Source organism: Rhodococcus coprophilus NBRC 100603, assembly GCF_001895045.1.
GTDB lineage: Bacteria > Actinomycetota > Actinomycetes > Mycobacteriales > Mycobacteriaceae > Rhodococcus > Rhodococcus coprophilus.
On sequence record NZ_BDAM01000010.1, the window covers coordinates 171823 to 287165 of the forward strand.

Below are 115343 nucleotides of genomic sequence, written 5' to 3' on the forward strand. Positions count from 1 at the left end.
CTGCTCGCGGACGAGATCTACGACAAGATTCTCTACGACGAGGCGAAACACGTCTCCCTGGCGACACTCGCTCCCGACCTGCTGTGCATCACCTACAACGGGTTGTCGAAGGCGTACCGCGTCGCGGGCTACCGGTCCGGCTGGATGGTCATCACCGGCCCGAAGGACCACGCCGCCGGATTCCTCGAGGGGATCGACCTGCTGGCGTCCACCCGCCTGTGCCCCAACGTTCCGTCGCAACATGCCATCCAGGTGGCACTCGGGGGATATCAGAGCATCGACGATCTGGTGCTCCCGGGCGGGCGGTTGCTCGAGCAACGGGACGTGGCGTGGGAGCGCCTGAACGCGATTCCGGGCGTGAGCTGCGTCAAGCCACGTGGTGCGCTGTACGCGTTCCCTCGCCTCGACCCCGAGGTGTACGAGATCCACGACGACGAGCAACTCGTGCAGGATCTGTTGCTGCAGGAACGCATCCTGGTGACGCAGGGCACCGGCTTCAACTGGCCCGATCCCGACCACTTCCGCATCGTGACGCTCCCGTGGGCGCGGGATCTCTCCGTCGCCATCGAGAGGATCGGCAACTTCCTCTCGAGCTACAAGCAGTAGGCGCCACGCCCGAAATGCTCCGGGCCGCATTTGATGCCGAACGGTGACGTCCGCCCGCTAGAGGCGAAGGTCCCTGTTCGGCTCCTCGCCGGGCGTCGGGTGCTGGGCGATCTGTCGCATTCGTGAGGAGCGCCACAGGATCGAGGACCCCGAGAGCCCCCAAAAACAAGTAGCTTGGATTCCGGCACTCAGTGCCGGGCTCCCTGACTGCCGCCACCCCCCCTGAGCGAAGTCAGGTGAAGGTGGCGGGGACACCCCCCTGCTCCCCGCCACCACCAGCCCACTGTCGTCCGGTGCCTCGCGCATCGTGACCGGCGACCGCCCGCAGGCGTCCCGCACGAGGTGACTAGCCTGTGCCCGTGAGTCACGGACACGGACACGGCCACTTCGAGGGCCCCGCCCCACTGGGCCCCCTCGCCGCGAGAATCGTCATCGGATTGCTGACGGTGATCGGCGCAGTCGTTCTCCTCGGCACTGTGCTGCTCTGGCCGAGCAGTCCATCCATCGAGGTTCCGGCACCGTTCCAGACCACCGGGGGCGACGCGGTGGTCACCGAAGCCGGAACGATCGTCGAGCAGGGGCCCGGTGCGTGCGGCAGTCCGTCGTCCGGACGTGTGTTCCCGGACGACCCGCTTCCGCCGCCCGCCGGCGGGGCCTACGAGTGCGAGCGCAGCATCATCTCGATCGAGTCCGGCCCCAACGCCGGCGCCTTCACTCTGCTCGAGGTCGTTCCCGGCCCGGGCCAGCCCGAACTGAGCGCCGGCGACGAGATCCGGATCGTCCGCCAGACCGACCCGACCGGTGCCACCCAGTACTCGTTCTACGATTTCGCGCGTGGCCTGCCGCTCGGCCTGATCATCGCGACCTTCGCAATCGTGATCGTCGCCGTCGCCCGCTGGCGCGGCTTGCGGGCACTCATCGGTCTCGGTGTGGCCTTCGCAGTGCTCGTCATGTTCATGCTCCCCGCGCTGCTCGACGGAAAACCGGCGGTCCCCGTCGCACTGGTCGGCGGCGCGCTGATCCTCTATGCCGTGCTGTATCTCGCACACGGGGTCAACCTGCGCACCAGTTCTGCGTTGCTCGGCACACTCGCCTCGATGGCACTCGCCGCCTTGCTGTCGTACGTCGCGATCCGGATGACCCATCTGACGGGCCTGTCCGAAGAACAGAACACCGACGTCCAGATGTACATCGGTACCGTGTCCATCAGCGGGCTGCTTCTGGCGGGCTTCATCATCGGCTCGCTAGGTGTGCTCAACGACGTCACGATCACGCAGGCGTCGTCGGCGTTCGAACTGGCCGCCCTGGATCCGCGCGCGTCGCGCCGGGAGATCTTCGGATCCGCGATGCGGGTGGGCCGCGATCACATCGCGAGCACCGTCTACACGCTCGTCCTCGCCTACGCGGGTGGCGCGTTGCCGCTGCTGTTGCTCTTCTCCGTCGCGGGCCGGTCGATCTCCGACGTGGTCACCGGCGACGCGGTGGCAGTCGAGATCGTGCGTGCCTGCGTCGGTGGCATTGCTCTCGCGCTCTCGGTCCCGCTCACCACAGCGATCGCCGCCGTCCTGTCGCGGGCCGGGAGCCCGGCCGTGGCGCCCGGCCGCCACTCCCGCGCGACGGGCAACGGGGATCCCGGCCGGTAGGTCACAAACCGGGGACGCGCAGCTCCGGGAGCCGGGGCAGTTCGATGGTCGGGAGCGGCGGCAAGGTCGGCACCGGGATGTTCAGACCCGGGATCTGCGGTTCCGGAGTCGGTTCCGGGGCCGGCGGCGGCGGCACCGGTCGCGGTTCGTACGTCGTGGACGTTTCGGGGGCGGTCGTCGTGGGAGTGACCGTCGCCGGCGACACGGCAGGCGCGGGCAGCGGCCGCGTCGACGATGTCGTCGGACGTTCGAACGACTGGGTCGGGCTCGTCCCACCGTCCGCGGGCGCCCCGAAGACGGAGTTCCCTGCGCTGAGCGCGATACCGATCACCGCGACGACAGCCAGCGCCGACCCCGCCAGTCCCGCACCCGAAATCTGCTTGCCGCTGACCGCGGGTCCGCGCCACGACAATCCCGACCACCAGGTCTTCGCTTCGTCGTCCCTGATGATTTCCGGGGTCTTCTCCGGGGGACGCGTCGACACCGCCGCCGTCACCACCGGGATGCGGTCCGTCTCTTCACCGGTCGGCGCGGGTCGCGGGGGCACGATCCGGGTGAGCGGGCTGATCGGCTGCGACGACGGGGGTTTCGCGGCAACGATCGCGCCACCCTTCGCCAGCACGAGTTCGGGCTCGTGCGGCACCACCAGCGGCAACTTCAGCCACGACCGCAGTACCTCCTGCACCAGCGGCACGTGCGCTCCGCCCCCGAGCAGGACGACGGCCTCAGGGTTACGGTTCGACCGGGCGATGACGTTGTGCACGAACTGCGCCGACGATTCGACGCACTGGGAGATCAACGGGTCGAAGGTCTCGCGGGACATGAACACCACACCGGCGGCTCCCGGCACCGCGACGGTGTCGGATTCGGAGAGCTTCTCTTTCGCCTGCCGGCACTGTGCCGACAACTCGTTGTCGGTAGTCGGATCGTCGGGGCGCCACACGCCGTTCGTGTCGAGCGCATGTTCGCGGATGGCATTGTCGAATACTCGGCCACCGATCGAATCGGTTCGTTCGGCCAGGACCTGTCCGGCCCGCAAGTCGACCACGGTCACCGTCAGGCCCGCGTCTCCGAGGTCGTAGAAGACCGCGGTGTTGCTGCCCAGCTCACCGGTCGCCTTCAGATAGGTCAGGGCCGCTTCGGGCTCGGACACCAGAGTGAACCGGTCGAGCTGCTCGACGGACATCGCGGCGCGCAGTCGGTCGGCCTGGGCCTGATCGCGGTAGACGAGGCCGACCGTCTCGATCGGATCGCCGGCCACGCCCGCCTGGAACAGCACACCGAGCGTGCTTGCCGCGAGCCGCGCCGGATCGTCTTTCCCCGTTTCCACGACCTGGAATTGGAAGCCCGCCGAGGGCGCTGTCCGGTCGACCGGACGCACGATGCGGACGGCGCTTTCCCCCACGGTCACACCGAGAACCGAACTCATCAGCCGCCTTCGACAGTTGTTCGCGCCAGCCGCGTCTGCTCCCCCGGCGCCTTTCGAATCGCTCCGATGCTACCCAATGCCGGGGACGACGCCAGGGCCGGTCGAGGATCGGTGTTCGACTCCGGTCCGTCTCGGCGACGTCCCCTACGATCGGCGGATGCGGATTCTCTTCGTGTGCACCGGAAACATCTGTCGCTCTCCTACCGCCGAAAGACTGACCACAGCATTTGCCGTCGAGTCGGGACGAGACGACCTCGACGCCCACAGTGCCGGCACCAGGGCCCTGGTGGGACACGGCATGGAACCGACCGCCGCGCTCGTGTTGCAGCATCTCGGCGGCGATCCGGACGGCTTTGTCGCACGGCGCCTGACCCCGGCCATCGCGGAGGACGCCGACTTGATCCTCACGATGAGCGAACAGCATCGGGGGGACGTGATCGAACTCGCACCGCGGATGATGCGCGTGACGTTCACGCTGCCGGAAGCCGTGCGTGTGCAGCAGAGTTCGGGCGCCGCGTCCGTCGCAGAACTGGCAGCGGCCCGAACGCAGTTCCCTGCGCCCGGGCCGGAAGACATCGTCGACCCGATCGGTCGTGACGAGGAGACGTTCGTCGAGGTCGGATCGGAGATCGCAGATCTGCTGCTACCCCTGCTCGCCCGAATCCGGAGCTGAACCGGTGGCCGGGCGCGGTGGCTTGTGGACCGCAGGCCACGACTCCAGCGGTTGATGGTTTTCCTTGGAGTGGCGTCCCGCAGGCCCGACCGGCCCGGTCAGCCTTCTGCCGTTGCCCGGTGCGTGTCGATGCGGGGCAGGCGGATCGATGGCCGGGCCGGGGACCGCCGGATCTTCGACAGCCTGCTTGGGTGCCGCCCCAGCGGCGTGCGCCCTCTCGGCGTCGTAGTAGTACCGGTACTCGTACGACGCGCCGCGTCCCTTCGCCGGAACCATCGTGAGAATCGTTCCGAGGAGTGTCGCGTCGACCGCTTTCAGGTTGCCGATCGCGCGGCCGAACTGGTCGCGGGTGGTCTTCCCGTACCGTGCGATGACCAGAGCACCGTCGGCGATGCGTGTGAGGATCGCCGCGTCGGTGACGGGCAGCAACGGCGGCGCATCGATGACGACATAGTCGAACCGGGACCGGAGATCGGTGACGACCTCCTCGGTATGTGCCGATCCGAGCAACTCCGAGGGGTTCGGCGGCAGCGCACCGGCGGCAAGCACCCACAGCGAGTCGAAGCGTGTCGACTGCAGCACGTCGTCGAGCGACGCCTGGTGCGCCAGAACCGTCGACAGCCCGGCGTCGCCCAAGGCACCGAGATACTTCGACACCCGAGGCCGGCGGAGGTCGGCCTCGACGAGCACCACCGGCTTGCCCGCTTCCGCCAGTACGAGGGCGGTGTTGATGGCCGTTGTCGTCTTGCCTTCGGTCGGGACCGAACTGGTGAAGACCAGTACGCGCGGAGGGTTGTCCACCTCGAGGAACTGCAGGTTGGTGCGCAGTTTCCGGTATGCCTCGGCGTCACCGCTGTGCGAGTCGGCGAACGTGATGGCCGGCGCTTCGTGCCGCGCTTTCTCCATCGGAATGACGCCCACGACGCCCGTGCCGGCGATCTCCTCGATGGTGTTGCGGTCCTTGACGGTGTTGTCGAGCCGGTCGCGCAGCACAGCAAGCGCGATGCCGAGCAACAGCCCCACCGCGAGGCCGAGCGCGACATTGCGGCTGGTCTTCGGGACGACCGGCGTCGACGGGGTGGCGGCGTACTGCTCGACGACCACCCGCGCGGTGGGCTCGCCACCCGATTCGGGCGTTTCGAGTTCGCGTGCCATGACCACGAATTCGTCCGACAGCGCGTTCGCGAGATCGCGAGCCCGCTCAGGCGATTCGTCGGTCACCGTGGTGTCGATGAGGACGGTATCCGGTGTGGACGACGCCGTGACGCGGGCGGCGAGTTCGCCCGGCGTCATATCCATGATGCCGAGTTCGTCGAGTGCCCGCTCGGCGAGGGTGGTTCCGGCCAGCAATTCTGTGTAGGACGCCACGCGCTGCTGCGAGAACAGGTTGCCCTGGTAGATCTCCTGGACCGACGCGCCCGACGTCGTCGACACGAACAGTCTGGTCCTCGCTTCGTACTGCGGCGTCGTGAGCAGTGACACGGTGAGTGCGGCGAGCCCCGCCACGACGGTCACCACCACGATGATCTTCCAGCGCGCCTGAAGAATTCGCACGTAGTCGTGTACTTCCATCAGGCCGCCTCCCTCGTTGCAGTGCCAGTGCGCTGACTCCCTGCCGGCACTGCGTGGAAGTTTCCGAGATCGGCTGCGGCAATGTATAACTCGATGTCGCCGTCACAGCGCCCGCCGAGATCGAGGGTGCGCCCGGCGTACCCCCACGACAGGCCGCTCACGGAGCGCACACAGAAGACGGGTGGGGGTCGAGTCGCTTAGAGAACTGCTGCGTCATCCAGCGGTGCGGTGCTGCCCCCGGGCGAACGAGTACACCGCGCAATCCCATGTCGTGCGCCGAAATGAACAGAATGTACGAATTCGATTCCTTGCGCATACCAGAGACCCCGCCGGCTCGAGGACAGCGGAAACGTTGCACCGCACCGTCACCTTGCCCGATATGACAGTTCCGATCGGTCGCCGAGCGACTTACACCCTGATCATCCCCGCTCGAATTGCCCGGATCTCCCGACTCTCATGTCTCGATCGATATCCGAAGTGTACTTACGGATACCGATCGGTACCACGTGAATGAACGGCCGATAGAAAGTCGGGCTATCGTCTTTACCGGAACCGATGAAGGGGTTCGAGCGTGAACGATGCTACCCGTGAGCCGGAATCGGCCGATGCGGGTCGGCGCAGGGTTCGCCGCCGGCTGTCCGACGAGGAAATCGTTGCTCGACGCAAGAAACGTCGTCGAGTCCGGATCGTCGGCGGTGCAGCACTTCTCGTCGCCGTCGGCTTCGTCGGCTGGCTGGGATACGAGGGGCTGCAGGCAAGATCGGACCTCGAGAAGGCCCAGGCCTTCGCGATGCAGGCCAAAGACGCACTGCTGTCGGGAGATACCCAGACGGCACCACGAGCGGCCGACGATGCCGATCGATATGCCCGAAAAGCCCAGAATTCCGTCGATTCATTTCCCTGGCGACTTACTTCCACTGTTCCGTTCATAGGAGATCCGCTCGACTCCACCCGTCAGATGACCGCGATCGTGAGCGGTCTGACGCAGGACGTTCTGCGGCCTGCGGTGGACGCGGGCAGCGCGGTCGCACCCGATCAGTTGATTCTCGAAGGCGCCCGGATCAACCTCACGGCACTGCGCGACGCCGCACCCGTCCTCGAAACCACTGCTGCCGCGATCACCGATCTCGACGCGCAGGCCCAGGCGGTCGACAGCACCTACGTCGGGCCGATCGACGACGCGCGCGTGCAACTCCAGGAGCAAGTGTCCGAATTGTCTGGGCTGCTGAACAATACGGCCACCGCCGCAAACATCGCGCCGGCAATGCTCGGCGCAGACGGACCACGGAGTTACTTCGTCGGCTTTCAGACCAATGCCGAGGCCCGAGGCACGGGTGGTCTGCTGGGTGGCTTCGGAGTAGCAAGAGCGGTCGACGGTGCCGTCAGCGTCGCCGACGTCACGAGCAACCGCGAGTTTCGATTCGACTACGCACCCATCGATCTCGGACCCGAATTCCAACAGGCATACGGTCGCAGCCGCCCCACGCAAGACTTTCGTAACAGCAACATCAGCAGTCATTTCCCTTACGCCGGACAGATCTGGCAGTCGATGTGGCAGCAGGAAACCGGCGAAAAGGTCGACGGCGCAATCGCCACCGACCCCGTCGCGCTGAGCTACGTCCTCGAGGTGGTGGGCGACGTGACATTGCCCGACGGGGAGACGATCACAGCGGACAATGTCGTGGAGTCGACGGAGTCGACCGCGTACACGCGGTTCGGGGACGACCAGGCCGCGCGGAAGAACTATCTGGAGACTGTCGCACATGCAGTTGTTCAGAAACTGGCCGGCAGTATTTCGCGTCCCCAAGCACTCCTCGAGGCACTCGGTCGCGCCGCAGGAGAGGGACGCCTCGCCGTCTGGAGTTCGGTACCGGAAGAACAGGAAGTGCTGGCGAGAGTTCCCCGCGGACAAATCGTTCCCGACGATCCCGCCCCCTACGCCGGCGTGGTGATCAACAACCTCGGGGGCAACAAACTCGACTACTACCTGGAGCGAGAGATCCTGTATACCGCCGGACCGTGCGAAGGCGAGACCCGCGATTCGTCCGTCACTGTGCGCCTCACCAACACCCTCCCCGCAGGTGACTACACCGATTACGTCGCGGGGATGTTCGACAATCCGGTCGGCGCACCCGTGGGCACCAACCTTTCGGATGTGGGATTACTTGCTACGCAGGGCGCCACGCTGAAAAAGGTGACCGTCGACGGCGACCCGGCCTTCGGAATCGGAGGCAAGGAACGCGGGCACCCGAAGTTCAGTGTGCAGGTGCCGGTGCGCTCCGGGGAAACGGTCGAAGTTGTCTATGAACTCGCTGAGCCGGTCGCTCCCGGCGAACCGCGTGTACCGCTCCAGCCGTTGGTCGATCGGCCAGGTCTCGAGGTCGATGTGCCACCTTGCAATTGAGGTCGATCGCGCCTCTTTCGACCCTGCGGAGATCGGAAAACACCATGAAGAAGTCGGTCGTCATCATCGGTACCCGCGGGTACCCCAGTTACTACGGCGGGTTCGAGACTCTGGTCAGGAACCTCGCGCCTTTCCTTTCCGCGAGGGGCTGGGAGGTAACGGTTTACGGCCGTGAAGGCGCGACCGAGGACCATGACTCCGGGCGTGATCCGTCTGTCAGGACCGTCCTCACCAGGGGCATCGATTCGAAGTCGCTCAGCACGCTCTCGTACGGACTCACTTCCAGCATCCACGCAGCGGTTACCCGTCCCGACGTCGCACTGGTCATGAACGTGGCAAACGGATATTGGCTTCCGATTCTCAAGTCGCGCCGCATCCCCACCGTAGTGAATGTCGACGGCATCGAATGGGACCGTGCGAAGTGGGGCAAGAAGGCAAGAACCGCGTTCAAGCTGGGTGCCCACCTCACCGCGAAGTTCGGCGACCGGATCGTTGTCGACTCACACGAGATCGAAAGGCGCTGGTGGGAGGACTTCCACCGCAGCGGGGATTTCATTCCCTATGGAGGCTCCGACCCGGGACCATTGCAATCGGTCGACGGTCTTACACCGGGAGGATACGCGTTGATGGTGGCACGGTTCGTGGAAGAAAACACGGTCGAAGCGTTCTTCGAAGCTGCGGAGGACATCTCCACGGATTGGGAAGTGGTGATCGTCGGGTCATCGGGTTACGGAGGGAAACTCGATCTACGAGCAGAGCAGCTGTCGAAAAACTCTCCCCGAATCCACTGGATGGGACATATCAGCGACGACCAGAAGTTGTTCTCGCTTTGGCAGAACTCCGGAGCGTACTTCCACGGGCACAGCGTCGGCGGAACCAACCCGGCATTGGTGCAGGCGATGGCTTGCGGCGCACCGATCGTCGCACGCGACACTGTGTTCAACCGTGAGGTGCTGGGCGACTCCGGACGATTCGTTTCGCCCACACCGAGCGCAATCACCGCCTCGATTCGCTCGCTGCTCGGCGACAACGACCGGCAGGCCGAGTTGCGCAGAAGTGCGCGAGACCGCCAGGCAGCGGAGTACACATGGGACATCGTGTGTAAGGCATATGAGACATCACTCCTCGATGCCTTGTTCTCGACGTTGTAGGGGCGCCGCGTGTCCGGTTCCGGAGATTCCCGACTTCTGGGAGTAACACAGCACCCACCAACCCGGCCACGACAATCAAAAAGACTGCCAGGTTAATTCGGGTTGACTACCACCTAATTCTGAAGGACCTCTTGATTGTCCACACGTTCCAGTCACCGATCGATAACGAATCACGACGCCAGCGTTCAACCAACGATCTCGACCACGAACCCTGACGGCGGAAATCATGCCGACACCTCCGCAACTATCCCAAGCATCCTCGATGAACGCGCTTGTACGCTGAAGGAAGACAGATCAAGGTCTTCGTTACTCACAACTGACCCGAGCCCTTGGAATGCGTCAGACCATGCCGAACGCTCAACAACGAGGATCTGTTCACCCGCAGCATTGGCCATCCGTCCAAGATGTACCGCGGGCGTGACAACCACCTTCACACCACAAGCCAAGTAATCGACCAGCTTCATCAGCGACGAAGATTTCACATACTCCGACTCCCTGAACGGTATCATCCCGACAGCGGAGGCCTTGAGAATGCGCAGGACATCTTCGTAATCGACGTTCCCAAGCTTATGCAGGTTCGGTGCATCACCGATCTCGCATAGCCGAGGTCCGCCGCCCGCTACGATGAACAACCAATCCGGGTTGGACTTGACAGTGTTGTTCAACAGATCGAAATCGATTCTTTCATTTATCCCTCCAGCATAGACAGCTACTCGGGTTCGGTGCCCACCCGGGTCTATCGAAGCGATCCGCTCGAGGTCCACGCCGTTTTCAGCACAGTAAGTAAACACACCGAACATTTCGAACTCGTCACGTAACGCTGGCGAAACCACGAACGTGGCGTCGGCCGCATCAGCGGTCCGCAATACATATTTCAGGTGCTGCCGACTACGCCGATCATGGCGGCGGTTTGCACTCGGATCCCAGTGCCTGTCGATTACGTCGAAAATCCGAAAACGCCAGGTTTCGAGTGACACAATCTCGGGGAAGAACCACCAGTAGGCAAGGAGTCCAGGGTTCACAATGTCATATCTCCTGATCATCGCACGCACAACATGTAGCAGATAAATTGATACAACTTTTCGCCACCATGTCGGGAAGGCAAGCGGAACAAAATCGAACAACCGTGGAAGCGTCACCACATGGAGATTTCGGTCGATCGTACAATATGTCGAGCGCCAGTTCCTGAACGAGACCGCAGTACGAAGTAGGTCTCTCGGATCCCGGCGCGGCCTCTGCGTTGAACGACACAGGTACCATACGTCGAGCGTCTTGGAGAGTTCGCGGGTCATTTGAAGTGAGGTTTGGTTGGCTTTCGATTCGAATGGAATGCCCCCCAACACAATTATCGATTCACCCGGATACATTCGACCTTCCTTTCCTCGATACCCGCAGAGCACACAAAAGCGCAAGAAAGAGCGACTCCGATATCAAGAGGGAGATCGCGGATGAAGTTGCGCCCCCACGAGCCAGCGCAATAAGAGAAACAATCTGCACGATCAGCGCCACGACGTAGAACGTCGTGGTCCGACCATACGCGCCCTCGGCAACGAGCGACGTAAGAACTACAGTCGCCCCATAAGCCAGCGGAATTTGAAGTGACAAAACCATGAGCGCCGGGGCGGACGCCCCCGCCTCGCCCCCGTAAACGAACTCCAAGATCGACTCTCCGGAGATGAACACGACCAAGGGCACGAAGATGGAAGCGCCTACCGTTACTAGAAATACACGAAGAATGCTGTATTCGTGCCGGACGAACAACGGCAACAAGACCGTCTGCAAGATATTTGCGGGGATGAGCAGCAACATCTGGATTCGCAGGGCCGTCGACAAGATGACAAATTCTGATTCAGCGAGTAAATACGATCCCCCGATCGTAAGGCAGGAAGCATAGGCGTGCACAACCAGAGCCTGAACGATCAACCACCTCGACGCATACATCCAATCGGGGCGGATTTTCGGGGTCAGCGAAGTAAAGTACAAGCGAAGCGAACCGTGCGACAGCCACACTATTGCCAAGAATGCCGCCAGAGAACCAGCTGAATACGCAAAGGCAGCGAACAGCGTTGGTGTAACAGAGAGGATTGCGATCCCAAGACCAGCTGTGACCACCGCCGAAGTCACTCGCCCCAGAGCGAGCGCTGACATGTTACCGCGCGCTTGGAGCAGATAAGTCGGCGCTGCAGCCGCGCCGAGCGGCGCCAGGACCAATGCCAGTGTCATACCGACGCCGGCGTTCATGCAAGATATCGGGACGACGATCGCGAGACCGATCATGGCGAGGACCAACTGGACCGAAGAGGTTTCGCGTACAACCACCCGCACCCGATCGCCCGCGGCGATACGCCGGACCGCGTGTGCAGTCAAACCCGCGTCTCCGACCACAGTGGCGTACATCAGAAGGGACTGCGCAACGCTCAGGTGCGCGAGTTCCGTCAGCCCGACCCGCCTCGCGAAATACGCTGTGAAGGCAAAGAGAGCGAGTTTACTTACTGCTTCCCCGAAACCCAGCGCGAAACTACCTCGCAGTATCCTCACGTCGCGGCCTTACGACCCGGATTGTTGTTTCCGGGTTTCCTCCTCGAATCGCCGCGCCCGCCGTTCGCCGCTGCAAGCCCGACCAACATCCAGGTCTCCAAAAGCCACAGGACACTCGTACCTATCGATATGGTCGTGTATGCGACCAATATCGCCGTGGCGACGCCGAAACCGATGGCCCTGCCGGCGCGCCTCCACACCGCAAACACAACCATCGAAACAACCAGCAGGGTGATTATTCCCCCGTCGTACAACAGCTGCAAAGGCAGATTACCGAGATACGACGGACGCATCATATCCGGCACGGTCGGATCGAGGTGTCGCTGTCCGAACGAGTTGAATCCCGACCCGAAAACAAAGTTCTCCGTCGATGACGAGATATCGCTCCACGCAACCTTCCAACTGGTGTAACGAACAATCTCGGTCCCGCCGGAGAAATCCAGCCCGGTAGCGAATTTTGCGAGCCCGGGATCATATCTGGTCGCAAGCGACAACCCGATCCAGCATACGACGCCCACGAATGCAGCAGAAGCAATGATCCTACCTCGCGTGAAACCGAGAATCGCCAGGGCTAGGACAAACGCCAGAAGCGCACCGCGCGTGTGCGTTGCGAGAATGGCAACAGGAGCAAGGAAGAGCATCGCAATGCGCAGACGAGAACTGAATTGGCGGAGCGGATCAGCTATGCAGATAACAGACCAGATACACACCAGGCCACCGAGAATATTCGCCTCGATGCTGAGCACATATACTGCGTAGCCGCCATACGCCGGATCGAATTGCGCACCGATGCTGTAGCCGGAAATATTCGACAGACCGTACAGAAGTATCGCAGTCAGCGCGACAGCAAAGTTCACCCACACTGCCGATCGGACGATGAGTCCGATGAAATCAGGGTTGACGGATATCCAGAATGCAGCCGTAGCGCACACCGCCATCCAGGCGAGGGTCGAAATCGATTTACCGACGTCTACCGAATGGAGTATCGAGACAACCGCGAGGTACGCGATCCAAAGGTATACGACAAGAAATAGATTGAGCTGGAACCTGGGGATTTTTCGTCGTTGTACGATATCGCCGAGTATCGAAATGAGAGCGGCTGCTCCGACTACGATCTCAGGACGCACGCTCGTCGGGCCGATCTCAGCGACCGGACGGGTGACGAACATTGCGAGGACGAGGCCGATCGCAAGGTACCGCCGGTTCGCCGCGAGGAATACGACCAGCAGACCACCGCCGACCATGAGGACGGCCCCGAGACCCGTGAAAGCCGCGGCCGCCCCACCACCGATTGCGACCACAACGACGCCCGAAATGGTGGGGATGTTCTCGGGGCGACCTCGCCGTACTGGAAGCGCGCGCGCAATTCGGGAGGTCGTAGACTTCCGATCCGCTCGAGGTTCCACCAGATCACCTATTGCTCGCCGATGCGACCCGGGCGGAGACGGCGAACAGTGATCCCGCCCGTCCGATGGAGTGACTTCGCTGCTTGTTCATCCGCCTCCCGCCTTCGTCCGCCCACTGGTAGCCGACTCCGCTGACGCGATGACGTCACAGACGACACACTCGCGAACCTCCCTCGAAAACTTCTTCAGAACCGATTCCCGAGGCGGCAAGTCTTGCCACCGTCCGCGGTTCACAAGCGCGGTTCGGATGAACGCCGCGAGGCCCTCTACGGAGGGCATTTCAAGAACGGACATTGCCCCTACGAGCGGCAGGACCTCGGCAGCACCGCCCTCCAGGTGCCCCAAAGTATGAATCCCTGACGCCCATGCTTCGAGCGGCACCAACCCGAAAGACTCTGGGCGCGTGGGGAAACAAGCCACAGCGTCGACGACTCCCTCAAGACTCTGCACGCCGTCGACCTCCCCGACGTACGTGATGCGCCGGTCGGTTGCCGCCTCATCGATTATCGCTGCCAAGTGATGTTCCTGGCCGGGGAACGGTCCACCCGCGAGAACGAGGGTCATCTCCATATCGCGAAGTGCAGGACACCGAAGGGCGCGGACAACCTCCAGATGCCCCTTGCGCCCATTTGTGCGTCCGACAACTGCGATCGCGGGCCCACAACCGGTAGTTTTCGCAGAGAGCGAGCTGACCGCGTCCGGGGAGAAAATTGGATAGGTAACCGATATTCTGTCCGCTGATATACCGCCCTTCGACAGCCATGCCTTGGCAGCCTCGCTGCACGCTGTAATCGGGAAGCTTCCGGCACGCAACAGCCGAATCAATACGACACCTACCGCCCCCCCTTGAATCTCGTGGACCGATACGTAGAAGCTCTGCCTCCGAAGCACCAGGAGTGGGATATAACTCGCCAAGGCAAGTGTCCAGACGACTACGAGATCTGCTCCGCGTATCACCGCCGGCATCCGCGGATTGCCAATTGCTTTCAGCGACTGGGCACGACGGAGCACGTGGAGTTCAGGATCGACGACAACGCGTGCACCGAGTGCCGTAAGCTTCTCCGTCAGAGGACCTTTCATCGGTAGCACAACCGCTACATCCCACGCTTTCGAGAGAAATATCGACACCTCGTCCAACAGCACTCTGCTCGCACCGTACATATCGTTGCTACCGTGCAGGAAAGTCACCTTCATGATCCGACTTCCTTCACCAAGAGGCGCCATCGGTCTCGGAATTGTTCTGGCCCCGTAGCAACTCCTGCCCGCTCGATCGATCTCTCGCGTGAAGATTCCCATGCCGACCTGTCGCAGATACTGATCATGGACTCGAGCAGTCTTGCCTCGTCAGCAGCGTAGTCACGCCCGTAAGCGGGATGCCCGCCCATTACCTCTGCTAGAGCGCCCCGGGCAGTATGTACAACCGGCAATCCGTGTGATGCGGCCTCCAGAGCGGGGAGGCAGAAACCCTCGTCCAGAGACGCCACTATCAAACAGAACGCGTTGTCGTACAGATCAGAAAGATGTCGGCTGCTGATTCCCCTGACGATCTCGATCCATTCATGCTCCGGATCCACACGGCCGATCGCGCGTTGCACGGCGGACTCCGCGTTGCCCGGCCGCGCAACCAATGTCAAACCGAAGTCGATGCCGCTCATACGGCGTACGGTCGACACGGTATTGACAACGATATCGAGCCTTTTATGCCGATCGGTGGACGCCACTGCGAGTACGGTCGGCTTTTGCATGCGTTCCTCATAGCCGGGATGGTTCGCGTTCGGCCGGGTTGATTGCGTCGGCCAAGGTATGACGACGATTCTGGTTTCCGGCCATCGTGCGAGTATCCGGTTCTTACTGTGCTCGGACGGAGTGACCACTACGCGGGCGGCGCGAACCGAGATACCGAAGGTCATCCTCGCGTACGCGTTGTAACCCCGGTCGAAAAGTGACGGGTGATCCAGAACCATCGTGTCGTGCATGATGACGATCGAGGGAAGATGTCGCGCGCCCATGCCCGTGTTGGTGCAATGCACGATGCAACAAGCATCGATTCTACTTGCAGTCCTCGGTGCATAGACGAAGTCCCACCTGAGCATTCCCGCCAACCGCCCGACCCTGGACTGCGGTTCTCTACCGACTGTCATCCGGTACACATCGGTGCCGCCGCCGGCAAGTGCACGGGCCACCTGCGTGGCCCCCATGCTCGAACCGCTGACCCCTCGTGCGCCGATGAAGTCGTTCAAAGCCACGATCATCGTCATGCCCCCGAAGCCAGTCGGTAGGAGCGTGAAAGCGCTTCGGCAAGAGTGCGTTCGGACAACTTCCTTGCCTGAACGAGAGCGATTCTACGATATTCGCTGCGGCGGGTCCGGTCTTCGGCCAGGTTCACGACCTTGTCGGAAAAATGACAAACAGCATCTCGGGGCATCGAACCGACTAGATCCTGTTCCGCCCACGGCATGGGATCGTCCACCAAGAACTCTTCGAGTCCAACCATCTCTTCCACTGACGTGTTCCGAAACGCCAGCACGGGGCAGCCACATGCCATAGCTTCGATAGGAGGCAAACCCTGGCCCTCGTAGGCACTGGGATAAATGAAACAAATTGACGCGGAATACAAGTCGCGGAGCCCCTCATCGCTCAACTCGCCGACTACCGTGCAATCCGGGAACTCGTGTGCCCTTATTCCCCGGCCGGCGATTCTGACCTGGATCTCCGATTTTCTGAGCTGTTTCGCGATCTGCTGAATCCAGTGATAGCGCTTCCTGTCATCCCGGGACCTCTGGTCGACGAGTGCACAAGCATAAGCAACCGGACCGTCGGCCTGCCCGCTCGGACCACGACGAAATGCAGCACTCACCGGGATCGGAGCCGTCACGATCTTCTCCGGCGCGACACCCAACCTGTCTGCGATGCGATTCGCCGTATAATTCGAGTTTGCAACGACGACATCGCATCTCGTAGCTTGGGAATGGTAGAAGTCGGTCTTCACGCCCCGCTTCGTATATCCGTCGAGGTCCAACGGAATTATGTCCTGTATCGAACAAACCCACGGACGCGTCTTGATCAGTGGAAGATGCGTCACGGTCGTCGAGTGGAACAACGAGACCTTCCTCAACTGCCCCAAGGTGCGTACGTGATCCAGGAAAGGAGTCGCCGGCACTCGGCAGTGCGATGTGGCGATCGGAACGACCTCCACACCGCGGATCTTTTGCGCCGCCGCTCTTATTTCCACGGTGTATCTTCCAAGGCCGCGGTCACCCCCGGGCTGCACGAGTGCGCCGACGTCAAGCCCGATTCGCGTCACGATGGCAGTACCCCTCCCGGTTGCACGGCGGATGCACTGGTACGTCGCCCTCGGTCACGACCGACTCGTTCGCCACTTCACGCTCGCCCGGCTTTCGCTGCACCCATCTCTCAGTACGCACCTTCGCTTAGCAGCACAGCCTTGACCGTCTTTCCGATGATCAGCACGTCGGTGACCATCGACCAGTTCTCGACATACGAGAGATCCAGCCGCACTGCCTCGTCCCACGAGAGGTCCGACCGTCCGCTGACCTGCCACAGTCCCGTCAGTCCCGGCCGCACCAGCAGTCGTCGGCGGACTCGGCCGTCGTACCCTTCCACCTCACGACGCAGCGGTGGGCGAGGCCCGACGACGCTCATTTCGCCGCGCACCACGTTGATGAACTGAGGCAACTCATCGATGCTGAAGCGTCGAATGATCCGCCCCACGCGCGTCACCCGCGGGTCGTCGCGCATCTTGAAGAGGAGTCCGGATCCTTCGCTCCGATCGAGCAGCGCAGGGATCTGTTCGTCGGCGTCGATCACCATCGAGCGGAACTTGATCATCGCGAACGATCGTCCGTCCAACCCGATGCGCTCGGCTCTGTAGAACACCGGGCCCTTGTCGTCGAGCCTGATCGCCAGCGCTACCAACGCGAACACCGGACTGAGCACGACCAGCACGGCCGACGAGAACATGAGGTCGAACAATCGCTTCCCGCTGCGCTTGGCACCGTGGTACCGCGGCTTCTCCACATGGATCAGCGGCAGACCGGCAACGGGGCGCATCTCCAGGCGCGGTCCTGCGACATCCACTACCCCGGTGGCAACGACAAGATCGGCTTCGAGCGGTTCGAGCATCCATACGAGGTCCTGAATGCCTTCGTGCCCTAGAGTTTCGGTGGCAGTCACCGCGACGGTGTCGGCACCGGAGATCTTCAGCGCCTCGTCCACCGACGATTCGTCGCCGTAGATGGGGATACAGCGTCCGCCGACATCGATATCCTCCCCGGGCACCCCTGAGTACCGGGGGACGCACACGCCGACGACGTAATACCCGTCGGCTTTCTTTCGCTCGAAGGTCTGCGCCATGTGCCGAACGGCACGAGCACCCCCGACGACCAGCACGCGCGTGCTGAACTGACCCGACCGACGTTTGCGCGAAACACCCTTACGCCACAACCATCGACTGAGCAGTAGGGTCGTCAAGCCCGCCGGCAGTGCGATCGCCAGATACCCGCGAGCAAGCTCCATCCGGAAGACGAGCGCCAAAATGGCGACGATGCCGAACAACCGGAGGGTGCTTGCGATGACGCGCTGGTACTCCTCGAAGCCGGAACCCACGACGCGCCGGGACCGGGTGCGGAACCCGGCGAGAATGATGATCCAGGCAGCCGCAAACGCGACGGAGACCAGTGTGTAGTCGAGGGCGTGGACAGCATCCACGGTCAGCAGACTGTCCTGACCGAACCGGATCACGTGCGCCGAAACGACCGCGAGAACCACGATCACGGCATCGGTCCAGAACAGCCGGCGCACGTATGCGCGTTGCCAGCTCGGCCGTTTTGCCGATGAACCGCCTCTGGGGTCCTCGGTGCGCACCTGTTCGCGACGTACCGCGCGCCGATCGAGAGTGGCTGTGGACCGTCGGTTTACGGGTACCGCGGTCATCGTGCCTTCGTCCTCATACGTGTCTCCTCCCCGAGACAACCGTCGACCCCCGAACTCGGGCCGAGACAAAGCGTCGGCCGGGAACGAGTCAGGCAAACCACCCCGAATGCCCTTGCGAAACGACGTAGACATCCACTACTGCTCACGGGTCGCTGGGGGCAACTATAACGTCACTTACAGCTCGTAGCATCTGAGAGCATCTTGAATTCCGACTTCAGCTATTACCCATCCTTCGCTGATCGTGCGGATTTCGATCTTGCATCTGGGACCACCCCGCCACATGCGTAACACGCACGGCCACAGCGGCACTGAAGCCTCGGGTGCGTGGAGAATCTACGCGAAGACTCCCACCGCTGTCTGTCTTGCGTAGTTCGAGACGTTTACAGGGGACAATTTCCGAATTCGTTCCGACCGCCTTCGGAAGAATGTCCTCATCCGGCGTCTGCGTCTCGGTGTCGGAGCGTCGGGACTGACGCGGGGAATCGGTCGGTAAAGGCCCAGGCCGAGGAAAGGTTCGTCATCCGGACCTCATTCGGGGGGTGGGCCCGCACTGAAGATCGTGGTTGGACGTCCGTTACCGACGGATCGCGATGTTCGGGCGTTTGTAATCCGAACGGATGAATTCGGTCCGCAATGTCCTGGTAAGCGTAACGAGAAGAGCCAGGCGCTGGATACACGGTGTGTCGCAAGCGAATACCGGGGAGGTTCGGGAGCGGCCGGTCTCGGGGAGGAGACTCGCGTGGGGGCGGACGTCGATCGTGGTGGACGGGAGGCCATCGGATCGGCGGCGGTGCGCGGGTCCGCGTGAGCGGACCCGCGCACGACCGCCACCTCCGCCCCAAAGGGCGGGGCCGGGTACGTCGGCGGCAGCGTGGGCCGGTTGCGCCTCGGCGCCTGCTGGACCGAGTTACGGGGAAGGCATCCCGCCGTTGACGTGGATCGTCGACCCGACCACATAGCTCGATTCCGGCGATGCCAGGAATACGTATGCCGGCGCCAGTTCGGTGGGTTGCCCGGCACGCCCCAGTGGTGTGTTCTGTCCGAATTCGGGCAGTTCCTCCTTCGGCTGTCCGTCGGAGGGTTGCAGCGGAGTCCAGATGGGCCCCGGCGCGACGGCGTTGACGCGGATGCCCTTACTCGCGAGCTGGTTCGCCAGTCCCTTGGTGAAGTTGTTGATCGCCGCCTTGGTGGAGGCGTAATCCATCAACGTCGGCGACGGCATGTACGCCACGATCGACGTGGTGTTGATGATGGTGCTGCCTTCACCCAAATGGGCCAGGGCCGCACGCGTCGTCCGGAACATCGCCAGGATATTCGTCTCGAAGGTCTCCTCGAGTTGCTCGTCGGGCAGTTCTTCGAGGCTGGTCACCGCGATCTGCTTGCCGGCATTGTTGACGAGGATGTCGAGCCCGCCGAGGTGCTCGGCTGCGTTGTCGACCACGCTGCGGCAGAACTCCGCGTCGGTGAGGTCGCCAGGCAGAGCCACCGCCTTTCGGCCGCTTTCCGAGATGATGCGGGCGACCTCCTGCGCGTCGGCTTCCTCCGCGGGCAGATAGGAGATCGCAACGTCGGCACCCTCACGCGCGAACGCGATCGCGACCGCCGCGCCGATCCCGGAGTCGCCACCGGTCACCAGCGCTTTCCGACCCTTCAGCCGCCCTGTCCCCCGGTACGAGAATTCGCCGATGTCGGCCCGCGGTGCCAGATCGGATTCGTGACCCGGTTCCGGTTGATGCTGCTCGGGCGGGGTGATCGACGGATAACGGGTCACGGGATTCTGGAAGTGGAGCTGGTCTGTCCGGGTTGTGTGGGCGTCATCCTCAGCCATCGGTGCCGTCCTGCGCTGCTCGGGTATGGGTCCCTCTCCGGCTTCCCGCCTTCGCCATCGTCAAACTTCCACTCCGGGCGTGACGACGCGAGGTCCGCGGCCGCGCAGTACTCAGCTGTCGCGCGCCTCTTCGAGTCTGCGGATCAACGTCGCGGCGTCGAACGGACCGGTGTGCAGCGTGAGATCCGAATCGGTGGCACCGAGATAGAACGTCGGTGTCCCGCCCACGTCGCTGGTTGCGGCGTCGAGATCGTCGTCTTCGACTCGATGCCGGTAGCGTTCCAGCCGCAGATCCTCTTCGAATCGGTCCATGTCGAGGCCCAGTCGCTCGGCGTAGTCGTAGATCTCCTCCTCGGACAGCGCGTCACTGTGGGCGAAGAGGACGTCATGCATCTCCCAGAACTTGCCCTGCGTTGCGGCCGCCTCGGAGGCCTCGGCCGCGAAACGCGCGTAGGGATGCACCGCGTCGAGCGGGAGGTGCCGGAAGACGTACCGGAGGTCGTCACCGAAGTGTTTACGCACCTCTTGGATGCCCCCGGTGGCCCTGGTGCAGAACGGGCACTCGAAATCGCCGTATTCCACAAGCGTGAGCGGTGCGTTCTCCGGTCCCCTCAGGTGATCTCGGCGCGGATCGACCGGACGTAACAACACCGGTCCGATGGCTCCTTCGGCCGGGAGACGGCGGTCGAACACCCGGAACAGCAGCCAGCCCGATCCTGTCGCGAGCAGCGCGGCGACGAGCACTCCGATACGCGCATCGTTTGCCGCCTCCGAGGACTCGAACGCCAGGTCCACGATGAACAGCGAGATAGTGAATCCGATGCCGGCAAGGGCCGCCCCGCCGCTGACCTGCGACAGAGTCAGACCCGGAGGCAAGCTCCCCGGTCGCAGACGTGAGAACACCGCGGTAGCCGCGGTGATACCGACCAGCTTGCCCACCACCAACCCGAGAACGACACCCCACGTGATCGGCGATCCGATCGCGTCGCCGAGGGTTTCACCGGTGATCACCACGCCGGCGTTCGCGAGCGCGAAGATCGGCACGACGAGAAACGCGACGTACGGCTGATAGAACCGCAGCAACCGCTCGTTGACGGACACCGCGCGGAGCACCCCGAGTTGCGCCGCGCGCGCGTAGTCGGGATTGGGCGATTGACGGAACGCCCGCGTCAGCTCACCTGCGCGTTCCACCTCGCCGCGCCTGGGTGGGTAGACAGGAAGGATGAGTGCGATCAGCACGCCGGCAAGGGTGGGATGCACTCCCGACTCGTAGAAGGCCACCCACGTCCCGGCCGCAACGAAGAAGTAGGCGATGCCGCGCCAGACTTCCAGGCGGCGGAACTGCATGATCAGAAGAAGTCCCGCACCACCGAGCAGCAGATAGCCGAGCCTCAGTTCCTCGGTATAGAACAGCGCGATGATAGCGAGGGCGCCGATGTCGTCGGCCACCGCGAGGGTCAGGATGAAGACGCGTAACCGGGCGGGACACCGGGGACCGACGAGTGCGAGCGCGCCCAGCACGAACGCAGTGTCGGTGGAGACCACCACACCCCAGGCTCCGGCCGCCTCCCCGCTGGGATTGAGCAGGAGGTAGAGCACCGCCGGTAATGCGAGCCCCGCGATCGCGGCCACCAGCGGGACGGCGGCGCGTGTGCGGTCGGTGAGTTCTCCGATCGTGAGTTCGCGTTTCACTTCCAGTCCGACGACGAAGAAGAACAGCGTCATCACCGCGTCGTTGACCCAGTCTTTCAGGTCGAGGCTGATGCCGTAGTCACCGATCCTGATACTCAGCGGGGTGTGCCAGAAGGCCTCGTACGAACTCCCGAGGTTGGCCCAGATCAGGGCAACCACCGTGGCGGCGAGCAGAAATCCGGCGGCCAGCGTGTCGTCGTCGGTGCCGTCACGGATGCCGGCGAGAAGCCGGGACATTCTGCGAAGCTTCGTGGGATTCTCGTCGACCGTCATGTGCTCCTCGATCCGAAGTCCGCTCCGAGTCTCCTCGCGAACGTTCCCGCTTCCATCGAAAGCGTAGAGACGGCAGCGCAGCATGGCAGTGTACGAAGAGAAACCGGTAGCTATCGATGGGGGCGCAAATGACAGATCGGACCGAGTACGCAGCAGTCGGGGACCTCGAATTCGCCTACGAGACGTTCGGTGACGCCGGCGATCCTCCTCTGTTGCTCGTCATGGGTCTCGCCACCCAGATGCTCGCCTGGGACGAGGAGTTCTGTGAACTGCTCGCCGGCCACGGTTTCCACGTGATCCGCTTCGACAACCGCGACATCGGGTTGTCCAGCCATCTTCACGAGGCGGGCCTCCCCGACCTGGGTGCGCTGCTCGCAGGACAGAGCGCACCGGCGCCGCCGTACACGCTGGTGGACATGGCGAACGACACGGCAGGTCTGCTCGACGCGCTCGGTCTGGAGTCCGCGCATATCGTCGGTGCTTCGATGGGCGGCATGATCGCTCAGCAACTCGCGATCGACCATCCGCAGCGGGTCCGGAGTCTGACGTCGATCATGTCCACTCCCTCGCGGGAAGTCGGCCGAACGCGGCCGGAAGCAGCGGCGGCGCTGTTCCTTCCCCAGCCGACGGACCCGGAGGCCGCCGCCGACCGTTCACTCCAGCTGTACCGGCTGATCGGCTCCCCCGGATACCCGCTCGACGAGTCGCGTGTCGCCGACCTCGGACGGCGATCCTTCGAACGGGGTAACGACCCCGCCGGAGTCGCGCGTCAGTTCGCAGCGATCACGGTCTCGCCCGACCGCACGCCGGGACTACGTGAACTGAAGATCCCGACCCTGGTGATCCACGGCGAGGACGATCCCCTCGTCCAGGTGGACGGCGGGGTCGCGACGGCCGATGCCGTGCCGGGCGCGCGCCTGGTCGTGATTCCCGGTATGGGCCACAACCTGCCGCCGCAGCTGTGGGCGCAACTGGCGGACGATATCACCGCCAACGCCCGAGCGGCCGAGACCGGTTCTCCCGCCTCTGCGTGACGCGGGGCAGGTCAGAGAGGCTTGAGAAACGAGAAGAATCCGGGAGTGTGGACCTGACGGAGCCGCGTGAGCTTCCGATACGAAATCAGCCATATACCATCAACTTTGGTGTATCGCTCATGGTAGTGACCCCACCCGTGCAGGGATTCCTCGGTGCCGTCGTTGTCCCACCACAATTGGTCTTCCATAGCCCAGATGCCGCGCGCCGTGGTGTCGGATTCCAGCACGATCTCGGGGCAGTGCCCGTGGTGCGCCGAGGTGACCGGCACCGGGCCGTCGAGCAGGTTACTGATGGCGCGGGTCAGCGCCTCGCGTCCGACGACACGCCCTGATTCACCGTCCGTGCTGGGCTGCTTGTCGCCGGGCAGGCCCTGCCACGTTTCGCTGACGACGTCCTCGGTGTGCAGCGTCGGGTAGTACTCCCATTGCTTGTTGTCCATCACCCGGAGCCGGGCCGCGAAGACCCGCTCGATCTCACGGATGGCGAGCAACTGCTCGGCAGCACCCAGGGTGAGGGCCGGCGTTTCCGCGTCAGTGTCTCGTACTTCGTTGTGCGACAAGGTTCTACCTTCGATCGAGGTCAGCGGGACGCGCGGGCCAGCAGCTCGCGCGCCGCGTCGCTACCGTCGAGCAGACGGGCGGTGCGGCGCTTGATCTTCCAGGATCCGTCGATGCGCGCGAGTTCGAAGCGGTTGGCGGTGACGCGCCAGACGCGGAACGAATCGGCGTCGAGGTTGCGTCGGAGGAGCAGCGAATGGCAGGTGGCGACGGCGGTGTCTCCGTCGACCCGGATGTGGACCGGGTCGAGGAGATGGCCGCAACCTTCGTTGATGTAGTCCTGGTGGGGGCGGGTGCGCACCATTTCGGTGATCGCGTCGCGGCCCTCCATCACACGGATGTCGATGTCGTAGACGGCGTCCTCCGCCCACAGTTCGCCGACAGCGTCGGCGTCACCGGCATCGACAGCAGGTCCGTACGCCGACAGCACTTCCTGGATCGCCGCCTTGTCTTCGAGTACCTGGACGCGCTCGAGCAGGGAAGCCACCAGGGCTGCGGTGTCGGTCATCTTGCTCCTTCGGAAGTGTGGGCGCGCGGCCGTGCGTTGTCCTCGTTGTACCGCTGCGCCGCAGGTCGCGCAGTTGTTGTCCCGTTCAACGGAAACATCGATGCGGCCGGATGTGGCCCCTGCCACTCTTCGAGGCAGTGCATCGGCACACTGTGTGCGCCGGTCCCATCCCGTAACGGGACACCCAACCCCCGCTCGGCTTCCCCCAGCCGATACCCCAGGAAGAGTCACGCCATGGGCCACGTTTTGGACAGAATCATGCAGCACGCGGACGAGATCCGCGCCGAGGGCGTCGAGGGCGACAAGATCATGCGCCTCACCGACACCACCGCGAAGCACCTGCGCGAATCCGGCATCATCCGCACGTTCCAGCCGAAGGAGTTCGGCGGATTCGAAGGCCATCCTCGTGAGGCCGCGGAAACCGTGATGGCGCTCGGCGCGCTCGACGGCGCGACGGGATGGGTCGCCGGCATCGTGGGTGTGCACCCGTGGGAGCTCGCATTCTTCGACCCGAAGGCTCAGGAAGAGATCTGGGGCGCCGACAACGACATGTGGATGGCGTCGCCGTACGCGCCCATGGGTGTCGCAGTGCCGGTCGACGGTGGCTACATCCTCAACGGCCGCTGGGCATTCTCGTCCGGAACGGACCACTGCGGCTGGGTCATGATCGGCGCGGCAGTCGGCGACAAGGACGGCAACCGGACCGGTCAGGTCCTGCACGTCGTGCTCCCCCGCTCGGATTACGAGATCGACCAGGACAGCTGGAACGTCATCGGCCTGCGCGGCACGGGTTCGAAGGATCTGATCATCAAGGACGCCTTCATCCCGGAGCACCGCACCCTCGACGCCGAGATCGTGCTCAGCGGTAACGGCTGGCGTCACGCCGGTCGCGACGAGACGCTGTACAAGTTCCCGTTCTCGTACATCTTCCCGCTCGGCATCACCTCGTCCCTGATCGGCATGACCGAGGGCGCGCTGGCCTGCTACATCGCGGCCCAGAAGGAACGTGTCCAGGTCACGGGCGTCCCGATCAAGGAAGACCCCTACATCCTCTTCGCGATCAGCGAGGCGGCGTCGGAGATCTCCGCGTCGCGGCTGGCCCTGCTCGAGACCGTCGACCGTTTCTGGGACAAGACGGACCGCGGCGAGGAGATCAGCTTCGAGGAGCGCGCCATCGGACGCCGCACCCAGATCTCGGCGGCATGGCGTGCCGTGCGCGCGATGGACGAGGTCTTCGCCCGCGCCGGCGGTGCCGCTGTGCACCTGAAGACGCCGATGCAGCGTTTCTGGCGCGACGCCCACGTGGGTCTCACCCACGCCATCCACGTTCCGGGCATGATCTACCATTCGGCGGCACTCACGCAGCTCGGCGGCGAGCCCCAGGGCGCGTACCGCGCAATGATCTGATCCACCCACAACATTCGAGGAACAACTGACATGACAGAGTTACGGGGTCTCGGTTACCTCAGAGTTCAGACCCAGGACGTCGCGCGGTGGCGCGAACTGCTCCTCGACGGTCTCGGTATGGCGGAGGGTTCCGGCCCGGAACCGGACGGCTTCTACGCCCGCGTGGACGAGCGTCGCTCCCGCATCCAGGTGTTGCCCGGCGATTCGGACAAGGCACTGGCCGTGGGCTGGGAAGTCCGTGACGAGTTCGCGCTCGAGCGCGTTCGCGAAGCGGTCGAGAAGTCCGGCCGCACGGTGGAGGTGCTCTCCCGCAAGGAGGCGACCTACATCGACGCGGAAGGTGCCATCGCGTTCCAGGATCCGTCCGGCACCCGCATCGAGGTGTTCTTCGGGCCGGTCCTCGACCACAGCCCCGTCGTCACCCGCTTCGCCGGTCGCTGGGTCACCGGCCGTCAGGGCCTCGGCCACGTCGTGCTGCCCTCGGCGAACTTCGACGAGACCTACGAGTTCTACACGCAGGTACTGGGATTCCTGCCGCGTGGCTCGATCCGCCTCGACGAAGAGGGTCTCGCCCGCGTGCGCTTCCTCGGCATCAACGAGCGGCACCACAGCCTCGCGCTGTGCCCCGCGCCGCCGAGCGAAGAGCCCGGACTCGTCCACCTGATGACGGAGGTCGACACCCTCGACGCGGTGGGTCAGGCTCTCGATCGGGTCAACCGTCTCGACTTCTCGATCTCGTCGACGCTGGGTCGCCACACCAACGACAAGATGATCTCGTTCTACGTCCGCGCACCGGGCGGATGGGATCTCGAGTTCGGCACCGAGGGCATGCTCGTCGACGAGCGGTTCTACACGTCCGAGGAAATCACCGCCGACGCCTACTGGGGTCACGATCAGACGGGCTCCGAGCCGCTGAAGGCTTTCATCCCCGCCGGATAGACACGAGTAGCCCTGCCCGGCAGGCATACTCACAGAAGCGCCGCGACATCTGTCGCGGCGCTTCTTGTTTTCCACCGCCCTCGCGTTATTGTTTCGAAAACTTGATTGATCGATCGATCAATCCCTGGAAACCTACTTCGAGGGAGGACGCTTGTGTCCGGCGCATCCGAAAGCCCCCAGTCCGTCCTGGGGCGAGTCACCCTTCTGCTCGAGCCGTTTCGCACCGCAGAAGGGCTCACCCTCACCGAGTTGGCCCAGCGCACCGGGTTCCCGCGCTCATCGACCCACCGCATGCTGCTCCAGCTCGTCAAGGTGGGCTGGATCAGCCGCACCGGCACCACGTACCGGCTCGGCCCCAAGATGATCGAACTCGGCGCGCTCGCCCGGATACACGACCGGATCCACAAGGCCGCCCTGCCCGCGCTGTACGACCTGCAGACCGAGACCGGTCTCGTGGTGCACCTCGCCGTTCTGGACGGCGAGGATCTGCTCTACCTCGAGAAAATCGGCGGACGCTGGACGTCCGAAATGCCCTCGCACGTGGGTGAGCGCCGCCCGGCCGACGAGACGGCGGCCGGCATCGCGATGCTGCACCACCGCGACGGCTCCCACGTGCATTCGTCGGAGGCGGATGCCTTCCTCGCGTCCGGGGGCGTGGTCCGGGGCGGCAATCCCGTCAGGTGCATAGCGGCGGCGTTCGACGCCGGCGACGGTGAGATCGCAGCGATCGCGCTGGCGGGTGCCCAGGGCCGACTCCCCGAAGGAGCGAGCCGTCTGGTCCGCGACGCGGCGGACGCGGTCTCCGCCCGGCTCATCTGACCAGCGGCGGGGCACAAACGCGTAACCGAAACATTCTTCTTCACCCGAGGCCGGTGTCCTGCTACAGTCACGTAAAGATTGATTGATCGAGCGATCAACGGTGAAGCTCCTGGTGGGGCCGTCCCCGATCCGATCGAAGATGGAGGTCCTCGTGAGGAACTGTGACGACTTTCCCGCGGCTGTCGTCGACCGTGTGGCCGGCTTGCTCGACGCGTTCCGGCACAGCGACAAGCTCACCTTGTCCGAGTTGTCCTCGCGCACAGGACTGCCCCGGTCGTCCACCCACCGGTTGCTCACGCAGCTGATGGCGTTCGGCTGGGTGCGCCGGGAAGGCCATTCGTACGCGCTGGGCCGCACCATCTTCGAGTGGGGTGCGCTCGCCCAGCACCAGGACGGACTGCATCGCGCCGCCCACCCTGTTCTCCAGGAACTGCATTCCGTCACCGGACTCGTCGTCCACCTGGCCGTTCTGGACGGTAGCGAGGTGCGATACCTCGACAAGGTCGGTCGCGAATCGGTTCCCATCCCCTCCCGCATCGGCGGGCGTCAGCCTGCTCTGCGTACCGCGCTGGGCAAAGCCCTCATCGCGCACACGCGGTTCGACCCCGCCGGAACCCCCACCCCGGGACTCGGTGATGCTCCGACGGGAGTCGACGCCGCCCGGCTACGCAACGAGATCGCCTGGATCCGTGAGCGGCACGTTGCACACGAACGCGGCGAGTCGATTCCCGGTATCGCCTGTGTCGCAGCACCGATCGGTGACGGTCGCACCTACATCGGTGCACTGTCCGTCACCGGCGCAGCCGACAAGGTCGATGCCGTCCATCTCGCCACACCGGTCCGTGTCGCGGCGCGCACGATCTGGCGCAGCATGTCCCGGAACGCCCCGCAGCGACGCGTGGGATGACGATCTCGGCGGCCTGCGCGACACGGTCATCGCACCAGCGCTTGACCTCCGTCGACGGGCAAGGCGTGCCCGGTGATGTAACGCGCTGCGTCGCTGCACAGGAAGACCACAGCGGGACCGATATCGGTTTCAGGGTCTCCGAGCCGGCCGAGCGGCACGGTACTCAGATACCCGGCGGCAGCGTCGGGATCGGCACGCGCCCAGTCCTGCATCGGCTTCGAATCGGCCAGGGGAAGAATGGCGTTGACGCGAATGCCGTCTCCCGCCCATTCGCAGGCCGCGGTACGGGTCAGGACGCGGATCGCTTCTTTCGCGGCGGCATAGCCACCTGTTCCCGACGGGTTCCACCGGATCCCCGCCGCCGAGCCCAGATTGACGATCGACCCGTGCCCTTGCAGATACGGGTGGCATGCGCGCATGAGCCTCCACGTCGCGGTGGGACCCGATTCCATTGCTTCCCGGTACGTGGCCTCGTCGAGTTCGAGCAGCGACCCGGGCGCGGCCGTCTGAGCATTGTTGACGAGCACGGTGATTCCGCCGAACTGTTCGGCGACTGCGGGCACCAGACGCTCCACCGCCGCAGCATCCGTCACATCGCACACAAAGGGCCGCGCGACGCCACCACGGTCGACGATCTCGCCGGCGACCGCTTCGATCGGCGCGGCCGTTCGCCCGACCACGGCGACCTGTGCGCCCGCGGCGGCGAGTGCGAGAGCGATTCCTCTGCCGATCCCCTGACCGGCACCTGTGACGATGGCGGTGCCGCCTTCGAGGGCAGGGTTCGGGACCGGCGCGTGCATGGGCGAAGTTTTCATACATACTCCTGGTGATCGGGATGAGGACAGACCGCATTGATCAATTGATCAATCGATGTGGAACAATGAGCTCCTGAGGTGCACCGGCGCCATGCCACACGCCAGGAGGCTCAGAGTGGATCCACAGGAACGCAAAAGGCAGATCCTCGACCGATCTGCCGAGATATTCGCGCGAAAAGGCGTCACCGCCACCACGATTCGCGACATCGCCGAAGCCGTCGGCGTGTACTCGGGAGCGCTCTACCATTACTTCCCGTCCAAGGAAGCGATCGTCACCGAACTGATCCGCGAATACCTGGAAGACCTCACCCAGCGCTGCTCAGAGGTGATGGCACGGTCGCTCCCGCCGGTCGAGCGGCTCGAGGCGCTCGCCGGTGTCGCTCTGACAACCAGCGAGGACTACCACGGAGCCACATCCATCTGGCGGCGCGAAGGTGAATACATGCGCGAACGAGTGGTCGAAGCCGACATGGTCGAGACGGCCGACGCGATGCAGGTGGCGTGGCGGGACACAATTGCCGAGGGCATCGAGGACGGTACGTTTCGCACCGACATCGACCCCGAGATCTTCCGGGAACTGCTCTACGACGCCGTCTGGCACGCGTCGCGCTGGTTCCGATCCGGACCCGAGCACACGACGGCCGACCTCGCTCACACCGTGATAACTGTGTTCGTCGACGGACTACGCCGCCGAGACGACTGAGCCGCCCCACCCACGTGGGGTGGGACGGCTCGATGCGTCACTCTTTGGTCGCGGAGAGGTTTTCCTCGACCTCCTTGTGCCACGATTCGAGGGCACGGCTGGTGTCCACCTCGAACTCGAAGCGCTGGGTCATGTCGGGCGTGACATCCTCGACGTCCACGTAGAACTGGCTGTACCAGCGGCGAAGCTGGTAGACCGGACCGTCCTCCTCGGTGAGGAGCGGGTTCTCGATGCGCGTCTTGTGCTTCCAGATCTCGATGTCCTGCTTGAACTGCTCTTCGAGACCGTCGGTGAACAGCGTCGCCATCTCGGACATCTGCTCGTCGGTCATGCCGTCGATCTTCTTGACGATCGTGCCGAACTGCAGCACGAACGAATTCGACGTCACCGGGTAGTGGCAGTTGATGAGCTTGGACTCGATGGTCTTACCCTCGGACACCGTGTAGATCGTGTCGAGCATGAAAGACGGACCGTAGTAGAACGCATCCGAAATCGTCTGCGCCTCCGGAAGATCCATCTGCACGCCGGTCTTGATGTCATCGCGCCCGTACGAACGCATGTGCTGGCCCGCGATGTGGCCGTCGAAGACGTTCTTGAAGTACTCGGGCATCTGGAAGTGCACGTAGAAGAAGTGCGCCATGTCGACGACGTTGTCGACGATCTCGCGGCAGTGCGAGCCCTCGACGTGGATGGTCGTCCACGTCCAGTCGGACCACTGGCCGTCCTCGTAGCCCTCGATCTCGGGGATCGCGAGTTCCGGAGTCGGCTCCGTGCCCTGCGGGCAGTGCCACACGAAGAGCACGCCGTTGCGCTCCATCGTCGTCCACGTCTTGGTGCGGGCGACCTTCGGGGTACGGCGAGCGTAAGGCACCTCTACGCAACGGCCCTGACCGTTCCAGCGCCAATCGTGGAACGGGCACGAGATGGTGTCGCCCTTGATCTCGCCGCGAGCGAGGTTGCCACCCATGTGCCGGCAGTACGAGTCGAGCACGTGCAGTTCGCCGGAGGTATCGGCGAAGACGACCAGGTCGGTGCCGAACACCTTGACCTGGTGCGGCTTTCCATCACGGAACGACTTGGCGAGGCCGATGCAGTGCCATCCCCGCGCGAAGCGTTCGGGATTGGTGCCGGTGTCGATGTTGCGGATCTCGATACGATCCTGCGGGACGGTCATACTTGTCTCCAAGAGGTTTACGGGCGAAGCGAACGGAACCTGACACACACGGGAGTCACCGGGCTGTGGCGACGGTGTCCTCGGAAGCGAGGGGCCGGACTGTCGGCTCGACCCTCGTTGTCGCACGGATCTTTCCCTCAGATACGGCCTCGTCGACCGTGCTATCCAGTTCGGCACACCGCATCACGTAGGCGGCGGGGTCGAGCGCACGCGCAGCGGCGAATTCTCGGCACGCCTCGCGGGCGGAATCGGACCATTGGATGCTCGTATGAGCGGGGCTGTACTTGGCGACGTGCACGCGGGCGTCACAGTTGCGACAGGCGAGCGACTGCATGGGGACGTTTCCCTTCCTCGGATGCCCCGACAATAGAAACCTCGGTGTGGCGGCGGCCACAACGATTCAGCCCAGTGGAACGGCACGCCGGGGAAGACGACATCGGCGACGGGACGACCCGGCGATCGTTACGCTCCGCAGAACCAGCCGAGCCCGTCCCGCGGAGGAACACCATGACCGAGCCGATCCTGCTCACCGGGCAACACGGACCCGTCCGCACGCTCACCTTCAACCGCCCGAGACAGCGCAACGCCCTGAGCGCGGCCCTCATCGATACGTTGCGTAGCGAGCTGGCCGCAGCGGACGCCGACGAACAAACCGACGCCGTGATCCTGACCGGCACCGACCCCGCCTTCTGTGCGGGACTGGACCTGCAGGAACTCGGGACATCGGGTGGCAACCTCGGGCGGCTCGCGGACGACGGGATTCCCGTCGGGCATCCGTGGCGGCCGCTGGCCAAGCCCGTGATCGGCGCGATCAACGGAGCCGCGATCACGGGCGGCCTGGAGATGGCACTCGCCTGCGATTTCCTGATCGCTTCCGAACGAGCGCGCTTCGCCGACACCCACGCGCGTGTCGGCGTCCTGCCCGGCTGGGGTCTGACGGCGCGACTGCCCGCGGCGGTCGGCGGGGCGTTCGCGCGCCGGATGAGCCTGTCCGGTGACTTCGTCGACGCCGAGACCGCCCTGCGCGTCGGACTGGTGACCGAGGTGGTGGCTCACGACCGGCTTCTGGACGCCGCACTCGGCCTCGCGACGACGATCGCCGGCAACGACCGGGCCGGGGTCCGCACCCTGCTCGGCTCTTACCGCCGCGCGGAAGAGCACGTCGTCGCCCCGTCGTTGCAGGCGGAGCAGGAGACGTCGCAGCAGTGGATGAAGGATTTCACTCCCGCACGGGTCGCCGAGCGTCGCGCCGACGTCATCGGTCGTGGACGCACCCAGAACGCTCCATAGTCTGCGCTACGGGTCCCGGACACGGGTGCGATGAATTCCCGCGCTCGGCCGAGTCGATAGGGAAGTACCGACTCGAAGGAGCCACCATGACCCAGCCCGACACTCGCACGCTGGAAGTACCCGGCGCATCGCTCGTGTACGACGTGCGGGAGCCCTCCGGGCGCAGCACGTTCCCGACGCTGATCCTCGCGGCGTCACCGATGACCGCCGACGCGTTCGGCACTCTGGCGTCGTACTTCACCGACCGGACCGTGGTGACCTACGACCCGAGCGGCACCGGTCGGGGTGTGCGCACCGACACCACCGTCGGGTCCACGCCCCGCCTGCACGCCGACGACCTCGCGCACCTCATCGACACACTCGGCACCGGTCCGGTCGATCTGTTCGCGACCAGCGGCGGCGCCGTGAACGCCCTGGAACTGGTGTCCCGCAATCCCGAGCGCGTGCGCACCCTCGTGGCGCACGAGCCGCCGCTGGCGAAGATCCTTCCGGACCGCGACATGTTGCTGAAGGCGTGCACTGACATCCACGACACCTACTTGCGTATCGGAATGGGGCCGGGGATGACCAAGTTCATCACCCTCGTGGGGTGGAAAGGCGAACTGTCCGACGCGTATTTCGGTGCACCGGCACCTGACCCCGCCGCGTTCGGGCTCCCTATCGAGGACGACGGCTCGCGCGACGATCCGTTGCTGGCGCAGAACCTGCTGTCGTGCACGGGGTACGACCCGGATTTCCAGGCTCTCGCGGCCGCCTCCACGCGGATCGTTCCCGCGGCGGGTCGTGAGTCGGCCGATGAGATGGCAGCGCGGGGCGCATCAGCCCTCGCGGCCCGGCTCGGGCTGAATACGGTTTCGTTCCCCGGCGGCCATGGTGGATTCATGGGAGACGAGTACGGCATGCCGGGTGATCCGGAAGGATTCGCCGCCGTACTGAAAGAAGTGCTGCAACCCGCCCGAGTGTGAGCGGACTGATCAGTTGCGGTCGTGGGGTACTCGCCTCGACGACCGCAACTGCCACGGCACACTGGTGACCATGACGCCGGACTGGAACAACAACCGGCTTTTGATGCGCAGCGCACTCTGGTTGTGCAGCAAACCTTCCCACCAGTATCCCGTGACGTACTCGGGAACGAACACGGTGATCACCTCCCGCGGCGAGGTGCCCCGCCGCCGCTTCACGTAGTCGAGCACGGGCCGGGTGATCTCCCGGTACGGAGAGTCGATGACCTTGAGTGGAACGTCGATGTCGCTCTCTTCCCACGCCCGGACGAGTTGCCGGGTCTCCTCGTCGTCGACGTTGACGGTGACAGCCTCGAGGGTGTCGGGATTGGTCGCCCGGGCATACGCGAGGGCTCGGAGCGTAGGCCGGTGCAGCTTCGACACCAGCACGATCGAATGCGTGCGGCTCGGCAGCACCCCGTCCCACTGGCTGCGCTCGAGTTCCTCCGAAACCCGCGCGTAGTGGCGGTGGATGGCCCGCATCACTCCGAACACGACCACCATCGCAATGATCGCGATCCAGGCTCCGGCCACGAACTTGGTGATCAGCACGATCACGAGAACAGTCGCGGTCATCGCCAGCCCCACCGAGTTCACGATCCGGGACCGACGCATCCGTCGCCGCTCCTGCGGATCGGTTTCGGTCGCCAGATGCCGGGTCCAATGCTTGATCATGCCCGTCTGGCTGAGCGTGAACGAGACGAACACCCCGACGATGTAGAGCTGGACGAGCCTGGTGACCTCCGCATCGAATGCCCACACCAGCGCGATCGCCGCCCCGGCGAGAAGCACGATGCCGTTGCTGAACGCCAGCCGGTCCCCTCGGGTACGCAGTTGACTCGGAAGATGGCGGTCCTGTGCGAGCACGGACGCCAGTACCGGGAATCCGTTGAAGGCGGTGTTGGCGGCAAGCACCAGAATCAGCGCCGTCACCCCGGTGACGAGATAGAAACCCACGGGAAATCCCGAGAACACCGTCTCGGCGATCTGCGCCACCATCGTCTTCTGCCGGTAGTTCTCCGGTGCGCCGACGAGTTGCGTCGCGGGGTTCTCCGCGATCACCACACCCAGCCGCTCGGCAAGAACGATGATGCCCATGAACAGGGTGATCGCGATGGCGCCCAGCAGGAGCAGCGTCGTCGCGGCGTTGCGCGATTTCGGTTTCCGGAATGCCGGCACGCCGTTGCTGATCGCCTCCACACCGGTCAGCGCGGCGCACCCCGACGAGAACGCCCGCGCGATCAGGAACACGAAGGCCAGACCCGCCAGATGCGACTGCTCCGCCTCGAGTTCGAAGCCCGACGACGGGGCGCGCAGGTCGTCGTCGAGGACGAAGATGCGGAACAGACCCCACAGCACCATCCCGCCGAGACAGAAGATGAAGGCGTAGGCGGGGATCGCGAAGGCCACGCCCGCTTCGCGTAGACCTCGCAGGTTGATCGCGGTCAGAAGCACGATCGCGGCCATCGCGAAGAGCACCTTGTGGTGGTCGACGAACGGAATCGCCGACCCGATGTTCTGGGCGGCCGACGAGATCGACACCGCGACCGTCAGCACGTAGTCGACGATGAGCGCGCTCCCGACCGTCAGACCCGCCGCGACTCCGAGATTCTTCGTCGCGACCTCGTAGTCGCCGCCTCCGGACGGGTAGGCATGCACGTTCTGCCGGTAGCTCATGACCACCACCACCATCACCAGCGCGACGGCGATGCCGATCCACGACGAGAACGCATAGGCCGACAGTCCTGCGATCGACAGGACGAGGAAGATCTCCTCCGGCGCGTACGCGACCGACGACAGTGCGTCGGAAGCGAACACCGGCAGGGCGATCCGTTTGGGCAGCAACGTGTGGCCGAGCGTGTCGCTGCGCAGCGGCCGCCCCAGGAGCACCCGCTTCGCGGCGCCGGAGGGCGCGGTGTGCAGGTTCGTCACGCTGCGCGCGTGGTCAGCCGGCGACATGACGCAGATACAGCAGGCGGTCGCCGCCGCGCAGGACGTCGACATCGGCGGTTCCGACGCGCAGAAGCCGCCCGTCGCGCTCGATGCCCACTACGAGATCGTGCAGAGCCCGAGGTGACATTCCTGCCTCCTCGGGTTCGATACTCCGTTCGGCCATTGCGAATCCTGCTTCGGGGGTGAGTAGGTCGTGGATCGTTTCCACGACATTGGGGGTGGTCCTGGCGACGCCGAGCAGCCGCCCGGCGGTTTCCGCCGAGACGACCACGGTGTCGGCGCCGGACTGTCGCAGCAGCGCGGTGTTCTCCGCCTCGCGTGCCGCCACGACGATACGAGCGGTCCCGGACAGTTCCCGGGCGGTGAGGGTGACCAGGACGGCGGTGTCGTCTCGGTCGATCGCCACGATCACCGCTGTGGCTCGCGGGACTCCGGCGAGATGCAGGACGTCCGACCGGCTCGCCGTCCCCTGGACGGTGACCAGGCCCCGGCGCCCGGCGGTCTCGACGGCCATCCGATCGGTATCCACCACGACGATCTCGGAGGGCGCGATCCCGTCGCTGACCATCGCGTCGACGGCCGTCCGCCCCTTGGTGCCGTACCCGACGACGACGTAGTGGTTGCGGACACGCCGTCTCCATCTCTGGATGCGATATGCCTGCCGGGAGTCCTCCGTCAACGCGGCCAGAGTCGTGCCGACGAGGACGATCAGGAAGATGATCCGCAACGGCGTGACGACCAGCGCGTTGAGTGCCCGCGCGCCGGGAGTGACGGGGGTGATGTCCCCGTAGCCGGTGGTCGAGAGGGACACGCTCGCGTAGTAGACGCAGTCCATGAAGGAGAGCGGGTTGCCCTGGACGTCGCGAAAGCCGCTCCGTCCGAGGTACACCACCACGACCGCCACGGCCAGCACGGCGGTCGCGTAACCGATCCGCCTCGCGATCTGCCGCGTCGGACCGAGGAAAACGTGGGGTACGCGCACGGTACCGACCAATGTGTAGGCCGGGCGCTCGGGTGGCGGTCCCGAACGGCTCGGCCGGGCGCGTAGGCTTCCGGCCACTCCGGCTCCCGTCATGTGTCGCACGCGCGGAGATGCAGAATTGCAGAGTACGCCCGTCCGCGGGCGACGCAATAGCGCGAAACCACACCTGAGTGGCAATATGATTCTCATGAATGAGAATGAAGTTTCTAGTGACGGCTCCTCACTGCTGGTGATGAGCCGGCACACCTTCTCGTCCGACTTCGGCCTGCTCTCCCGGCTCGTCACCAAGGAACGCGCCGTGATGCGTTCGCTGCTCACCGACAAACTGCGTTCCGGTGCCGATTCGGCGTCGCTCGGAGTGCTCACCACCCTGGTCGACATCGTCACGTCGAGTCCGGCGCTCGCTGCCTGCGGGCAGGACTGGGTCGCCACCCAGGATCTCACCCTCCATGCCACCGGATGGCTGACCGAGGGTCCGATCGTCATCGACGCCGAACTCGTACGCATCGGCAAGAAGATGATCCACGTGTCGGCGAATGTGTACGACGCACGCGGCACCACCGACCTCGACGACCTCATCGCCGCGCTCGACGCCGGAGACGAGGACGGGCCGATGCTTGCAGCGCGCGCACTCGTCACTTTCGCCCGGCTCCCGCGCACGGCCGCGCCCGACGCGGATTACTACACACCCGGAGAATGGGTGGGTATCGACCGCGAGTATCCGTCCGCGCCCGTCGACGGGAGCATCTACGAACGCCTCGGCATGCGAACGCTCGACGCGGCCGAAGGCGTCCTGGAATTGGACCGAACCCCGTTCGTAGCCAACATGATCGGCACGATCCAGGGAGGCGCCCAGGCGTTGCTCGCGGAATCGGCCGCACAGGCCATGCGGCCCGATCTCGTGCCGACCGACATCCAGATGCATTTCCTGTCGCAGGTACGGCAGGGCCCCGCCAGGTCCTACGGCACCGTGATCCGCGACAGCGCCGACCACTCGGTGATCAGCGTGCGTCTCGTCGACGCGGGTGCCGACGATCAACTGCTCGCGCTGACGACGGTGACCTTGCAACGTCCGCCCGCACCCGATCTGCGCGGCGAAACGGGATCCGCTCACGCCGATTCGTAAGCGGATCCCCATCCGGCGCGCGGATCACACACCCACCCGAGAATGGGCGATCGAGAGCGGTCACCCCGAGCCGTGGGTGGCCGCGAAGATGATGAACCACACGAACAGTGCGCCCGTACCGAGCACCGTGCCCACGACGGTCTCGACGTAGTTTGTCGCCAGACCCTTCTCGATCCGGAGGAGACCGATCCACCCGCACACCACCGCGATCAGGCCTGCGGGAACGGAGACGAAGTCGCCGACGATCGGAACGAACGCAGTGAGCGCGGCAACGACGCCGGCCACCAGCGAAACGTTCCCGAGGCCGTTGCGGTCGCGAGAATCGGTCGATTGCTTCGCCGGCATGCGTGCTCCCATGAGAACGGCGGATGTGTATCGCTATATCGTGCACCCTGGACGGTCTGCGTGTCGCGCCTCGGCGAGACCTGTACGCACCGCTTTCCCTCGCGGAACCCGGAATTCACCCCGCCGATCATCCTGCATATCCCGGCAGCGCGACCGATGGGCGTATAGCGTGTCGCACAGTTGCCTTCCCGCAACGCGCTGTACGCGTCTCCTCCCCTCTGACGCGGCGGCCGGACCCCGTCGGCACCCTCCCCTCGAATGCGCCGACGGGGTTCCCCGCACTCCCGACCGTTTCGGGCGCACGTTCCCGGCCATCGGCACAGCAGTTTGACCTCCGCTCACGGACACGGTCGACTACCGGTGGCCACTCACACGAACCCGGAGATCCCGCGATGACCGATGCTCTCGACGCTGTCGCCCGCCTTTTCGTCAACGACGGGCTTTCCGAAGACGAAATCGCTCGTCAGGCCGCGTTGTACGGTCCGCTCGCCGACGACGTCCGCGCGTTGATCCCGCTTGCCGTGCAGACCCGGGCCGGTGACGACGACGTGCGACAGGCGCGGGAGCACCTGGCAGCCGCGATGGAGTTGCTCGGGCGCACGAAGGAGGACCACCCCTTCGGAACCCGCTTCAACGACAACGGGAACTTCCGGGTGTGGGGCAACGCAGTGATGGGATTGCGCAACGCGATCGCCCCGCTGCACCGCATCAACCACGATCCCGACGGTCGCGTGTGGGCCGACTTCCACCTGCATGTCGGTTTCGAAGGGCCCGCCGGACACACACACGGCGGAGTCTCCGCGCTCGTCCTGGATCAGTTGCTCGGTGACGCGGCGCGGGTGGGTGGCTCACCCGGAATGACGGGCACGCTCACTCTTCGCTACCGCAAACCCACCCCTCTCGGCGATCTGCACGGGGAAGCAAAACTCGACCGGACCGAAGGACGTAAGGCATTCGTCACCGGACACATTTCGGGGCCGCACGGGATCTGCGTCGAAGCAGAAGGCATCTTCATCAAGCCCCACTGGCCCGTCGAGGACGGCCGCGACCGCAACCAGACGAGGTAACCACACGCGTCACCGCCGGTACCGAAGACCGCCGGTGACGCACCGGGCGCGCGGCCACGACCGCGCGCAGCATTCGCCGATCCCGCGCGTGACCAGGACGAATAGTCCGACGACACCCGAGCCGCGTCGATCGTTGCTTCCGGGACGAAAAGACTCACTACCACGTCGCGCGACGCGTGTCTCGTCGAGCATGGAAAAAGTTCTGCCTGATTCTCTGGAAACGAGAAGAAGATTCCCCTCCTGTGCAAGCATCATGCCCGACACCGGCCGAGTAAGGCTTCGGGCGCCGGGTCACCCGTTCACAGCGCTGGCCTCACGGCCCGGTGAAGGAGGCAGACTTGAAAGCACAACGGACGCTCGTCGCACTGGCGGCGGCCGCCGTGCTCGCCGCAGGGTGCAGCGGGCGCAGCGAGAGCGGCGGATCCGGGGACAGCGAGTCACGCGGCGACAGCGGTACCGCGCAATCTGCGTCGGGCGATTTCGGCGACCTGAGCGACGTCTGCGGACCGGGCGACGCGACGGCTGCGTCCGCCCAAGGCGTGACCGCCGACGAAATCCGGGTCGGCGTCCTCTCCGACGTCGGATTCACCAAGAACTCCGAATTCGTCGACGCTGCAAACGTATTCACTGAATGGTGCAACGCGGCAGGCGGCATCAACGGTCGCACTCTCGTCCCCGAAACCCGGGACGCGAAGCTGATGGAAGTCCGGCAGCGGATGATCGAGGCCTGCCGCGAGGACTTCGCCCTCGTCGGCGGTGGCGCAGCCCTCGACGGTCTCGGCGTGAAGGAACGACTGTCGTGCCTGTTGCCCAGTTACCCCGCCCAGGTCTCGCAGACGCAGGCGGTGGGCGCCGATCTCGAGATCAGCGCTTCCCCCAGCCGGGTTCCGGGCTACGACCCCTACTACGGCTTCCGCGAGTGGCTCATCACCGAGAAGTACCCGGAGTCCGCCGGCTCGGTGGGCATCATCAACGGCGATTCGCCCGTCACCCGCGACCTCGGGCAACAAGCCGTCGACGGCATCACCGCGGCGGGCGGCACGCTCACCTACAACGACCTGTACCCCGCGATGGGCGTCGCCGACTGGACCCCGTATGCGCAGTCCATCAAGAGCAAAAACGTTCGCGGACTGGTCTTCTACGGCGATTTCAAGCAACTCGCCAAGCTCGAAGAAGTGCTCACGGGGATGGACTACAAGCTCGACTGGATCGACGCCAACAACAACGCGTACAACGATTCGTTCATCGAGTTGCTCGGGAAGTCGGCCGACTTCCAGAACAACTACGTCGACCTCGGGGGCAGCGCTCCTTTGAGCAGCGCCGACGATGCTCCCGCCGTCCAGCAGGTGCTCGACATGTATGCCCAGTACGCGCCGGACGCCGAGATCACCTTCCCGGCGCTGCGCGCGATGTCCGCCTGGGCACTGTTCGCGAAAGCGGCCACGAGTTGCGGCGACGACCTCACCCGCGCCTGCGTCTACGAGGCAGCACTACAGGAAGGCGCATGGACCGGCGGCGGCCTCCACGCCCCCGGCGACCTCGCGAATCCTGTTCCGCCACAGCCGTGTTTCAACGTCCAGGAAGCCACACCCGACGGCTGGATCTCGCCCGACTTCGGAGCGGACAACGGCTTCTACCGTTGCAGCACACCGCCGTTCGCATACCCGGGTGATTACGGCGTGCCGATGACCCTCGCCGACGTCGGCAAGACCATGGGCGACATCCGGTAATGGAACAGTTCGTCACCTTCGGAATCGTCGGCCTCAGCACCGCTGCGATCTACGCGATCATCAGCAGCGGGCTGGTGGTGACGTACACGACCACCGGGGTGTTCAACTTCGCGCACGGCGCCACCGGAATGATGGCCGCGTTCGCCTACTGGCAACTCAGCATCGGATGGGGCTGGCCGGTATGGCTGTCGGCAATCACCGTGCTGGCCGTACTCGCGCCTGCGTTCGGGTTGCTGGTCGAGCAGTTGATGAGACCGGTCCAGCGCCTCGGTGAAGCCGAGAGACTCGTCATGACGATCGCGTTGCTCAGCGGTCTGATCGCCGTCGCCCGGTGGATCTGGGACCCCAACAAGTCCCGGTCGCTCCCGACGTTCTTCGCCGAGAAGGATTCCTTCCACATCGGCGCGGCGACGGTCTCGTGGCACCAGGCTCTGACGACGGTGGTCGCAGTAGCGGTGGCGCTCGGGCTCCGGTTGCTCATGTTCAACACCCGCACGGGCGCGGAAATGCGTGCGACGGTGGACGACCGGGCACTCGTGGGGCTCACCGGCGCCGACCCGGTTCGCGCCAACCGTGTCGCGTGGATACTGGGCACGACGCTGGCGGCCCTCGGTGGAATCCTCATCGCCCCGATGGTGGCGCTCGATGCCACCCAGTTGTCGCTGCTGATCGTCAGTGCCTATGCCGCAGCAATATTCGGGCGGCTGAAGAGTCTGCCGATGACCTTCGTCGGTGCGATCGTGATCGGTTGCATGGAAGCGTATCTGGCCGGTTACCTGCCTCAGAACGAGTATCTGCCGGGATTGCGGCTCGCCGCACCCGCGATCGTGTTGCTGCTCGCACTGCTGCTGTTCCCGCACGGACGGTTGCGCGGGCGCGACCGTCACCTGAGCCCGGTGCCGATCCCGTCGGTACGAGGAACGTTCGTGTTCGCCGGGGTGATCGTGGCGTTCGGTCTCGTTCTTGCCACCGTGCTCGGAGCGGGCGACCTCGTCACCTACGGGCAGATCTTCGCGTTCGGTGTGATCGCACTGTCGTTCGTCCCGCTCGTCGGATACGCCGGCCAGATCTCGCTGTGCCAGCTCAGTATGGCGGGCGTCGGTGCGATCGTGTGCGCACACCTCGGTAGCGACGGGCAGTGGTGGGCGCTGATCGCAACAGTGGTCGTCGCGGGCGTGGCAGGAGCCGTCGTCGCCGTACCCGCTCTCCGGTTGTCGGGGGTGTACCTGGCATTGGGCACGGCTGCGATCGCCGTGGTCCTCGACCGGTGGATCTTCTCGTTGCCGTCCTTCGAACTGTTCGGTGTCGAGGTCGCGCTGTTCGATCAGGGGTCGGTGGAACTCGTCGGCCCGTCCCTGTTCGGGATGCGGGTCGACACTCCCGCCGAACTGACGGTGTTCTCCGCCGTCTGCCTCGCGCTGGTCACCACCGGTGTCGCGGCACTGCGCCGCGGCCGCCTCGGCAGGCGCTTGATCGCCCTGCGCGACAGCGAAGCCGCGTACGCGACACTCGGCGGGAGCCTGCTTCTGACGAAGATCGTCGTCTTCGCGATCTCGGCGGGGATCGCCGGCCTCGGCGGCGCACTGTACGGGATGCAGTTGCAATCGGTCGCCGCCGACCAATTCAATTTTGTTGCCGGACTGTCGATCTTCCTCATCGCGGTAGTAGGCGGGCTCGGCGTCGTCGGGAACGGCCTGTTCACCGGGTCGATGCTCGCCGGACCGTTCAACGCCATCGTCGCGTTGTGGCCCGCTGCACAGAATCTCGTACAGGTCGCACCCGCCGCCGCGGGTCTCGCCTACGGTTCCGGCGCGGTGGACGACGGCGTCGTCCCATCGCTGCGGCGACACTGGGAACCGGTCTTCCGTGATCCGCTCGTGGTCGCCGTCGTCATCGGCTGGGTGCTGCTGTTCTGGTTGCTTCGGCTGTCGGACGTGATCAACGGATACGTACTGATCCTCGGGATCGTCGGCGGAGTGCTGGCCGCACGGAGTTGGGCTGCCGCCCGCCACAGGACAGTTCCGGAAATCGAGGAGATCCCCGTGGAGTGGTGGGGCGTGAAGCGGCCGTGGACTGCGGAGGACGAGGAGGTGCTCGATCGTGCCGTCACAACTCGCAGTTGACGACATCTCGGTCGCGTTCGGTGGGCACCGGGCGCTCGACAGCGTCGCACTGAACGCGGAACGCGGACAGGTGACCGGCCTGATCGGCCCCAACGGTGCGGGCAAGAGCACTCTGTTCGACGTGATCTCCGGGCTCCGGAAACCCCTGTCGGGCAACGTATCCCTCAACGGCCGGGACGTCACCCGTGCCGGTCCCGCTCGCCGGGCACGGCACGGACTCGCCCGCACGTTCCAGCGTCTGGAACTGTTCGGCCGCCTCAGCGTGCGCGACAATCTGCGCGTCGCAGCAGAGTTGGGTCCCGAACGACGACACGCGGGGCACATCGCCGACGAGATCCTCGCCCGCTTGGGAATCGAGCACCTCGCCGACACCACCGCGGACTCGCTGTCCACCGGCATGGGACGGCTCGTCGAGGTGGCGCGGGCACTTGCCGTGCGTCCGTCACTCATCCTCCTCGACGAACCGGCAGCGGGCCAGGACGTCCAGGAAACGGAACTGTTCGCCGGACTCCTGCGGACACTCGCTGCCGACGGGACCGCCGTCCTGCTCGTCGAGCACGACATGGAACTCGTCATGAGCGTGTGCGACACCGTGTACGTGCTCGACCTCGGAAGAATCATCGCGGCTGGGCCACCGGGCGTGATCCGCCGTGACGAGACCGTGCTCGCAGCCTATCTGGGGAAGTCATGAACGCCGTACTCGAAATGCGCAGCGTCCGAGCCGCATACGACGCGATCACGGTTCTCCACGGAATCGACCTGAGCGTCGCCCCTGGGCGGGTGGTCGCCCTGCTCGGTCCCAACGGAGCCGGCAAGACCACCACATTGAGGGTCGCCGCCGGGGTCCACCCGGTCTCGTCCGGTCGACTACTACTCGGTGGCCGCGATGCAACGGGAGTCGCGCCCCGGGATCTGGCCCGTGCGGGCGTGTGCCTGATCCCGGAAGGCCGGGGGGTGTTCCCCAACATGTCGGTTCGGGACAACCTCTGGATGATGACGTTCACCGGTCGTCCTCGGGCCGAGGTCGAAGAGATTGCGTTCTCGCGCTTTCCCATCCTCGCCCAGCGCGTCTCCCAGACCGCCGGAACACTCTCCGGCGGCGAACAGCAGATGCTCGCGCTCGCCCGCGGTCTCGCCACCGACCCCGCGGTGCTGCTGCTCGACGAACTGTCGATGGGCCTGGCCCCGATGATCGTCGCCCAACTCTACGACCATGTTTCGGAGATCGCCCGCAGTGGGGTGGGCGTCCTCGTCGTCGAGCAGTTCGCCGACGCGGTACTGGATTTCGCCGACCACGCCGCCGTCCTGGTCCGTGGACGGATCCAGAAACAGGGACATCCGGAAGACCTACGTACCGAACTGGCATCCCTCTACCTAGGAAGTGCGCCATGACCTCCACCGAAGACCGTGCCGACCGATTCACCCGAGAACTCGCCGAACTGAAGATCCCGGACCCGGCCGCCGGACGCCACGATCTCTGGTTGCGCCTCGGCCTCACGCTCATGGTGGCGGGCCCGATCCTGGGTGTGGTGTCGTACTTCCTGTCGCACAACACCTCCGACGCCCTCGTGCAGCGCGACGCCATCGTGCTCGCGATCGTCGGCGTCGCGGTGACCGTTGTGGGTTCCGCTGTCTTCCTGCGGTATTCGCTCACCGGATTCCTCCGGTTCTGGATGGCGCGTCAAGCCTTCGACCTTGCGGTTCTCGCCGACGGGGTGCCCCATCGGAAGGACGGCTCGTCGTAACGACTCCGTGGTCGTGACCGCATTCTCGTCACGTCCACGGCACCGACTCCGGCAGCGGGATTCCACTGCCGGTCGAACAGGGTGACGGAAACCGTCCGGCACCCGGAGAGGACTCACATGCGCGTCTCGATTTCCCGTCGTGCGCTGGCGGTCTGCGGTTCGATTGCCATCGCCGCCGCAGTCGTCGCAGGTTGCAGCGATTCGAGCGACGACACGGTCGCCCGCGACACCTCCGTGTCCAGCGCGACCACGAAGGCAGATACCACCACTACCGAAACCATCGCGGAGGCAGCAGCTGCCGACACCGCAACCACCGAAGCCGTGACGGCGTCCTATGTGACGTTCTTCGACGGAACGACCCCGGCGGCGACTCGCGCCACCGTCGTGGAGAACGGCGACGCCTTCCTTCCCGCGCTCGAGGGTATGGCCGCCGACCCGCAGGCCTCGGCGACGACAGCCACGGTCGAGGGAGTGACGGTCGCGGACGACGGCACCGCCACGGTTTCGTGGACGTTGCTGATGAACGGAGCCCCGGTGCTGCCCGATCAGTCCGGCGAGGCTGTCGAGCAGGACGGAACGTGGAAAGTCAGTGCAGCGACGTTCTGTGCACTTCTGGCGATTCAGGGAGACGGCAGCGCGGTCCCGGGCTGCTGACGGCAGCACAACGGTCACGGCAGCGCAACGGTCGACGCCCGGGTGACGACGTAGCTCGGCGCCGTTCCGGTTCCGCACGGGACGGCGCCGACACGCCCGGTGTTCGCGACCGGACTGCAACTGCGACTTACACCACACTCCCCGGGTAGCCGAGACCAGCCGAATTCCCCGGGGGCACTTCCCCGGTCGTGCCGTGGACCGCCTCGGGCCGCTCCGCGCACCGATCCGTGATCGACGCACCCAGTACAGTGGGACACCGCCGTCGGCAACGAGAAGGGGAGCCCCGTGCAGCATGCCCTGTTCTACTCGCTCGTCGCCATGTGCTCGCTGTTCGCGGCGTCGACGTGGTGTCTCGCGCGACCCCACACGCTGTCGAGTCTTGCCGCGGCCGTCGCGGCCGTCCTCTGGTTCTTCATGAACGGCATGCTGGAAGGCCGGGTGCTGTACTCGGTCACGCCCGATCACGGACTCACCGAGGCAGACCTGCTGTCCGGAGTGGCCCTGGTCATCTCGGCGTGGGGTTTCCGGACGTCCGCGCTCGGACGCCGTCGACGCGCGCTTCGAGCGCGACCGGTGTCTCGCAGCCTCCACCCCGACGAGACACGCGCAATGCCGCAGCAGATACTGCCCCACCAGCACGAGGACGTGAGCGCGCCGGCTCCGGAGCCGCGGAATCAGCTCTAGTCGCTACTCCTCGCCGAGATGTCTCGCAACCGCTATCCGACATCCCCGCAACCGATTTGGGTATCGGTTTCGTCTCGATGCTGGACCCGGTATGCAGAATTGTCATAAGCTCCTCGACGGCCACATTCACGTGGCCGTGTCTCCAGAAGTCCTCCCCGACACACATGGAGATACAGCGCAGGGCCCCGCCGGCTCCTCCCCTCTTTCGCTGGCGGGGCTTCCCTGCTCAAACGATGCCGAGAGCGCTCGCAAGGAACGCGATCGCCCAGCTCACGATCTCGACGACTCCGATGGCACTCGAGCCGGCCGTCTCGCCAGATTCCGCCGCAGCGGCGACCGGCGTGAACAGCAACAGAACCGCACCCGCTCCCGCGGTTGCGATCACCCCTCGCCTGACGAGTGCCATCGCTTCCTCCCGCGAACACGATAAATCCGTTTGTCCACCGTTGTGTAGGAATTCACTGATCACCGCTCGTCGAATGCACGCGCTCGACAGCGACCCCCGAGTGGCGGGGTGTAGACCACCGCATCGCACAAACGGCACGCGTGCGTCCGGTGCATCACCCCGCAGTCACACACCTGCGAGCCCACCAGCGTCCGGTTCGGCCCGAGCCGATGCCCGTTGGGGCAGCGGGCGGGCGCAGGTTCGGCCCAGCCGGCGGCGATTCGATACAACCTCATCTTTCGATCATATGTTCGAACACACGGCCTGTTCGACCCGGTGTGTGCGTGAAGATCAGACGGCCGGCGGGCAGTCGCGGGGTGGGTACGGGTCTGCATCGGTCCCCCACCCGCGACACTGGGGGATATGACCACTCGCGCCACCCAGTCCTCGCCGAAGCCACCCAAGATCGACAACCGCCGGGCCGTCGGCCTCGACGACGGGGACGCCGACGCCCTGGCCGCCCACAGCACCTTCGAGCGCATGCGGTACTCGGATGCCGACCTGTCCGGGCGCGACCTTGCGGGCGTCACGTTGTCCGAGTGCGAACTCAGCGGGGTCTCGATCGACGACGCAGACTTCACCAGCGCACGAATGATCGACACCCACATCGAGCGTGTGAACGCCCCGAGGTTCTCCGCCGCGCGCAGCGCGCTGCACAACGTGCGGATCGACGGCAGCCGGATCGGAGCCATGGACATGTACGACTCGTCGCTGCGCTCGGTGGTGGTGACCGACTCGAAGATCAGCCTGATAAACCTGCGCGCGGGGAACCTGCGCGATGTCCTGTTCCGGGGTTGCATCATCGACGAACTCGACTTGGCCGAAGCGAACCTGATGCGGGTGGCATTCGAGGACAGCCGGGTCGGCGATCTCGATGTAAATCGCGCCACACTCGCGCACGTCGACTTTCGAGGCTTGGAGATCGGAACCATCCGAAATCTGGACGGACTCAGAGGATCGACGATGACCGGGCACCAGGCCGTGTCGCTGTCGGGCCTGTTCGCCGCGCACCTCGGTATCCGAATCGAGCACTGAGGCTGCCCGAAGATCGAGGAAAGATCAGTAAAGTCGTCGAGTGCGACATTTATGGTTGAAGCGAGAAGACGACCGCCCGCCGACCGGGCTCGCCCTCGACCTTCGCGCACACACCACCTTGCTGGCGGTGATCGTCGCCCTCTCGATCGCCTCGACGATCGCATTCCTCGTAGGTAACGACTACATCGATCTGCTCGTCTACCGCATGGGTGCGCGGGTACTCCTCGACGGCGGGGACATCTACGGCCCGATCCCGCCGGTGGTCGACGACTTCGGCCTGCCCTTCACCTATCCGCCGCTCTCTGCCGTCCTGTTCGTGCCGCTCGCGCTGCTTCCCGTCACGCTCGCCAAATACGTGTTCGGCATGGTGTCCGTCGCGGCGCTGGTGGTGACCCTGCGACTGGTGCTCGGCCGGGTACGGCCCGGGCTCTCCGACGGCGTCTCCTGGGTTGTCACCGCGGTCGCCGTCGCCGTGGCACTGCAACTCGAACCCGTGCGGGAAACTGTCAGCTTCGGCCAGATCAACATGGTCCTGATGGCCTTGGTGGCCGTCGACGTACTGGCCGTGAAACCGAAGTGGCCGCGCGGGGTGCTCATCGGGCTCGCCGCCGCCATCAAGCTGACGCCCGCAGGTTTCCTGCTGCTCTTCCTGCTTGCGCGCGACTGGCGAACCAGCGCACGCATCGTCGTCTCGGCGGCCGGTTTCTCTGCGGCGGCTTACGTGCTCATGCCCGAGGCGTCGACCCGGTACTGGCTGCACGCCCTCCCGGACACGGGACGAATCGGTTCGGCGTATTACGCCGCGAACCAATCCTTCAAGGCTGTCGTCGCACGGTTCGGCCCACCCGACCCGCTCGAGACGGCGCTGTGGCTCGGCGCTGCGGCCGTCATGCTGGTCGTCGCAATCGTTGCCATCCGGCTCGCCCTCGCGCGCGGTGCCCTCGTGCTCGCGCTCCTCGCGAACGCGGCGGCGGTGCTACTGGCATCCCCGGTGTCGTGGTCGCACCACTGGGTCTGGGTGGCCCCCGCACTGCTGGTCCTCACCTTCGAGGTGCTGCAAGCCCCGACTCGCCGGCGCATCGCCGCTGCCATCGGTATCGGTCTGATCTTCCTGATCGGACCGCACCACCTGCTGCCGGCGGGTGACGGGCGTGAGCTCGACTGGGCGCTGCTGCAACACGTGATCGGCAGCATGTACGTGACGATCGCGTTCGGGTTCCTGATAGCGCTGACCCAGATTCGGCAGGACCCGGCGGCCGGTGACAGCGTCGAAGTCGACCCCGACCCGGCGGTCGACACCGCCCGGCGCACCGGTCCTCTGCCCTCTCCCGCCGACGAGGCAAAAGAAATGTGACGCACGCCTCATTTCTTTTGCGCCGAAATGGGTATCTGACTGTGGAGAAATTGCGTCCGCACCGCGCGAGGCGCGCGGAAGCAGAAAGGTGCCGAGCTGTGCGCCAGAAGACGGATCTCCGGATGGTCACCCCTACTCAGGGGAGCGCGACGCGGCACAGCGAGCACTTCGGTAGCCGGCGCTGGTCGTTCCGCTGCGAACGATGCGACCACTCCTACCGGACATTCGCACAGACCTACACCGCCGCCGCATCCGCAGCCCGCGCCAACGGCTGGATCGTCGAACCCGGTCCACTCTGCCCCGGCTGCGCCAGCGTGGCCGTCTCGCTCGGTTCGGCCGTCGCCCTCGCGGCGTAGACCGTCCGCTCCCCGCCGCAATCCGTACCCATATCCTCGTACGGGAGTAAGTACGGAAGGCAGGCGATGACGTTCATCAAGATGTGCGGGCTGCGCGACGAGGCCACGGTGGATCTGGCCGTCGATCTGGGTGTCGACGCAGTCGGCTTCGTCCTCGCCGACAGTCCCCGCCGGGTCTCCGCCGCACAAGCCGCGAAACTGCGATCGCGAGTGACGGAGCGAACCGTTGCGGTCGGGGTGTACGTCAAGATGTCACTCGACGACATCGTCGCCACGGCCCGTGCGGCGGATCTCGATCACGTACAGGTCCACGACCTGCGTTCGGCAGACGACGTGCGTTTGCTCCACGACGCGGGACTGACCGTCATCCGCGCAGTGAACAACGGAGCGGGCGCGTCGGTGTCCGAGGACCTCGGTGCCGATCTGCTTCTGGTGGACGGCGCGGTCGCGGGCGCAGGGGTGACCTGGGACTGGCAGGATCGCAGCGCCGTCCCGCGCGGCCGATGGATTCTCGCGGGCGGACTGACCCCGGAGAACGTCGCGCGAGCGGTCGAGACCTCGGGAGCCTGGGGCGTCGACGTCTCGAGTGGCATCGAGTCCGGTCGCGGCATCAAGAGCCCCGAACTGATGACGGCCTTCGCGAACGCGGTACGAAAAGCCGACGTGCGCTGATCGAAACTCCGATCAGTATGCGCCGTCGCTCGCGAGCACTGCACGAACCGTCTTCGCGACGATCAGGAGATCCTGCACCATCGACCAGTTCGCCACGTAGAACAGGTCGAGGCGGACACGGTCGGCTTCGGACAGATTCGATCGCCCGGACACCTGCCAGAGCCCGGTCATGCCCGGGCGCACCAGCATTCGGCGGTCGACGAACCGGGGGATCTCCAGCCCCTCCCCGACCGTGAGTGGACGCGGACCGACGAGACTCATGTCTCGGCTCAGCACATTGAACAGTTGCGGCAGTTCGTCGATGCTCGTCCGGCGGATGAACCGGCCGACCGGGGTGATCCGCGGGTCGGAGGACGACTTGTAGAACACCGAGCGATCGCTGCCGGCTTCTTCGCGCATCACGTCGATCATCTTGTCGGCGCCGGTGACCATGGACCGGAACTTCCACATACGGAAGGTCGCTCCGTTGAGCCCGACCCGTTCCTGGCGATAGAAGACGGGCCCGCGATCCTGGATTTTGATCAGCGCTGCGACCGTGAGCATGACGGGTGCGAAAGCGAGCAGGGCGAGCGTCGCGCTGACGAGGTCGAAGACGGTCTTGGCCATCCGGTTGGATCCCCGATATTGGGGTTCTTCGACGTGGACGAGGGGAAGACCACCGACCGGATACATCGACAAGCGGAGCGAGGCGATATCGGTGACGCCCGGCGCAACCACCAGATCCACCCGGTACGGCTCGAGATCCCAGGCGAGGTCTGCGAGATCGGAATTGCCCCACTGGGCGTTCGTGGCTACCGCCACAGTGTCTGCCCCGGTGAGTTCGACGGCGCGCAGCACATCGGATTCCCCGCCGAGGACCGGTATGTCGAGGCCACCGGCGGTGAGGGTCCGGATCTGTTTGCCGGTATATCCGGGGGTGCACACCCCGACGACCCGGTAGCCGGCATCCGCGTCGCGCGTGAACGATTCGACCATCGCCTCGACAGCCTGATCGCCCCCGATCACCAGCACCGAGGTGCGGAACTCACCGCGTTCGCGTCTGCGGCCGATTTCCCTTCGCCACCCACGGCGTCCGAGAAGCAGTCCTACCAACCCGAGGGGCAGCGCGACACCGAGGTAGATACGCACCGCATCGAGGTCGATCACGAACGATTCGAGCAGGAACGACAGAATCGCGATGAATCCGAAGCACTGGAGCGTCGCCCTGGTGACAAGCCGGTATTCCTCTTCGCCTCTCCCGATCACGGTGGGCTTGCGAGTACCGACGATCGACAGCGCGACCAGCCATGCCCCTGCGACGGCGGCGCCCAGCAGTATCGAACCGGGGATGCCGGCTTCCGGCACATCACCGAAGGCGAACCGAACCCACTGCGCGAGCGCGAGAACGGCACATACCACTGCAGCGTCGGTCAGGTACAGCAGCCTTGCGTGGATGGTCTGCCATTGCCGGCGGGTCCCCCGCCTCTCGGCGGAATCCCCCCGCGCGTCCAGGCTCGGGGCGGACAGGGCGCTCACCTTCGGCGTCCTTCCGGCTTCGATGCTCATTTCCGCCCCATGCTTCGACTTACCCCCGTCCCCCGAGTTGGTGATGGCAGGCCTGACCCGGAGATCCGGCCCTGTTGTCCGCTATGCGGCCTTTACCGTTTTCGGGGGACGAAACGTTTCAGTGCAATAGATCACACCAGGAACGAGGGGGTTCAGGTGCCGCGATCCCGCAGTCCGGGACGTCGCCCGAGCACCGTCCCTTCGGTCGGCACCGCACTATCACTCTCAAAATCCCGTGTGCACAGGATATTTCGGAATCGTCGAATGCAGACGCCCCACTTGCCCCCTCTATCAGGCTCCCGACCCGCGTGGAACGTACCGCAGGGTGAACACCGAGACAAGAGCGGTCCGACCCGGACGGACCACGGGCGGTGAGCCGATCCGATCAGACGCAGACCCAGCTCCTGATGTCCGCGCGGAATCTCTCCGACGACAGGTTCGCGACCGACCCCGAGCCTCGGCGCGGCACCGTGTCGATCGCGGCGATGCACTCCGCGAGCGACTCCACCGAGTCGTCACGGAAGTGCAGACCGTCTACCCCTTCGACCACGGTTTCGCCGGCGCCGCCGAGTTCGTTGACGATCACTCGGGCGCCGGCCGCCCGCGCTTCGACCGGCATGATGCCGAAGTCCTCGATCGCAGGAAAGACGTAGACGTGCGCGCGCTGGTACAGCGCGTACAACATCGCATCCGACGGACGCGCGAGCACACGCACCGGGACCCCCGCCTCGTCGGCGAGCTTCCGCAGCCGTCCTTCCTCCGGGCCCGACCCCGCGACCACGGCCGGGACACCGGCGCGATCGGCGGCACGAATCACCCAGTCCAGCCGCTTGTACGGAACGAACCTCGACGCGCCCAGGACGAAAGTGTCCGGAAGGCTCGCGAGGAGCGACGATTCCGGCTCCGACAGTTCGCTGCTCCAATCCGCCACCGACGAGATCCGCGTCGTGTCGACCGGAGGAAAGATCACGCGGGCCTCCACGCCCCACGCCCGCTCCACCCTGCGGCGGACGAAGTCGCTGTTCGCGGCGAACTGCGCACCCTCCGCCGCCCGCCGCCGATCGAGACGACGGAGCGGCGGCGATGCGAGCTTCACCGCAGCCGACGCGCCGCGATCGTCGAGTTCGGGATCCCACAGGTAGCGGGCCGGGGTGTGCACGTAGACGAACTTGCGGAAGTCGCGGGCGGCACCGCGGAACGACACGTGATGGGCGAAGCAGTGAGAACTGACCAAGGCGAAGTCGTAGTCGCCGGGGCGCCGGCGCCAGACGTACGGCATGGCGGCGAGCGCGAGCGCCTTGTGGCGACGCAGTGGGGTGCGCGCGAGTCCGCTCTCCCGAACGGTCTGCGTGGGATAGCGCTCCGCGTCGTTCCACAGACACAGGACGTCGGCGTCCGGAAAGCAGCGGACGAACTCGTCGAGCACCTTCTCCGAACCGCCGTCGCGTGCGATCCACTCGTGCACGAGCACTCCCGGCATGACCATCCCTCCGAACGCCCGAGCAAGCAGGCACGGTAGTTTATGGCACAGGTTGCGCACCTGTAACGCCGGGTGTCGCCGGCCCGATTCGAATGTGTCGTAGCAACAACCGGGTTCAAGAGGAGGCGCCTCGCGCGCCGACTGCCTCCTTGGATCGATGATCTGGAGGTTCGGACGTGGGCGTGCAGCACTCGTCGTGGTTCGGCTCCTCCGACGCACCTCTACTCGCGCACATCCACGTTCCCGACGACGGCCGATCCCGTGGCGCCGTGGTGTTGTGTCCGCCGCTGGGCAAGGAACACCTCGATACCTACCGGGGCATCAAGGCACTGGCCGAGGACCTCGCGGATCGTGGACTGACGTCGGTGCGGTTCGACTACGCCGGCGTCGGCGACTCGTCGGGGGACCAGGACTCCCCCGACGCTGTACAAGCATGGCGACGCAGCGTCGTGGGGGCAGTCGACCTCGCGCGCACGACCGGCAGCGACCACATCACCGTGGTGGGTCTGCGCGCCGGAGCGCTTCTCGCGGCGACCGCGCTGCCCGAGTGCGGGCCGGTCGACGCGGTCGTGCTGTGGGACCCCATACTTTCCGGCCGCGGCGCCCTGCGGGAACAACGTGCCCTCTACCGGGTCACGCAAGGTGCCGACGACCCGAGCGATCCGCGGGTCTCCATCATCGGCGGTGTCCTCGCGCCGGAAGCCGCCGCGGACCTCGGCGCACTGAAGATCGAGGCGGGTGCCTTGGCCGGGGCACGCACTCTGCTCGCGACGCGGTCGGCGGCACGCGACACTCCCGCGGTCTCCGCGCTCGCCGACGCGATCGGCGGCGACGAACTGGCTCTCTCCGGGCACGACGCGTTCGTCACCCCGTCCGCGCTCTACGCCGAGATCCCCTTCACTTCGGTTCGTGAGATCGCCGACTGGATCTCCGGTGGTGCGCCCGCGGATGCGCATCAGGTGGTCACGACGCTCCGTCGTCGCGCCGTGGTGGCCACCACGACCGACGGCTCTCCCGTGTACGAATCGGTCGAGTCGCTCGGCCCGAATTCGCTCTTCGCGCTACGCACCCAGGCGGCCGAGACCGTCGGCAACGACGGTCGGCAGCCCACAGTGTTGTTCTTCGGGACGGCGTACGAGCACCGGATCGGTCCGAGCCGGCTCTGGGTCGAACTCGCCCGGACTCTGGCCTCGCACGGTATTTCCTCGGTTCGTTTCGACCGCAGCGGCGTCGGGGACACCGGCGCCGTGGGGCATGGACAACCGGCGTCGCTGTACTCGGAGGTGTCCGACCGCGATGCACTCGACGCCGCCGAGGCGCTGGGTGTCGATCCGGACGACATCGTCGTGACAGGCCTGTGCTCCGGGGCGTGGTACGCCTCGTATGTTGCGCTCGCCTCGCGCGCCCGGGCGGTGGTGCTGGTGAACATGATCCTGTGGTCCACCCACCGGCGGAAGTCTCTGCGTGAACAACTGCGGCCACCGGTACCTGCCGCGCCCGGCGGCGGGGATGCCGGTGCGGAGCCTGCCCCGCTATCGTTGCGCGCCCGCATCAAACCGTTTGCCCGAGAGCACCTGCCCTACCGGGTATGGCTGCTGCTGGGCCGACTCGGCGTCACCCAGGTGCCGGAGGTGATCCTCGAAGCGTTGCGGCGGGCGGGTGTCGACGTCACCGTGGTTCTCTCCGCACAGGACCATCGTTCGTTCCGGTACCAGCGCGGCGAAGAAGGGTTGCGTCGAGTGCAGCGGCGCGGATTCACCGGACGGGTTCGTACCGGCGCGACGGGCGATCACGGCGCCTATCAGCGCGACGGGCGCGAGTTCCTCCGTACCGAGATCACTGCCGCCGTCCTCTCGCGGTTCGGCCGGACCGCGGCGGCACGCGAGTCGGTTGCGGATGCGGACGTGTCATGACGACGATGCTCGTCCTCGCTCTGCCCTTTGCTGCCGCTCTCGGTGTCGTCCTGTACCAGCGGCCGCAACGTGGACTGCTTCTCGTCGCAGCCCTGACTCCTCTCCACGGACTGCTCGTCATCGTGCCCGGTGGTTCGGCGCTGTCTCCGTGGAAAGAAGGCGTGCTCCTTCTGACGCTCGCCGCGACCTTCGTCAGCCCCTACCGCAAACGCACTCCCGCCCCGTCCTTTCCGTGGTGGCCCGCCGTCGCGGCATGGGTCGCTGTGGGGGTCGTGTCCGCGGTCCTCGTATCGGGACCGGGAGCCGTCACGCCCCTGAAGATCACTTTCTTCTACCTCATCATTCCGGTGATCCTCTGGCGCGCACCGTTCGACGCCCGCGACCGCGACACCTTCGTCACCATCCTCATGGGCATGGGTGTGTTCACGTCGGTCGTCGGATTGGCCCAGCAGGTGATCGGCGGTGAGCGCCTCGCCGCACTCGGGTACCGGTGGGACGACCATCTCCGCACAACAGGCGGGATCCTTCGCAGCTTCAGCACGTTCACGACCCCGTTCGCTTTCGGGTTGTTCGTGATGATCAGCCTCGTCGTCGGCGGCGCGATCGCCCTCGCCGAGCCGGCCCGACTGCGCAACAAGTTGTTTCTCTGTGCGACACCGATCATGCTGCTGGGCATGGGCGTGACGATCGTTCGGGCCAGTTATATCGGTCTTGGGCTCGCTCTGCTGTGGCTTGCGATCCACCGGCACCGCGCCCTGCTGCTCGGTTTCGGTGCCGCCGCACTCGCCGCTCCCATCGCACTCCTCGTGGTGCCCGGATCGCTGCTCGCGCCCCTTTTCTCGTCGTCGAGTCTCGGTGAACGCGGCGACGGCTGGTCGGAGACGTTGTCGTCGTTGTGGGTGCATCCGTTCGGGCAGGGCCTCGGTGCCACCGGTTCCGCTGCGGCGAAAGCCGCATCCGGAAGCAACCCGATGCTCTCGGAGATGTCGTTACAGGCAGCGGTGACGTTCGGATTCATGCCCTACCAGCCCGACAACTACTACATCAAACTCGCCGTCGAACTCGGACCGGTGGGGGTGTGGCTCTTCGTTCTCGTTCTGATCTGCGCCGCCGTATCGACCCTTCGCGCCGCGCGGATCATGCGCGGTCAAGACGCCGCGCTCGCACTCGGTGTGAGTGCGTCGGTGATAGCGGTGGCCGTCGCGTCCACCGTATCCACCTACCTCGAGATCTTCCCGCTCGACGTCTACTTCTGGTTACTCTTAGGAATCGTGGGATGTGCGCTCACACAGAATCGTTCGCAGATTCGCAGTCCAGGTGCCGAATTGGGTTCGGAGCGATGTCGCTCCGTCCTTCCGGTAGCGGAGTCCAGACCTATGCCCGCGAACTGCTGAGGGCACTCCCTCCGTTTCTCCCCGGTGCCGAACTGTGTGCGACGGTGCAGCGCGACGCGGTGAGCGAGTTGCCGGCACAGATCACTCCTTCGCAACGCCCCGTATCGAGCGGTGTGCGCCGTGTCCTGTGGAACGCGGTGCCGGTCCCCTCCGTCGATCTGTTCCACGGCCTCGACGTCGACCTTCCACTGGGGCAACGGGGTTCGACCGTCTCGACGTTCCATGACCTGTCGGTGTTCGACGCGCCGTGGGCGTTCAGCCGCTTCCGTGCCACCGGTGAACGACGCTTGCTGCGCGACGCGATGCGCCGCGCCGACGTGCTCGTTGCCGTCTCCGAGTTCACCGCCGAACGCATACATGCTCTCTCCGGCCGCGATTCCGTGGTCACTCCCCTCGCTCCCGCGCCGTGGGCGTCACCGCCGACGCCAGACCGGATCGCCGAGGCACGCGCCCGCTTCGCGCTCCCCGACCGGTTCGTGCTGCAGGTCGGAACCGTCGAACCACGCAAGTCCGTCGCCCTGGTCGCCGAAGCCTGCCGGAATCTCGATGTGCCGTTCGTCCTCGCCGGTGCCGGTTCCACGGGACGCGACGCGCCGTCGGGTGCCATCGGACTCGGCTACGTCGCCACCTCCGATCTCCCGGCCCTCTACGCTGCGGCGAGCGTCGTCGCGTACGCCTCGCGATACGAAGGGTTCGGCCTGCCGCCCCTCGAAGCGATGGCGTGTGGCGGAGCCGTGGTGTCGAGTGCCGTCGGCGCGCTGCCGGATTTCGCCGACGACGGGGCACTGCTCGTCACCGAGCACACCGTGCCGGCGTGGACGGCGGCGTTGCGTGCCACTCTCCTCGACGTCGATACCGAACGCGCGCTGCGGCGGCGCGGCCCCGAGGTCGCCTCGACGCTCACCTGGGCGCGAACCGCCGAACTGACCGTCGGCGCCTATCGCAGAGCGGGCTTCCGGCTGTGAGGGTGACGCCCGGTGGGTAGGCATTCACGACCGGACGAGGTCGACGACGGGGAGGTCGTCGGCTTTCTCTCCGACGTCGGGCCGTCGGGTCGCCACGCCAAGATCTGGGATTCGCCGTCGCTCGCGGGTTACGCGCACCCGTCGATGACGAACACCGGCCAGTTGCACATCGACCTCGTCGCGGAAACGGTCCTGATGGAACGGATCGTCGCGAAGGTCCACGAGGACCGCGACGGCACCCTGCACGAACCGCGAACGCCGGAACTGGACGGACGCGCAGCGCGCCGCAATACGGTGGTGATGCTCGCGAGTCGTCTCGCTATCGCGTCGATGGGCTGGGCTGGGTCGATGATTCTGGCGCGCGTTCTCGCGCCCGACGATTTCGGCAAGTTCTCGTTCGTCTTCGGTTTGCTCGGCCTGTTGTCCGTGGTGACCGATCTGGGCGTGGGCCGCGTCGTGCTCGCCAAACTCGTCGAATGCAATCCGTGGGAAGTCTCCTATGTCACCACGGCATTCATCGCGCTACGCGGACTGCTGGGCCTTCTCGGCTACGGCCTCGCCGTGGGATACGTGGTTCTGCTGGGTTATTCGTCTGACGTGGTGTGGGCGACGGTCGTGGCCGGGCTGGTCGTGGTGGTGGCGACACCGAGCAATGCGCTCTCGGTGATGTACCAGAGCCGACTGCGGATGGCGTCGGTCGCCGCAGCCGAGACACTCGGCCAGCTCGCCCAATTGCTCTGCACCATCGCGGCGGTGCTCTGGCACCCGGTCCTTCTCGTGGTCGTCGCGCCCGCGGTGATCAACGAGGTTGTCGCAGCGGTACTGAAGGTCCGTGGTGTCCGCGCCGGCAAGGCCGGGCCACTACCGGCAGCGCGTGCCCAGTTGTGGCGCTGGCGCGAGATGCTCATCGAGGCAGTGCCGCTGTCCATCGGTTTCGCGCTGCTCACCATCCTGTCCAAGGTCGACGTTCTGATGCTCGGGCGGATGGACACCTTCGACTCGGTCGGTCTCTACACCGTGGGATACAAGTTCGCCGACCTGTTGTCGATGGTCGCCTCCACCGTCGTCGGCCCTGTCACCACACTGCTCGTCGCGACCTGGCCCGCGCAGAGCGAGCAGTTCCGGCAGCGGACTCGCGAAGCTGCCATGCTGCTCGCCGTTCTCGGGGCGGCGGCGACCGCCGCGTTCTGGCCGACCGCAGACGGTGTACTGACCCTCCTCTACGGCGACCGGTTCGCCGAGGCTGCCGATGCGTCCCGGATGCTGGTGGCGGGCAGTGCGCTGTCGATGCTCACCGAACTGGGCCTGATGGTGCTGATCGCGACCGGCCGGCACCGGGTCTATCCGTGGGTGGCGCTGGCTGCGCTCGTCGCGAACGTCGGCTTGAACCTGGTATTGATTCCACGCATGTCGTTCGATGGTGCGGCGCTCGCGACCCTGCTCACCGAAGCGGTCATCGTGGTTGCGATCTGGGTCGTCGTCGCGCGCACGGTCGAGGTCGGGCGGCTCTTCCCCTTCGCGCAGGCATCGGCCATCGCCATGCTGGGTGTCGCGGTGACCGTGTGGGCGTCGTTGCTGGCCGACCGGTTCGACGTCCCGTGGCCGATCACCGCGGTGATCGCTCCCCTGTGTGTGTTCGCGGGGGTCCATTTCCTTCCCATCACCGGCGGGCTGGGTCTCGTCGGTCTCGTGAAATCACGGTGAACGCGGTGCGCAGAGAATTCGTGGGTTTGGTGGCGGTACTGGTAGCGACGCTCACCGTCGCGTGCGGAAGCACGGAGGCGGCGACGTGCCGCACCGACCTGACAGCCGAGAGTCTGGGCGTGGCCACCGGGTCGGGCCTCGACACCCTCGTGGACGCCGATCTCGACCGGTATTTCGCCGCCACGGCCGACAGCGGCGCAACCTGGGTGCGCTTCGACTTCGACTGGTCCGTGATCGAACCTCGCCGCGGGGAATTCGACTGGTCCGGAACCGACCGGGTCGTCGACGCGGCACGCGCCCACGGACTCGAAATTCTCGGATTGCTCACCCACACTCCCGAGTGGGCCCGCGCCGCCGACGCCTCGGACACGCACGGCCGCCCGGCCGATCCCGGCGAGTTCGGGAGGTTCAGCGGTGAAGTCGCCCAGCGATACCGCGACCGGATCTCCCACTGGGAGATCTGGAACGAGCCGAACCTCGCCGTCTTCTTCGGGCCACAACCGGACCCTGTGGCGTACGCGGCGCTCCTGGAATCGGCATCGAGCCGTATCCGGGCGGCGGTACCCGGTGCGGTGATCGTCAGCGGTGGATTGTCACCGGCGACCGACAACGGTACGGATATCGCGCCGACGACCTTCCTCTCCGACCTCTACGAACTCGGTGCTGCCCCGAGTTTCGATGTGGTGGGGATGCATCCGTACAGCTACCCCGCTCTGCCGTCGGACGCCTCGACCAAGAGCTGGAACTCCTTCTACCGGATGCGCGACATGCGCGAGATCATGATCGGACACGGCGACGAGGGCAAACCCGTGTGGGCCACCGAATTCGGCTCACCGACCGGGAGCGGCGCCGATGCAGTGGACGCCGAACGGCAAGCGGAGATCCTGAGCGACGGAATCACCGAACAGCGCCGCCTCGGTTTCGTCGACAAGCTGTTCGTCTACAGCCTGGTCGATCGCGGCACCGACGAATCGGACCGCGAACAGAACTTCGGTATCATCGACCATTCTCTCGCCCCGAAGCCTGCTTGGCACGTGATGCGCACCGCTGCCGGCACTTCCGGCTGCATCTGATCAAACTCAGCCGACTCGTCCCGCCGGCCGGAGCACGTCGCGCACCAGTCGGCGTGCCGGACGCACCCAGTCGCTGCCACGCTCGGCGAGTTCGATCATTCCCCGGGCGCCGCGGCGCCGGGTGGGCGTGGCAACGACGGTCCCGACCCGGTACCCACCGTTGGCCCAGTGCGATTTGAATTCCGATGTGCCGACCATGAAGTCGAATCGATCGATGCCGAGCTCGGTGTGGTGATCGGTGAGCCAGCGATGCAACAGCTGGCCCGGCTGGTGTCGGCGCACGTCGGGATGGAAACGGGCCATCCACATCTCGGCCACGCCACCGGTGTGGAACATGATTTCGTGTGCGCACCAACGTGTCCCGACAACCAACCCCACCACGAGGAGGTTGCCGGCACGCGCCTCCGCCTCGAGCAGCGGTTTGGTGAACGACGCGAACGGTGGTCCGCAGAAGTTGTCCCGGCCCGTGTGCTCGTCGGCGGCCGCCGCCACCGCGACGATGTCGTGCCAGCGGCGCTCGAAGTGTTCCGGATCGCGGATCACCTCGACCTCGGCGGGCGTGCCGGCGTTGGCGAGCCCCCGCTCGAGACGGCGCAGCGTCTTGAGGGTGCGGCTGCCACGCAACGTCGCCGCACCGTCACCCGTGCCCAGTTCGATGGTGAGGCCTTGTTCGTCGACCTCGAGATCGACGTCCCACAACGGCGACCGGCGCAGCGCGGCGACGAGAGGATCCGCCACATCGACATGGGCGAGCTGCAACGACATTCCCGACGTGGCGATACCGTCCACCAATTCACCGAGAGCGTTGCTGTCGGTCGCGGCGAACGTTCCGAGCGTGCCGAGCCCGTGGCCCGGGAACCGGAGCGTCTGTACGCCCAGACGATTACGGAGGTGCAGTGGAGCCACGGCGACCAGCCGTCCGCTGCGGCGGACGGCGCACACCGCGAGCCGTCCCCTGCCGAGAGCCCGGTGCCAGTTCAGCGCGTACGACGGTCGTGCCGCTACCCGCGCGCCCACCCGGCGTACCAGGTCGGACCATTCCGGTACGAGGGCATCCGCCGCGTGTCCGTCGACGATCTCGAAGCTCACTGCCTGGTGCCTCAACCGCCGCTCACCGGTCGCAGGCCGCGCTCGGTCCGGGGCAGCCGGGCGTTCTCGGTGTACCGGCCGCCCATGTACCCAGCTCCTTCTCGCAAATTATGTGTTCCGCGAAGCGGCACGCGTCTGGCGCCTCCCGAGAACGATCGTAGGCGGGCAGCGCGCCGTTACTGCGCCCAGCACCGTGATCGGGCGGAGGGCCCGGTTGGAAACCAGGAAATCGGGGCCGGATACCGCTACCGAGACCGGGGCACCGCAACCGGCGGCCGCGGCGGGGCAAGTCCGCTGCCGAGTGCCGAGGTGACGCCGTCGAGGATCATGTCGAGGATCCCGGCGGAGGTCGCGAAGTTGATGCGCAATTGATTGCGGCATCCGCTGCCGAAGCGCAGCCCTCCCTCGACGAGGATTCCGCCGCGCTCCCTCACCTGCTCCACCGGGTCGTCGATCCCGAGCGGACCCGCATCGATCCACATGAGGTAGGTGCCTTCCGGAAGATGATGCCGCGCAGCGGGGAGCCGGTCGCGGAGCACGGCGTCGACCTGTAGCCGGTTCCGTTCCAGAACCTGCATGAGATCGCTCTGCCAGGCGTCCCCGTGGCGCCACGCCGCCAGGGTGGCGACCACACCGAGCACCGACACCGCACCGTAGAGGTCGAACGGCTCGGCGTCCCGACGCCTGAGCAGCCGCTCCGCTCCGTAGTGCACGACTGCGCACCGTAACCCGGCCAGATTGAACGACTTTCCTGCGGACGTGATCGTGACGGTGCGTCCCGCTGCGTCAGGGCTCAGCGACGCGAACGGAATGTGCACGTGGGGTTCGTAGACGATCTCTGCGTGGATCTCGTCGCTCACGACGAGCAGGTCGAAACGTTCTGCGATGTCGGCGATCTGCTCGAGTTCCTCGCGGGTGTGGACCCGACCGGTGGGATTGTGCGGATTGACGAGCACCAGCACGCGGGGCCGATGTCGCGCGACCCGCTGCTCGAACACCTCCATGTCCAGCACCCATCCGTCACCCCGATCGACGAACGGGAAGTCGAGTTGCTGCAACCCCATCCGGCGGATCGACGCGAGGAACGGCGGATAGTTGGGTGTCTGCACGACCACCGAGTCACCACGCCGGGTGCTCAGGTGGAGTATCAACTGCAGGGCCTGGATGAGATCCGTCTGCTCCCGCACCGACTCCGGATCGGGTTCCCATCCGTAGCGGTTGCGCATCCGCGCCGAGAACTCCTCCCGCAGCGGCGTACCGCGCACCCAATCCGGATATCCGAGGTCGCTCTCGATCTGTTCGTGCAACGCACTCCGGATGACAGGTGCGACGGGGAAATCCATATCGGCGACCCACGCAGGCAACAGGCCTTCGTCGACGGCACGTGCCCACTTCGCTCCCGCGCGCGACGACAGTTCGGCAACGTCCAGGTCGTCGAATCCCGGGAAAAAGGTTCCGCTCATCGGGCCTCCTCGGATGTGGAGAGCAACAGATCGCGCGTGATTTCGATCTGACCGTGGTGCTGCGCGAGTTCCTCGAGGACGTGGAGCAGAACCCCGCCGACCGAAACCACGCCGTCCCGATACTTCTCGGGTACAGCATGCGCCGGTGGCGCGGCCGGGTCCAGCGCGGCGAGATCCTGTTTCAGTTGCCGGCGCTGCCCTTCTACGAGGCTCGCCAACTCCGCCACCGTCCCCGACGCGCCGAACTCGGATTCGCGGTCGCGATCGCTGTCGCGACCGAGAGCGACGTGCCCCACCCAGAACTCGACGACCGCGCCGCAGTGATACGCGATCGCCCACGCGGAGTTTGCGCCGCGCAGCGGTGGTACCGCGTTCGCACGGTCGTCACCCAGCTGCGTCACAGCAGTCAGCATCCCGTCGAATGCACGATCGACGAAATAGAGGTACTCGTCGGTGTTCATCGCTACCGCCGTTCATCCTCAGGTTCGAGCTGAGCTGAGAATGGCACGGTTTGCGGCGAACCGCGCGCCGAATATTCAGGCGACTTCGGCGGGTCGCTCGCCGGTGACGAAGAAGATGAGGCGATCTGCCACGTCAGCGGCCTGATCTCCGAACCGCCCGTAGAACCGAGCAACGAGAACCGTGTTCACTGCCGTCGGGACATCTCCGTCCCAGCCTTTGCCCTCGACCGTGGCGAGCACCCGAGAGTGCACCACGTCCAGCTCGCGCTGGAGCGTGCGCACCCCGCGAATGGTGTCGAGGTCGAGATGGGTGAACACGTCGCGCAGCACTGCCGCAATCCGCGACGCGAGTTCTGCCATCACGACGAGGTCGTCGTGCAAAGCTCCCCGGGCGAGCATGTCGGGAAAGCGGCGCCGGGCCACCCGGGCGATGTGCAGCGTCAGCTGCACCATCCTGCTCAGGTCGCCACTGATCCGGACTGCGGAGAACACCAGCCGGAGATCGGTGGCGACCGGCGCCTGCAACGCCAGGATCTTCATCGCCCGGTGGGCCGAGTCCACGGTCAGCTCGTCGAGACGTACGTCGAGGTCGAGGGCATTCTGCGCGGCCAGGAGGTCTCCTCCGAACAGGGCCTCGGTTGCCGATTCGAGGCCTTCCGCCGCCAGAGCGCCGAGTTCCCCGAGCCGCTCGAGCAGCTCGTTCAGTTCGCCCGTGAACACCTCCCTCATGCAGCACTCCTTTCGGTGGCGTGCGAAGGTCCCGTTCCGCAGCGGCAGGTCCCGTCGGTGTCAGGGTGCCCGTCTTCCCGCGTTCTACACCGGCTGATGATCCACTCTTTCGCGTTCGATGTCGCCTGCCGAATCGCCCGGCCGGATGTCATCCATGCGTGCGAGGTGGGCTTTGATCCATGCTGTACTTCCCGGTGTCGCGTCGTTCTCGTGCGTTGTACCGGCAATGCGGGTAGTCAATGCGGTCCTTCGTGTAGATGCCGACATGCTCGGCGCGCAGGCCACTCACACCCCCGGAGTGACCTCTATCACTATATAGGGCGACCGCAGGGATACAACTCGGCGGTACGGGCGGCGAACCCTCAGGACGTCGAATCGGGTGCGGGCGCCGACTCGTCGGACGCAGGGCTCGGGCCCTTGTCATCGCTCTTCCGGACGATCTCCTGGGCGTATTCGCGGTTGACCGACTCGCTCACGGGCGCATACGCCTCGTCGCCGGAGGCCGGATACCCCTGCGGACGTCCGGGAGGCCCGTCGCCGTTCCGATTCTGCGGATGTGGCTGGTTCTCGTGTGGCTTGAAGAGCGACTTCGAGAGCGCAGCGATCGGCCGGGTCGGCGGTGCCGGATCGACGTCGGGGAACGACCCGGCCGACGGCTCCTGCGGAGGTGAGAGCACAAAGTGCGGATTCCGGGGAGGTTGTGAGGGCCGAAGGGCTTGGGCACTCTGGGGGGCCTGGGGATGCTGCGGATGCTGCTGGGAGGGCGAGGACTGCAGGGACGGTTCTGCCCTGGGCCGTGGCGGGACTGCACCCTGTTCGGGCGCCGCGTCGACCGGCAACGGTTCGTCCTTCGGCGGTGCCGGTGGCTTCTCGACCGCCAGCACCACGAGCCGGGCCGGCACCTCGATCTCGGCAAGCGCTCGCAGGCTGTCCTCGACCGCCGAACGCTCGTCGCTACCCACCTTGACGACGATCAACGCGAGCCCCGGCTTCTCCGCACGCAGTCGCTTCCACCATTGCTCGGCGAGCCCGCACCGGATGACTTGCTCGGCGGCGTCACCGAAGACATCGGGTTCGTCCTCGACACCGGACCCGTCGAGAATCAGGATCGTTTCGCCGAGCATGGCGCGCTGATGCAGCATCACCACCGTGTCGAGAGGCAGGCGCGGGGGGCCGGGAGCCACGATCTGCACGGCGGTGCGGTACCGGCGGGAGATGCGCCGGGCCCATGCCGGGGTGACGGTGCTGCCGAACCGGCCGTTCGCCGCGACCAGCAGTTCGGCGACGACGATCAGCGTGAGCAGGAACGCGACCGCGGCCTCCGCTTTCGGTTTCGGCGACACTTTCGCACCGCTGCCCGCGGGTGCGGCCAGCACCTGGAGGTGCTCGGCGCCCGCACCGGAACGCACGGCGCGGAGCTGGTCGAGGCGGGAGTCGAGTTCGGCCTGGAGCACCGGATTCGGGCCGCCGTCTTCACTGCCGCCTGCATCGGCGGCCAGATCGGCGCGAAGACCGGCGACGATCCCGTCGAGATCGGCGATACGCGATTCGAGCGCGGTGCGGTTGCGGGTGTTCTGGGCCTGATCGAGCGCCGCCACGACCACCTGCGCGAGCCGATCGGCTTCCTCCTGCGACCCGGCGCGTGCCGTCACCGTGAGAAGTGTCGGGGAGCTTCCGTAGTCCACCCAGATGTTCCCGGACAACGCGGCCGGATCTTCACCGACTTCCGCTGCGATTGCGGCGACCACACGCGAATCCTCCGACAGCGCCACGTAGGGCGCGATCAGCTGGCCGAGCGACGCGTCGGATCCGGAAACAGCGTCGGTGCTGCGGATCTCCACGACGACCGTTGACTCGTAGACCCCCGGTCCGCTGTCGCGGACGAAGAACACCGTGAGCGCGACGAGCAACGCCACAACCACCGCGGGCAGCGCGACACGGACCAACTCGCGGGCGTGCCCGAGGAGATCGACGGCCGGAGGCACGCCTAGTTCGCGGCGCAACTCGGCGTCGCGGATGTTTCCTTCAAGCACGTCGCGGACCCTTTCGCGGAACAGCCGTAATGGGGGGAAATGTCGCTTTTAGGTCGCGAAAATCCGGCCGAACGTTACCGCACTGTGGGTCTCGCGGGCTACAACCCCAGTAGCCAGCGCGGCCGCGACCACATCTGCCAGTTCTCGAGGACCTGCGCTCCCGCCGACAGATACAGCGGGGTCACCCGCGGATTGGTGAGACCGCACATCGGAACCGCACCGCGACGGGAATAGGTGCGTGCCGCAGCGGCATCCACGAGACGCCTCGCATAACCGCGGCGCTGTCGTCCCTTTCTCGTGCCGAGCGACCACACCGTTTCGATCTCGCAACCGTCGGAAACGAGTGTGCAGCACTGCAATTGGGCGTCGTCGAAGATACCCACGACCGTCAGTCCGGGTTCGTCGGCGATCGTGTCGGCATATGCGATGGCGGCGGTCCCCGGCAACACCCCGAAGGCACCCGCAGCGAGATCACGCGCGTCCGGCATCTCCGCGCGCCCCAGGACCCGGAGCGAGTCGTCTTCCGGCGCGTCGGCCGGCACGAGCGCCGTCAGATCGAGGGCGCCGGCACATACCCAGCCTCGGTCGGCGAGAACCTGCGCGGCGGCGAGACCTCGTCCGGCGAGCAACACGATCGACGGACGGCCCGCTGCGGTCACGACCTCGAACGCGCGCTGCGCGTGCGCGGAAACATCGCCGTCGTACACCAGCGCGAGGTTGTAGTCGGGGTCCGGCGCACCGGTGATCCCGATCCACCAGCCCTCGCCTTCCTCATAAGACCCGGCAGACGTGAGTGGCCGCATGCTGCGTCCGTATGCGCGGCGCAGGACGTCGAGCGTCACGTCGGTGCCTGCGATGGAACCGGGTGTCACTCGTGATCCTCCTGCTCGTGGGCACATCGGATTCGATCGGTACGAATTGCCCGTATTCTCCACGACTTCACAAGCGCACCGGCGGCACCCCTGAGGGTGCCGCCGGTGCGTGAGTATGCGGGAGAAACTCGGCCGCGTCGTCACGGCGATGTCTCGGCGAGGAACTAGCCCGACGCGTCCCGGCGGTCGGCGTGCCCGAGATCCCGGCCCGGATCCACGACATCCCGGACTCGTTGCTTGAGAACCGATATGTCCGGGAATCCGTTGTCTTCCTTGCGATCCCACACGACCTTGTCGCCGGCCACGATCCGGAAGACACCGCCGGTCCCGGGAACCAGGGCGACCTCGCCGAGATCCGTCCCGAAAGTGCCGAGGAGTTCCTGCGCCATCCATGCCGCACGGAGCATCCATCGGCACTGTGTGCAGTACGTGATGGCGATCCGCGGTCCGTTCCCACTCATACCCAGAAGAGTATCGACAGGAGACAGCGCGAAGCCCCGGCGACATCGGTGGCGTCGGCCGGGGCTTCTGCGCAGACCGGCGATGGGGGTTACCGGTCTGCGCACCGCCCTCGCATGGGGAACAGGAGGACGGCGTAAGAGACTTTATCCCTACGGGATTGCTACTCGCGAGTACGTGAAGAAGAGCCGAAGTCCGGAGGTCACAACCGCCAGCGCCGTCCACGCCACGAGGGCGAGACCGACCCGAGCCGACTCGGCGAGCGCGGAGGCTACTGCCACAGCGCCGAGGCCATCTCCGGCAACGTCCGCTCGATATCGTGCAGCGATTCGACGCGGCGCCGGGCGACAGCGGAGATGTCGCGCCGCAATCCGGGGTCGCCGAGCACCCGGATCAGCGCTGCGGCCAGCGCATCGGGATCGCCCGGAGGCACCAGCACACCGGCGCCGCCCGCGAGGTATTCGGCCGTACCACCGTGATCGGTACCCACGACCGGCACGCCGCGCGCCATCGCCTCCAGCACGCCGAGGGGCCCTGCCTCCGGTGAAGTGCTCGCCGAGACCATCACGTCCCACGTGTCGAGAACCTGTGCCGGAGGGACGTGCCCCAGAAACGAGACGCGTCCACGAAGGTCGGGCAACGACGCGCGGGCGCGCAATTCGTCGAGGAAGGGTTCGTCACCGGGGAACGGCGTACCCGCGACATCCAGATGGACACCGGGAATGCGCGAGACCGCCTCGAGCAGAACCCGGTGGCCTTTCCATTCTGTGATCGACGCGAGGATTCCGACGCGCTGCGTGACAGCGGCCGGCGGGTCCGGGCGAGGCTCGCCGACGGGAACCCCGTTGCGCGCGATGACCGTGCGGAATCCCAGTTCCCGGACGGGCTCGGCCGTGGCACCCGACACCGCGACCGCCGTACCCACGCCGTACCGGCCGAGCCGGGCCACGACGGTCTGCCGTCGCGAAGACAGGGTGTCGTGCACCAGCCAGGCCGTGCGACTCACCTGCCCGGTTCCGGCGACCGCGACGGCGACGGCCGGCAGCGCGAACAACGAATTACACACAATTCGAGCGTTTTCCGAGGATCGGGTACGGCGGATTCGGCCGCCTGCCCTCCCCCACCTCAGCGGCAACGACGCCAACCCGAGCAAGCGGCGGACACCTTCCTGTCCCTGCAGCCCGAGTGGCGGCAGAACCAATCGCGTGACAGAACCGGGGAGAGCATCGGCGAGGGGCCCGTCCGGACACGCGACGATCACGTGCCGCCCTTGCTCCAGAGCGTGATCGACGAGGGCGAGCAGCACTTTCTCCGCGCCCGATCGCTGCCCTGTGTGTGCGACGAACAGCAGCGGTTCGGTCACCGGGCTGCGACCGTCCCGTGCGCTTCGTACAACAACTCGGCCAACCGGGCGGCCGTGGTCCGGATGTCGAAATGTTCGGCGATGCGCGCGTGGGCGAGTTCACCCATCTCACGGCGGCGGATGCCGTCGGCCAGGAGGAGACGCAGCGCCGCGAGGAGCGCGTCCTCGTCGCCGTGGTCGACCAGCAGGCCCGTCTCACCGTCGTCCACCATCTCCGGAATCGAGCCCACCGTCGAGGCGATCACGGGCAGTCCTGCTGCCCCCGCTTCGAGAATCACGTTGGGAGCCTGGTCCATTCCAGACGGGAAGCACATCAGGTCGGCGGCGGCGAGGATGTCCCACAACCGGTCGTCACCGCTGTCGAGATCGTCGATCACCGTCACTGCGCGGCTTTCCGGTACGGCATCCTTCGTCACGAGCACCAGATCGCATACGTCGGCGAGGTATTTCTGATGCAGACGCAGCAGGCTGTTGCCCCCTTTGCGTTCCATGCTGGTGCCGACGAAGACGACGGTCGGGCGTGCCCTCCCCGTGCGATCGGGCAGCGACCGCTCACCGGTGAGGAACGGCGACCATATTCCCGGAGCCATCGTCCGCACCTTGTCGCCCGGCAGCCCGTACATCGGCCCGGTGAGCGATTCGGCGGTGCGACGACCGTTCGCCACCACGGTCACCGCCGCGTCGAGTACGGGTCGTTCGAAGCGCACGGCAGCCCGAACAGCAAGAGGGGTGAACCGGGTCGCCGCGCGGTAGGGCAGGAGGTAGGCATTGAGTTCGTTCGTGCTGTCGGTGGTGACCACCGTGGGAATACCGCGCACCACGTCTGCGGACCCGAGCATGCAGTTCTGTGTGTACACGTGCAGTACGTCGAAGCCGCCGGCTTCGAGACGTTGTCGCAGTCTGCGACGCACCCCGTGCGAATGCACGAGCTGGCCGCGCAGTGCCTGCAGATCGAGGTCGAGCCGCGCCGGGCCGGGAACCGGCGCACGCATGATCTTGCCGAGCAGTCCCGGGCCCTCGGCATCGAGGAATTCGACGTCGAGATCGTCGCGGTCTGCGAACGCCCGGCGCAGGGAGTGATGCACCGTTGCGTGACCACCGATGTTCTCGTTCACGAACAGCGCTTTGAGAGGTGCTCGCACGCACTCACGACCTTCCGTTTCGTCCGTTCCACCCCGACCGAACATCGCAATTCGGACATTCCCCGTTACAGCGGTGGACCGCCGGAGCAGAGGGCGACCGTCGAGCACCGGTAGTGTGGTCGAATCCCGATGCGACGCATCTTCACTCGGCTACCGAAATGCACTCGGCGGTGGATCACCTCGGACGAGCATCCGGATGGTCGTGAACGAAGTTCAGATAGGCCTTCGACGGAGTAGGCCCCCGCTGCCCCTGATACTTGGACCCGACCTTCGCGCTGCCGTACGGATTTTCGGCGGGGCTCGTCAGCCGGAACAGGCACAGCTGGCCGATCTTCATTCCGGGCCACAGCGTGATCGGCAGATTCGCGACGTTCGACAGCTCGAGGGTTATGTGACCGTCGAAACCCGGGTCGATGAACCCGGCCGTGGAGTGGGTGAGCAACCCGAGGCGCCCGAGGGACGACTTGCCTTCGAGCCGACCCGCGAGGTCGTCGGGCAGGGTGCACCGCTCCATGGTGGACCCGAGCACGAACTCGCCCGGGTGCAGCACGAACGACTCCCCTTCGGGCACCTGCACGAGGGAAGTCAGTTCGTCCTGCTGCATCGCAGGATCGATGTGGGTGTAGCGGGTGTTGTTGAAGACGCGGAACAGGCTGTCGAGTTTGACGTCCACACTCGACGGCTGCACGAGCTCCGGATCGTAGGGGTCGATGCCGAGATGGCCGGAGGCGACCTGGGCGCGGATGTCACGATCGGAGAGGAGCACGGGGTAAAGGTTAACAACCGACGCACATCGGCGAAGAGGACGTCGTCAGCTCTCCGGGTCCTGCCGCAGCTGGGCGGACATCGTGAGCAGGAGTTCGGCGCATTCGTCGACGACGTCGCCTGCGTCCAGCGGAACCGTACCGTCGAGCCACGCAGTCATGACCTGCGCGAGCCCGCCGACGACGTAGTGCGCAGCCAGGTCGAGGCGGGGTGTGTGCGCGATCGAATAGATGTTCTCGGCCTGGGCGGTGACGAGCCCGGCGAACATCCTCGACGACTCGAGACGGCGCTTGGCCAGCTGCGGGTTGGCCTGACTGACCGAGAAGAGCATGCGCCCGAGCCGCGGGTCGTCGCCGATCTCGCGGACGATGTTCTCGACGCAGGCGCGGACGATCGCGCGGTCGTCACCGGGCTGGGCGCCCATGACCGCAGCGAGGGTGCTTTCGGCGATCCGCTGGACTGCGTGGTCGTAGACGGCTCCGGTGAGTTCGTCGCGGTCCGCGAAGCTCTCGTAGAAGTACCGTGACGCCAAGCCGGCGCGCTTGCACACGCCGCGCACCGTGAGAGTCGGCTCCCCGTCTGCCGCACCGAGAAGGTCGAGCCCGGCTTCGATGAGCGCAGCCCTGCGAGCGGCCTGCCGTTCCTCACCCGCGCGTCCACCGTAGAGCCGTCCTGTCGCCATACGCTTATCTTCGCAGATCCTCTTTACGCCCCCCACTTATCTGCGTACAGTCGTGCTCAGTTGACTCGGCCGAGAAGGAGCACGATGACGACCCTCGAGAAACCCGCAGGCCTGGACGACACCATGGACGGCCTCGGGCTCGCCGCCGGCGCGGCGAACATCATCATGCAGCTCTCCTGGCCCGCCGTCGGCTACGGCGTCTTCGAAAGCCGCGTCGAATCCGGGCGACTGTTCGACCACCCCGTCAAGCGCACCCGCACCACCCTCACCTACCTCGCGGTCGCGGCGTGTGGCACCGACGAAGAAAAGGAACTCTTCCGCGACGGCGTGAACAAGGCCCACGCCCAGGTCCGGTCGACCGGAGCAAGCCCGGTGAAATACAACGCCTTCGACCACGAACTCCAACTCTGGGTTGCGGCGTGCATCTACCGCGGGTTCGAAGACGTCCGGCGCTCGCTCTACGGACCCGTAGACGAGGACGCCGTCGACTACTTCTACCAGCGCGGCGCCGCGTTCGGGACCACGTTGCAAGTCCCCCCGTCCAAATGGCCCAAGGACCGCGACGCATTCGAGCAGTACTGGAAGGAAGGACTCGAGAACGTTCGCATCGATCCGGTTATCCGCGAGCATCTGCTTTCCATCGCGCGGATCGAATTCCTGCCCCAGCCGATCCCGTTCCTGTTCGGTCGGCTGAACCTGTTCTTCACCGCGGGTTACCTGCCGCAACGATTCCGCGACGAGATGCTGATGGCGTGGACGCCACGAGACCAGCGGCGCTTCGAGCGACTCATGAGGGTGCTCGGCGCCGTCAACAAGCGTCTGCCAGTCGCGGTGCGTGAACTGCCGTACCGGGTACTGCTCGCCGATATGCGCCGGCGGATCAGGAAGGGACAGCCCCTCGTATAGGGGTGCAGCCACCACCCGGGGAGTCTGCTAAAGTTTGCTCCTAGCTCGCGCGGAGCCGGTGAAAATCGGCAAAAGCCCAGCGTGCCGATGTAGTTCAATGGTAGAACATCAGCTTCCCAAGCTGAATACGCGGGTTCGATTCCCGTCATCGGCTCTCCTGACGGCCCTGGCCAGCGCATCGCACAGCCGGGGTCTTCGTCATTCTCCGGGTATCTGGTACCTCCGTGGTACCTCCCCTGCCTGATAAGAACTCCTCTGCCTGATCAGAACAAGTGTCGCGCGGCCCGCGCCCTACGCCACCTTGCATCCCTGGTTGTACCGCTTAGGCGAGGTGGTCGGAGCATTCGCCATTTTGCGGAAGAGTGCGCGCGACGCGCCTCCTAACTGGCAGCGGCATCACGTGAGACGATCATGAAATGACAACCACGCTGGGTTCCGGCCCTGATGAGCTGGATGTACCGGACCGCTTTGAGGCGCTTGAAGACGAGAAGCAGTCCACCTTGAGTAGCATCGTCGTACCTGTGGAGGCCAGCCTCAGCGCGGTCGATCGCAGATTCGGTGAGCTAAGGGCCGCGCGTCGCGGAGGCCTTATGATCCTCAAAGGCACCTCAGGCGCAGGAAAGACCACATTCGTAAAGACGATTGGCCTTTTCCGGGACGGGGTTGTTACCGAATCCATTGCAGGCCACCTTAATGTCGGCGAAGAACTCCAGAAGCTCCAGCCCTCCGATGCTCCACGAGTGATAATCCTCGAAGGGCGCGAGGCGCTCGGAGAGGTCGCAGCGCCCGCACTCGAAGGAATTCTCCATTCGGTGAATTCATTTATCAGATCTCGGGCTGGACGCCTTACCCTCGTGATTTGGCCGGTAAATACCCCTGAACTTGCTTCCATCCTTACCCGGATCGCGGACAGCATCGGAGCCGAATCCCTCTTCGGCCCCGACGAAGCTGTCCACATATTTCTCGGGCCCCCGAAGGAAGAATTCATATCAATCGCCGAACGCACCATCGGCACGCTGAATGAAGGCGCCTCGCTTTCAGCCCTTGGTATTTCACACGACCAGGCCGTGGAGTTAGTCACGCCGTCTCCCACAATCGGGAGCTTCCTGTCTCACGTCCGCAAGCGGTTGCTTGAGAACATCGCGCTCGTAAATGGCCTCATGCCGAAGGAATCCCTTCGGCTATGGACTGTGGTACTCGCCGGGAATGATCCCGAGGGAGCTGTTGAAGCCGTAACGCGAGGCGGTCACGCACTCGCGGATATCGACCGGATGATGACCGCGACCGGCGCGAACATCGTGGCGGAACTAAAGAAGACACCGGATCGAATCGGCATTCTAAGCACCGTGCTCGATGCGCGTGTTCTCTATCTTGACACTGTGACCGCACTCGCGGTTGCGCGCCAGTATGGCGACGCAGATCTAAAAGAATTGATGCGCGCCAAAGGAATGTCAACAAGTTCGGACGCGAGCGCCGCAACCAGGCTTCGCGACAGCGGACTCGGTCAACTCTTGCAAGGCGGGACCCTGGGGACAGGAAAGAGAGGACCGAAAACGGGTCCTGACACCAAGGCCGCTTTTAACAATCTCGCCCAAATCGCAAGGACAAACGATATTGCATTGAACCGGGCCATAGGAGCTGGACTTGCCGATGCCGGGCTGATCGAAAGAGCCGAGACCGAAAGGATGCTCGGAACTGAATTCAAGTACAAGAGCGATTTGTATTGCGAACGATCCGGACTCCAACCAGTCCGCCTCGAAATGATGTGGCGAGCCAGGGCGGGGCGCGCCGACATTTCCAATTACGTACTGGGTAAGCTTGCGAAGTACGGCCGCGCGATGGGGCTCCTCTGATCCCAATCAAATCGTCGCCATCCACAGCCGCTGTTCCCCCACCCAGTGGCTCCGCGCCACGTTGCCTCTTACCTTCGTGGCAGCGCCGCAGTTGTCTCTATATTCCTGACTCGTCGGGTGGCTATCTAACCTGCTGCGCCACTTCGCAATCGCACGACGTTCCCCCGTTCTGCGGTCGGCTGGCCCATTGCGCCTAACGCGGCCATCGCGTCTGCGTGGTCGTCGGTGAACAGGTGTGCGTACACGCTGAGCGTAGTGGTGACCTTGGCGTGCCCCATGAACCGAGCGATCTCCAACGGCGGTATGCCCGCAGCCACGCACAGGCTGGCGTAGGTGTGCCGCAACGCGTGGAACTTAAGCGCGGGCGGCAGCGCGACGCTGGGTGAGAGCCGGTTTGCCCGCAGCACTGCGGGCCGGTACACCGCCTTATAGAACGTCTGGTGCCGAAGCAGAGCGTGCCAGTCCAGCGTCAGCCGCGCTTCGGCTTCGTCCACGGTGAGTGCGCTGTCACGCAGGTAATGCGGGGCCGCTGATCCCGACCGGGTGCCGGGTACTGCGGGAACCGGGCACTGCCCGGTTGACGCCAGGCTACGGCCTACGGGTGGCCGCACGCCAGGCCCACCACCGTACCTCGGTTATACCTCCGCAGCCGGTAATCAACCAATGATCAACGGGTAGCCGCCAGGCCGCAGTGGCAGGCGATTTACATGCTCTCAACTGGGCATTTAGCACCAAAACCGTACTACTACAGTACTGTAACGGTCCTACCCGAAACACTTTCCCAAGCTGAATACGCGGGTTCGATTCCCGTCATCGGCTCAAAGATCAAGGCCCCGGCCGACGCATCGCGTCGGCCGGGGCCTTGGTCGTTCTCGGCCCTTCAGCACGAGTCACGCATGCGGGGCAGCGGTCAGAACTCGAACACCACTCGGGCGGGCACAGAACCGCTCAGCACATCGCTGATCGACTGGTTCACTGTCTCCAGAGGACGCGTTTCGGAAATGACCTGGGTACGCCCGGCTGCGTGTAGCGCGAAGACGTCGGCCAAGTCGTTACGTGTACCGACAATCGATCCGATGACCGACTTCCCGCCGAGCACGGTGTCGAAGATCGGCACGGGTAGCGACGCATCACCGGCCGGCAGCGCGACGCAGACGAGTCGCCCGCCGCGGCGCAACGAGGCGTACGCCTGCGCGAAGGAAGCGGCAGAGGCCACCAGCGCGAGAGCCACGTCCGCTCCGCCGAGTCGGGCGATCGCTTCTACCGGATCCTCGGTCTTGGCGTTGACCACGTGGTCTGCGCCGAGACGTCGCGCCATTTCGAGCTTCTCGTCTTCGACGTCGACAGCGATCACGAAACCGCCGGCGATCCGCGCGTACTGCACTGCGAGGTGTCCGAGCCCGCCGATGCCGAAGACCGCAACGGTCTGCGCGGGACGCACCTGCGCCACCTGCACCGCTTTGTAGGTCGTCACACCGGCGCACGTGAGCGGACCCGCATCCACGGAGGAAACGTCGTCGGGAACCGGCGTCGCGAAAGCCGACGGGAGAACGGCGTACTCACCGAAGCTGCCGTTGACGGAGTACCCGGAATTACGCTGGTTCTCGCACAGTGTCTCCCAGCCGGAGATGCAGTATCGGCAGGCGCCGCACGCATATCCCAGCCACGCGATCGCAACCCGGTCCCCAACCGCGCGATCGGTCACCTCCGACCCGATCGCCTCGATACGGCCGATGCCCTCGTGACCGGGCACGAACGGCGGCGACGGCTTGACCGGCCAATCACCGTGTGCGGCGTGGATATCGGTGTGGCAGAGACCGCTGACCTCCATCTTCACCAGCACATCGGTGGGACCAGGGTCGGGCACGGGCAGGTCTTGGATCTCGAGTGGTGCTGTGAAGTCGGTGACGACTGCTGCTTTCATCGCGATTCTCCTGTGGTGGGCGGGCCCGCACATCCGCGAGCCGTTCGACCCCGAGAAGTCTTCTTCCCGAATCCGGAGATCGTTTACGGTCTTCCCGGCGTCGTTTCCCCCATCCTCACCCCTGAGGCGCCGCAATATCGGCGTTATCGGTTACGGATCGGTGTGTAGTCGGCTCCGACGGTCCCGCGCTGTTGTGCCGAGAGCACGCTCGCTTCGTCCGGCTGAGCGTCGGACGCGGCCAGCACTAGTGGTGGAACAGCACCGGTTGACCTTCACGCGGGATAGGTGTCTCCAGCCGATCGAGGAAGTCGACCTCCGTCTTGATTTCGGCCAGAAGCGCGGTGGCGAGGTCGTGACTCAAACCGTTGCGCACGACAATCCGCTGCACCGTGACGTCGGCCAGGTCGTCGGGCATGGGATACGCGGGTACCAGCCATCCCTTCATCCGCAACCTGTCCGAGAGGTCGTAGAGGGTCCACTTGTCGGTGTAGCCCTTTCTCAGCATCCACGCGAACACCGGAATGTCGGAGCCGTCGTTCCACAGCTCGAATGCAGGGAGCTTTGCTATTTCCCGCGCAAGATACTGCGCGACTTCCAGCGACTCCTGCTGGACTCGCTGGTAACCGTCGGACCCCAGGCGCAGGAACATGTAGTACTGCAACAGCACCTGCGCGCCCGGCCGTGAGAAGTTCAGCGCTAAGGTCGGCATGTTGCCGCCGAGGTAACTGACGGAGAAGACGAGTTCGTCCGGTAGCGCCGCTTTGTCCCGCCAGACGACCCAGCCGACGCCCGGATAGACGAGACCGTACTTGTGGCCCGACGTGCTGATCGACGCGACCCGGTCGAGGCGGAAGTCCCACACCAGGTCCGGCTGACAGAACGGCGCGATCATCGCGCCGGACGCGCCGTCGACATGAATCGGGACATCGACGCCGGTGTCGGCGGCGATGCGGTTCAGGGCCGCACTGATTTCGGCAACAGGTTCGTACGCTCCGGTGTACGTCACGCCCATGATGGCGACGACGCCGATGGTGTTCTCGTCCACGTACTTGTCGAGTTCGTGTCCGTCAAGAGTTCTGTGCTCCAAGGTGATGGGTACATACCGTGCTTCGACTTCGAAGTAGTTGCAGAACTTCTCCCAGCACACCTGAACAGCGCTCGAGAGTACGATGTTCGGTGCCTCGGTGGACTTGCCTTCTGAGCGCCGGCGCTTCTGCCACCTCCGTTTGAGTGCCAATCCGCCGAGCATGCACGCCTCGGAGGAACCGATCGTGGACGTTCCGATGGTGTTGTCGGGATCGGTGGCGTTCCACAAATCGGCAAGTATTGTCCAGCAACGTGTTTCGATAGCCGCGGTTTGCGGATACTCGTCCTTGTCGATCATGTTCTTGTCGGCGGACTCGGTGTAGAGCCGAACGGCAAAGTCGTCCATCCACGTGCCGACGAATGTGGCCAGATTCAGCCGCGCGTTGCCGTCCAGCATCGCCTCGTCGTGCACAATCTGGTAGGCGGTCTCGGGATACGACTCCGACTGCGGCATCCGGTTTTTCGGGAGGTCGGTGGCCTCCCCCGGTCGCTCGAAGACAGGATTGAGCGAAAGCGAGTCGCTGGTGCCGACACCGCGTCCACGGAACTCGGTGGGATCGGTGGGTTCGGACATGATTCTCCCTCTCCCTCAATACGCGGATCGGACAGTTGTTCGACCGAACCTCGACCGAACCTTCCGGGCAGCCATACCTGTTCCCTACTGTCAGGAATCAGCGACGGCACCGAGTTCCGAGCGCCAGCGGGATGCAATCGTATCGCGGTTGGGAACACGAGAATCGGGAAAGACGCAAATCGACGGGTGCCTGAAAGGGGCCGAACCGGTCAGCCAGTCCGATCCGCATGCAGTCCGACGCGATCCGAGGCGTGACCGTTCGATCGCCCCAGTCACCGGTCGATGACCACCGCCTGCAGCATTTCCTTCCAGTGCCGTAGCGGTAGCAGGTGTCCTTCGCCGTCGTAGAACACCAGTTCGGCGTTCGGTAGGTGCTGTGCGAGCCATTCGCCGGCGGCCGGTGGCGTCATCTCATCCCTACCGCCGTACCAGAGGTGGACCGGTGCCGAGACGTCGCCGACGTCGAATCCCCACGGGCCGACGAAGGCCACGTTGTCCCAGGCTATCCCCATGTGCCCTTGCCGCAACGCCTCTCGGAAGGAGACGAACAGAGCCTTCCGCGCTGCGGGATCGTTGACGACCTCCGGATCGCTCTCCGCCCACATCCATTCGATCCACGGTGCCTGCTGGTCGTCCTTCACCGCGACCATCGCCTCGAGCAGAGCCCGGTTACCCGCCGCGAATTGCTCGGCTGCGCGAGCGGGTTCGTCGGGAAGATACGACAGCGCCCGGAGGTCGTTTTCCGTCAGAGCCTCCCGTGCCCCGGGCATCGCCTGCACGGGTGCAGGTCCCCCCGACACCCCGACCCGGGTGACGCGGCCGGTCAGCGCGGCCGCCGTAGCCAGTGCGAACGGTCCCCCACCCGACCATCCGAAAGCGGCGAACCGGTCCACGCCGAGTTTGTCGACGATGACCTCGACATCGAGCGCCACCGATCCCAGGGTGCTCGCAGCGGCATCGGAGCGGCCGTAGCCAGGGCGATCGAAACTGATCACCCGAACACCCATCCGTTCGGCGATATCGTCGCCGAAGCCGGGCTCGAGCCGCGACCCAGGGGTTCCGTGGAAATACACCAGAGGGACGCCGTCGGTATTACCGCTGTCTCGCACCACGACGGACCGATCGCCGACGGTGATCTCGAATTCGTGCATCTCGGAAGGGTATGCGGCGGCGACCGTATCGGCACGTCCTCGGTTGCCCTTTACCGACCTACCAGCGGTAGTCCAAGAACTTTCCGTCGAAGGTGACAACCACCCGGTCCCCGTCCGGATCGGGGCGCCGCTCGATGTCGACGGTGAAGTTGATCGCGCTCATGATGCCGTCACCGAACTCTTCGTGGATCAGCGCCTTGAGCGCGGGCCCGTACACCGAAAGTGCCTCGGAGAAGCGATAGATCGTGGGATCGCGCATGACCTCGGGCGACGAGCCACGGTGAGGTTGCAGTGCCAGACTTTCTGCGACCGCTTCGTCCAATCCGAGTCGTTCGCATATGCGATCCGCCTGCTCTGTGCCGAGCGGGTGCTGCCCCAGGAGCGCAGCGGTCGTCCATACCAGGGGTGCGCCGAGGTGGTCGGCGAGTTCCGCCCACGTGAGGCCTTGACGGATTCGTGCTGCGTCGACCAGTGCTGCGGCCTCGTCCTTCGGAAGAATCGGTTTCACGGATATTCCCTTTCGAATTCGTTACGGACAGCGATGCTTCGTTGCCGGCAAGTGGGCCGGGGTAGCTCAGGCCGATGCGGGTTCCGATTCCTTGACCTCCGGTTCGGTTCCGGCTCCCCGCTTCGGAGCAGTGCGCATGTGCGTCGCATAGATCACGGCGCCGACGAAGACGATGCCGCCCACCAGATTCCCGAGGACGGTCGGGATTTCGTTCCACACGAGGTAATCTCCCAGCGAGAATTCGCCGCCGAGCAACAGGCCGGACGGGAACAGGAACATGTTGACCACGGAATGCTCGAAACCCATGTAGAAGAACAACATGATCGGCATCCACATCACCAGAATCTTGCCGGGGACGCTCTTGGACATCAGCGCCGCAACGACAGCGGTGGAGACCATCCAGTTGCACAGCACACCCCGGAGGAACAGCGTCGTCATGCCTGCCGCGCCGTGCTCGGCGTAGCCGACCGTGCGCGCTTCGCCGATGTGCATGAGCTGCTGGGCCACATCGTTCGGCGGGATGGAATAGCCGTAGGTGAGGATGAAGGTGATCATGACGGCGACTGTGAGCGCGCCCGCGAAGTTGCCCAGGAACACGAGGCCCCAGTTGCGGAGTATCGCACCGACGGTCACCCCAGGACGTTTGTCGAAGTATGCAACCGGGGCAAGCGTGAATACCCCTGTGAGCAAGTCGAACCCGAGTAGGTAGAGCATGCAGAAGCCCACCGGGAAGAGAACCGCGCCGAGCAGTGCGTTGCCGGTCTGCACGGTGACCGTGACGGCGAATGCAGCGGCGAGTGCAAGAATTGCGCCACCCATGTAGGAACGGATGAGGGTGTCCCGTGTGGACATGAGGACCTTGCTCTGGCCCGCGTCGACCATCGAGCGGGCGAGTTCGGCTGGGGGAACGTAGGACACATCAACCTCCTGGTCGGGTAGTGCCGGGCCAGTGTCCCGAGGCTGCGTGTCCGATATGTTGCCGAGCAGTGACAGGCGGAGTTAAGTTCCCCTCGCACCGGCATCGGCGCTGCTGTGAGGTCGTTCGTGCTTGTGTGAGAGCGGCGAGCCGGGATTACGACCGGTTGCTGCGACCGGCGCTGTATTCGCGATGGGGGACGAACTCGAAAGTCAGCATGGCCCACGCCGCGGGCAGGAGGTACCGGAGTTTGAAGAGGACGAAACGCTTGTCCGCCCCGGCGTGAAACTTGTCCAGATAGCGATACAGCGACTCGAGCGCGATGATCGAGTCGCCGAGACGAAGACCCATCCGCACAGCAGACTGCCACCGCGCGGTCCCGTTCGGACCGAGTAGATCGGGAAACGGGGCGAATGCCAACGACACCGACGTCCCGCCCGCGTGGCGGACATGGTCGATGACGTCGACGGCCATCCGCTCGTCTGTGCCGTTCGGTGCCTTGGGACTGCGCCACGGTACGTCCAGGCTCCATTCGTCACCGTGATCCGCGAGACCGTATCGCTGGAACCCGACGGGAATCATGTCCCGGTCGCGTGCGATGACGATCATCATGTTCGGGTATGTCCCATCGAGAAGGTGGTCGAGGATCATGGAAAAGCCCCGGCGCTGGTGCCCGGAGCGAGTGTGGGAGACGATCTCGAGCAGTTGATTGCGCACTTCGGGGGACAGATCCCTCTCCGCGATGATCTCGGTGGTGACTCCCGCGTTCTGGCTGCGATGAACCGCCTGGCGCAGATTGCGGAAGCGCCGGCCGACGAGGGTGAAGTGCCCGACATCCACGACGACATCGCACCCGATACACACCGACCTCATGCGTGGGCGACCCCGATCGCCCGACTGCCACAACCGGGCAGTGTTCTCACTGGCCCCGAGGACCGCCACGCGCCACCCTCGATCGGACGCGAAGCGCGCGAAATCCGACAGCAGATCGTCGAATGCCGGCGAGTGGCCCACCGGGTCGCCGGACACCACCGCGATACCGGCGCGGGCGCGGTAGCCGATCGCGGCGGTGCGGCCGGCATTGTAGAAATACGATTTGGACGAGTTCAGGGCGAAGGGCGCCAAGGGATCGCCGCTGCTCTCCTCGACAAGCGAGGCGATCCGGTCTTCCTCCTCGGGTTCCGGCCTACTACCCACGGGAAGCACCAGCACCGGACCCGACACCGCGATCGCGACGAACGCGACATGGCTGTGCTCCCACGCATACGCCAGACCTGCCACCAGGAGGCACAGCAGGGCCGCAGCCGCGTGAATACGGGTCATCGGACGGCGCAGCCACACGCCGCGGGCGACGAACGCTATCGCGACAGCGAGGGCGACGATCAGAACGGTGCCCCTGCCCGACCGGTACGCCGCGATCTCGAACGCGATCATCGCGAGGAGATACAAACGGAGTCCGGCACGCTGCACGCCGGGTGCCGCCGAGGACGCGGCGGATTGCAGGGTCGTCATGGGTGTCTCTCGATTCTCAGCGACATCGGACGCCCTTACGACCGTATGCCCGCTGAATCCTCCGCTCCGCAGTTTCGGGTGAAGAGCGAGCACGCAAAGGAACGAACCAGCCTTATCCGGCGCCACAGCCGGCGCCGCGTCCGCCCACGACCCGAGCGACCGGTAGCGCCCGCTCGAACCGCATCCGGTTCGAGCGGGCGCTCGGTCTGTCCGTGGCTCAGGCCGCGACCAGAGCGTCGATCTGTGCGAGCGCGGACGAGGTTCCCTCGATGATGCCCATGTCCACGACCTTCCCGAGTGCTTCGGCAGAGTCGTACGTGCTCACATATGTCGCTCGAGTGCCACTGCCGTTTTCGGTGAAGCTGTAGACGTTCGTGGATACCGGGAGGTCGGGATCCGGATGGAACTCCTGATCGGCGAAACCGTCGGAAAAGGCGAAGCTCCGGGGTTCGTCGACCGCGGAGATCTGCCAGTATCCTGGATACCTCTCACCCTCGGGGCTCGTCATGAAGTATGTGGTTCGGCCACCGGGCGACAGGTCGTGGTCCACAAAGGTCGCCGGGTACTCCGGTGGCCCCCAGACCTTTTCCAGTTGGCGCGGATCCGAGTAGATCTGCCAGATACGCTCCACCGGTGCCGCAAAATCCGCGGTGATCGTGAGCGTCAGATTGTCGATGTCCTTGTGGATGTCTGTCACGGGCATGACTCATTCCTCCTGGTTCGAGTCGAACGCGATCAGTTCGTCGATGAGCGCGATGCGGCCACGCCAGATCTGTTCCAGCTCGGTGAGCATCGATGCCACCGACCGCACCGCTTCTACGTCACCGCTGGCAAGTTGCTCCCGGCCGCTGCGACGTTTGGTCAACAGGCCGGCCTTTTCCAGCACGGCGACATGCTTCTGGACCGCGGCGAAGCTCATGTCGTACTGCGCCGCGAGTGCGGAAACAGAGTGCTCTCCCGCCAGAACCCGGCGCATGATGTCGCGTCTGGTGCGGTCTGCGAGCGCTTGGAACAGGGCGTCGGCCCGGTCCTCGTCATCTCCTCCTTGCATAGGACACAACATACAACCGAACGGTTGTATGTGCAACGGCTCGGCGCGGTCTTTTCGGGCACCCCAGCAAGTTCATATGTTGCGGCAGAGAGGGATAGGGAACCCAGGGGTCGCCGCCGAACAGCGGGGTTAGTGTGGATCTGACGACGCGCACTGCGTGGGCGCTGCGGCGTCTCGATGCGCATCCGGGCACACCGAGCCGCCGACCGAGACGAGGACATTCAGATGACCGCGTTCGATCACGACAGCCTCGGCCGAGCGATGGCAGCGTTCGCACGATCTCTCGATTCCGGGGGTACCGACCTCGAGAGCACTCTGCGGCACGTCACCGCAGCCGCGGTGGACTTGATCCCAGGCGCCGACAGCGCTGATATTCTCACGATCACAGGCCGCAAGAAGTTCGAATCGCACGCCGCCACCTCCCGGATGCCGGACGAAATGGATTCGCTCCAAGCGCAACTGGGCGAGGGCCCGTGCGTCGATGCCGCACACGATGCACTGCTCATTCGATCCGATGATCTGACCGTCGAGTCACGATGGCCGAGATTCGCCCCTGCCGCAGTCGAAGCCGGAGTATCGAGCGTCCTGTCGTTCAAGCTCTACGCCGGCAACGATCAAGCCGGTGCGCTGAATCTCTTCGCCGGACGCCCGCACGTCTTCGGTGCCGAGTCGATCCACCTCGGTGAGGTACTTGCTGCTCATGCCGCCATCGCTATTGTCGGCGCCCAACGTCGACAGCAACTGCACTCGGCCATCGCGTCACGAGACTTGATCGGTCAGGCGAAGGGGATGCTCATGGAGCGCTACGCCGTCGATGCCGAGCGAGCATTCGACATGATGGTTGCACTGTCGCAGGAATCCAACGTACCCGTGGTCGAGATATCCCGGCGCATAGTAGATCTCGGCCCCGAGCCCCGCTGAGCATCCCCCGGTCCGGTCGCGTCGACCGTCATGGAGTTCAGTCGCCGAAGCGTGCGACCAGGCGGCCGGCAACCTCGTTACGACGCAGCCGTTCCAGGCCCGCCCCGATCTCCTCGAACGCGATGTCCGTGTAGGCCGGTTCGATTTCACGATCGAGCAGCAGCCCGAACACCTCTTCGATGTCCTGAACCGTGCCTCCCAGCGAACCGACGATGGTCTTGCCGAGAATCGACGAGGACTGGATGGTGAAGGTCGGGAGTCCCAGACCGACCTGGACGACCGTTCCGGTCCCTCGTTTCACGGCGTCGACAGCCTTCTGCGTTGTGTCGAAGCCCGCGTAGTCGACTACGAGATCGAAACCCTGGCCGGCCCATTCGGATGCGTCGCGCACGACATCGGCGACGCCTGCCTCCCGGGCGAGATCCCACACGGATTCCTTCGTTTCGGCGACATGCACCTCGGCGCCCGCGAGTACCGCAGCGCGAGTACCGATCTGGCCCAATCCCCCGTACCCGATGACACCGACTTTCATCCCGGTGGTCGCGTGGCCGACCTTGATCATCGCGTGATAGGAAGTCATCCCTGCATCGGTCGCAAGGGCCGCCAGCGACAGGTCGAGCCCCTCCGGCACACGAGCAAGATCACGAGCGTCGGCGACGAGCTTGTCGGCGAAACCCCCCGGCGTGAACATTCCGAGCGGCGGGCGCACTCCGGACGAACAGACGCCCACGACGTCGCCGACCTTCCACCCCTCGACGCCTTCACCGATGGCGCTGATGACACCGGCATTCTCGTGCCCCTGGGTCATCGGCAGGAACGGCATGGTCCCTTCCCCGATCTCCATGTACATGAGGTCGCTGTGACACAAGCCCGAAGCCTTGACGTCGATGACGACCTCTCCGGGACCCGGCGTCGGTTCCGGCACCTCGTTCAACGCGATCGGTTTACCGGATCCTTCGAACTGCCATGCCCTCATTGCTACACCTCTCCGTTGGATTGAGCCGGGGCTGTACGCCCGGTTCCTTTCCACCGTAGACATCCGCTCGCTGGAGCAGGGACCTTCGCAGTGATGGCAGAGTGGACTTCGACGGTTTCATCTATGAAAGGCAACAATGGCGTTCTGGGATCAGCTCAAAGCCAAGACCACCGAAATGAGCTCTCAGCTCAAGACCAAGACCGATCAGTTCCGCAACAAGGAGTTCGCGAACGCGAGCATGGCCATGTGCGCGCTGATCGCGGCTGCAGACGGCAGCATCGACCCGAGCGAGCGGCAGAAGACTGCCGCGCTCATCATGAGCAACGACGTGCTGTCGGTGTTCCCGCCGGAGGAACTTCGGGAAAAGTTCGACTGGTACTGCAGCAAGCTCGAGTCCGACTTCGACTTCGGGAAGGTGGAGGCCACGGCCACTATCGCGAAGCTCAAGGCGAAGCAGGATCAAGCGCGTGCCGTGATTCAGATCGGAATCATCATCGGCGGTGCCGACGGGTTCTTCGACGATCACGAGAAGGCAGCAGTGCGGGGTGCCGCTCATGCCGTCGGCATCAACCCGGCAGAATTCGACCTCTGACCGCGGTACACCCGCGGATACGCCGCCGCGAGCCCGCGCGCACACAAGAAGAACGCTCGACCGGGTCCGATCCGGTCGAGCGTTCTTGTTCGTGGCGGCGTCGGTCGCGGCAGGCGTCACATCTTGGCGTCGCGTGCCCGAACGAAGCTGTAGAGCCCGTACATGATCAGCCCCAGGCCCACCGCGATGAGCAGGAACACGCCGAACGGCTGTGCGCCGAGGGTCTTCAGTGCGGCGTCGAGACCGGAAGCCTTCTCCGGATCGGCCTGGAACACGGCGGCGATCACGAGGCCACCGATCACGGTGACAGCGACGCCCTTGGCGATGTAGCCGGCCATCCCGAGTCCGCGGACGAGCGAACTCGTGTTGCCCTTGAGGTCTTCGACGAACTTCTTCTTTGCACCCTTGTGGATGTGGTAGATGCCGACACCGATGATCACGAGAGCCGCAACGACCAGCAGGACCTTTCCGCCGCCGGATTCGAGAAGACGTGCGGTGATCCCGGTGCTCTTGTCACCGCTCGAATTGCCGCTACCCCGCGCGAAACCGAAAGCCGTGAAGGCCAGGCTGAAGTACACGAAAGAGGTGCCGATGGCCTTGACCCGGTCGAATGTCTCGTCCTTCTTGTCGGCGCTCTCCGTCGACGAGTGTGCCGCCCTGCCGAGCACACCTTCGGCGAGACGCCACAAGGCCAGCACGAAGAGCACGAAGCACAGGACCGACAGCAGGAACTTGCCTCCGGGCTTGGCCGCGATTTCGGCCAGAGCGCCCGATTGGGATGCTTCCTCGTTGCTTCCCAGGGCGACGCGGATCGCGAGGTAGCCCACCAGCAGGTGGACCAGCCCACTAGCGACGTAACCCGCACGGGCGAGCCGCTCGAACCACTGACTCCGGGAGAGTCGCCCCGTTACCGAAGATCCACTCGATGTCGAGATATGCCCCGTCACTTGTCCACCCATCATCCAGGCATCGCGCGGCCGGCTCAGCTCGCCCACCCGATGCTCATCAACCTGCGCTCGTTGTCCTGTCCGGTATGCCCGAAGGTCCCGGAGATCAAACGCATTCCGCGCGCGGTCGGTAGATTGGCCAGAAGCATCGAAACCGACCCCGGAGGTTCGTCGTGCGCATCGCTCATATCCCGCTCCGAGTTGCCACGGGCGCGTTCATCCTCAATTCGGGTCTGGGTAAACGGAATCTTCCCGCGGAGAATGCGGAAGCACTGCAGGGTATGGCCGCGCAGGCGTTCCCCTTCGTGAAGCAGTGGCGCCCGGCAACCTTCGGTACAGCGTTGTCGACCGCCGAAATCGGGATCGGTGCAGCGCTACTGACCCCCATCGTTCCGTCCTTCCTGGCGGGCGCGGCGTTGGCGGCCTTCGGGGGCGGCATGGTCACGATGTACTGGAAAATCCCTGGCATGCACGAGGAAGGGGACCCGCGCCCCACTCAGGACGGCCTGGCGCTCGCCAAGGACGTCTGGATGCTGGGCGGCGGATTGACCCTGATGCTCGACGGACTCCGCAAGCGCTAGTCGCCCGGAGCCGGACCGTCCCGTGTCATCGGTGGGACGGTTGATGATCGGAGTGCAGCGATGACGGAGAGCGCGCACGCACCGTATCCACCTCGGGAGATCGCGGATGATGCGGTCGTCCTCGCCCGCCGTTGGCTCGAGGAGTCCGCCGCGTCGTCCCCCGACCGCGCGGGACGCCAACTCGCCGGAGTGTTGAGGGATCCGCACGGACTCGACTTCACCGTGCGCTTCGTCGACGGGGTGATCCGGCCGGAGGATCCGCTGGTCGCGGCGCGGAATCTGGCCGAACTGTCCCGGAATGTCCCGTCCTTCCTCCCCCGGCCGCTCCGGCTCGCGCTGCGGGCCGGAGGCGCACTCGGTCCCGAGTTTCCGAATCTGGTCGTCCCCGTTGCGCGTCGCGCACTCCGGGCGATGGTGGGGCACCTTCTCGTCGATGCGAGCGACGAACGTCTCGGGCGTGCGCTCGCCGCGATCCGGCGTCGTCACGTGAGGCTGAACCTCAACCTGCTGGGAGAGGCGGTGCTCGGCGAGGAGGAAGCCGCGCGGCGCTTCGAGGGCACGCGAACGCTGCTTGCGCGCGACGACGTGGACTACGTGTCGATCAAGGTCTCCGCCGCCAGCGCCCCGCACGCCGCGTGGGCCTTCGACGAGGCCGTCGCCGACATCGCGGAGAGACTCACGCCGCTGTATCGGCTGGCCGCGCAGTCGGCCACACCGAAGTTCATCAATCTGGACATGGAGGAATACCGCGACCTCGAACCGACCATCGCGGTGTTCACGAGACTGCTGGATCTGCCCGAGTTCCTGCACCTCGAGGCCGGAATCGTGATCCAGGCCTATCTTCCCGACGCGCTCGGCGCGTTGATCCGGCTCGAGGACTGGGCAGCGGCGCGACGGGCTCGTGGCGGCGCTCCCGTCAAGGTTCGCGTGGTCAAGGGCGCGAATCTGCCGATGGAGCGCGTGGAGGCGTCGCTGCGTGGTTGGCCGCTCGCCACCTGGAACACGAAGCTGGACACCGATACGAACTACAAACGGTTGCTCCATTACGCGCTCACCCCCGAACGGATCGAAAACGTCCGGATCGGGGTAGCCGGGCACAATCTCTTCGACATCGCCTACGCCTGGTTGCTGGCGGGCCGGCGCGGCGTACGCCACGGTGTCGACTTCGAGATGCTGCTGGGCATGGCCCAGAACCAGGCAGAGGTGGTGCGCCGTCACGTCGGCAACCTGCTGCTCTACACACCGGTGGTCCACCCGGAAGAGTTCGACGTCGCGCTGGCGTATCTGGTGCGCAGACTCGAAGAAGGCGCGGGCCGGGACAACTACATGTCGGCGCTGTTCGACCTGCGCGACGATCCGTCACTGTTCGAGCGCGAAGCCCAGCGGTTCAGGGACTCCGTCGCCGGGCTCGACGACGAGATTCCCCCGCCGAACCGGCGGCAGAATCGCAACGAGACTCCGGAGCCGGAGGCCAGGCAGGATTTCGCCAACGCAGCGGATACCGATCCGTCGCTGCCACAGAATCTGGCCTGGGGCCGCGCGATCCTCGCCCGGGTTCCCGCCTCCTGTCTGGGTTCGGACCTCGTCCGGGCACACACGGTGCGATCGACGGACCAGCTCGACGACATCGTGGGCACCGCGGTGCAGGCCGGACGCCGTTGGGGCGCACGCAGTGCCGCGGACAGAGCAGAAGTGCTCGAACGCGTGGCCTGGAACCTCGAGGTCCGCCGCGCCGACCTCCTGGAGATCATGGCCGCCGAGGGCGGCAAGACTCTCGACGAAGCCGATCCCGAAGTCTCCGAAGCCGTCGACTTCGCGCGGTACTACGCCGGCCGGGCGCGCGATCTCGCGACGGTGGACGGAGCGCGCTTCCTGCCGTCCGCGCTGACCGTGGTCACGCCGCCCTGGAACTTTCCGGTGGCGATTCCGGCGGGGTCGACGCTGGCGGCGCTGGCGGCGGGGTCGGCAGTCGTGCTCAAACCCGCGGCGCTCACCGCGCGATGCGGCTCGGTCCTCGCGGAGACACTGTGGGAGGCCGGGGTGCCGCGCGACGTGCTGCGTCTCGTCCATCTCGAGGAACGGTCCCTCGGCAAGCAGTTGATCGCCGATCCCCGGGTCGATCGGGTGGTGCTCACCGGCTCGTACGAAACGGCCGAGAAGTTCCGGTCGTTCCGTCCGGGACTTCCGTTGATGGCGGAGACGAGCGGGAAGAACGCGATCGTAGTGATGCCGAGCGCCGATCCCGATGCGGCGGTGCGCGACATCGTGCAGTCCGCGTTCGGTCACGCCGGACAGAAGTGCTCGGCGGCGTCGCTGGTCGTGCTCGTCGGGTCGATGGCGTCGTCGCGGCGCTTCCGGAACCAGCTGGTGGACGCCGTCACGTCGCTGACCGTCGGACCGGCGCACGACCCGCGCACCCGGATGGGGCCGTTGATCGAACCCGCACGGGAGAAGCTGCTCGACGCACTCACCACCCTCGAGCCGGGCGAGTCCTGGTTGACGGAACCGCGACGGCTCGACGACGAGGGCACGCTGTGGACTCCGGGGGTGCGTGTCGGGGTGCAGCGCCGGTCCCGCACCCACCTCGTCGAATTCTTCGGACCCGTTCTGGGGATCATGACCGCGGCCGATCTGGACGAGGCCGTCGACATCCAGAACGAGGTCGAATACGGGCTGACGGCAGGGCTGCACTCCCTCGACACCCCCGAGATCGCCCACTGGCTGGAGCGCGTCGAAGCCGGGAACGTGTACGTCGATCGCGGGATCACCGGTGCTGTCGTGCGCCGGCAGCCGTTTGGCGGATGGAAGAAGTCGTCGGTCGGCTCGGGATTCAAGGCCGGCGGCCCCAATTATCTGTTCGGCTTCGGAACATGGGAGTCGCAGCGTCACACGGATATCCGGGATACAGACGACGGCGATACAGACGTCGGCACGCTCACGCGCGGGATCCTCGCCGCCGCGCGGGAATGGATCGGACCCGAGTCGGAAATGCTGCACAGGTGCTTCGCCGACGACGCGCACGCCTGGGGAACGGAGTTCGGTGTCGCGAGAGATGTCAGCGACCTCGTCGTGGAACGGAACCTGTTCCGTTATCTTCCGGCACGGGTCTGCATCCGCCTCGGAGAAGACGGCCGTCCCGTGGATCTCGTCAGGGTGCTCGGCGCTGCGGCACGCGCCGGTGCACGCGTGGAAGTGTCCTCGGCTCTTGCGATTCCGCGCGCCGTCCTGTCCGCGACGGAAGGCATGGTGGACAAATGCGTCATCGAAAGCGACGGGGAGTGGACGGACCGGATCTCGTCGGCCGGTCCGATGCGCGTCCGGATGATCGGCGGCGACCCGCACGCCGTTGCCGAACGTCTCGGAAGTCGCTGCGACCTGGCCCTATGGGACCATCCCGTCACCGAGTCGGGGCGCGTGGAAATGCTCCCCTTCCTGCGCGAACAGTCGGTCTCGATCACCGCCCACAGATTCGGGACCCTCCACCACCTCACCGACGAGATCATCTGAGATCAGCCCTCCCCGTTTACCCCGAAGCCGTGTGGAACGACTCGAACTGAGGTGCAATAGGAACATGGACATCGCCACGACATCCCCGACCGAACGCCGGAAACTGGCGTTGGCCGCTGTGAAGGAACTCGGTCCAAATCGGACGGAAAAGGCAGCTCTGAAGGTCCGGTGTCCCGCCGGACACACCATCGCGGCTGTATACCCGACTTCCGAGGGGCCGGTGGTCGTGTCCAAGAGCGGCCCGGGCGGACGTGGCAATCGCGACCGTGAATCGACCGGCCACCACGGCGACAAGCTCAACTCCGAGTTCGTCGACACCCTCGAGGCGACGCAATTCGAAGACGACGACATTCCGTCCGGATGCGCTTGTGGCCCGAAAGGTTTGTCGCGCACCAAGTTACAGGCTGCTTTCGCGGCCCAGGAACACGTTGTGAACCTGACCTGACGATCAGAGCCGCAGAGTCCACCCGATCCGGAACAGATCGAGAACCTGGTCCGCCCAGCCGAGAACGGAAAGCGACGAGTCGAGGTTCTGCGGAGGCACCTGCACCAAGGTGTCGTTCCGGAGCAATCGGTCGAAGTCCACCTCGACGCGGCCCTCACGCACCGCACCACTCGGGTGCCGGAACTCCACGCCGGCACGCACCATGATGTCGGCGATCTCCTGCGCGAGGATGCCGTAGGCCACGGTCGTCGGGTGCACGCCGTCCAGTGAGAACAGACCACCGGCGGCGCGCCCACCCTTTCCGTCTGCGGCGAGGAAGCGTGTGTCCGGAACGGGACGGAGTTCGGCCAGCACAGGGGGCAACGGGTAGGGGGTCCACCATTCCGGACGCGCCGCGACATCATCGACGTAGCGGCGGGCGGCCAGCCGGTCGAGGATCCCCGCCGCATCGAGCAGATACCAGTCGAGTCCGTCCCGTCGCCCGTCGGCGACCGCGCGCGTGATGGTGATGTTGTAGAGGTCGATCGCGGTGTCGACAGCCTGCGCCTGGGCACCGGTCAGGTGCTCGTCGCGGGCGGGGTCGAAGCGGCGTTCGTCGATCCAGGGCCGGGTGTAGTACGAAAAGTACGGGGACCCCGATTTCGTGCCGATCCCCCGGGCTATCGGAGCGATGGTGACGTGTGGGACGGTACACAGAATGACGTGCCGCGCCTCGATAGTGCGCAGCCGCGCAACGACTTCGGCGAACTCCGCGTCGAAGTGCTCGGGTGTCCAGACGGTGTAGGCGCGCGCACGCCCGGGCCCACGGAAGTCGTCACCGCTCCACGCGACCCGCAGTTCGGTCGCGGCACGCAACGCATTGTTGGCGCCGAGGAACACCACCAGTGTCTCGATCCCGGAATCGGTACCGGCGTCGTGCTCGGCGCCGAGAGCACGCGCAGCTTCGAACAAGGTCTCGTGCCGACGCTGCTCGTCCCAGTGCGGATACACACGAAGGGCCGCGCGCTCGCCGTTGTTCTCGACGATCTGGTCGACGAGGTTGTCGCGCGGGGCCCTGAGCGCGGTTTCGCACTGCGCCGCGGTCTTCTCGAGCGCGTCCCGCAGGTCCCAGCCGTAACACGAGAGGTTGTGGTTGTAGCCCGCGACCATCGGTGTCTGGGAGCCCGGCCCGCGCTCCCAGTAGTCCTCCACCTCGTCCATGAACTCGCGCACGGTGAACAGCGCGGTCGGGAGTTCCCACACGTCGAGACGCCGCCCGTATCGGTCTTCGAGCCGGCGCAACAACAGTTCGATGTTGAGGGGAAGCCCGCCCGGCCCGCCGAAACGTGGATACCGGAAGGTCGGCAGGATCCCGAGTTCGTACGCGAGCACGGCAGGAACGGACACCTCCGTCCGGTAGACCGCACCGCTCTGGAAACCCTGGAGCAGAGAGTCGCCGATGGCGACGAGGCGGTGTGCGGGAACTCCGTGGAACCCGGATCGGTCGACGCCGATTCCGACCGTCGGATCGAAGACCGGTGCGCGTGGCGCTGCTCCGGCCTGTTCCACAACAGCTTTCGGCGTCCCTTCCGGAAGCGCACTCGGCGTGGACACAGGCCACCCCCTCGGTGTGTCGTCCCATCGAGCGTGGGCCTCGCAGGTGACGCCTGTCAAGGACGCGTGGAGTGTCGGCGGTGCGCGAGAATACGAGAATATGCAGACCGGGACGGAAACATCGCGGCCTTCGGGCCACCGACACAGGAAGCAGGAGGGGCGGATGACCAGCGCCGACTTCGCCCACACCGATCGCGCGGAGAAGAATCGCCGGGAGAAGGCGCTTGCGCTCGCGCGGTACACCTGGAACCGCGGCGTCACCGGAGCAGAGGTGCTTGCGATGTCGGACGACACCCGCAGGCGGCTGGCGCGGGCCGCCGACAGCCATCCGCCGCGCACGATGGAGACGTGGGCCGTCGTGGCGCAGTTGCTGGACGAGAAGACCGCGTGGGCGCAACAGCACCCCGACCATCCGGCGGCGACCCGCACGCATCCCGACGAGAAGATCATGTGGGTCAAACCGCCGGTTCGTTCCTGGCTCGAATAACGCCCGAGTGCGTCCACCGGCAGCAGGTGGTAGAACTGCACTCCGTGGCTGAGAGTGCAATTTCTTCGGGGGGCAGTGCCCGGACCCGCCGTATGCAGCGCACACGCGCGGCGCTCGTCGAACACGCACGCACCCTGACTGCCCGGCGCGGACTTGCCGGGTTCACCGTCGAGGAACTCTGCGAACACGTCGGAGTGTCACGGCGGACCTTCTTCAACTATTTCGCCTCGAAAGAAGACGCGGTGCTCGGCAACCCGCCGGCCGCTCTCACCCCGGCAGACCGCGCCGCGTTCGTCGCGGGAGGCGACGAAGCCGGACCCGGCCCCTCGTCCACTCTCCTGCGCGATCTCGCACGACTCGCCGTGACCGTGTTCGAACGCAACGATTTCACGCAGGAGGAGCACCGGCTCCGCTGCGCCATCGTGCGCAGCGAACCCCAGTTGCTCGCACGATTGGTATCGCTCGGCGCGTCCCACCAGCAGGATTTCGCCGAACTGATCGCTCGGCGCGAGGGGATGTCACCCGACGATGCTTTCGTCCGGGTCACCGTGCGGTTGGTCCTCGGTCTCGTCCACGACGCCGTCGACGAGTACTTCCGCACGGCCGACAGCCCGCCCCTCGGCGACCTGCTCGAGCGCGACATCGGGTGCGCCCGGCGGTTGCTCGAACGTCGTCTCGACCTCCAGTTCCATCACCAGGAATACGACCCGACAGGAACACGGTGACCACTACCGCAGAACCCTTGGTTCTCTCCCAGCGCCGAATCTGGATCATCTTCTCGGCCCTGATCGCCGGCATGTTGCTGGCGAGCCTCGACCAGACGATCGTCTCCACCGCGATGCCCACCATCGTGGGCCAGCTCGGCGGCGTCGAGCACCAGGCGTGGATCACCACCGCATATCTGCTCGCCACCACCATCGTGATGCCGATCTACGGCAAGTTCGGCGACGTCTTCGGCCGGCGGTACCTGTTCATGATCGCTATCGCGATCTTCACGCTCGCGTCGGCGGGATGCGCCTTCACCGACGACTTCTGGACGTTCGTGGTCTTTCGCGCACTCCAGGGAGCCGGTGGCGGCGGGCTGATGATCCTGTCTCAGGCCATCATCGCGGACATCGTTCCGGCCAGCGAACGCGGCAAGTACATGGGTCCGCTCGGCGCGATCTTCGGCCTCTCTGCCGTGGGTGGCCCGCTGCTCGGCGGATTCTTCGTCGACCACCTGACGTGGGAGTGGTGCTTCTACATCAACATTCCCGTCGGCATCATCGCGCTCCTGATCTCGTGGTTCATGCTGACGCTGCCGACGAAGAAGCCGACCAAGCGCATCGATGTGGCCGGCGTGGTCACTCTGTCGATCGCGACGACCTGCCTGATCTTCTTCACCGATTTCGGCGGCGACGCGGATCGTGGCTGGAGCGACCCTCTCACCTGGGCGTTCGGTATCGGCCTGCTCGTCGCGGCATGCCTGTTCGTACTCGTCGAATCGCGTGCGCAGGACCCGATCATCCCGCTGTCGCTGTTCCGCAATTCGATCTTCGTCAACGCCACGGCCATCGGTTTCGTGCTCGGCCTCGGTATGTTCGCGGCTCTCGCGTTCATGCCCACGTTCCTGCAGATGTCGTCCGGCACCTCAGCGGCAGTATCGGGTCTGCTGCTGCTACCCATGATGGTCGGCCTCCTGATCACCTCGATCGGCTCGGGCCTCGCGATCACCAAGACGCAGCGCTACAAGATGTATCCGATCGCCGGTGCCACGATCACCGCGCTCGCGATGCTGTGGCTGACCACGTTGCAGGGCAGCACACCGCTGTGGGTGATCTGCTCGATGCTGTTCGTCTTCGGTCTCGGTCTCGGCCTGATCATGCAGGTCGTCATCCTCGTCGTGCAGAATGCCGTCCCCGTCGACGAGATCGGTACCGCCACGAGCTCGAACAACTATTTCCGTGAGGTCGGCGCCGCGCTGGGTGTCGCAATTTTCGGCACGATCTTCACCAACCAGCTCTCGGTGAAGCTCACCGAGGTGTTCACCGCCGCGGGCGCCGACTCCGAGCAGGCCGGTCAGGCCACCGCGACCCTCGATCCCGCGATCATGAAGGCGCTGCCCGAGGAGGTCCGGCAGGGCGTCGTCGACGCGTACGCAGACTCCCTCGCACCCGTGTTCTGGTACCTCATTCCGTTCCTCGCCATCGCCATCGTCCTGGCCTGCTTCCTGAAGGAGATCCCGCTTTCCGACGAGGCAGGCATGGTCGCGCGCGGTGAGGCGATCAGCGCGAAGGATGCGGCTGCGCGCGTCGCACCACTGGAGCGCTCCACCGAAGACGATGCCGGGCACGACACCGTCGTGGTGACCGGTGATCGGACGGAACCGCCGGGGTCCGACAACGCGTAGCGGCCGGTTCCACGCGCCGAGGGGATCGAGGTCTCCGGAGCGCGGTGAACCGCGCGTGATCGAATGAACGCAACAGGCACGTCGAGGGGACGGCCGGGCAACGGGAGGCGGCACGCTCATGGGTCGGATCATCACGCCGGTCCGCGTCAAGGACGTCACGATCGGCGAGGGCGCACCCAAGATCATCGTGTCCGTCACGGGCCGCACCCCCGACGAACTGCGCACTCAGGTCGACGCGTTGTCGGGTCGCCCGGTGGACATCGTGGAATGGCGAGTGGACTTCCTGGCTGCGCTCGACGACACGCCCGCGGTGACAGATCAGGCCCGCACCCTCGCCGCCCGCCTCGGCGGCAGGCCGTTGCTCGCGACATGCCGCACGTCCCACGAGGGCGGCGAGGCCACGATCGAGGATGACGCCTACGCCGACCTCGTCGTCGCCCTCGCAGAGAGCGGCGTCGTGGATCTGGTCGACGTCGAGTACCGCAGGGACGAACGCGCGGTCGAGCGGATCGTTGCGGCGGCCCACGCCCGGAACGTCGCGGTGGTGGCGTCCAACCACGATTTCGACGGCACCCCCGCGAAGGAAGAGATCGTTTCGCGGTTGCGCGCGATGCAGGCACTCGGAGCGGACATCTGCAAGATCGCGGTGATGCCGCGAACCCCCGCTGACGTGCTCACCCTGCTCGACGCGACGCGCATCATGCACGAGAGCCACGCGGACCGTCCGCTGATCACGATGTCGATGGGCGGGCTCGGCGTGATCTCACGGATCGCCGGCCAGGTCTTCGGTTCCGCCGCGACCTTCGGCATGGTGGGAGCGGCGTCCGCGCCCGGGCAGGTCGACGCCTCGGAACTGCGCGCGGTGCTCGACGTCCTCGAGCGGTCGCGGTAGGCGCCGTCCGGCACCTCTACCGGCCGGCCTCCGCGTCGTCCCACAGTTTCAGCACCGTCGTCAGAATCTCCTGGGCGGCGCCGAGACCGGCGAGATGACTCTCGCCCGGCAGATGATGGAACTCCGCGTCGGGCAGCAGATCCACCATGTGCAGGCCGTGTTCGAACGGAATGATGTGGTCGCTGTCGCCGTGCCACCATCGCACCGGCACCTTCACGTCCGACACGCGAAAACCCCAGTCGCGGGTGAAGACCACGATGTCCGCGAACGGCGCGGCAATTCGGCGGCGGCTGCCGTTGAGCAGGTCGTCGAGGAACATCGCTTTGAACTCCGGCCTCGCGAGCAGACGGCGGTCGGCCTCCGGCGACAGACGCCCGTAGAGGTCGATGATCGGCGACCCCAGTGGCCGAACCAGCCGGATACCGGCGCTCAGTGCGGTACCGATCGGGGCGCCCGCCACCTGAAGGACCGGCGCGACGAACGTTCCCAGTCGCATCAGCGGACTGCTGATCGCCTCCGGACCGACCACCGGGGCAACGCCGCCGAGCACCGCGGCCGCGACCACCCGATCCTGGAGCGCGTACGCGGAGGCGAGTGTGAAGGGACCACCGCCGGACAAGCCGACGACCGCCATCCGATCGACGCCCAGGGTGTCGGCGATGATCTCCAGGTCGTCGGTGAACGCGAGGACGTTCTCGTACAGGTGCGGGGTCGACGACCCGATTCCCGGCCGGTCGATCCCGATCAGCCGGATGTCTTCGCGCTCGGCGAAGGCGCGGGCCTCGACAGGGATCTGGCGGCGCGCTCCCGGTGTGCCGTGCAGCCAGAACACCGCGCGTCCCTGTGCCGAGCCGAATTCGGCGAAACCGAGGCGGCGGCCGTTTCCGACCGCGACCGTACCTTCGAGCTTCGGTCTTTCGACGTCCATGCGCGTCAGCATGGCATGTGTCGCCGGTCGCGTATATCCCCGACGCGGTAAGCGGTGGACCACGCGATTTCGCAGACCCCGGCGCTCGGACGGTGGTCTGATGGAAGCATCACCCACGAAGGGACCGATTCATGACCGAATCCTCGAACTCGGGCAGGGTGGCGGTGGTGACCGGCGCGTCGTCCGGCATCGGTGCGGCGACCGCACGTGGCCTCGCCGGCGCGGGCTTCCGCGTCGCGCTGCTGGCTCGCCGCCTCGACCGGATCGAAGCCCTCGCGGCCGACCTGGGCAGCGGTGCGCTCGCGATCCGGGCCGACGTGACCGATCGCGATTCCCTCGTCGCCGCTGCTCAGCGGGTGCAGGAAGAATTCGGCGGCGCCGACGTCCTGATCAACAACGCGGGCGTCATGCTGCTGGGACCGTTCTCGCCGAAGTTTCACGACGACTACCGCCGGATGATCGAGGTCAACCTGCTCGGGGCCATCACGACCACCGAGGTCTTCCTCGATCAGCTTCGCGACGGTGGCGGGGACCTCGTCAACATCTCCTCGGTTGCCGGACGTACCGCCCGCCCCACCAACGGCGTCTACGCCGCCACGAAGTGGGGACTCAACGGCTGGTCCGAATCACTCCGCCAGGAACTGCACCCCGATGTACGCGTGACGCTGATCGAGCCCGGAATCGTCGACACCGAGTTGCCGACCCACATCACCCACCACGCGACCCGGCAGGTCGTGCAGGAGGGTTACGACGCCGCCACGGTCGAGCCACCCGACATCGCGGAGGTGATCGTCTTCGCGCTCACCCGCCCCCGTCATCTGACCATCAACGAAATCCTTCTCCGCCCCTCCGACCAGGCCGGTTGAGCGCCCGCGGCCGCGTCGGTCGTGCAACTCCGCTCGAACCTTTCGTCGTCCTTGTGACGTGGATTACAGTAATCTGACTACATACAGAGTCAGATGCGACCGACGGAGATGTGTCCCGTGACGAAGATGCTCGCTCCCCCGCCACCCGGCCTGGAACCCGTCCCCGGCGACAGCGGCCTCCCGTACATCGGATACGCACTGGACTACATGCGGGATCCGATCAAGGCCTACGACAAGCGCTTCCAGCAACACGGCCCGGTGTCGTGGTTCCGGTTCGCCGGCCGGCCCTGGGTGGTGCTCATCGGACCGGACGCCGTCGGTGCCGCACTCCAGAACCGCGATCGCGCCCTGCAGAGCGGCCCCGGATGGCGCGCGCTGATCGGTCCGTTCTTCGATCGCGGCCTGATGCTGATGGACGGTGACGAGCACACCGCGCACCGCCGGATCATGGCGAAGGCATTCACTCGCGACCGTCTCGCGCTCTACACCGACGCGATGCACCCGTCGATCGAGCGGACCCTCGACACGTGGGTGCCGGGGGACGGCTTCCGCGCCTACCCCGCGATCAAGGAACTCACCCTGAGCCTCGCCACCGAAATCTTCATGGGCGGCGCCGAGGGGTCGTCGGCTCGGGAGATGCACGAGGTCAACCGCGCTTTCATCGGGTGCGTGCAGGCGGCGACGGCGATCGTCCGTTACCCGCTGCCGGGCACAAGGTGGCGCAGGGGAATCCAGGGGCGCAAGCGGCTCGAGGCGTTCTTCCGCCGGTACCTACCCGCACGACGGGCGACGGAGGGCAACGACATCTTCTCCGTCTTCTGCCACGTGGAATCCGAAGACGGAGAACGGTTCTCGGACGACGATGTCGTCAACCACATGATCTTCCTGATGATGGCGGCGCACGACACCTCGACGATCACGTTGTCGACGGCGATGCAGTACCTCGGGCAGTTCCCCGAGTGGCAGCAGCGGTGTCGCGCAGAATCCGAAGCGCTCGGGACTCCGACCCCCGGCTTCGCGCAGCTCGACGAACTGACGTCACTGGACCTGGTCATCAAGGAATGCCAGCGTCTGGTCACGCCCGTCCCAGGCGTGGTGCGCCGGGCAGGAACCGACACGGAGATCCTCGGGCACTTCATCCCCAAGGGCACGCTCGTGAACGTCGGTGTGCACTACAGCCACCACATGGCCGAGTTGTGGCCCGATCCCGAACGTTTCGATCCTGAGCGCTTCTCCCCCGAACGCCGGGAGGACCGCGTGCATCCACACGCATGGACACCCTTCGGCGGAGGGGTGCACCGCTGCCTCGGGCAGCATTTCTCGGGCGCGGAGATCAAGACGGTGCTCCACCACCTGCTGCTGCGGTACGAGTGGGACGTACCGGCCGACTACGTGGCGCCGATGAACTTCACGTCACTGCCGTACCCGGACGACGGCGGACCGATCGACCTCCGAGCCCGCTAGCCGCCCGGCGACCCACTCCGGCTTCCGCGGCGTCGCGGCGAGGTTTCAGCACGAGGCCAGAACGCGAGACATCGCCGCGTGTTCTGCCGGAGTGACCCACAGGCGGTACTCGACCTTCACCTCGACCTGCCGCGCCACGTAGTCGCAGTGATAGCCGGGGTTCGGCGGCAACCAGGAGGAGGCGTCGGAGTCGCCCTTGGCCTGGTTGGTGCGCCCGTCGACCGCCTGCAGGTTGCGCGGATCGTTGGCCAGGTTGCGTCGCTCCTGGTCGTCCAGGTAGCGGGCGCCCTTCTTCCACGCATCGGACAACGCCACGATGTGGTCGATCTGGACCGCGGTGGACGTATCGCTGCCGCGCCGGAAGAAGATTTCCAGGTTGGTGTACGCGTCGCGCAGGGTGCCCGTCCGGACGGTGCATTCCTTCGTCGCCGGTTCGAGCGAGATGTCGACGAGGTCGCGCTTGAGGATGTCGTTGCGGGTGTCGCAACCGTTGCGGCCGAACCCGACCGAGACGTTGTCGGTCCAGGCCGGCCCGAAGAGGTCACGACTGTAACCGTCCTGCGGATCGGCGGCACGCACCGGCAGCGCTGCGAGCGAAGCGAGAGCGGCCGTAGGGTTGCCTCCCGTGGCAACCCCCGGCTGCTCCGCTGCCCCGGACTCGTCGGTGACGACGGGTTCGAGGACGACGACCGCGATCGAGACCGCGATGAAGCACAGAATCCACAGCCATCGAGGGATCGACGGCTTTGCTGCACCGGCCATGAACTACTGCGCCAGCGGAGGCATCTTCACAATCTGGCCGGCATAGGACAGACCGGCACCGAACGCGAGGAGAAGAGCGGTGTCGCCCGGCTGAACCTGGCCGGTGCGCAGCATCTTCTCCATGGCCAGCGGGATGGACGCGGCCGAGGTGTTACCGGTCTCGATGATGTCGTCGGCGACCTGCACGGACTCGGGAAGCTCGAGCTGCTTGACGATGACGTCGTTGATGCGCAGGTTCGCCTGGTGCGGCACGAAGGCGTCGAGATCGGCGAGAGCGACACCCGACTTCTCGGCGATCTGGCGGGCGTACTTGCTCATCTCGAAGGCTGCCCAGCGGAAGACCGCCGTGCCCTCCATGATGATCCACGGACGCTTCTGCTGCGGGTTCTGGGCGAAGTCCACCCAGTCCGGCTCCTGGCGGATCGCGTTGCCCTGCGAGCCGTCGGATCCCCACACCGTGGAGCCCACGCCGACCTCGTCGGACGCACCGACGACCACTGCACCGGCGCCGTCACCGAAGATGAATCGCACGGAGCGGTCGGTGGGCTCGGTGGCATCGCTCATGCGCTCGACGCCCACGACGAGCACCTTCTCCGCCGTACCGGCGCGCACCAGATCGGATGCGACGCCCAGCGCGTAGCAGAAGCCTGCGCAGCCGGCCTGGAGGTCGAGGGCCGAGGCACCGCCGGTGCCGAGGCGGTCGGCGACGAGCGCGGCTGCCTGCGGCGTCTGGAAGCCGTAGGTGGACGTCGCGATGATCACGGTGTCGATCTGCGCGCCGGTCAATCCGGCGGCGTCGAGCGCCTTCTCGGAAGCGCTGACGGACATGTCGACGATCGTCTCTTCGGGGTGCGGCTTGGCGAAGCGGCGCTCCTTGATACCGGAGCGCGACTGGATCCACTCGTCGCTCGAATCGATCTGCTCACAGATCTCCGCATTGGTGACGACCCGCTCGGGCCTGTGCACACCCAACCCGAGAAGTGCGCTGTTCCTCAGCGTTGCGGGGACGGCGATCTGTGCACCCATCAGGCGAATTCCTCCTCCTCGGGCACTGCTCATCAGTGCGCCGCATCGAGACACGTTAGCGCGGGTTACGGAAATGTCACAGCAGGGGGTCCATGCAGGCCACACCACGTGCTGCCACCCGGTCGTCGGGGCCGGTGGAGGCGGTGAGCGCTACCGTGCCCGGTATGGACGCACAGGACTGGGACGAGCGATACGCGGCGTCGGAAATGGTGTGGGGCGCTCCGCCCAACCCGGTGGTGGTGGAGTTCGCGGCGTCGCTGCCGCACGGTCGCGCCCTCGACCTCGGCTGCGGGGAGGGCCGCCACTCGTTGTGGCTCGCGACGCGCGGCTGGGAGGTGGTGGGCACCGATTTCTCGGAGGTCGCCCTGGACAAGGCCCGCCGGATCGCGGCGCAGGCACCGAAGAGATCCCGTGACCGGCTTCGATACCTGCAATCAAATGTGATCTCGGACACGTTCGACGGGGATTATGACCTGATTCTCTCCATATTCCTGCACTTCCCTCCGGCGCAACGCAGAGCCCTCGTCGACAAAGCGATCAATTCACTGAAACCTGATGGAATCCTCATATTTCTCGGGCACGACCGGACAAATCTCCAGCACGGAACGGGCGGACCCAAGGATCCCGAAATCCTTTACACCCCAACAGATATCGTGTCCGATATCGACGGTCGCCTCGATATCGAGATCGCGGAACGCAGGCACCGCAAAACAGAGTCGGGAACCGCTGTCGACGCGTTGGTTGTAGCGCGAAAAGTCAGTCTTGGAAGTTAGTTGCCCGACGAGTAACATGGAGATGTTACCGACGAGTAATAACTTGGGCGGTACTTGATCCAACTGGACCGCACCACACCCCGGGAGACAGAAGACATGGGCCATTACAAGAGCAACCTCCGCGACCTCGAGTTCAACCTCTTCGAGTTCCTGCAGATTCAAAAGGTCCTCGAATCCGGCGCGTTCGGCGACCTCGACGAGGAGACCTCGCGCGGCATCCTTTCCGAGGTCAAGGCGCTTGCCGAGGGCCCCGCTGCCGAGGCCTTCGCAGAAACCGACCGCACTCCCCCGGTGTTCGACCCGGAGACCCACTCGGTGTCCATCCCCGAGGGCTTCAAGAAGGCGTTCCGGGCGTGGTGGGATGCCGGCTACTGGTCCATGGGCATCCCCGAGGAACTCGGCGGCACCGAATCGCCGCGCGCGCTCCTGTGGGCGGTCAACGAGATGATGCTCGGCGCACAGCCCGCCGCATTCATGTACGCAGCCGGCCCCGCCTTCGCCGGGGTGCTGTTCGAGAACGGCACCGACGAGCAGAAGCAGTGGGCGGCCACCTGCGTCGAGCGCGGCTGGGGTGCCACCATGGTGCTCACCGAGCCCGACGCCGGATCCGACGTCGGCGCGGGACGCACCAAGGCGATCAAGCAGGACGACGGCTCGTGGCACATCGAGGGCGTCAAGCGCTTCATCACGTCCGCCGACTCCGACGACCTCTTCGAGAACATCTTCCACCTCGTTCTCGCCCGTCCCGAGGGTGCCGGGCCCGGCACCAAGGGTCTGTCGCTGTTCTTCGTCCCGAAGTTCCACTTCGACTTCGAGAAGGGCGAGATGGGCGACCGCAACGGCGTGTTCGTCACCAACGTCGAGCACAAGATGGGCCTCAAGGCCTCCGCGACCTGCGAGCTCACCTTCGGTGGCCACGGCGTCCCGGCCAAGGGCTGGCTCGTCGGTGAGGTCCACAACGGCATCGCGCAGATGTTCGACGTCATCGAGCACGCTCGCATGATGGTCGGCACCAAGGCCATCGCCACGCTCTCGACCGGCTACCAGAACGCGCTGGCCTACGCCAAGGACCGCATCCAGGGCGCAGACCTGACCCAGATGTCCGACAAGACCGCTCCGCGCGTGTCGATCCTGCACCACCCGGACGTGCGTCGTTCGCTCGGGATGCAGAAGGCCTACTCGGAGGGTCTGCGCGCCGTGTACCTCTACACGGCCGCACACCAGGACGACGCCGTCGCCGAGCAGGTTTCCGGCGCCGACGCCGGCCTCGCACACCGCATCAACGATCTGCTCCTGCCGGTCGTCAAGGGCTGTGGCTCCGAGCGGGCCTACCAGTACCTGACCGACTCGCTGCAGACCTTCGGTGGCTCGGGCTTCCTCCAGGACTACCCGATCGAGCAGTACATCCGCGACGCCAAGATCGACTCGCTGTACGAGGGCACCACCGCCATCCAGGCGCAGGACTTCTTCTTCCGCAAGATCGCCCGCGATCGCGGTGTCGCCCTCGCCCACGTCGCCGGCCAGGTCAAGAAGTTCCTCGAGCGCGAGAACGGCGACAACCGTCTGAAGGCGGAGCGCGCACTGCTCGCCACCGCCCTCGACGACACGCAGGCCATGGTCGCGTCGCTCACCCAGTTCCTCATGGGTGCGCAGGAGCAGCCCACCGAGCTGTACAAGGTCGGCCTCGGTTCGGTCCGCTTCCTCGAGTCGTTCGGCGACCTGATGATCGGCTGGCTGCTGCTCGAGCACGCCGAGATCGCGCTCACCGCACTCGACGCCGGACCGGACGCCAAGGACAAGGCCTTCTACGAAGGCAAGGTCGCCGCAGCGTCGTTCTTCGCCAAGAACGTTCTGCCGCAGCTGACCACGTCGCGCAACATCGTCACCAATGTCGATCTCGACATCATGGAGCTCGACGAAGCCGCATTCTGATCCTCGCGTAACACCCGGGGACACAACATGACACGACAGTGGCTCCCGCCGATACCGGCGGGAGCCACTGTCGTTCTCGGCAATGTCGTTCTCAGCACTGCCGTTTCGTCGTACTCGGATCAGAAGAGCACGACTCCGCGCAGATTCCTGCCCTCGTGCATGTCGGTGAAGCCCTGGGCGATGTCGTCGAGCTTGTAGGTCGAGGTCACCAGCTCGTCGAGCATGAGCTTGCCGGAGGTGTAGAGGTCGATCATCCAGGGGATGTCGGCGGTGGGTGCGAAGGCGCCGAACAGCGAGCCCTGCAGCCGCTTCTGGTAGAGCACCAATTCCAGCGCGCTGATGGGGATTCCGAAGTCCGTCATCTTCCCGAGACCGGTCACCACACAGGTACCGGCCTTCCGGATCGACGAGAACGCCTCCGCGATGTGCTCACCCGTCGTCACACCGACCGTCACGATGGCGGAATCGGCACCCTGCCCGTTGGTGTACGAGCGAGCGATCTCGGTGGCTTCCGCCATGTCCGAGACCGCGTGGGTCGCGCCGAACCGCAGGGCGCTCTCGCGCTTGAACGGCACCGGGTCGACGGCGATGATGTGGGCCGCCCCGGCGTGCGCCGCACCCTGCACGGCGTTGATTCCGATTCCGCCGATGCCCTGCACGATGACGGTCTGGCCGGGATACACCTCGGCGGAGTTGACCGCCGCGCCCCAGCCCGTACCGACGCCGCAGCCGAGAAGGCAGAGCTTGTCGAGGGGAAGGCTCTTGTCGACCTTGATCGCCGAATCGACACTGACCGTGGTGTATTCACTGAACGTCGAGAGCCCGCACGTCTGTGCGACGTCGACGCCGTCCAGACTCAGACGGAAACTCGTCGGGTCGTCCGGGCGACTGCCCGTCATGATGGCGGCACCCCGGTCGCACAGATTCTGCAGGCCCTTGGCGCACCAGCGGCACCGACCGCAGGCAGCCAGGAACGAGAACACCACGTGGTCGCCCTCGCTCCAGCCCGTGGTGCCGGGTCCGACCTGCACCACGACACCGGCGCCCTCGTGGCCACCGCAGATCGGGTAACTGCCCACCGCGTGATCACCGGTGGCGATGTGGTCGTCGGAATGGCAGAGCCCAGCCGCCACCATCCGGACCATCAGTTCGCCGTGGCGGGGCTCGTCCAACTCGAGGTCGGCGATTTCGTAGGTACCGGGTGTGTTGCGGATGATCGCGCCGCGAGTCTTCATGGGTTCTCCTCGGTTTCGGGGGATTCGTGGTGAGAGCGGCCGGTCGTCAGGGAGCGATCTGGGCGGTCATCGCGGCGCGGTATCCCTCACCGTACGGCGGCAACATTCCCCACTCGCGACGCGGATCGTGCTCAGGCGACTCGAAAACCGTGCGGGCATGGCTGAATTCGAGGAAACCTTCACGTCCGTTGTAGTGGCCCATACCGGATCCTCCGACGCCGCCGAACGGCGCGTCGAGCATCCCCGCGTGCATCATCGCGTCGTTGATCGTGACGCCACCGGAAGTGGTGCCCTCGATCACCGCGCGCTGCTCCTCGGAATCCCGGCCGAAGTAGTACAGCGCCAACGGCTTCGGTCCGGCATTGATACGTCCGAGAACCTGATCGAGATCGTCGTACGTCCGAACCACCATGGCCGGTCCGAAGATCTCCTCCTGCGAGATCGCCGCCGATTCCGGTGGGTCGAGCACCAGACGCAGTGGCCGTCGGCGCTCGGTGGTGCTGATCGGCTCGTCGGGAACGACGACGACACGCGCACCGAGATCTGCTGCCTCTCTGACATATTCGTCGACCCGAGCGGCGTGCCGGTCGGCGACGACGGCGATCACGTCCGGGTTGCCGGCCGCGGTGGGCAGCAGTTCCTCGTAGGAGCGCGCGACCGCCGAAAGGAACGACTCCAGGGCTTCCGAGGGAACGTACACGGTGTCGGGGTTGACGCAGAGCTGTCCACCGTTGGTGGCCTTGGCAACCGCGATGCGGAAGGCCGCAGTGTCGAGGTCTGCGGAGCGGCCGATGATCGTGGGCGACTTGCCGCCCAGCTCCAAGGTGACCGGAACGAGATTGCGTGCGGCATTCTCGAGCACCGAGCGGCCCGCTGCCACCCCACCCGTGAACACGATGTGGTCGAACGGCAGCGACGTCAGGGACTGCGCGACGTCGGGTCCGCCGGTGACGACGGCGACGTCGGTGGGGTCGAGAAACTCTGCCGCCGCTTCGGCCAGCACCTGCGCGGTACGCGGGACGACCTCGGACGGCTTGAGTACGGCGCGGTTGCCGGCCGCCAGCACACCGGCGAGGGGACTCATGAGCGTGAACACCGGTGCGTTCCACGTCCCGATGATCGCTACCGAGCCCTTCGGCTGATAGTGCACCGCGGCGGTCGCGCCGAGCTGGTCGTAGGGCGAGAACACCGACCGCTGCTCCGGCTGCATCCACTCGTCGATGTGATCGCGCGAGTACTTCAGCGCAGTCAGAGAGCCGAGCACGTCGTTGACGGTCGAGTATCCCGGGTGACGCCCGCCGAAATCGGCGTCGATCGCCTCGACCAGTTCGTCGCAGCGAGCGAGCATGTCGATCACCCGCTGGATGCGGGCTCGGCGTTCGTCTGCGGAGCTCGTCCGCCGGGTGCGGAACTCTGCCAGCTGGCCCGCGAGAATCTGGTCGGCCGCGAGTCCCGCGTCGGTGTGTGTGGTCATGTGGCCGAGGTTATGACCGGGGTCACACTCCCCGACGCGCGATCCCGGTCATCGGGACCGGCCGACCGGCCCTCAGTTGGCGGAGGTGCCCGCCGGTTCGGGAATGCTCACGGACTCGGGCTGCCGCCGGGGCGGCGCGGCCGTTTCCGGCTGCGCGATCGGCTCCGCCGTGTCAGCGACATCCTCACCGGGCGCTTGCGCAGGCGCTCCGACCGGAACACTCTCGGGCGTCGACGATGCCGGTGCGGGCGCCGGGCTCGCCGGAGCGGGTGCGTCTCCCGCACCCTGGTCGCCCTCGGAATCCGCGCCGTCCTTCTCGTCGGGCTCGACGCACTTGACGACCGGGACGGGGTCGTAGCGCACCGTGCGTGTCGCGTTGGAGATCTGGGCGCCCGTCTTCGCGTCGGTGACGACACGAGTGTCGGAGACGGTGAAGCCCTTCGCTCCGGCCGACGCGATGCATCCCGGGCCGGCCGGCAACGTGATGGTGTTCGGGTCGGTGTAGTTCGTGCGCTCACCCGTGATCGACTGCACGTTCACCGTCTTGGTGCCCCACAGGCGGACGGTGACGTCGGAACTGGTTGTGATCGTCTGGATGAGCACGCCTGTGTCGAACGGGTTGCGGAACTGCAGGTCGATCGCACCTTCGAACACTGTGGCCTCGCGGGCAGCGGGGTACCGGGAGATGTAGTAACTGTGCTCGGTGTGGGCCACGTCCTCCATGCCCGCGAAGTAGGTCGCGTTGTAGAGGGTCGTCGCGAGCTGGCTGATACCGCCACCGACGGCCTTGCCGGGGCGGCCCGCTTCGATGATGCCCGACTCGACGTACCCCTCGGCGGTGCCGCGAGGACCGGTGTAACCGTTGAGGGAGAACGTCTCCCCCGGCTTGACGACCGCGCCGTCGATCTCGGCGGCGGCGAGCCGGATGTTGACGCCGGAGGCGTACTCGAACCCGCCGGTGGTGAACTCACCGATGACCTCGTTGATGCCCAGCTTCTCGGCAGCTTCGGTGGTCAGCTCAGGGTCCACGGTCTGGTACACCGCGTCGACCGCCCGGTCGTCGGTGACGGCGAGCAGTTGCGGGAACGTTTCGAGGGTTTTTGCCCAGTCGACGAGTTCTCCCTTGACGCCGGGGACCACCGCGGGGCTGCCGCCCTGGATCTCGACCCGGGCGTCGCGGGGCTCGGTCTCCGTCGGCTCGAGCTGCGGCGCGAGGATCTCGACCGCTGCCTCCGGGTGGTACTCGGGTGTCAGGCCGCCGTTGCCGTCGGGCACGAACGAGAGCACCGCGCCGATCTGATCGCGGGCCAAGGTCGCCGCAGTCCCGTCCCGGCCGCGCACGACGAGGTCTGCGGAAACCGCAGGCACGGCAATGTCGGCGAGCGCCCGGTCGAGGCCCTCGCGGGTGACGGTCACATCGACCTGCTCGACCGGCAGCGACACTTCCCCGAACGCCCAGCGCTCGGCGAACACGTCGGATGCGGTGGCGATGTCGACGCGCTGCCCGGGCTGCGGGATCACCGGGACGGGCGTGCCGCCCTCGAACACGATGTTGCCCTCACGGGGCGCGTACGCGGCGGCCGCGGTGAACTCGTCGAGAGCAACGACGAGCGCAGCATCGTCGCGGGTGGAGACGACTCCGATCTCCTCGGTGCCGAAGAACGACGCGAGTCGCGCGAAGGGGTTGAGCGGCTGGGATCCGACGCGATCGAGCGTCGCGTCCCAATCGATACCGATGCCCGCCTGAGCAGGCACGATCTCACCGGTCGTTTCTCCCGCGAGCACACGGACGGGCTCGTCGAGCCGTTCTGTGAGCACCTCACGCAGGTGCGCTTCCGCCTCGTCGAGAGGCTCTCCGCCGATCTCGATGCCGGCGACGGTGACCCCACGCGGCACCTTGCCCGAGCTGATGGCGAGGTCTGCGACGTAGAGCACGGCGAGCAGAGCGACGATGCCACCGACCACCAGTGCGACCGTCCGCTTCGGCAATCCGGACCACCACGGGCCCGACCCGTCGCCCGACGACCCGGAGTTGCCTCCGGGCGGCGGGGCCACCGGGGGCGGTGGCGTGGGCGGCGACGCCGGGGGCTGCGCGGGACGGGAATCCTGCGCAGGACGGGAATCCTGCGCGGAACGGGAGTCCTGCGCGGGCCGAGAGTCCTGAGGCTGCGCGGGGCGCGACTCGGAGGTGGGGAGCGGTGTGCTTCCGACGGGCTTCGGGGCCGGGGTATCCGACGAACGCTGGAGCGGGGTGGTGGAGGGCTCCTCGCCGCGACCGGGGCGCTTCACCACCGGAATCACCGTGGTCGGAGCATCGGACGGGGACGGTTCGTCCGTGTCGGGACCGGCGGGCGAGTCCGCGGTGCGACCTGCACGATCGTCCGGCTCGTTCGGAGAGTTGTCACCGGTCGGTGGTGGGGCGAAAGCCGCGAACTGCTCCGTCGGGGCCGACGCGCTGTTGGACTCTTTTTCCGACGAATCCCGCGAGTCGGGCTCCGCGGGCCGAACGTCGTCGTTCTCGTGTTCGGAGCCGTCGGTCCCGTTTGTGCCGCTCACCCAAATCCCTTCACCAACTGGGCGCACGGGGACGGAACCTCGTGCGCCGGTTACCACATCCAGAGTAGTTCCCCGGCTGAGCGCCACTGCGGGCGGAATGCAGAAACCCCGTGTTGCTACCAGGTCGGGGGTCAGGCAGCAACACGGGGTCGACCGGTCTATCGCTGTGCTCGCCGGAGCGTTACAGACCTACCGGAACTTTTTCGAGGCGTGAGCTAGGCCTCGAGAATCGCGGTCACACCCTGGCCACCGGCAGCGCAGATGGAGATGAGGCCGCGGACCGGCCGGCCGGTTTCCTGCATCTTCTCGTGCAGCATCTTCGCCAGCGACGCGACGATGCGTCCACCGGTCGCCGCGAACGGGTGTCCGGCCGCGAGGGACGAACCGTTGACGTTGAGCTTGCTGCGGTCGATCGATCCCAGCGGTGCGTCGAGGCCGAGCTTGCCCTTGCAGTAATCCTCCGACTCGAACGCCTGCAGCGTCGCGAGCACCACGGAGGCGAACGCCTCGTGGATCTCGTAGAAGTCGAAGTCCTGCAAAGTGAGCCCGTTGCGCTGCAGCAACCGCGGGATGGCGTAGGTGGGGGCCATGAGCAGGCCGTCGCCGCCGTGGATGTAGTCGACTGCCGCTGTCTCCGAATCGACGAGGTAGGCGAGAACGGGAAGCTTTCGACTCGCCGCCCACTCCTCCGTCGACAGCAGCGCCGCCGAGGCACCGTCGGTAAGAGGTGTGGAGTTGCCGGCGGTCATGGTGGCGTCGCCGAGCTTCTTGCCGAACACGGGCTGGAGCGTCGACAGCTTCTCCACCGACGAGTCGGGCCGCAGATTGTCGTCGCGGGTGAGGCCGAGGAACGGGGTGACGAGATCGTCGAAGAAGCCGCGGTCGTAGGCGGCGGCCATGTTGCGGTGGCTCGCGACGGCCAGTTCGTCCTGGTCTTCGCGACGAACCCCGAATTCCTTGGCGGTGATCGCGGCGTGCTCACCCATCGACAGGCCGGTGCGCGGTTCGCCGTTGCGGGGGATCTCGATGCCGAGCATCGAGGGCCGCACGTTGCCGAGCAGCTTGGCGCGGGCACCGGCGCTGCGTGCCCGGTTGAGCGAGAGGAGGAATTCGCGGAGCTCGTTGCCCACCGCGATGGGTGCGTCGGAGGTGGTGTCGACACCGCCGCCGATGCCGGCTTCGATGCGGCCGGCGGCGATCGCGTCGCCCACCGAGATGATGGACTGCAATCCGGTGCCGCACGCCTGCTGGAGATCCCAGGCGGGCGTGTACGGGCTCAGGGCGCTGCCCAGGACCGACTCCCGGACGAGGTTGAAGTCGCGGCTGTGCTTGAGGACGGCCCCTCCGACGACTGCGCCGAGGCGCTCGCCCTGGAGGTTGAAGCGGCCGACGAGACCGTCGAGAGTCGCGGTGAACATGTCCTGATTCGATGCGCGCGCGTATTTGCGGTCGGACCGGGCGAACGGGATCCTGTTGCCCCCGAGAACGGCGACACGGCGCTGTTGCGTGGAACGGGCTTTGGTGGTCACTGGTGTCTCCCGGATTCAGATGGACTCGAATTCTGGTTACTATTCTTACTCACGGGTAAGTTTGTTGTCGACCAGTGCATCGACGACCGAAAGAAGAAGGTGGAACCGTGGCAGAAGCCAAGGGCGCACCCAAGCTCTACGCCCAGATCATCTCGTCCGCACCCGGATCCTTCCTCGCCAAGCAGTTCGGCCTGCCGCAGCCCGAGAAGCTCAGGCGCTACCAGCCCGGCGAAGCCGCACTCCCCGGGCCACTCCTTCTCGGCGGCAACGGCCGGCTGATCGATCCGCTCCGGACGCTGCTGAGCGATTACCCGGCAGCCGACCCCGCCGACAGCACCTTCGGCGCCCTCGTCTTCGACGCGACCGGCATCACCGACGCTGCGAGCCTCGAACAGCTTTTCACGTTCTTCCAGCCCGCGATCCGGAATCTCGCGCCCAGCGGGCGCGTCGTGGTGCTCGGCACCACCCCGGAAGAGGCCGCCTCGGTAGACGAGCGCATCGCCCAGCGCGCGCTCGAGGGCTTCACCCGCAGCCTCGCGAAAGAACTTCGCCGTGGCGCGACCGCACAACTCGTCTACGTCTCCCCGAAGGCCTCGACAGGATTGTCGGGTGCCGAATCGACCCTGCGGTTCCTGCTGTCGGCGAAGTCGGCCTTCGTCGACGGCCAGGTCATCCGGATCGGTGAGGGCGACGCCACGGCTCCCGCGTCGTGGGACAAGCCCCTCGCGGGCAAGGTCGCCGTCGTCACCGGCGCGGCCCGCGGCATCGGTGCCACCATCGCCGAGGTGCTCGCCCGCGACGGCGCGACGGTGGTCGCCGCGGACGTCCCCGCCGCCGGAGAGGCGCTCGCTCAGACCGCCAACAAGGTCGGCGGCACAGCCCTCGCACTCGACGTCACCGCGTCCGACGCAGGCGACAAGCTCGCGGCACATCTTCTCGAGCGTCACGGTGGAGCGGACATCATCGTGCACAACGCGGGCATCACCCGCGACAAGCTCCTCGCGAACATGGACGACGCCAAGTGGAACGCCGTGATCGGCGTGAATCTGATTGCGCCCCAGAAGATCACCGACGTCCTCGTCGAGAAGGGCGCACTCAAGGAGGGCGGCCGCGTCGTCGACGTCTCCTCGATCGCGGGAATCGCCGGCAACCGGGGACAAACCAACTACGGCGCATCCAAGGCCGGCGTCATCGGCCTCGTGCAGGCAACCGCCCCGGTCCTCGCTCAGAAGAACATCACCATCAACGCGGTTGCGCCCGGTTTCATCGAGACCGCCATGACCGCGGCCATCCCGCTCGCCACCCGCGAAGGCGGCCGGCTCATGAGTTCGCTGCAGCAGGGCGGCGAAACCGTCGACGTCGCCGAGACGGTGGCCTGGTTCGCGAGCCCCGCGTCGAGCGCCGTGACCGGGCAGGTCGTCCGGGTCTGCGGCCAGTCCATGCTGGGGGCCTGATGGCGGTCATCGAACTCGATTCGAGCCCGTCGGTTCTCGACGTCTACAGCCGGGCGGTGCTTTCGGCACTCCCGGTCGTGGGGGCGAAGGGCGGCACCCTTCCCGACGACACCTTGGTGTTGCGCGGACTGCGCGTCGATCCGGACAACCTCGCCGAGTACGCGAAGGTGTGCGGACTGACGTTCGGAGACACGCTCCCCCTCACCTACCCGTTCATGCTCACCTTTCCCGTAGTCATGAAACTGATGGTCTCCAAGGGGTTTCCCTTCGCTGCCGTCGGATCGGTGCACGCCGAGAACGTGATCGAGCAGCAGCGTCCGATCTCCGTCACCGAACCGCTCGACGTGCGGGTGCATGCGGAGAACATGCGTGAACACCGCAAGGGTGTGCTGGTGGATGTCGTCAGTGAAGTCGCGGTCGGCAGGGAACAGGTGTGGCGGCAGACGTCGACGTTCCTTCATCAGCAACGCACGTCTCTGTCGGGACAGCCCCGGCAGGATCCCCCGAAGGAGGAGATCCCGCCGGTTCCGACTTCCACGTTGAGGGTGGATCAGAAGATCATCTCCCGGTATGCTGCGGTCTCTGGAGACCGGAATCCGATCCACGTCTCTACCTTGGGTGCCAAAGCCTTCGGCTTTCCGAAGACGATCGCCCACGGAATGTGGAGCGCGGCGGCGGCATTGCGCGCCGTCGAGGGCAAGGTCCCGGGAGCAGTGACCTATGCGGTGAAATTCGGTAAGCCGGTGCTTCTTCCGGCGACGGTGAATCTCTACGCGCGGCGCGACGCCGACGGTTGGGATCTCTCGCTTCGCCATCCGAAGAAGCTCTACCCGCACCTCACCGCAACGCTGCGCTGAGCGACAGGAGGGTGGGTACCGGGACGCGATGGGGGCGTCCCGGCACCCGCTCTCCTGTTTTCGATCGCCTGCCCCCTGCCCCTGGGCACCGTGCCGCGGCTTGTTCAGCCGGTCGCTTCCGAGCGTTTCCGGCCGGCGAGCCCACGCCACGCCAGGTTGTCGAGGAGTTCGGCCGCCTTCTCGACATCGATTTCGCCGCCCGCGATCCGGTCGGCGACCGCCTCTCCTGCGCCGACCAGCGCGACGGCCATGATCGTGAAATCCGTCCCCGGTTCCGGGTCTCGGGTGCTCGACTCGAGCAGGTGGGCGGTGAGTTCGATGAGCCGGTCGCGGCTACCCCTCACCTGCCCAGCGAACACCGGCTGCGCGAGCGCCTGACGGTAGAGCACCATCCACGAATTGCGATGCTCGTCGACGAACCCGAGGAATGCCTCGAGCGCGACCCGCAGTTGCTCACGCGGCGAGAGCGCCGGATCTCCGGCGGGGGTGAGCGCTTCGACGAACCGCTGCCCCTCGCGGTTGATGCACGCGGCGAACAGTTCGTCCTTCGACCCGTAATAGAGATAGAGCATGGGCTTCGAGATCGACGCCCGGGCTGCGATGGCATCCATGGACGTGTCGTGGAATCCGTGCTCGGAGAAGACATCCACCGCCGCATCGAGCATCTGCTGCTCCCGCACCGCACGCGGCAATCGCTTGGTTCCGCCGGCCATGGACCCTCCCCACCTCCTCGAATCGGTTTCTTACTCTACGGTAGGGAAGTTTCCGCACAGGCGCGAACACGCGTTTCAGCAGTCGACGGCACCCTTCGCTCGCGCGACCGTGCGGACTGCGTCGTCCACCCGGGACTGCGGCAGTACACCCGACGCCACGGACTGCTCCAGATAGTCGAGAACCTCGGGAACTTCGGCGGTCGTCAGCCACAACGCCTGGTCGACGCCGGCCACCAATGCGGCCTCGACCGCTTCGGTGATGTCGTAGGTGTCGGTGATCGCCCGCATCCCGGACAGATCATCGGTGAAGATCACGCCGTCGAACTCCGGTGCGCCGTACGAACCGGAACGCAGCAACTCCACTGCCTCCGGGCTGATGCTGGCCGGCAGCCCGCCGGTCAGGCCCGGCACATCGAGGTGTCCGAGCATGACTCCGACGTCCGGAGCGACAAGACTGCGGTACGGCACCAGATCGACCTGCTCGAGCTGTTCGAGAGGCGGAGCGGTCACCGCACCGGTGTGCGAATCACCCGACGCCGATCCGTGGCCCGGGAAGTGCTTGAGCACCGGCATGATGCCCGCGTCGCGGAGCCCCTGCGCATAGGCGCCCGCGTACTCGACGACCACCAGCGGATCCGCAGAGAACGAACGGTCACCGATGACGCTGTCGTCGGGCTGGCTGCTCACGTCGACGTCGGGAGCGAAATCGACCGTGATTCCCAGGTCACGTAGTTCCCTGCCGCGCTCGAGCGCCATCCGATAGGTCTGCTCGACGGTCATCGTCTCCGCTGTGACCCGCGCCGACGGGTCCGGGCCAAGCAACGCGCCCACGCGCGACACCCGTCCACCCTCTTCGTCGATGGTGACCATCAACGGCAGCGGGCTCTGCTCGGCGACATCCCGAACCTGCCGCTCGGCCAGCATCGCGGGGTCGGTCCAGCTGCCGATGAAGATGCCGCCGATCTGCTCGGACTGCACGATCGCGAGAGCGTCGTCCGCCCCCGTCACTCCCACGTTGAGCAACTGGGCGAGCTTCTGCCTGCCGGTGAGGGACGCCAGCAGGTCGTCGCCGCACACGGCCGCGGTGGTCGGCAGCGGTTCCGCCGAAGGAGTCGTGACCCGCGACTCCGACGTCGCCGCTTCCTCCGCGCGACTGCTGGAGGCAACGTCCGAACTGTCGTTCGTGGTGCATCCCGCGGCTGCGAGCGCGGCGGTGAGAACGACGGCGAGAGTGTGGCGGGTACGCATCGTTCCGACGGTAGCGGACCGGTGCCACGAACCCTCCCGCAGCCGGTCTGCGCACGCTAAGGTGCACCCGAACATTCGTGCCGGATCCCGTGGTCGACGAGGCCAAGCCGGGGCGCACCCGGACTCACTCGACCCCGTAACACTCGACACAGGAGGTGCCCGGTGGCCGCAGATCTGATTCTCATCGCCTACGACGGATCCGAGAATTCCAAGCGGGCCGTGCAGTACGCAGGGCGGTTCCTCGAGTCGTGCCGGGCGGTGGTCGTCACGGCGTGGGAGCCGATGGTGCGGCAGGCCGCGCGGATGTCGGGACTGTCCGGCGTCATGCAACCCGAATGGGTGCCGGACGAGGACCGCGAGGACATCGCGCTGACCGACGCGAAGGTCACCAACGACGAAGGGCTCGAACTGGCCAACTCGCTGGGCCTGCACGCCGAGGGCCGCACCGTCGAGGTCGTCAACGCGGTGTGGGCGGCGATCGTCGAAGCCGCGGACGAACTCGACGTCGACATCATCGTCGCGGGCACCCGAGGCACCACCGGCCTGCGGTCCCTGCTGCAGTCGTCGGTGGCCGACCACGTCCTGCGCCACAGCCACCGTCCCGTGCTGATCGTGCCACCTGGCCGCTGAGGGCGGCGCGCGCAGGAATATCGTCGAATCACCATGGACGGTTTTCTGCTTTCCCGCGCCGATCGCACCGTGCACGCCACCGGCACGCGTCGTCTCTTCGACGACGTGGCGTCGGCGTCTCGTGCCCTGCACCGCGGGGACGCCGACCTCGTCGTCGGTGCCCTGCCGTTCGACCCGACCCGGCCGGTCGCGCTGGCCCAGCCGGATCACACCGAGATCACCGACGGACCGTGGGAGGCGCCCGACGACCTCCCGGACCTTCCGGAGGTCCAAAGGACGCAGGAGATCCCGCTTCCCCGCGTGCACGTCGCGCGGGTGCGCGCGCTGGTGGAGCGACTCGAACTCGGCGAATTCGACAA

Annotated in this window: 105 protein-coding genes and 1 tRNA gene (2 of these 106 only partly in view); 51 read left to right on the forward strand and 55 right to left on the reverse strand. The window is 65.7% G+C overall.

Going from position 1 to position 115343, the window contains the following annotated elements:
- Together RDCOP1_RS17325 and RDCOP1_RS17330 are read left to right on the forward strand one after the other, a co-directional pair.
- Positions 1–606: the end of a pyridoxal phosphate-dependent aminotransferase gene (locus RDCOP1_RS17325; RefSeq protein ID WP_072703119.1), read on the forward strand. It extends 615 nt beyond the left edge of the window; only the last 606 of its 1221 coding nucleotides appear in the window; the start codon falls outside the window, past its left edge; its stop codon occupies positions 604–606.
- A gap of 353 nt (positions 607–959) precedes the next feature.
- Positions 960–2249, forward strand: a complete 1290-nt coding sequence (locus RDCOP1_RS17330; protein WP_072703130.1) for a YibE/F family protein — start codon at positions 960–962, stop codon at positions 2247–2249.
- A gap of 1 nt (position 2250) precedes the next feature.
- On the opposite strand, the gene RDCOP1_RS17335 is transcribed toward RDCOP1_RS17330, so the two are convergent.
- Positions 2251–3678: a DUF7159 family protein gene (locus RDCOP1_RS17335; RefSeq protein ID WP_072703133.1), complete on the reverse strand. Its 1428-nt coding sequence runs from the start codon at positions 3676–3678 to the stop codon at positions 2251–2253.
- 157 nt (positions 3679–3835) lie between these two features.
- Here RDCOP1_RS17335 and RDCOP1_RS17340 point away from each other — a divergent pair, with 157 nt between their 5' ends.
- Entirely contained in the window at positions 3836–4351 is a 516-nt protein-coding gene (locus tag RDCOP1_RS17340) for an arsenate reductase/protein-tyrosine-phosphatase family protein (protein WP_072703798.1), read from the forward strand.
- Here the strand turns inward: RDCOP1_RS17340 and RDCOP1_RS17345 are convergent.
- A complete protein-coding gene (locus tag RDCOP1_RS17345) occupies positions 4322–5923 on the reverse strand; it encodes a tyrosine-protein kinase domain-containing protein (RefSeq protein ID WP_072703135.1) in 1602 nt (533 codons plus the stop codon). The two genes, RDCOP1_RS17340 and RDCOP1_RS17345, sit on opposite strands and share 30 nt — an antisense overlap.
- Positions 5924–6494: 571 nt before the next feature.
- On the opposite strand from RDCOP1_RS17345, the gene RDCOP1_RS17350 reads away from it, so the two are divergent.
- Both RDCOP1_RS17350 and RDCOP1_RS17355 read left to right on the forward strand, forming a co-directional pair.
- Positions 6495–8327 carry a DUF4012 domain-containing protein gene (locus RDCOP1_RS17350; RefSeq protein WP_072703137.1) on the forward strand — a complete coding sequence of 611 codons (1833 nt, stop codon included), beginning with the start codon at positions 6495–6497 and terminating at the stop codon, positions 8325–8327.
- Positions 8328–8371: 44 nt separating this feature from the next.
- Entirely contained in the window at positions 8372–9478 is a 1107-nt protein-coding gene (locus tag RDCOP1_RS17355) for a glycosyltransferase (protein WP_072703139.1), read from the forward strand.
- 224 nt (positions 9479–9702) lie between these two features.
- Here RDCOP1_RS17355 and RDCOP1_RS17360 read toward each other — a convergent pair whose 3' ends face one another.
- From RDCOP1_RS17360 to nhaA, 9 genes are all read right to left on the reverse strand, one after another.
- The gene (locus tag RDCOP1_RS17360; protein ID WP_169651420.1) at positions 9703–10617 is read right to left on the reverse strand and encodes a glycosyltransferase; all 915 of its coding nucleotides are present in this window, start codon (positions 10615–10617) and stop codon (positions 9703–9705) included.
- Between the two features lie 214 nt (positions 10618–10831).
- Complete coding sequence (locus RDCOP1_RS17365) at positions 10832–12016, reverse strand: oligosaccharide flippase family protein (protein WP_072703145.1); 1185 nt, start codon at positions 12014–12016, stop codon at positions 10832–10834.
- Complete coding sequence (locus tag RDCOP1_RS17370) at positions 12013–13317, reverse strand: O-antigen ligase family protein (protein WP_072703148.1); 1305 nt, start codon at positions 13315–13317, stop codon at positions 12013–12015. The genes RDCOP1_RS17365 and RDCOP1_RS17370 overlap by 4 nt, the downstream gene beginning before the upstream one ends.
- A gap of 192 nt (positions 13318–13509) precedes the next feature.
- Entirely contained in the window at positions 13510–14616 is a 1107-nt protein-coding gene (locus tag RDCOP1_RS17375) for a glycosyltransferase family 4 protein (protein WP_072703150.1), read from the reverse strand.
- Positions 14613–15680 carry a glycosyltransferase gene (locus RDCOP1_RS17380; RefSeq protein WP_072703153.1) on the reverse strand — a complete coding sequence of 356 codons (1068 nt, stop codon included), beginning with the start codon at positions 15678–15680 and terminating at the stop codon, positions 14613–14615. The genes RDCOP1_RS17375 and RDCOP1_RS17380 overlap by 4 nt, the downstream gene beginning before the upstream one ends.
- On the reverse strand, positions 15677–16726 hold the full coding sequence (locus RDCOP1_RS17385; protein ID WP_169848921.1) for a glycosyltransferase: 1050 nt from the start codon (positions 16724–16726) through the stop codon (positions 15677–15679). Before RDCOP1_RS17385 ends, RDCOP1_RS17380 begins: the two co-directional genes overlap by 4 nt.
- A 110-nt stretch (positions 16727–16836) precedes the next feature.
- On the reverse strand, positions 16837–18375 hold the full coding sequence (locus RDCOP1_RS17390) for a sugar transferase (RefSeq protein ID WP_084722683.1): 1539 nt from the start codon (positions 18373–18375) through the stop codon (positions 16837–16839).
- 907 nt (positions 18376–19282) lie between these two features.
- Positions 19283–20203 carry an SDR family oxidoreductase gene (locus RDCOP1_RS17395; protein ID WP_072703158.1) on the reverse strand — a complete coding sequence of 307 codons (921 nt, stop codon included), beginning with the start codon at positions 20201–20203 and terminating at the stop codon, positions 19283–19285.
- 111 nt (positions 20204–20314) lie between these two features.
- Complete coding sequence (gene nhaA / locus RDCOP1_RS17400; RefSeq protein ID WP_072703804.1) at positions 20315–22168, reverse strand: Na+/H+ antiporter NhaA; 1854 nt, start codon at positions 22166–22168, stop codon at positions 20315–20317.
- 128 nt (positions 22169–22296) lie between these two features.
- On the opposite strand from nhaA, the gene RDCOP1_RS17405 reads away from it, so the two are divergent.
- A complete protein-coding gene (locus tag RDCOP1_RS17405; protein ID WP_072703161.1) occupies positions 22297–23202 on the forward strand; it encodes an alpha/beta fold hydrolase in 906 nt (301 codons plus the stop codon).
- Between the two features lie 11 nt (positions 23203–23213).
- Here RDCOP1_RS17405 and RDCOP1_RS17410 read toward each other — a convergent pair whose 3' ends face one another.
- On the reverse strand, positions 23214–23762 hold the full coding sequence (locus RDCOP1_RS17410) for a nuclear transport factor 2 family protein (protein WP_072703164.1): 549 nt from the start codon (positions 23760–23762) through the stop codon (positions 23214–23216).
- A gap of 20 nt (positions 23763–23782) precedes the next feature.
- Positions 23783–24268, reverse strand: a complete 486-nt coding sequence (locus tag RDCOP1_RS17415) for a nuclear transport factor 2 family protein (RefSeq protein WP_072703167.1) — start codon at positions 24266–24268, stop codon at positions 23783–23785.
- Between the two features lie 234 nt (positions 24269–24502).
- Between RDCOP1_RS17415 and RDCOP1_RS17420 the strand changes: the two genes are divergently transcribed.
- The 4 genes from RDCOP1_RS17420 (at position 24503) to RDCOP1_RS17435 (ending at position 28340) form a co-directional block, all read left to right on the forward strand.
- Positions 24503–25675 carry an acyl-CoA dehydrogenase family protein gene (locus RDCOP1_RS17420; protein WP_072703171.1) on the forward strand — a complete coding sequence of 391 codons (1173 nt, stop codon included), beginning with the start codon at positions 24503–24505 and terminating at the stop codon, positions 25673–25675.
- A gap of 30 nt (positions 25676–25705) precedes the next feature.
- Entirely contained in the window at positions 25706–26614 is a 909-nt protein-coding gene (gene bphC / locus RDCOP1_RS17425) for a biphenyl-2,3-diol 1,2-dioxygenase (RefSeq protein ID WP_072703174.1), read from the forward strand.
- Between the two features lie 153 nt (positions 26615–26767).
- A complete protein-coding gene (locus RDCOP1_RS17430) occupies positions 26768–27433 on the forward strand; it encodes an IclR family transcriptional regulator (RefSeq protein ID WP_072703177.1) in 666 nt (221 codons plus the stop codon).
- 151 nt (positions 27434–27584) lie between these two features.
- On the forward strand, positions 27585–28340 hold the full coding sequence (locus tag RDCOP1_RS17435; protein ID WP_072703807.1) for an IclR family transcriptional regulator: 756 nt from the start codon (positions 27585–27587) through the stop codon (positions 28338–28340).
- Positions 28341–28366: 26 nt separating this feature from the next.
- Here the strand turns inward: RDCOP1_RS17435 and RDCOP1_RS17440 are convergent, their stop codons facing one another.
- Positions 28367–29155 carry an SDR family NAD(P)-dependent oxidoreductase gene (locus RDCOP1_RS17440; RefSeq protein ID WP_072703180.1) on the reverse strand — a complete coding sequence of 263 codons (789 nt, stop codon included), beginning with the start codon at positions 29153–29155 and terminating at the stop codon, positions 28367–28369.
- A gap of 115 nt (positions 29156–29270) precedes the next feature.
- On the opposite strand from RDCOP1_RS17440, the gene RDCOP1_RS17445 reads away from it, so the two are divergent.
- Positions 29271–29858, forward strand: coding sequence for a TetR/AcrR family transcriptional regulator (locus tag RDCOP1_RS17445; protein WP_072703183.1), 588 nt, complete (start codon positions 29271–29273; stop codon positions 29856–29858).
- Positions 29859–29895: 37 nt separating this feature from the next.
- On the opposite strand, the gene RDCOP1_RS17450 is transcribed toward RDCOP1_RS17445, so the two are convergent.
- Positions 29896–31032: a 3-ketosteroid-9-alpha-monooxygenase, oxygenase component gene (locus RDCOP1_RS17450; protein WP_072703186.1), complete on the reverse strand. Its 1137-nt coding sequence runs from the start codon at positions 31030–31032 to the stop codon at positions 29896–29898.
- A gap of 507 nt (positions 31033–31539) precedes the next feature.
- On the opposite strand from RDCOP1_RS17450, the gene RDCOP1_RS17460 reads away from it, so the two are divergent.
- Entirely contained in the window at positions 31540–32322 is a 783-nt protein-coding gene (locus tag RDCOP1_RS17460; RefSeq protein WP_072703811.1) for an enoyl-CoA hydratase, read from the forward strand.
- A gap of 86 nt (positions 32323–32408) precedes the next feature.
- Positions 32409–33287 (forward strand): alpha/beta fold hydrolase, encoded by an 879-nt coding sequence (locus tag RDCOP1_RS17465; RefSeq protein ID WP_072703192.1) that lies wholly within the window; start codon positions 32409–32411, stop codon positions 33285–33287.
- Between the two features lie 9 nt (positions 33288–33296).
- On the opposite strand, the gene RDCOP1_RS17470 is transcribed toward RDCOP1_RS17465, so the two are convergent.
- Both RDCOP1_RS17470 and RDCOP1_RS17475 read right to left on the reverse strand, forming a co-directional pair.
- A complete protein-coding gene (locus RDCOP1_RS17470; protein WP_371836831.1) occupies positions 33297–35255 on the reverse strand; it encodes an APC family permease in 1959 nt (652 codons plus the stop codon).
- A gap of 13 nt (positions 35256–35268) precedes the next feature.
- Positions 35269–36336 carry a potassium channel family protein gene (locus tag RDCOP1_RS17475; RefSeq protein ID WP_072703198.1) on the reverse strand — a complete coding sequence of 356 codons (1068 nt, stop codon included), beginning with the start codon at positions 36334–36336 and terminating at the stop codon, positions 35269–35271.
- 109 nt (positions 36337–36445) lie between these two features.
- On the opposite strand from RDCOP1_RS17475, the gene RDCOP1_RS17480 reads away from it, so the two are divergent.
- On the forward strand, positions 36446–37384 hold the full coding sequence (locus RDCOP1_RS17480; RefSeq protein ID WP_231922890.1) for a PaaI family thioesterase: 939 nt from the start codon (positions 36446–36448) through the stop codon (positions 37382–37384).
- Between the two features lie 60 nt (positions 37385–37444).
- Here RDCOP1_RS17480 and RDCOP1_RS17485 read toward each other — a convergent pair whose 3' ends face one another.
- A complete protein-coding gene (locus tag RDCOP1_RS17485; protein WP_072703814.1) occupies positions 37445–37729 on the reverse strand; it encodes a hypothetical protein in 285 nt (94 codons plus the stop codon).
- 392 nt (positions 37730–38121) lie between these two features.
- Here RDCOP1_RS17485 and RDCOP1_RS17490 point away from each other — a divergent pair, with 392 nt between their 5' ends.
- From RDCOP1_RS17490 to RDCOP1_RS17525, 8 genes are all read left to right on the forward strand, one after another.
- The gene (locus RDCOP1_RS17490; RefSeq protein ID WP_072703204.1) at positions 38122–38796 is read left to right on the forward strand and encodes a PaaI family thioesterase; all 675 of its coding nucleotides are present in this window, start codon (positions 38122–38124) and stop codon (positions 38794–38796) included.
- Between the two features lie 338 nt (positions 38797–39134).
- Entirely contained in the window at positions 39135–40526 is a 1392-nt protein-coding gene (locus tag RDCOP1_RS17495) for an ABC transporter substrate-binding protein (RefSeq protein WP_072703817.1), read from the forward strand.
- Positions 40526–42649, forward strand: coding sequence for a branched-chain amino acid ABC transporter permease (locus RDCOP1_RS17500; RefSeq protein WP_072703207.1), 2124 nt, complete (start codon positions 40526–40528; stop codon positions 42647–42649). Before RDCOP1_RS17495 ends, RDCOP1_RS17500 begins: the two co-directional genes overlap by 1 nt.
- Positions 42627–43340, forward strand: coding sequence for an ABC transporter ATP-binding protein (locus RDCOP1_RS17505; RefSeq protein WP_072703210.1), 714 nt, complete (start codon positions 42627–42629; stop codon positions 43338–43340). Before RDCOP1_RS17500 ends, RDCOP1_RS17505 begins: the two co-directional genes overlap by 23 nt.
- The gene (locus RDCOP1_RS17510; RefSeq protein WP_072703213.1) at positions 43337–44041 is read left to right on the forward strand and encodes an ABC transporter ATP-binding protein; all 705 of its coding nucleotides are present in this window, start codon (positions 43337–43339) and stop codon (positions 44039–44041) included. Before RDCOP1_RS17505 ends, RDCOP1_RS17510 begins: the two co-directional genes overlap by 4 nt.
- Positions 44038–44394 carry a hypothetical protein gene (locus RDCOP1_RS17515; RefSeq protein ID WP_072703216.1) on the forward strand — a complete coding sequence of 119 codons (357 nt, stop codon included), beginning with the start codon at positions 44038–44040 and terminating at the stop codon, positions 44392–44394. The genes RDCOP1_RS17510 and RDCOP1_RS17515 overlap by 4 nt, the downstream gene beginning before the upstream one ends.
- A 117-nt stretch (positions 44395–44511) precedes the next feature.
- Positions 44512–45048 carry an MTB12 C-terminal domain-containing protein gene (locus RDCOP1_RS17520; RefSeq protein WP_072703218.1) on the forward strand — a complete coding sequence of 179 codons (537 nt, stop codon included), beginning with the start codon at positions 44512–44514 and terminating at the stop codon, positions 45046–45048.
- A 285-nt stretch (positions 45049–45333) separates the two neighbouring features.
- Positions 45334–45732 (forward strand): hypothetical protein, encoded by a 399-nt coding sequence (locus tag RDCOP1_RS17525; RefSeq protein ID WP_072703221.1) that lies wholly within the window; start codon positions 45334–45336, stop codon positions 45730–45732.
- A 226-nt stretch (positions 45733–45958) separates the two neighbouring features.
- On the opposite strand, the gene RDCOP1_RS17530 is transcribed toward RDCOP1_RS17525, so the two are convergent.
- Positions 45959–46138: a hypothetical protein gene (locus tag RDCOP1_RS17530; protein WP_072703224.1), complete on the reverse strand. Its 180-nt coding sequence runs from the start codon at positions 46136–46138 to the stop codon at positions 45959–45961.
- A gap of 402 nt (positions 46139–46540) precedes the next feature.
- Here RDCOP1_RS17530 and RDCOP1_RS17535 point away from each other — a divergent pair, with 402 nt between their 5' ends.
- The 4 genes from RDCOP1_RS17535 (at position 46541) to RDCOP1_RS17550 (ending at position 49594) form a co-directional block, all read left to right on the forward strand.
- On the forward strand, positions 46541–47212 hold the full coding sequence (locus RDCOP1_RS17535) for a pentapeptide repeat-containing protein (RefSeq protein WP_072703227.1): 672 nt from the start codon (positions 46541–46543) through the stop codon (positions 47210–47212).
- 40 nt (positions 47213–47252) lie between these two features.
- The gene (locus tag RDCOP1_RS17540; RefSeq protein WP_231922889.1) at positions 47253–48566 is read left to right on the forward strand and encodes a glycosyltransferase 87 family protein; all 1314 of its coding nucleotides are present in this window, start codon (positions 47253–47255) and stop codon (positions 48564–48566) included.
- Positions 48567–48664: 98 nt separating this feature from the next.
- A complete protein-coding gene (locus RDCOP1_RS17545; RefSeq protein WP_231922888.1) occupies positions 48665–48922 on the forward strand; it encodes a hypothetical protein in 258 nt (85 codons plus the stop codon).
- A gap of 66 nt (positions 48923–48988) precedes the next feature.
- Positions 48989–49594 (forward strand): phosphoribosylanthranilate isomerase, encoded by a 606-nt coding sequence (locus RDCOP1_RS17550; RefSeq protein WP_072703235.1) that lies wholly within the window; start codon positions 48989–48991, stop codon positions 49592–49594.
- A gap of 12 nt (positions 49595–49606) precedes the next feature.
- On the opposite strand, the gene RDCOP1_RS17555 is transcribed toward RDCOP1_RS17550, so the two are convergent.
- Together RDCOP1_RS17555 and RDCOP1_RS17560 are read right to left on the reverse strand one after the other, a co-directional pair.
- Positions 49607–51139 (reverse strand): sugar transferase, encoded by a 1533-nt coding sequence (locus tag RDCOP1_RS17555; RefSeq protein ID WP_072703238.1) that lies wholly within the window; start codon positions 51137–51139, stop codon positions 49607–49609.
- A gap of 385 nt (positions 51140–51524) precedes the next feature.
- Positions 51525–52619, reverse strand: a complete 1095-nt coding sequence (locus RDCOP1_RS17560; protein ID WP_072703823.1) for a glycosyltransferase — start codon at positions 52617–52619, stop codon at positions 51525–51527.
- Positions 52620–52795: 176 nt separating this feature from the next.
- Between RDCOP1_RS17560 and RDCOP1_RS17565 the strand changes: the two genes are divergently transcribed.
- From RDCOP1_RS17565 to RDCOP1_RS17585, 5 genes are read left to right on the forward strand one after another with little or no spacing between them, the layout of a single operon-like run.
- A complete protein-coding gene (locus RDCOP1_RS17565) occupies positions 52796–54532 on the forward strand; it encodes an alpha/beta fold hydrolase (protein WP_072703241.1) in 1737 nt (578 codons plus the stop codon).
- Complete coding sequence (locus RDCOP1_RS17570; protein WP_143152200.1) at positions 54529–55926, forward strand: O-antigen ligase family protein; 1398 nt, start codon at positions 54529–54531, stop codon at positions 55924–55926. The genes RDCOP1_RS17565 and RDCOP1_RS17570 overlap by 4 nt, the downstream gene beginning before the upstream one ends.
- The gene (locus RDCOP1_RS17575; RefSeq protein ID WP_231922887.1) at positions 55872–56891 is read left to right on the forward strand and encodes a glycosyltransferase family 4 protein; all 1020 of its coding nucleotides are present in this window, start codon (positions 55872–55874) and stop codon (positions 56889–56891) included. Before RDCOP1_RS17570 ends, RDCOP1_RS17575 begins: the two co-directional genes overlap by 55 nt.
- A gap of 12 nt (positions 56892–56903) precedes the next feature.
- Positions 56904–58595 carry an oligosaccharide flippase family protein gene (locus RDCOP1_RS17580; RefSeq protein ID WP_231922886.1) on the forward strand — a complete coding sequence of 564 codons (1692 nt, stop codon included), beginning with the start codon at positions 56904–56906 and terminating at the stop codon, positions 58593–58595.
- Positions 58596–58600: 5 nt separating this feature from the next.
- Positions 58601–59668, forward strand: a complete 1068-nt coding sequence (locus RDCOP1_RS17585) for a cellulase family glycosylhydrolase (protein WP_231922885.1) — start codon at positions 58601–58603, stop codon at positions 59666–59668.
- Positions 59669–59674: 6 nt separating this feature from the next.
- Here the strand turns inward: RDCOP1_RS17585 and RDCOP1_RS17590 are convergent, their stop codons facing one another.
- From RDCOP1_RS17590 to RDCOP1_RS17640, 12 genes are all read right to left on the reverse strand, one after another.
- On the reverse strand, positions 59675–60757 hold the full coding sequence (locus tag RDCOP1_RS17590; RefSeq protein WP_231922884.1) for a GNAT family N-acetyltransferase: 1083 nt from the start codon (positions 60755–60757) through the stop codon (positions 59675–59677).
- A 245-nt stretch (positions 60758–61002) separates the two neighbouring features.
- The gene (locus RDCOP1_RS17595; protein ID WP_072703249.1) at positions 61003–62220 is read right to left on the reverse strand and encodes a MalY/PatB family protein; all 1218 of its coding nucleotides are present in this window, start codon (positions 62218–62220) and stop codon (positions 61003–61005) included.
- On the reverse strand, positions 62217–62681 hold the full coding sequence (locus RDCOP1_RS17600) for a DinB family protein (RefSeq protein WP_072703252.1): 465 nt from the start codon (positions 62679–62681) through the stop codon (positions 62217–62219). Before RDCOP1_RS17600 ends, RDCOP1_RS17595 begins: the two co-directional genes overlap by 4 nt.
- A 75-nt stretch (positions 62682–62756) precedes the next feature.
- A complete protein-coding gene (locus RDCOP1_RS17605; protein ID WP_072703255.1) occupies positions 62757–63410 on the reverse strand; it encodes a phosphate signaling complex PhoU family protein in 654 nt (217 codons plus the stop codon).
- Between the two features lie 362 nt (positions 63411–63772).
- Positions 63773–65443 (reverse strand): hypothetical protein, encoded by a 1671-nt coding sequence (locus RDCOP1_RS17610; RefSeq protein ID WP_072703265.1) that lies wholly within the window; start codon positions 65441–65443, stop codon positions 63773–63775.
- 98 nt (positions 65444–65541) lie between these two features.
- On the reverse strand, positions 65542–66315 hold the full coding sequence (locus tag RDCOP1_RS17615) for a GNAT family N-acetyltransferase (RefSeq protein WP_072703268.1): 774 nt from the start codon (positions 66313–66315) through the stop codon (positions 65542–65544).
- 164 nt (positions 66316–66479) lie between these two features.
- Complete coding sequence (locus RDCOP1_RS17620; protein WP_072703271.1) at positions 66480–66776, reverse strand: Rdx family protein; 297 nt, start codon at positions 66774–66776, stop codon at positions 66480–66482.
- Between the two features lie 150 nt (positions 66777–66926).
- Complete coding sequence (locus tag RDCOP1_RS21870) at positions 66927–67055, reverse strand: hypothetical protein (RefSeq protein ID WP_255311421.1); 129 nt, start codon at positions 67053–67055, stop codon at positions 66927–66929.
- The gene (locus tag RDCOP1_RS17625) at positions 67046–68137 is read right to left on the reverse strand and encodes a glycosyltransferase family 4 protein (RefSeq protein ID WP_072703273.1); all 1092 of its coding nucleotides are present in this window, start codon (positions 68135–68137) and stop codon (positions 67046–67048) included. Before RDCOP1_RS17625 ends, RDCOP1_RS21870 begins: the two co-directional genes overlap by 10 nt.
- Positions 68134–69279, reverse strand: a complete 1146-nt coding sequence (locus tag RDCOP1_RS17630) for a glycosyltransferase family 4 protein (protein WP_169848923.1) — start codon at positions 69277–69279, stop codon at positions 68134–68136. Before RDCOP1_RS17630 ends, RDCOP1_RS17625 begins: the two co-directional genes overlap by 4 nt.
- Positions 69280–69454: 175 nt before the next feature.
- On the reverse strand, positions 69455–70045 hold the full coding sequence (dcd, locus tag RDCOP1_RS17635; protein ID WP_072703277.1) for a dCTP deaminase: 591 nt from the start codon (positions 70043–70045) through the stop codon (positions 69455–69457).
- A 45-nt stretch (positions 70046–70090) separates the two neighbouring features.
- Positions 70091–70726: a TetR/AcrR family transcriptional regulator gene (locus RDCOP1_RS17640; RefSeq protein WP_072703280.1), complete on the reverse strand. Its 636-nt coding sequence runs from the start codon at positions 70724–70726 to the stop codon at positions 70091–70093.
- Positions 70727–70810: 84 nt separating this feature from the next.
- Between RDCOP1_RS17640 and RDCOP1_RS17645 the strand changes: the two genes are divergently transcribed.
- The 3 genes from RDCOP1_RS17645 (at position 70811) to RDCOP1_RS17655 (ending at position 73485) form a co-directional block, all read left to right on the forward strand.
- On the forward strand, positions 70811–71632 hold the full coding sequence (locus RDCOP1_RS17645) for an oxygenase MpaB family protein (RefSeq protein ID WP_072703283.1): 822 nt from the start codon (positions 70811–70813) through the stop codon (positions 71630–71632).
- Positions 71633–71715: 83 nt separating this feature from the next.
- Positions 71716–71786: transfer RNA gene (locus RDCOP1_RS17650), tRNA-Gly, on the forward strand.
- A 262-nt stretch (positions 71787–72048) separates the two neighbouring features.
- A complete protein-coding gene (locus tag RDCOP1_RS17655) occupies positions 72049–73485 on the forward strand; it encodes a hypothetical protein (RefSeq protein WP_072703286.1) in 1437 nt (478 codons plus the stop codon).
- 125 nt (positions 73486–73610) lie between these two features.
- Here RDCOP1_RS17655 and RDCOP1_RS17660 read toward each other — a convergent pair whose 3' ends face one another.
- The 9 genes from RDCOP1_RS17660 to RDCOP1_RS17700 form a co-directional block, all read right to left on the reverse strand.
- A complete protein-coding gene (locus RDCOP1_RS17660; protein WP_371836832.1) occupies positions 73611–73979 on the reverse strand; it encodes a tyrosine-type recombinase/integrase in 369 nt (122 codons plus the stop codon).
- Positions 73980–74395: 416 nt separating this feature from the next.
- On the reverse strand, positions 74396–75409 hold the full coding sequence (locus RDCOP1_RS17665) for a zinc-dependent alcohol dehydrogenase (protein ID WP_072703289.1): 1014 nt from the start codon (positions 75407–75409) through the stop codon (positions 74396–74398).
- 244 nt (positions 75410–75653) lie between these two features.
- Complete coding sequence (gene gad / locus RDCOP1_RS17670; protein ID WP_072703292.1) at positions 75654–77069, reverse strand: glutamate decarboxylase; 1416 nt, start codon at positions 77067–77069, stop codon at positions 75654–75656.
- Between the two features lie 272 nt (positions 77070–77341).
- Positions 77342–78220, reverse strand: coding sequence for an alpha/beta fold hydrolase (locus tag RDCOP1_RS17675; RefSeq protein WP_072703296.1), 879 nt, complete (start codon positions 78218–78220; stop codon positions 77342–77344).
- Between the two features lie 58 nt (positions 78221–78278).
- The gene (cynS, locus tag RDCOP1_RS17680) at positions 78279–78728 is read right to left on the reverse strand and encodes a cyanase (RefSeq protein WP_072703299.1); all 450 of its coding nucleotides are present in this window, start codon (positions 78726–78728) and stop codon (positions 78279–78281) included.
- A 66-nt stretch (positions 78729–78794) separates the two neighbouring features.
- The gene (locus RDCOP1_RS17685) at positions 78795–79646 is read right to left on the reverse strand and encodes a formate/nitrite transporter family protein (RefSeq protein WP_072703301.1); all 852 of its coding nucleotides are present in this window, start codon (positions 79644–79646) and stop codon (positions 78795–78797) included.
- A gap of 154 nt (positions 79647–79800) precedes the next feature.
- Complete coding sequence (locus RDCOP1_RS17690; protein ID WP_072703304.1) at positions 79801–81156, reverse strand: bifunctional lysylphosphatidylglycerol flippase/synthetase MprF; 1356 nt, start codon at positions 81154–81156, stop codon at positions 79801–79803.
- 217 nt (positions 81157–81373) lie between these two features.
- Positions 81374–81859, reverse strand: coding sequence for an SRPBCC family protein (locus tag RDCOP1_RS17695; RefSeq protein ID WP_072703307.1), 486 nt, complete (start codon positions 81857–81859; stop codon positions 81374–81376).
- A 3-nt stretch (positions 81860–81862) separates the two neighbouring features.
- Complete coding sequence (locus RDCOP1_RS17700; protein ID WP_072703310.1) at positions 81863–82207, reverse strand: ArsR/SmtB family transcription factor; 345 nt, start codon at positions 82205–82207, stop codon at positions 81863–81865.
- A 225-nt stretch (positions 82208–82432) separates the two neighbouring features.
- On the opposite strand from RDCOP1_RS17700, the gene RDCOP1_RS17705 reads away from it, so the two are divergent.
- Positions 82433–83128 carry a GAF and ANTAR domain-containing protein gene (locus RDCOP1_RS17705; protein WP_072703835.1) on the forward strand — a complete coding sequence of 232 codons (696 nt, stop codon included), beginning with the start codon at positions 82433–82435 and terminating at the stop codon, positions 83126–83128.
- A gap of 37 nt (positions 83129–83165) precedes the next feature.
- On the opposite strand, the gene RDCOP1_RS17710 is transcribed toward RDCOP1_RS17705, so the two are convergent.
- Entirely contained in the window at positions 83166–84104 is a 939-nt protein-coding gene (locus tag RDCOP1_RS17710; protein ID WP_072703313.1) for a zinc-binding dehydrogenase, read from the reverse strand.
- A gap of 136 nt (positions 84105–84240) precedes the next feature.
- Here RDCOP1_RS17710 and RDCOP1_RS17715 point away from each other — a divergent pair, with 136 nt between their 5' ends.
- Positions 84241–84696, forward strand: coding sequence for a tellurite resistance TerB family protein (locus RDCOP1_RS17715; RefSeq protein WP_072703317.1), 456 nt, complete (start codon positions 84241–84243; stop codon positions 84694–84696).
- Positions 84697–84812: 116 nt separating this feature from the next.
- On the opposite strand, the gene RDCOP1_RS17720 is transcribed toward RDCOP1_RS17715, so the two are convergent.
- Positions 84813–85658, reverse strand: coding sequence for a DUF1206 domain-containing protein (locus tag RDCOP1_RS17720; RefSeq protein WP_072703838.1), 846 nt, complete (start codon positions 85656–85658; stop codon positions 84813–84815).
- A gap of 20 nt (positions 85659–85678) precedes the next feature.
- Positions 85679–85831 (reverse strand): hypothetical protein, encoded by a 153-nt coding sequence (locus RDCOP1_RS21560; RefSeq protein WP_169848925.1) that lies wholly within the window; start codon positions 85829–85831, stop codon positions 85679–85681.
- Here RDCOP1_RS21560 and RDCOP1_RS17725 point away from each other — a divergent pair.
- The 3 genes from RDCOP1_RS17725 (at position 85817) to RDCOP1_RS17735 (ending at position 90176) form a co-directional block, all read left to right on the forward strand.
- The gene (locus RDCOP1_RS17725; RefSeq protein WP_072703320.1) at positions 85817–86224 is read left to right on the forward strand and encodes a hypothetical protein; all 408 of its coding nucleotides are present in this window, start codon (positions 85817–85819) and stop codon (positions 86222–86224) included. The genes RDCOP1_RS21560 and RDCOP1_RS17725 overlap by 15 nt on opposite strands.
- Before the next feature lie 60 nt (positions 86225–86284).
- Positions 86285–89731 (forward strand): bifunctional proline dehydrogenase/L-glutamate gamma-semialdehyde dehydrogenase, encoded by a 3447-nt coding sequence (locus tag RDCOP1_RS17730; protein WP_072703322.1) that lies wholly within the window; start codon positions 86285–86287, stop codon positions 89729–89731.
- Positions 89732–89795: 64 nt separating this feature from the next.
- Positions 89796–90176: a hypothetical protein gene (locus tag RDCOP1_RS17735; protein WP_072703325.1), complete on the forward strand. Its 381-nt coding sequence runs from the start codon at positions 89796–89798 to the stop codon at positions 90174–90176.
- Positions 90177–90179: 3 nt separating this feature from the next.
- Here the strand turns inward: RDCOP1_RS17735 and RDCOP1_RS17740 are convergent, their stop codons facing one another.
- On the reverse strand, positions 90180–91769 hold the full coding sequence (locus RDCOP1_RS17740; protein WP_072703328.1) for a hypothetical protein: 1590 nt from the start codon (positions 91767–91769) through the stop codon (positions 90180–90182).
- A gap of 163 nt (positions 91770–91932) precedes the next feature.
- Here RDCOP1_RS17740 and RDCOP1_RS17745 point away from each other — a divergent pair, with 163 nt between their 5' ends.
- The 4 genes from RDCOP1_RS17745 (at position 91933) to aroD (ending at position 95537) form a co-directional block, all read left to right on the forward strand.
- Entirely contained in the window at positions 91933–92256 is a 324-nt protein-coding gene (locus RDCOP1_RS17745; protein ID WP_072703332.1) for a hypothetical protein, read from the forward strand.
- A 92-nt stretch (positions 92257–92348) separates the two neighbouring features.
- Entirely contained in the window at positions 92349–92981 is a 633-nt protein-coding gene (locus RDCOP1_RS17750; RefSeq protein ID WP_084722686.1) for a TetR/AcrR family transcriptional regulator, read from the forward strand.
- Complete coding sequence (locus tag RDCOP1_RS17755) at positions 92978–94645, forward strand: MDR family MFS transporter (protein WP_072703334.1); 1668 nt, start codon at positions 92978–92980, stop codon at positions 94643–94645. The genes RDCOP1_RS17750 and RDCOP1_RS17755 overlap by 4 nt, the downstream gene beginning before the upstream one ends.
- A 118-nt stretch (positions 94646–94763) precedes the next feature.
- Entirely contained in the window at positions 94764–95537 is a 774-nt protein-coding gene (gene aroD, locus RDCOP1_RS17760) for a type I 3-dehydroquinate dehydratase (protein ID WP_072703337.1), read from the forward strand.
- 16 nt (positions 95538–95553) lie between these two features.
- Here the strand turns inward: aroD and RDCOP1_RS17765 are convergent, their stop codons facing one another.
- A complete protein-coding gene (locus RDCOP1_RS17765) occupies positions 95554–96465 on the reverse strand; it encodes an alpha/beta fold hydrolase (RefSeq protein WP_084722701.1) in 912 nt (303 codons plus the stop codon).
- A gap of 131 nt (positions 96466–96596) precedes the next feature.
- Between RDCOP1_RS17765 and RDCOP1_RS17770 the strand changes: the two genes are divergently transcribed.
- Both RDCOP1_RS17770 and RDCOP1_RS17775 read left to right on the forward strand, forming a co-directional pair.
- On the forward strand, positions 96597–97331 hold the full coding sequence (locus RDCOP1_RS17770) for an SDR family oxidoreductase (protein WP_072703343.1): 735 nt from the start codon (positions 96597–96599) through the stop codon (positions 97329–97331).
- A 117-nt stretch (positions 97332–97448) separates the two neighbouring features.
- Complete coding sequence (locus tag RDCOP1_RS17775; RefSeq protein WP_072703346.1) at positions 97449–98795, forward strand: cytochrome P450; 1347 nt, start codon at positions 97449–97451, stop codon at positions 98793–98795.
- 45 nt (positions 98796–98840) lie between these two features.
- Here RDCOP1_RS17775 and RDCOP1_RS17780 read toward each other — a convergent pair whose 3' ends face one another.
- A complete protein-coding gene (locus tag RDCOP1_RS17780) occupies positions 98841–99557 on the reverse strand; it encodes an HNH endonuclease family protein (protein ID WP_072703349.1) in 717 nt (238 codons plus the stop codon).
- Positions 99558–99560: 3 nt separating this feature from the next.
- Positions 99561–100583, reverse strand: coding sequence for a beta-ketoacyl-ACP synthase III (locus RDCOP1_RS17785; RefSeq protein ID WP_072703352.1), 1023 nt, complete (start codon positions 100581–100583; stop codon positions 99561–99563).
- Positions 100584–100747: 164 nt separating this feature from the next.
- Here RDCOP1_RS17785 and RDCOP1_RS17790 point away from each other — a divergent pair, with 164 nt between their 5' ends.
- Positions 100748–101356, forward strand: coding sequence for an SAM-dependent methyltransferase (locus tag RDCOP1_RS17790; RefSeq protein WP_072703355.1), 609 nt, complete (start codon positions 100748–100750; stop codon positions 101354–101356).
- Positions 101357–101452: 96 nt separating this feature from the next.
- Positions 101453–103288, forward strand: coding sequence for an acyl-CoA dehydrogenase (locus RDCOP1_RS17795; RefSeq protein WP_072703358.1), 1836 nt, complete (start codon positions 101453–101455; stop codon positions 103286–103288).
- 119 nt (positions 103289–103407) lie between these two features.
- Here the strand turns inward: RDCOP1_RS17795 and RDCOP1_RS17800 are convergent, their stop codons facing one another.
- The 4 genes from RDCOP1_RS17800 to RDCOP1_RS17815 form a co-directional block, all read right to left on the reverse strand.
- Positions 103408–104523, reverse strand: coding sequence for an NDMA-dependent alcohol dehydrogenase (locus RDCOP1_RS17800; RefSeq protein WP_072703361.1), 1116 nt, complete (start codon positions 104521–104523; stop codon positions 103408–103410).
- A gap of 46 nt (positions 104524–104569) precedes the next feature.
- Positions 104570–105997, reverse strand: coding sequence for an aldehyde dehydrogenase family protein (locus RDCOP1_RS17805; RefSeq protein ID WP_072703364.1), 1428 nt, complete (start codon positions 105995–105997; stop codon positions 104570–104572).
- Between the two features lie 72 nt (positions 105998–106069).
- Positions 106070–108553, reverse strand: a complete 2484-nt coding sequence (locus RDCOP1_RS17810) for a VanW family protein (RefSeq protein WP_174555834.1) — start codon at positions 108551–108553, stop codon at positions 106070–106072.
- A gap of 215 nt (positions 108554–108768) precedes the next feature.
- A complete protein-coding gene (locus tag RDCOP1_RS17815) occupies positions 108769–110082 on the reverse strand; it encodes an acetyl-CoA C-acetyltransferase (protein ID WP_072703367.1) in 1314 nt (437 codons plus the stop codon).
- Positions 110083–110189: 107 nt separating this feature from the next.
- Here RDCOP1_RS17815 and RDCOP1_RS17820 point away from each other — a divergent pair, with 107 nt between their 5' ends.
- Together RDCOP1_RS17820 and RDCOP1_RS17825 are read left to right on the forward strand one after the other, a co-directional pair.
- A complete protein-coding gene (locus RDCOP1_RS17820) occupies positions 110190–111536 on the forward strand; it encodes a 3-oxoacyl-ACP reductase (RefSeq protein ID WP_072703369.1) in 1347 nt (448 codons plus the stop codon).
- Entirely contained in the window at positions 111536–112393 is an 858-nt protein-coding gene (locus tag RDCOP1_RS17825; protein WP_072703372.1) for a MaoC family dehydratase, read from the forward strand. The genes RDCOP1_RS17820 and RDCOP1_RS17825 overlap by 1 nt, the downstream gene beginning before the upstream one ends.
- A 104-nt stretch (positions 112394–112497) precedes the next feature.
- Here RDCOP1_RS17825 and RDCOP1_RS17830 read toward each other — a convergent pair whose 3' ends face one another.
- The gene (locus RDCOP1_RS17830; protein WP_072703375.1) at positions 112498–113106 is read right to left on the reverse strand and encodes a TetR/AcrR family transcriptional regulator; all 609 of its coding nucleotides are present in this window, start codon (positions 113104–113106) and stop codon (positions 112498–112500) included.
- A gap of 75 nt (positions 113107–113181) precedes the next feature.
- Positions 113182–114354, reverse strand: coding sequence for a glycoside hydrolase family 3 N-terminal domain-containing protein (locus RDCOP1_RS17835; RefSeq protein ID WP_072703847.1), 1173 nt, complete (start codon positions 114352–114354; stop codon positions 113182–113184).
- A 162-nt stretch (positions 114355–114516) separates the two neighbouring features.
- Between RDCOP1_RS17835 and RDCOP1_RS17840 the strand changes: the two genes are divergently transcribed.
- Entirely contained in the window at positions 114517–114984 is a 468-nt protein-coding gene (locus tag RDCOP1_RS17840; protein ID WP_072703378.1) for a universal stress protein, read from the forward strand.
- A 33-nt stretch (positions 114985–115017) separates the two neighbouring features.
- Positions 115018–115343 carry the beginning of an isochorismate synthase gene (locus tag RDCOP1_RS17845; RefSeq protein WP_072703381.1) on the forward strand. The gene runs 757 nt beyond the window's last position, so the window shows 326 of its 1083 coding nt (coding positions 1–326); the start codon lies at positions 115018–115020; its stop codon lies off the right edge, out of view.

What these genes read in the sequence shown, in the direction of transcription:
- RDCOP1_RS17335 (WP_072703133.1), bottom strand. Translation starts at nt 3,678, where the DNA reads ATGAGTTCGGTTCTCGGTGTGACCGTGGGGGAAAGCGCCGTCCGCATC.
- RDCOP1_RS17340 (WP_072703798.1), top strand. Translation starts at nt 3,836, where the DNA reads ATGCGGATTCTCTTCGTGTGCACCGGAAACATCTGTCGCTCTCCTACC.
- RDCOP1_RS17345 (WP_072703135.1), bottom strand. Translation starts at nt 5,923, where the DNA reads ATGGAAGTACACGACTACGTGCGAATTCTTCAGGCGCGCTGGAAGATC.
- RDCOP1_RS17355 (WP_072703139.1), top strand. Translation starts at nt 8,372, where the DNA reads ATGAAGAAGTCGGTCGTCATCATCGGTACCCGCGGGTACCCCAGTTAC.
- RDCOP1_RS17375 (WP_072703150.1), bottom strand. Translation starts at nt 14,616, where the DNA reads ATGAAGGTGACTTTCCTGCACGGTAGCAACGATATGTACGGTGCGAGC.
- RDCOP1_RS17380 (WP_072703153.1), bottom strand. Translation starts at nt 15,680, where the DNA reads ATGACGATGATCGTGGCTTTGAACGACTTCATCGGCGCACGAGGGGTC.
- RDCOP1_RS17390 (WP_084722683.1), bottom strand. Translation starts at nt 18,375, where the DNA reads ATGACCGCGGTACCCGTAAACCGACGGTCCACAGCCACTCTCGATCGG.
- RDCOP1_RS17395 (WP_072703158.1), bottom strand. Translation starts at nt 20,203, where the DNA reads ATGGCTGAGGATGACGCCCACACAACCCGGACAGACCAGCTCCACTTC.
- nhaA (WP_072703804.1), bottom strand. Translation starts at nt 22,168, where the DNA reads ATGACGGTCGACGAGAATCCCACGAAGCTTCGCAGAATGTCCCGGCTT.
- RDCOP1_RS17405 (WP_072703161.1), top strand. Translation starts at nt 22,297, where the DNA reads ATGACAGATCGGACCGAGTACGCAGCAGTCGGGGACCTCGAATTCGCC.
- RDCOP1_RS17415 (WP_072703167.1), bottom strand. Translation starts at nt 24,268, where the DNA reads ATGACCGACACCGCAGCCCTGGTGGCTTCCCTGCTCGAGCGCGTCCAG.
- RDCOP1_RS17420 (WP_072703171.1), top strand. Translation starts at nt 24,503, where the DNA reads ATGGGCCACGTTTTGGACAGAATCATGCAGCACGCGGACGAGATCCGC.
- bphC (WP_072703174.1), top strand. Translation starts at nt 25,706, where the DNA reads ATGACAGAGTTACGGGGTCTCGGTTACCTCAGAGTTCAGACCCAGGAC.
- RDCOP1_RS17440 (WP_072703180.1), bottom strand. Translation starts at nt 29,155, where the DNA reads ATGAAAACTTCGCCCATGCACGCGCCGGTCCCGAACCCTGCCCTCGAA.
- RDCOP1_RS17450 (WP_072703186.1), bottom strand. Translation starts at nt 31,032, where the DNA reads ATGACCGTCCCGCAGGATCGTATCGAGATCCGCAACATCGACACCGGC.
- RDCOP1_RS17460 (WP_072703811.1), top strand. Translation starts at nt 31,540, where the DNA reads ATGACCGAGCCGATCCTGCTCACCGGGCAACACGGACCCGTCCGCACG.
- RDCOP1_RS17465 (WP_072703192.1), top strand. Translation starts at nt 32,409, where the DNA reads ATGACCCAGCCCGACACTCGCACGCTGGAAGTACCCGGCGCATCGCTC.
- RDCOP1_RS17480 (WP_231922890.1), top strand. Translation starts at nt 36,446, where the DNA reads ATGAATGAGAATGAAGTTTCTAGTGACGGCTCCTCACTGCTGGTGATG.
- RDCOP1_RS17485 (WP_072703814.1), bottom strand. Translation starts at nt 37,729, where the DNA reads ATGCCGGCGAAGCAATCGACCGATTCTCGCGACCGCAACGGCCTCGGG.
- RDCOP1_RS17490 (WP_072703204.1), top strand. Translation starts at nt 38,122, where the DNA reads ATGACCGATGCTCTCGACGCTGTCGCCCGCCTTTTCGTCAACGACGGG.
- RDCOP1_RS17500 (WP_072703207.1), top strand. Translation starts at nt 40,526, where the DNA reads ATGGAACAGTTCGTCACCTTCGGAATCGTCGGCCTCAGCACCGCTGCG.
- RDCOP1_RS17510 (WP_072703213.1), top strand. Translation starts at nt 43,337, where the DNA reads ATGAACGCCGTACTCGAAATGCGCAGCGTCCGAGCCGCATACGACGCG.
- RDCOP1_RS17515 (WP_072703216.1), top strand. Translation starts at nt 44,038, where the DNA reads ATGACCTCCACCGAAGACCGTGCCGACCGATTCACCCGAGAACTCGCC.
- RDCOP1_RS17520 (WP_072703218.1), top strand. Translation starts at nt 44,512, where the DNA reads ATGCGCGTCTCGATTTCCCGTCGTGCGCTGGCGGTCTGCGGTTCGATT.
- RDCOP1_RS17530 (WP_072703224.1), bottom strand. Translation starts at nt 46,138, where the DNA reads ATGGCACTCGTCAGGCGAGGGGTGATCGCAACCGCGGGAGCGGGTGCG.
- RDCOP1_RS17535 (WP_072703227.1), top strand. Translation starts at nt 46,541, where the DNA reads ATGACCACTCGCGCCACCCAGTCCTCGCCGAAGCCACCCAAGATCGAC.
- RDCOP1_RS17550 (WP_072703235.1), top strand. Translation starts at nt 48,989, where the DNA reads ATGACGTTCATCAAGATGTGCGGGCTGCGCGACGAGGCCACGGTGGAT.
- RDCOP1_RS17555 (WP_072703238.1), bottom strand. Translation starts at nt 51,139, where the DNA reads ATGAGCATCGAAGCCGGAAGGACGCCGAAGGTGAGCGCCCTGTCCGCC.
- RDCOP1_RS17560 (WP_072703823.1), bottom strand. Translation starts at nt 52,619, where the DNA reads ATGCCGGGAGTGCTCGTGCACGAGTGGATCGCACGCGACGGCGGTTCG.
- RDCOP1_RS17570 (WP_143152200.1), top strand. Translation starts at nt 54,529, where the DNA reads ATGACGACGATGCTCGTCCTCGCTCTGCCCTTTGCTGCCGCTCTCGGT.
- RDCOP1_RS17575 (WP_231922887.1), top strand. Translation starts at nt 55,872, where the DNA reads ATGTCGCTCCGTCCTTCCGGTAGCGGAGTCCAGACCTATGCCCGCGAA.
- RDCOP1_RS17595 (WP_072703249.1), bottom strand. Translation starts at nt 62,220, where the DNA reads ATGAGCGGAACCTTTTTCCCGGGATTCGACGACCTGGACGTTGCCGAA.
- RDCOP1_RS17600 (WP_072703252.1), bottom strand. Translation starts at nt 62,681, where the DNA reads ATGAACACCGACGAGTACCTCTATTTCGTCGATCGTGCATTCGACGGG.
- RDCOP1_RS17605 (WP_072703255.1), bottom strand. Translation starts at nt 63,410, where the DNA reads ATGAGGGAGGTGTTCACGGGCGAACTGAACGAGCTGCTCGAGCGGCTC.
- RDCOP1_RS17620 (WP_072703271.1), bottom strand. Translation starts at nt 66,776, where the DNA reads ATGAGTGGGAACGGACCGCGGATCGCCATCACGTACTGCACACAGTGC.
- RDCOP1_RS17640 (WP_072703280.1), bottom strand. Translation starts at nt 70,726, where the DNA reads ATGGCGACAGGACGGCTCTACGGTGGACGCGCGGGTGAGGAACGGCAG.
- RDCOP1_RS17645 (WP_072703283.1), top strand. Translation starts at nt 70,811, where the DNA reads ATGACGACCCTCGAGAAACCCGCAGGCCTGGACGACACCATGGACGGC.
- RDCOP1_RS17655 (WP_072703286.1), top strand. Translation starts at nt 72,049, where the DNA reads ATGACAACCACGCTGGGTTCCGGCCCTGATGAGCTGGATGTACCGGAC.
- RDCOP1_RS17665 (WP_072703289.1), bottom strand. Translation starts at nt 75,409, where the DNA reads ATGAAAGCAGCAGTCGTCACCGACTTCACAGCACCACTCGAGATCCAA.
- gad (WP_072703292.1), bottom strand. Translation starts at nt 77,069, where the DNA reads ATGTCCGAACCCACCGATCCCACCGAGTTCCGTGGACGCGGTGTCGGC.
- RDCOP1_RS17675 (WP_072703296.1), bottom strand. Translation starts at nt 78,220, where the DNA reads ATGCACGAATTCGAGATCACCGTCGGCGATCGGTCCGTCGTGGTGCGA.
- RDCOP1_RS17690 (WP_072703304.1), bottom strand. Translation starts at nt 81,156, where the DNA reads ATGACGACCCTGCAATCCGCCGCGTCCTCGGCGGCACCCGGCGTGCAG.
- RDCOP1_RS17695 (WP_072703307.1), bottom strand. Translation starts at nt 81,859, where the DNA reads ATGCCCGTGACAGACATCCACAAGGACATCGACAATCTGACGCTCACG.
- RDCOP1_RS17700 (WP_072703310.1), bottom strand. Translation starts at nt 82,207, where the DNA reads ATGCAAGGAGGAGATGACGAGGACCGGGCCGACGCCCTGTTCCAAGCG.
- RDCOP1_RS17705 (WP_072703835.1), top strand. Translation starts at nt 82,433, where the DNA reads ATGACCGCGTTCGATCACGACAGCCTCGGCCGAGCGATGGCAGCGTTC.
- RDCOP1_RS17710 (WP_072703313.1), bottom strand. Translation starts at nt 84,104, where the DNA reads ATGAGGGCATGGCAGTTCGAAGGATCCGGTAAACCGATCGCGTTGAAC.
- RDCOP1_RS17715 (WP_072703317.1), top strand. Translation starts at nt 84,241, where the DNA reads ATGGCGTTCTGGGATCAGCTCAAAGCCAAGACCACCGAAATGAGCTCT.
- RDCOP1_RS17720 (WP_072703838.1), bottom strand. Translation starts at nt 85,658, where the DNA reads ATGATGGGTGGACAAGTGACGGGGCATATCTCGACATCGAGTGGATCT.
- RDCOP1_RS21560 (WP_169848925.1), bottom strand. Translation starts at nt 85,831, where the DNA reads ATGAGCGATGCGCACGACGAACCTCCGGGGTCGGTTTCGATGCTTCTG.
- RDCOP1_RS17730 (WP_072703322.1), top strand. Translation starts at nt 86,285, where the DNA reads ATGACGGAGAGCGCGCACGCACCGTATCCACCTCGGGAGATCGCGGAT.
- RDCOP1_RS17735 (WP_072703325.1), top strand. Translation starts at nt 89,796, where the DNA reads ATGGACATCGCCACGACATCCCCGACCGAACGCCGGAAACTGGCGTTG.
- RDCOP1_RS17745 (WP_072703332.1), top strand. Translation starts at nt 91,933, where the DNA reads ATGACCAGCGCCGACTTCGCCCACACCGATCGCGCGGAGAAGAATCGC.
- RDCOP1_RS17750 (WP_084722686.1), top strand. Translation starts at nt 92,349, where the DNA reads ATGCAGCGCACACGCGCGGCGCTCGTCGAACACGCACGCACCCTGACT.
- aroD (WP_072703337.1), top strand. Translation starts at nt 94,764, where the DNA reads ATGGGTCGGATCATCACGCCGGTCCGCGTCAAGGACGTCACGATCGGC.
- RDCOP1_RS17765 (WP_084722701.1), bottom strand. Translation starts at nt 96,465, where the DNA reads ATGGACGTCGAAAGACCGAAGCTCGAAGGTACGGTCGCGGTCGGAAAC.
- RDCOP1_RS17770 (WP_072703343.1), top strand. Translation starts at nt 96,597, where the DNA reads ATGACCGAATCCTCGAACTCGGGCAGGGTGGCGGTGGTGACCGGCGCG.
- RDCOP1_RS17780 (WP_072703349.1), bottom strand. Translation starts at nt 99,557, where the DNA reads ATGGCCGGTGCAGCAAAGCCGTCGATCCCTCGATGGCTGTGGATTCTG.
- RDCOP1_RS17785 (WP_072703352.1), bottom strand. Translation starts at nt 100,583, where the DNA reads ATGGGTGCACAGATCGCCGTCCCCGCAACGCTGAGGAACAGCGCACTT.
- RDCOP1_RS17790 (WP_072703355.1), top strand. Translation starts at nt 100,748, where the DNA reads ATGGACGCACAGGACTGGGACGAGCGATACGCGGCGTCGGAAATGGTG.
- RDCOP1_RS17795 (WP_072703358.1), top strand. Translation starts at nt 101,453, where the DNA reads ATGGGCCATTACAAGAGCAACCTCCGCGACCTCGAGTTCAACCTCTTC.
- RDCOP1_RS17800 (WP_072703361.1), bottom strand. Translation starts at nt 104,523, where the DNA reads ATGAAGACTCGCGGCGCGATCATCCGCAACACACCCGGTACCTACGAA.
- RDCOP1_RS17805 (WP_072703364.1), bottom strand. Translation starts at nt 105,997, where the DNA reads ATGACCACACACACCGACGCGGGACTCGCGGCCGACCAGATTCTCGCG.
- RDCOP1_RS17825 (WP_072703372.1), top strand. Translation starts at nt 111,536, where the DNA reads ATGGCGGTCATCGAACTCGATTCGAGCCCGTCGGTTCTCGACGTCTAC.
- RDCOP1_RS17830 (WP_072703375.1), bottom strand. Translation starts at nt 113,106, where the DNA reads ATGGCCGGCGGAACCAAGCGATTGCCGCGTGCGGTGCGGGAGCAGCAG.
- RDCOP1_RS17835 (WP_072703847.1), bottom strand. Translation starts at nt 114,354, where the DNA reads ATGCGTACCCGCCACACTCTCGCCGTCGTTCTCACCGCCGCGCTCGCA.